Raw genomic sequence first — 111,853 nt, forward strand, 5'->3', positions numbered from 1 at the left:
ACGACGACATCCGGTACGGCCGTGCGTGGCTGCGGACACTGCTGGACGCCCACACCGCCGCTCCGGACACCATCCACTGTCATCGCGCCCATCGGATCGTCGTGGCAGCGGACTCGACCCCGGCTCCGTACATGACCTGGCCGCCCTGTCGGAGCACGACGCCGTCGCACGCGTCGTTCCTGACCGGCGTGTCCGGGGTCGTCTACCCGCCGGCACTCCTCGACGCACTGCGCGACGACGGTGACGGCTTCCGGCAGACCGCACCGCATGCTGACGACGTCTGGTTGACGGCGAGGGCGATCGCGCACGGCGTGCGCGTGGCACAGGTCGGCGCCACCCCCCGTCTCTGGCCGACGATCGTCGGCGGACAGCGGTCGGCGCTCTCCCGGAGCAACGGGACGGACGGGGGCAACGACGCGCAGATCGCGGCGACGTTGACGCCCGACCTGCTGCGGATCGTGCGCGACGAGACCACCCCGTGAGCGCCCGGCGGCCGATCGCGGCGAGCACGGTCCTGCTGGTCGTGGGGAACGTCTTCCCGCCCGCAGCGACGTTCGTCATGGCTCCGTTCCTGGCGCACTCGCTCGGTGTCGACGGTCGAGGCGAACTCGCCGCCGTGACGGCACCGTTCCTCCTCGCGCTGTCGATCGGCACGTTCGGCATACCCGACGCCGTGACCCAGACGATCGCCTCCGGCCGTCGCGTGGCACGCTCCGGGTGGTGGCTCGCCTGGTTGTTGCTCGCCTTCGGCGGGATCGCGGCCCTGGCTGCCGTTACGGTCGCAGCGCCGCTCATCGTGGGGGCCGACGCCGCCGACCTGACCACCCTCGTGACCGTCGCGACGGCCGCCACTGCTCCCGCGCTCTTCGTCGCGCTCCTCCGGGGCCGTGCGGCCGGTCGTCATGCGTGGGGCTTCGTGACCGCGGAACGGATCACCGCGGCCAGCGTCAAGATCGTCGGCACGCTGGTGCTGGCCGGCGTCGGTCGTCTCGACCTCCCCTCCGCCGTGGCCCTCATCGCGTTCTCCCCCGTCGTGGGCGGCGTCGTGTACCTGTTCATGCCGCCCGCGACCCCGCCGAGCGACACCGCGGCCGTCGTGCACGCGCGCTCGATGATGGGCTTCTCGCTCCGGAGCTGGCTCGGCTCCGCAGCTGGGGTGCTGCTCGTCCGTCTCGACCAGCTCCTGGTGCTCCCGCTGGCGAGCGCCGAGCAGCTGGGGCTCTACGCCGTGGCGGTGAACGTGGCTGAGGTCCCCGTGATCGTCACCAACGCGGTTCGCGAGGTGATGCTCTCCAGCGACGCGGCTGACGCGGACGACGTGCGCGTGCCCCGAGTCGCTCGGTCGGCGGCCGCGCTCGCGATCGCGATCGCGATGCCCCTCGGGGTCAGTGCGCCGTTCTGGGTCCCGGTCGTGTTCGGCGAGGCGTTCACCGCCGCAGTGCCGGTGATGGCCATCTCGATCGTCGCCGTCGTGATCGGCGTGCCTGGCTCGATCGCGGGGAGCACGCTGACAGCTCGTGGGCGCCCCGAGCTCCGCAGCATGAGCATCACGATCGGGTGCATCGTGAACGTGGTGGCCCTCCTGGTGCTCGTCCCGGTCCTGGGCGCGGTCGGCGCTGCCACGGCGGCGCTCATCGGCAACGTGCTCTCGAGCAACGGCAGCGTGCGCTGGGCCGCTCGCCTCACCGGTGCCCGGATGCGTGACTTCTACGCCGTCCGTCCCGCCGACGCGCGTCGCCTCGGCACCCTGGCCATCCGGCTCATCCGACCGACCCTGATGCGGAGTTGACCATGGAACTGCTCCGTCTGGCCGTCTGGGTGGTGGTCTGTCTCGTCGTCGTCACGACACAGCAGTCGCGGCCGGTGGTGGTCCTCGCCGCCGTCGTCGCGCTCCGCGTCCTCGTCCCGTCCACGGCCGGAGGGCTCCTCCTCGGGAACTGGGAGGGGAACGCTGCGCTCCACCCGGCGACGGTCCTGCTCGTCGTGTACTGCGTGTTCGGCCTCCGCGGGCGATGGAACAGCGTGGTCGCCGAGGTGGCACCGCGCCGCGGCTGGTACGCCGGTCTGGCCGTGGTCGCCTTCCTGCTCGTGGTGCAGGCCGTCGTCGGGAGCGGGCCGACGTCGCTCCTCGGGCTGACCAACGCCGTCCTCGCCCCGATGCTGCTCTGCTTCGTCGCGCGGACGAGCGAGCACGCCGTCCCCGGGACACTGCGCCGGCTGGCCGTGGTCTTCCTCGGGGTGATGCTCGTCGTCGCGGCCGTGGTCGTCGTCCAGGTCGTGCTGCGATCCGACCTGCCGTGGGGACTGATCGGCGGTCGGGGGACCTCCGGGATCGTCCAGTTCCGCCCCCGAGGGACGTTGGACAGTCCACTCGACCTCGGGTTCGCCGCAGCGGTCGCCATCCCGCTGACCTCGTTCATCCACCGTGCCCCGCTCCGACTGGTCGTCGCGCTGATGCTCCTGAGCACGGTCGTCCTCACGGCGTCACGGGTACCGACCGCCGTCGCGGTGCTGGGGACCGTCTGGGTGATCGCGCGCTCGACGCGGTCCTTCGTCGCGGTCCTGACGATCGTGCTCAGTGGTTGCGCAGCCGTGTTCGTGGTCCTGCGCACGTCGATGCTCAGCGGACTGGTCGAACGCGTCACGGGTGACGACGGCAGCTCGTCCTCGGCGCGTGGGGCGGCAGCGCAGTACATCGTCGAGCACATCTGGGACCACACGTTCATCGGAGGCGGGTGGGGTGCTGCCTGGCAGCTGAAGGGCGACGTCCTCCGCACGAGTCTCGAGAACTCCTTCGCGATCCTGGCCCTCGACCTCGGCCTGGTTCCGGTGGTCCTGTTCGTGCTCGTCCTGCTGCGTCCCGCGCTCGACGGATCTGCTCCGGTCGGTGCTCGTCTCGCCGTGGTGGTCGGCGTCTTCCTGGGGTTCTGCTACTCCGGGTTCGCGACGATGTCGGCCGCGTCGACCGTGCTCTGGCTCGCGCTGGCACTGTGCGGCCAGGCGCTGGTCAGTCGGACACCTGAGTCCGGCCCGCCGCAGCAGGCCGCGCCACGCCACGCCCGCTAGTCTCGACCCCGTGCGCTGGAGTCGAGTGAACTGGCCCTCGGTGGGCTACGTGTCCCTCGAGGACTTCGAGGGGCAGCCGGAGCACGTCGCACGGCTGCTCGAGGACGCCCCACCGCCCGTCGCAGCCCTCGCCACCGTGCGCTGGACCGACGCCCGGGTCGCGACCCTGCGCAGCGAAGCGGCACATCGGCACGCCTCCGAGGACGCGTCGGACGGCGCCGACGACACCGCGACCGACACGGCGGCGATCCCAGGGCACGGCCTGCCCGACCCGGTGGTCGTGCACGCCGAGGTCGTCGTCCGGAACGACGAGGTGCTCGACACCCCCGACGGGCTCTGGCGGCGCTGGAACCACGCGCGCGTCACCCTGCGCTTCGACGACGCCGTGATCGATCCGCCCGACGTCGACCCGGGTGCGGTGCTGGCCGGGGACGCCCACATCGCGCGCGGCGAGCTCGACCACGTGGCCGGCGAGGACGCCTGGGAACTCCGACTGCTCGTCTCCCCCGTCGGCGAGGTCGCGATCCGCTTCCGCGACGCCCAGGTCTCGGTGCGGAGCGTCGACGAGTCCGCGTACGACGTCCTCGGCGACCGCCCGACGCGCGGCTGGCACGGTCCGGTCCCGGACGGCTGGGTGGAGTGGGCGACCGAGGGGGTCCGTGCCGCGGCGTACGGCGACCTCGGCGGGCTGCACCTGGCTGACGACGCGAGCGACGTCGACGACGTCGACCCGCGCTGGGGCTTCGCCCCGCTGCACGCCGCCGCGTGGTTCGACCGGCCCGAGATGCTCGAGGAGCTCCTGCGGCGCGGGGCGACGCTCGCCCTGGTCGACTCCGAGGGCCGGACGCCGCTGACGCTGGCGATCGACCGCGACGCCCGGCGGGCCCTCCGCGTGCTGGTGGCGGCGGGCGCCGACCTGGAGGCCCGGGACAGCGACGGCAACACCCCGGTCGTCCGCGCTGCATGGGGTGGCCACGCGGAGGTCGTGCGGGCCCTCGCCGCAGCGGGTGCCGACGTCCGGGCACGGGGCTCGCGCGGCGTGACGCTGCTCATCGCGGCGGTCGACTCCGCGGACGTCGACACGGTCCGCGCGGTGCTCGCCCTGGACGTCGACCGTGCGGGCGTCGACCGCGATGCCGAGGACGACGAGGGCTCCACCGCGGCAGACCGCGCGGGACTCCTCCGCGACGACGCCATCGCCGCCCTGCTCGCCGGCGACGCCACCGCGTAGCGGCCCGACCGGACCCGGCAAGCGACACCGGGGCCGGCCACGGCCGGACCGAGCCGGCGCGACGGACGCGGCACGAGCCTCCCGTCAGACGGTCAGGGCGTTGGCGGACGCGACGCCGCCGTACCAGTGCGCCGACGGCTTCGGGGTGCGCACGAAGGTCTCCCGGTCCCACGACACGAGACCGAAGGTCGGCCGGAACCCGGAGGCCCACTCGTAGTTGTCGAGCAGCGACCAGTGCTGGTAGCCACGGACGTCGATGCCGTCCTCGATGCAGCGGTGGACGCCCTCGAGCGCGCCCTGCGTGTAGGCGATGCGGCGGGTGTCGTCCGCGGTGGCGATGCCGTTCTCGGTGACCATGACCGGCACGTGGCCAGACAGCTCCCAGGCGCTGCGGATACCGGCTGCGGCCGCCTCGGGCCAGAACTCCCAGCCGGTGAGCGTGGTCTCGACGTCGTCAGCGACGGGCAGCGGTCCGTCGGTGCCGATGAACGTGCGCGTGTAGGCCTGCACGCCGACGAAGTCGTCGCCGGCGGACTGCTCCAGGTACCAGTCGTCGCGCGGGTACCCGTACTCGCGGAGCATCTCGGCGGAGCCCGGCTGGTCGGACTCCTGGAACGCCTGGGTCGCGATGGTCCACCCGGACTGGAGGCCCGACACCTGTCCCAGGACCTCTCGCGATCGCTTGTGGCTGGCCAGCAGGGCGTCGGCCACCTGCAGGTCCGGGTTCGGCAGGCCGAAGGCCACCAGGTTCGCTGCGTCCTCGCCGCCGGCGAGCATCGCGGCGATGTTCGGTTCGTTGATCGTGCAGACGTAGCGGACGCCGTCCTGCACGACGGGGAGCGCGGCCTCGGTGTAGCGGGCGAACAGGTCGGCGGCGTCCGGGGCGCGCCAGAAGCCGTCGCGTTCGAACCAGCGCGGCACGGTGAAGTGCATGAGGGTGACGATCGGCTCGATGCCGAACTCGTGGCAGGCCTCGACCATGCGGCGGTAGTGGTCGACCTCGGCGCGGCTGACGAACCCGCGCTCGGGCTCGATGCGGGACCACTCGATGCTGAACCGGTAGGAGTTCAGCCCGAGGTCGGCGGCGATCCGGATGTCCTCGCGGTAGCGGTGGTAGCTGTCGGCCGCGTCGCCGGAGGGCTCGACGATCGTGGTGTCCGGTTCGTGCTCGTGCACCCACCAGTTGCTGTTGACGTTGTTGCCCTCGATCTGGTGGGCGGCCGTGGCGGCGCCCCAGAGGAAGCCGTCGGGGAAGTGCAGCGAAGTGATGATGGTGCCTTTCAGTGGGCGGACGAGTCAGTGCTTGCTCAAGAACCGGTCGAAGACCTCGACGGTCCCCTGCGGGTTCTCGATCTGGGGGCCGTGCCAGCTCTCCGGGATCACGACGTACTCGGCGCCGGTGTCCTCGGCCATGGTCCGCTGCCACGGGATCGGCCAGGCGGTGTCCCACTCCCCGTGCGTGACGAGGACGGGCAGCCCGGTGGCGCGGAGTTCGGCGGAGCTGTCGGTGTGGTCCTCGAGGATGTGTCCGCCGGCGACGACGCTCAACGGGCTCGTGGCGTCGAAGCGCTCGCGGACCATGCGGACGTCGTCGGGGAGCTCCTCGTCGGGGCGGGAGGCCCAGAGCGGGTTCGTCGAGTCGAACAGCTGGCGGAGGTTGCCGGCGGTGTCGTGCAGGATCGTCAGCTCGGTGACCTTGCGGTAGGGCCAGCCGTACGGCCCGGAGCAGAACTGCACGACGTCGCGGAAGGCGCTCGGGTCCTGGATCGCGGCGGCGCGGACGATGACCCCGCCGAGTGAGTGGCCGACCAGGTGCACGGGGGCGCCGTCGTCGAGCAGTCGGGCGACCCGGACGACGTCGGCGGCCTCTTCCTCGAGCGTGTGGTCCCGGGGCTCCGTCGGCGCCGCCGAGTCGGCCTGGCCACGGCGGCTGATGGCGACCGCGGTCCAGCCGGCGTCACGGAGCAGGGGCATGAAGGTGCGCCAGTCCTCCTTCGACCCGGTGTACCCGGGGACGACGAGCACGACGCCCTTCGACGGCCCCGACGGGACGACGCGGTAGGCGGTGAGCCGGCCGACGGGTAGGTCGATGCCGACGACGTCGACGCCCTCGGGCGTGGGCAGGTGGCCGAACGGCGGGACGGTGGGGAACGCGTGCAGGTTCGTCATGAGGCCAGTCTGCGACGGGGGTTGGGCACGGCGTCCAGCAGCGCGACCGTGTAGTCGTCCTGCGGGTGCTGCAGCACGTCGGCCGTGCGACCCCGCTCGACCACCGCGCCGTCGTGGAGCACCATGATGTCGTCGGTGATGAGCCGGGCGCTCAACAGGTCGTGCGTGATGTAGAGGAGCGAGACGCCCCACTGCTCGCGCAGGTCCTCGAGGAGCGCGAGCACCCCGGCGCGGAGCGTCACGTCGAGCATCGAGACCGGCTCGTCGGCGATGATGACCTGCGGGTCACTGGCGAGCGCCCGGGCGATCACCACGCGCTGCCGCTGCCCGCCGGAGAGCTGGTGCGGGAGCTTCTGCGCGAACTGCTCCACCGGCGTCAGGCCCACCGTCTCGAGGAGTTCGAGCACGCGGCGCCGGGCCTCGCGCCCGCGGAGCCCGGTGTAGTTCACGACCGGACGGGTGAGCGTGTACTCGACCGTGTGCAGCGGGTTGAGCGCCGAGTACGGGTCCTGGAACACCATCTGCACCTCGGAGCGCAGGTCGCGCATGCCCCGGCGCCCGAGCTTCGCCACGTCGAGGTCGCCGAACCGGACGGTGCCCGAGCTCGGCTTCTCGACGCCGGTGAGCAGCTTCGCGATGGTCGACTTGCCTGAGCCCGACTGGCCGACGAGCGCGAGGGACTGCCCCGGCTCGAGCGTGAACGACACGTCGCGGACGGCCTGCACCGGCTGCTCGCCACGACGAGGTGCTGGGTAGGTCTTGACGAGGTGGTCGACGACGATCGGGTTCCTCGCCGCACTGCGTTCGCGGGAGCCGACCGTGGCGTGGGAGGTGGTGGCCTCCTGCCGCTTCTCGCCGTGTTCCGCACGGAGCGAGCGGTCCGGGAAGCCCGGCAGCGACACGACCGAAGCGCGGGGGTCGGCGTAGTGCGACAGGAGCATCTGCGTGTACGGGTCCTGCGGGGCACGGAGCACCTCGCGCGAACCGCCGTCCTCGACGATCCGGCCCTCGTGCATGACGAGGACGCGCTCGGTGGCCTCGAGCACGATGCCGAGGTCGTGGCTGATGAGCACCGCCGTGAAGCCCTCGGCGCGCTGCAGCTCGATGATCGTGTCCATCACCGCGTGCTGCACGAGGACGTCGAGCGCCGTGGTCGGCTCGTCGAACACCATGAGCTGCGGCTCGAGGGACAGCGCGAGGGCGATCGACACGCGCTGCCGCATGCCGCCGGACAGCTCGCCCGGGAACCGCGCCAGCATCGAGTCGGGCAGCTTCACCTTGCCGACGAGCTCCCGCATCCGGCTGTCCCACCGCTCACGCGGTACGTGGCCGTGCGCCTTGAAGACGTCGATGAAGTGGTTGCGGATCGTCCGCACCGGGTTGAGCGCGTTCATGCCCGACTGCAGCACCATCGCGAAGCCGCCCTGGCGCTGCTGGCGGAGCTCCTCGTCGCCGAGGTCGCGGATGTCCTTCCCCGCGAACACGATGCTGCCGCCGTTCGTCCGCGCCGGCGGCTTCTGCAGCCGGGTCAGCGCGTAGCCGAGCGTCGACTTGCCGGACCCGGACTCGCCGACCAGGCCGACGAACTCGCCCTTCCGCAGGGAGAACGACACGTGGTCGACCGCCTGGACGGCGGTCTGCCCCGACGACTCGTAGACGACCGACAGGTCGCGGACGTCCAGCAGGACGTCATCAGCGGTGGATCCGCCGGACGGGAGGCTCGTGGCGGCGCCGGTGGGGGCCTCCAGTCCGGTGGTGGGGACGGGACGTGCGCCGCTCATGCGGTCTTCTCCTTACGGGGCCGCGCGCCCTCGCGCAGCCGCGGGTTGGACACGGCGTCGACGCCGAAGTTGATCAGGGTGAGGCTCATCGCGAGGAGGGCGATGCAGAGGCCGGGGGCGAACAGCAGGATCCACTGGCCGGTGAGCAGCGCATTCGAGTTCTGCGCCCAGTAGAGGATCGTGCCCCAGCTGACGATCGAGGAGTCGCCGAGCCCGAGGAACTCCAGGCCGGCCTCGGCCAGGATCGCGCTCGTGGCGGCGCCGAAGAAGCTGCCGACGATGAGGCTCGTCATGTTCGGCAGGATCTCGCGGAAGACGATGCGGGTGGCACCCTCGCCGGAGAACTGCGCGGCCGTCACGAAGTCGCGACCGCGGAGGGACTGCGTCTGGCTGCGCAGGACACGAGCACCCCAGGCCCAGCCGGTGACCACGATCACCGCGATGATGACCGCGATGCCGCCGTTCTGCAGGTAGGCCGCGATGACGATCATGAGCGGCAGTCCCGGGATCACCAGGAACAGGTTCACGATGAAGCCGATGACCTCGGCGACCCAGCCGCGGACGTAGCCCCAGCTGAGGCCGATCGCGACGGCGACGAGCGTGGACAGGATGCCCGCGACCGCGCCGACCATCACCGAGATGCGGGCGCCGTAGATCAGTTGCGAGAGGACGTCCTCGCCGGCGGCGGTGGTGCCCATCCAGTGCGCCCAGCTGGCGTCCTCGCTGCGTGGGAAGCCGTTCTGGCTGGCGCCGTACGGGGCGAGGAGGGGTGCCGCGATCGCCACGACGACGAAGACCGCGAGGATGACGATGCCGATCCGGGCCTTGGTGTTCGACCAGACGACGCCGAACTGGCGGGCGGCGCTCTTCCACCTGGATGGGGCCTGCTGGTCGGGTGCGTCCTGGGTGCGGACTGCGACGGTTGCGTTGTTGGTCATCGGCGCGTCCTCGGGTCCAGGACGCCGTAGAGGACGTCCACGATGAAGTTGGCGATGAGCACCGACACGGTGATCATCAGGAAGAGCGCCTGCATGAGCGGGTAGTCCTGCCCGATGACGGCGTTGAACAGCAGGTAGCCGATGCCCGGGTAGCCGAACACCTGCTCGACGAGCACCGAGCCGCCGACCACACCGCCGAGGGCCAGACCGAAGCCGGTCAGGTTCGGCAGGATCGCGTTGCGGGCGGCGTAGCGGATGGCGACGGTGCGACCGCGCAGGCCGTTCGCCTCGGCGAAGGTCACGTAGTCGTCGCCGAGCGTGTTGATCATCGCGTTGCGCATGCCGATGATCCAGCCGCCGAGGCTCGTCACGAGGATCGTCACCGCCGGCAGGACCGCGTGCTGCAGGGCGTCGCCGGTGAACGCGAGGTTCAGCCCGGGGGTGGTCGTCGCCGAGTACGCGCCGGTGGTCGGGAACCAGTGCAGGACGTAGCCGAGGAAGAACAGCAGGAGCAGCGCCGTCCAGAAGTACGGGAACGTCGACATGAACGACCCCGACAGCGTGGGGAGCGAGTCGAGCCAGGTCCCCCGCTTCCAGGCCGCCGCGATGCCGATCAGGGTGCCGAGGACGAACGCCAGGATCGTCACGACCCCGACCAGGACGAGCGTGTACGGCAGGGCCTTGCCGACGAGGTCGCCGACGGGCTGCGGGTAGAACGTGTAGCTCGTGCCGAAGTCGAGGGTGACGACCTGGTGCAGGTAGCTGCCGTACTGGGCCCAGAGGCTGCCGGTCGGGACGCCGAGCTGGGCCTCGATGGCCTTCTTGGTGGCGTCGGTGACGGGGCCGTTCTGGCTGAGCTTCGCGAGGGCTGCGTCGCTCGGGCTGCCCGGCATGAGGCGCGGGAGCACGAAGTTCAGCGTGACCGCGGCCCAGAGGGTCAGGACGAAGAGGACGAGTTTCTGGAGGATGTACTTCACTTCTGGTCCCCCTGCTGGTCCAGGATCTCCCGGCCGGCGGCGCTGTCGCGCAGCCGCAGCTTCGTGAAGATGAGCAGCGGTGCCGAGTCGTAGTTCTGCGGTGCCATGTACGGGTCCTTCGCGCTCGGCCAGCCGACGAACTTGCCGGTGTTGAACAGCCCCCAGAGGCCGCCGTGGTACATGCCGATGACGGGGAGCTGGTCGTAGACGATGGTCTGCAGCTGGTCGAGGATCGCCTGCTGCTCGGCCGGGTCGGTCGTGCCCCGGTACGCGTCGAGCAGGCGCTGCGTGGCCGGGTCCCGGTAGCGCTCGTAGTTGTTCACGGTCGACTTGCCGACGGGCTGGTAGAAGTCGGTCGACATCAGCGAGTTGAAGGCCTGGTAGACGTCGCCGTTGCCCATGCCACCCATCGCCATCTCGAAGGTGCCGTTGTTGATCGCCTGCTGGTAGCCCGCGGGCTGCGGGGCGCTGATCGACACCTTCACGCCGATGGCCGTCAGGTTCCGGCGGACCTCCTGCGCGGCGCGGAGCCAGTCGGCGTAGCCGTTCGCGGTGGTGATGGTGATCTCGAGCTGCTTGCCGTCCTTGACGATCTTCCCGCCCTGCTCGACCCACCCGGACTTCGCGAACGACGCCTTCGCCGCGGCGACGTCCTGTGTGACCATGCCCTTGTCGGGGATGTCCGGGTTCGCGTACCGCTCCTGGTTCGGCAGGATCAGGCCGGTCTGGGCCGCCGCGGTGAGGTTGCCCTCGGTCGCGGTCTCGGCGATGTCGTCGCGGTCGAGGGCGAGGGAGATGCCTCGGCGGACGTTGACGTCGTCGTACGGGGCCTTCGTCAGGTTCGGGATGAGGCCGATGACGCCGCCCGGCGGGAACCAGTACGTGTTCGTGTCCGATGCGGCACCCCACGTGCCCTTGACGTCGGAGATGAACGAGTACGCCCAGTCGTAGCCGCGGGTGACGGTGTCGAGCTGCGTGTTCGTCGCCGGCAGCACGAGGTGCTTGATGGCGATCGTGTCCGCCTGCCAGTACCGCGGGTTCTTGTCCATCGAGTACTGCTGGTCGGAGTAGTTGCCGAGGACGAACGGCCCCGTACCGACCGGGTTCGGGTCACGCCACGTCGTCGGGTCCTTGACCTTGCCCCAGTGGTGCTCGCCGAGGATGTAGGTCTGGCCGATGATCGTCAGGCTCGGGACGTCGTCGGACTTCAGGTGGAAGACGACGTGGTCGCCGCGCTGCTCGATGGTGTCGATGTGCTGCCAGGCACCCTTGACGTCCATCGCGGGGAACTGCTTGAGCAGCTCGAACGTGAAGACGACGTCGCGCGCGGTGAAGGGCGTGCCGTCGGACCACTCGACGCCGCTGCGGATCGTCATGTCGATCGTCCGGGCGTCCGGCTGCTCCCACGAGCTCGCGAGCCAGGGGTTCCGCTTGCCGTCGAGGGGGTTCACCTCGATGAGGGGCTCGTACATCCACTTCGACGCCGTGCGGGCGTTCGTGATGTACGGGTTGAAGTTGCGGTCGAACAGCGGGTTGCCGTGGTCGGCGTTGATGAGCATCGTGTCCTTGCCGATGCTCGGGTCCGGCTCGGACCGGACCTGGATGCTGCAGCCGGTCGCCGCGAGGGCCACGACCGCGATGCCGGCGAGGGCTGCGGCGAGGCGTCCGGGCCTGCCGTGCCTGGTGCGCCGGGTGCGCGGGGCGCGCGGGGCGCGCGGGGCGCGCGGGGCGCGCTGTGCGGTGCGCTGTGGGGGAAGCGTCATTGCTCGGTCGACCTCCGTGTCGAGTGGGTGCGAGGGTCAATGTATGCGCTTACATCGCGGCGCGCAAGTCGCGGCGCGGGTGGGCGGCGCGGGTCAGCGGCGCGTGGGTCGGTGGCGCGTGGTGCGAGGTTGATCACCCCGTGCGGGGCTGCGAGCGCGCACCAGGTGTGCAACCTCGCACCGGGCGGGAGGTCACGCACGGTGCGAGTACCGGGCACCCTCGCACGGGGCGGGAGACCATGCACGGTGCGAGCACCCGCGCTACATCGTCGGCGGACAGCTCTCACGCAGGAGCACCTCGACGGGGAGCCGGACGGCACGCGGCGGCCCCTCGCGGCGCTCCAGCCGGTCGACGATCGCGACGACCGCGGCACGCCCGAGCTCCCCCATCGGCTGGTGCACGGTGGTGAGCCTCGGCGCGGAGAACCGACCGGCGTCGATGCCGTCGAAGCCCGTCACGACGATGTCCTCGGGCACCCGGAGCCCCGCGGCGAGCACGGCGTCGAGCACCCCCAGGGCGGACTGGTCGTTCGAGCAGACGATGGCCCGCGGCGGCGTGTCCGCCAGCAGCGCGACGGCCAGCTCCCGCGCCCGCGCCCGTCCGAAGTCGCCGTGCACGGTGCGGACGGAGCGGGGCTCGACCCCGTGGTCGTCGAGCGCCTGGCGGAACCCGGCCGAGCGCTCCATGTCGTCCGGGGAGTCGATCGGACCGGCGACGTAGGCGATCGACCGGATGCCGAGCCGCCCGATCACGTGTGCGGCCAGCGTGCGCATGCCCGCGGCGTTGTCGACGCTGACGGAGTCGAACCCGTGCGACCGCCGGTCGTCCGCCAGCACCACCACGGGGACCCGGCGGGCGACGTGCTCGAGCAGCTCGTCCGGCACGGTCTGCGCCAGCACCGCGAGGCCGTCGACGCGCCCGGCGACGTCGTTGACGATGACGTCGCGCGAGGGACCGCGCCCGGCAGCGACCATGAGGGCGAGGCCGCGCTGCCAGGCCTCGGTCTCGGCGCCGCGGAGCACCTCGTCGAAGTACAGGTTGGACGCGAACGGCTGCGTCACGTGCCGGCGGTCGTCGACGACGCGGACCCCGCCGTCCGTCACGAGCCCTGGCCGCTCGTCCGGCACCACGTCGAACCCGGGCAGCAGCAGCCCGATCACTCCGGTCCGCTTGCCCGCGAGTGCCCGGGCGTTCCCCGACGGTACGTAGCCGAGGTGCCGGATGGCGGCCCGCACGCGGTCGCGCGTGCCCTCGCGGACGGCGTCGGGCGTGCGGAGGACCCGGGAGACGGTGGCGATGGACACCCCGGAGGCGGCGGCGACGTCGTAGACCGTGGGAGGTGCGGTGCGCTGCTCGGCCAACCCGGCCCTCCCGTCCGTCCGCTGATGCGCGCCGGAGGCGAGCCGCCCCGACCGCGGCCCATCCTAGGGAACCCGTCCCGACACACTTCTCCACAGTCCTGCTCCGGCCCTTGCGTCCGAGGTCCGCAGCGGATCACACTGGGGCGACCTCAGTACGTCCCGTGAGGAAGCGTAACCAGCGGGCGGTGCCCGCATCGACGCGGGCCGAGCCCGCCTACGGGAAGGACACACGAGATGTCACAGTCGACGCAGTCAGGACGCCGCGACGCGGTCAGGATCAGCCTGGACGAAGCCGAGGTGCGTGAAGCACTCCTCGAACGGACGCACGAACCGCGGGACGGCGCAGCCGCCTTCTCGCAGGTCGACGGCGCGGACGGGCTCACGCGCATCGAGTGAGCCGGGCCGCGGCCGGATCAGGACGCGGCACAGCCAGGAGGCCCGGCTCGCCCCCGCAGGGCGGGTCGGGTCTCGCGCGCGGTCGCGTCCGGACCACGGCCCGCGCTGGCCGGGGTCAGTGCGTGGTCGTCGTCCGGTCGGTCGCGCCGATGATCGTCATGCCAGCTCCGCGCAGTCGTCGGCGCTCCTGCGCGATCCAGGCGATCAGGCGGTCGTTCGTCCCGGCGACGTGCGCCGCGAGCAGGTCGGCCGCACGGTCGGCGTCCCCGGCCTGCACGGCATCGAGGACGGCGCTGTGCTCGTCCCATGCGGCGTCGCGGGCCTCGGGCGTACGGACCTCGATCCAGCGGGTGCGTTCGAGCCGGGTGAGGGCGTCGCCGATGGCGTCCGTGACGAACCGGTTGCCGCCGAGCGCCGCCAGGTCGAGGTGGAACGTCGAGCCCATCCGGATGCCGGCCTGCTGGTCGGGCGTGGGACGGAGGGCGTCGAGGTGCGCCCGGACCTCGGCGAGCGCTGCGGCGTCGGCCCGTTCGACCGCGAACCGGACGGCAGCGGGCTCGAGCACGCCGCGCAGTTCGGCGAGCGAGGCGATCTCGTCGAGGTCGATCGGGGTGACCGTCCACGAGCGGCCCTCGTGCAGGATGAGTCCCTCGCGCTCGAGCCGCGACAGGGCAGCGCGGACGGGGGTGCGCGACGCGTGGAACCGGGCTTCGAGCCCGCGCTCGGAGATGCGTTCCCCCGGGGCGATCTCGAGCGTCAGGATCGCGGCGCGCAGGTTGTCGTAGAGCTGGGCCGTCTGCGACACGGGCGTTGCGTCGGTCGGTTCGGTCACGACGGACCAGCGTAGCGGCGGAGCGGTCCAGATGGTATACCGTTTTGGTATACCAAACCGTTCCGCGACGAAACGACTCCGATGACGACGACCACCTCCGCGACCACGACCACCGCCCGCGCGTGGTCGATGCTCGCGCTCGGTGTCGCCGCGCAGGCTGCCGGCACGCTCGTCGTCTCGGCGCCGGCGCTGCTCATCCCCTACCTGCACGCGCACGGCACGCCCCTGCCGGTCGCCGGGGTCCTCGCCGCCGCGCCGACCTTCGGCATGGTGCTGACCCTCATCGCCTGGGGAGCCCTGACAGACCGGATCGGCGAGCGGGTCGTCATCGCGGGCGGGCTCGTCCTGACGACCCTCGCGACGGTCGGCGCCTGGCTCGCCGCCGGTGACCCGGTGCTGCTCGGGCTGGCGTTCTTGGCGGGCGGGATGACGAGCGCGTCGACGAACGCCGCGAGCGGCCGGGTCGTGGTCGGGTGGTTCCCGAAGCAGCGGCGAGGGCTGGCGATGGGGATCCGGCAGATGTCGCAGCCGCTCGGGGTGACGCTCGCGGCGGTCACGGTACCGCAGCTCGCCGAGACCTCCGGTATCCGTGCGGCCTTGGTGCTGCCGATCGTGCTGTGCGCGGTGCTCGCCGTGCTGTGCGCCGTCGGCATCGCGAACCCGCCACGACCGGCACGGGACGACGCTCCCGCAGCCCACGTCGCGAACCCCTACCGGACGTCGAGTTTCCTGTGGCGGATCCACGCGGTGTCCGTCCTGCTCGTCGTGCCGCAGTTCACGCTGTCGACCTACGGGCTCGTCTGGCTCGTCGGGCTGGGGTGGCCCACCGCCGCGGCCGGCCTGCTCGTCGGTGCGTCCCAGTTCGTCGGGGCGATCGGACGCATCCTCGTGGGGGTGTGGAGTGACCGGGCACGCTCCCGGGTCGGACCGCTGCGGGTCGTCGCCGTGAGCGCGGCGGCGGTGATGGCGGTCATGGCGGTCGTCGATGCGTCACACCTGGCGGGTGCGGCCGTGTTCCTCGTGGTGGCGACGAGTGTGACCGTGGCGGACAACGGGCTCGCGTACACCTCGGTCGCCGAGGCAGCGGGGCCGTTCTGGTCCGGACGGGCACTCGGTGCGCAGAACACCGGCCAGTTCATCGCGGCGAGCGCCGTCGGCCCGGGCATCGGGGCACTGGTCGGTGCAGTCGGCTTCGCGGCGTCCTTCGGGATCGTGGCGGTGCTGCCGTTGCTGGCGCTGCCGCTGGTCCCGCGTGGAGACCGCTCGACCGGGTGAGGCCGGCGGGTGTTCCGACCCATGACGTCTGCGATGGGAGGTCGGATCGCGCGTGGTGGGCTGGAAGAACCGACCTCCCACGCGCGATTCGACCACCTACGCACGATCCGACCTGCAACGCGCGAAAGGGCCCCGCACTCCGCGCGCAGCACGACCCCGCGCGCCCGCGCGCCCGCGCGCCCGCGTCAGGCCGGGACGGCCGGGCCCACCCGCCAGCGGAGCAGCGCCGACGCGGGCGCCCCGCTCGGCAACGACGCGGCGTTGACGAGCACGAGCTCGGCGTCGGTGAGCACGATCGCCCGGACGATGGCGCACACCGCGGGCACCTGCCCGAGGACCTCCACTCCCCCCGCCTGCTCGGGCGCCGTCGCCACCCAGGGTGCTGCGGCGAGCGCGTACAGCGTCCGGTCCCCGAGCGCCCCGGCGTCGAGCGCGACCACGGCTGCCTGCGCCTGCTGGAGGGCATCGACCACGGGGCCGATCCCGCTGACGCTCTCGTTGTCGCCGCGGCCCTCGTGCGTGCGCAGGAGGTCCTGCACGTCGTGCCGGCGTGACGCCAGCACCCGCGCGAGCGCGAGGTCCACGTGCTGCACGAGCGCCTTCTCGGACGCGTCGTCGGCGCGCGGGTCGACGGCGACCTCGGTGACCAGTGCCCTGGTGGCGGTGGAGAGCTCGCCGCGGAGCAGTTCGCGGGCGCGGATGTCCCCCGCCACGATGACCACCCGGGGCGAGGTGGTGCGGACTGCCTCGTCGACCCCGGCGGCGACCTCGCCGGCGGTCTGCTTCCAGATCTCCTCCGTGTGGGCCTGCCAGTGCGGCTGCTTCCACCCGGTCCCGGCCTTGGCGTAGTGCAACGTGTCGGTGCGGCCCTGGATGCGCTGTTCGTCCTCGGGCGCACCCGAGGGCGCGTGACCGAGTCGGTAGCCGCGGAACCCACCGCCCTCACGACCGACCTGGACCACCAGGAACGGAAGGTCGAACGGCCGGTGGGCCAACAGCGGGAGCAGGTCCGGGACGGCGCCGGTGCCGACGGACTCCTGCCCGTGCAGGTGTCCGGGCAGCACCTCGCTCAGGACGAGCTCGTCGTCGCGGACGAGCACGTAGCGGGCGACGGGCGCGGGGACGCCGGGCTGCTCGACGAGCTCCTCCTCGATGACCTCGACCGCACGGGCCGAAGCGCCCTGCTGCTGCAGTGCGTCCGAGACGGTGCGCCGCTGGAGCGCGGCCATCCGTCTGGGGTCCTCCCGGTTGCCCGAGACGTCGACGTACGCCCAGGTCCAGGTGCCGGGGGCCTGCAACGCCTCGACCAGGCCGGGCTGCAGGGTGGTGTTCTCACGATCGGTCATCGTCGTCCTCCCGTTCATGCCGCCGGCGGCCATCGCCGTCGCGGCGTCGGTGTCTTCCTGGCCCCACCGTCCGCGCATCGAGCTGACGCCGTTCCGAGGTCGGAGCGAACACCCAGGCCCGAACACCCACCGTCGCTCGGGTTCCGTGGTTTGCTGAGGTGCAACCCCGATCAATGACGAACCGGAGTGCAGGCAATGACGCCATCATCACGACCACCAATCAGCAGACGCCAGCTCTTCGGGCTCGGCATCGGAGCGGCTGCGACGGGTCTCCTCGCCGGCTGCGCCGTGCCCGGCTCGACGAACGTCAACAAGGCGGCACTCGTCCCCGCGGCGGCGAGCGGCGAGACGATCCAGCTCACCTACTGGGCGTGGCTCAAGGACCTGCAGAAGGTCTGCGACGTCTGGAACGCGAAGCACCCCGACGTGCAGGTCACCGCGAACTGGATCCCGGGCGGCAACAGCGGCGGGTACCAGAAGATGTACTCGGCGCTCGCGGCCGGCGGCGGGCCCGACATCGGGCAGGTCGAGCTCCGGCAGATCCCCGAGTTCATGCTCGCGAACGGCCTGGTCGACCTGGCCCGCTACGGCGCGAAGGACGTGCAGGACAAGTACGACGAGGCGGCCTGGGCCCAGGTCTCCTTCGTCGACGGCGTCTACGGCATCCCGCAGGACACGGGCCCGATGGGGTTCTACTACCAGACCGCGATCCTCGAGCAGGCCGGCGGTGAGCCCCCGACGACATGGGACGAGTGGAAGGTCCTGGCCGACAAGGTCCGGGGCACCGGCAAGCAGAACTACCTCGAGGTGTTCCCGGTCGCCGACGCCTCGCCGTTCGCCGCGTACGCGCAGCAGGCCGGCGCGCGCTGGTTCAAGGTCGACGGCGACGAGTGGGTCGTCGACATGACCGACGACGCCACGCTCGAGGTCGCCGACTTCTTCGACGGGTGCATCGACGACAAGCTCGTCGACACGTCCGCCAGCGCCTACACACCCGGTTGGTACGCCGCCGCTGCGAGTGGTCGCGTCGCCGCCGTCACGAGCGCGAGCTGGGGCGACGCCCTGATCGAGTCCGTGCAGGGCGGCAAGGGCAAGTGGAAGGTCGCGCCGATGCAGAAGTGGAGCGCCGACGGGTTCGGGTCGAGCGCGATCGGCGGTTCGACGGCCGCGGTCCTCGCCAACGCGAAGCACCCGAAGGAAGCGCTCGACTTCATCACGTGGATGACCACCTCGAAGGAAGGGGTCGACGCCATGATCAAGCACTGCGGCATCGGCTGGTCCCCCGCGAAGGACTACATCGGCGCACAGCGCGAGCAGCCGAGCGCCTGGTTCTCCGGGCAGAACTACAACGAGGACGTCTTCGCCCCGGCGGCCAAGGAGCAGAACATCGACTGGTCCTGGTCCCCCGTCACGCAGTCGGCGTTCACGTCGCTGCAGAACCAGTTCCGCCGCAAGATCACCAGCGGGCTCAAGCTCAGCGACGCCGTCGAACTCGCCCAGCGCGAGATCGTCCAGGCGTTCAAGGACAAGGGCCTCAGCGTCAGGACGGCATCGTGAGCACCCAGACCCAGACCCCGACGCGCGCCACCGAGCGTGCGCAGCCGACCTTCCGCACGAGCACCAAGGCCACCCGGGCGCAGAAACGCGCGCCGTGGGTCCTGCTCGCACCGTTCCTGGCGCTCTTCGTCCTGACGTTCATCATCCCGATCATCAGCGCCCTGTTCCAGAGCTTCACGACCGTCGACCGCAAGGGCCTGTTCGGCGAGGACGGCGTCACCGGCCGCTTCGCCGGCTTCGACAACTACGTCACGGCGCTGAACGACAGCGGCTTCGTCGCCTCGATCGGCCGCATGCTCCTGTTCGGCATCGTCCAGGTGCCGGTGATGATCATCGCCTGCACGGTCCTGGCGCTGCTGCTGGAGTCGGCGAGCGCCCGCTGGCCGGGCTTCTTCCGGGCGATCTACTTCATGCCGTACGGCGTCCCGGGCGTCATCGCGACGATCCTCTGGTCGTTCCTGTACGTCCCCGGGCTGTCGCCGATCGTGTCGCTGCTGCAGTCGATGGGGCTGCAGCCGGACTTCCTCGGCGCGAACAGCGTGCTGTGGTCGATCGCGAACATCGTCACGTGGACCTACACCGGCTACAACATGCTCATCATCGTGGCGCAGCTGAAGTCGATCCCCGGCGAGGTGTACGAGGCCGCCAAGATGGACGGCGCCGGCCCCTTCCAGGTCGCCTGGCGCATCCAGATCCCGCTCATCGCGCCGGCCCTGGTGCTGACGACGGTGTTCTCGATCATCGGCACGCTGCAGCTCTTCGCGGAGCCGCAGATCCTGTCGACGGTCGCCCCGGCCATCGACAGCGAGTACACGCCGAACTACGCCGCCTACACGAACGCGTTCGCGTTCAACGAGTACGGCGTCGCGAGTGCCCAGGCGGTCATCATCGCGCTGGCCGCCTTCATCCTGTCCTTCACGTTCCTGGCGCTGACGAACCGCCCGCCCAAGGACGAGCGCGACCAGCGCAAGCGGGCTCGCAAGGACGGCCTGGAGGCCCGGCGCGCGCTCCAGACGCGCGCATCCGCCGGACAGGTGGTCACCAACCGAGCCGACCAGAGCCTCCCGGCCGGTCGCGTCGCGACGACCGAAGGGACTGACCGATGACCAGCGAAGCCATCGAAGCGCCGGCCACGGCGAAGACCGCGGTGCCCGTCGACACCACGTCCATCTCCGCCCACCAACGGCGGAAGCTCGACCGCTCGCCGCGGTCGCAGATCGTCGTGACGGGCATCCTCGTCGTCGTCGCGCTCTACTTCCTGGTGCCGCTGTACTGGGTCGTGATCGCCGCCACGAAGACGACGGGCGCGCTGTTCTCGACGAACGGGTTCTGGTTCGGCGGCGACTTCGCGCTGTTCAGCAACCTGCAGCAGGTGTTCACGTACGACGGCGGGATCTTCGTCCGGTGGATCGCGAACAGCATCCTGTACTCGGGCGTCGGCGCGGTGCTGGCGACCTACTTCGCGGCGGCCGGCGGGTACGCGCTCGCGAAGTACGAGTTCCGCGGGCGGCAGCTCGTGTTCGGGACCATCCTCGGCGGCGTGCTCGTGCCGGGGACCGCGACGGCGCTGCCGCTGTTCCTGCTGTTCTCGACGATGGGCCTGACCGACACGTACTGGAGCGTGCTCATCCCGAGCCTGGTCTCGCCGTTCGGCCTGTTCCTGTGCCGGGTGTACGCCTCGGCGTCGATCGACACGGCGCTGATGGAGTCCGCGCGGCTCGACGGGGCCAGTGAACTGCGGATCTTCCACACGATCGCGCTCCGGCAGATGACGCCGGCGCTCGTGACGGTGTTCCTGTTCCAGGTCGTCGGGATCTGGAACAACTTCTTCCTGCCGCTGATCATGCTGGCAGACCAGAAGCTGTACCCGATCACACTGGGACTGAACAACTGGCGGTCCCAGGTGGACCGTCTGCCAGAGTTCTACCAGCTCACCACCGGCGGAGTGCTCGTCTCGGTCATCCCGCTCGTCATCGCCATCATCGTCCTGCAGCGCTTCTGGCGCGGGGGCCTCACGGAAGGATCGGTCAAGGGTTGACCTCCACCGCCACCGACGACCTGCACGCCACGACGCCCGGATCGGCGTCCCGACTGGCACCGAGGGCGTGGTTGCACACCGATGCACCCGCCCTGACGCTGAACGGGGAGTGGGACTTCCGCTGGTCGCCGGTGGCGGACGCCCCGGACTTCGACGACCCGGACGGGTGGGGCACCCTGCCGGTCCCCGCGCACTGGGTCCTGCACGGGCACGGGGCTCCGAGCTACACGAACCTGCAGTACCCGTTCCCGATCGACCCGCCGCACCCGCCCGAGGAGAACCCGACGGGCGACTACCGACGCACCTTCTCGCTGCCGTCGTCGTTCGACGCGGCCGCCCGGGTGCTGCTGCGGTTCGACGGCGTGGAGTCGCACTTCCGCGTCTGGGTGAACGACGACCTGGTCGGGTGGTCGACGGGCTCCCGACTGGCGAGCGAGTTCGACGTGACGTCGCTGCTGCGGCCCGGGTCGAACGAGGTCCGCGTGCGCGTGCATCAGTGGTCGGCGGCCTCGTACTTGGAGGACCAGGACCAGTGGTGGCTGCCGGGCATCTTCCGTGACGTCACGCTGCTCGCTCGACCCGCGGCCCCGATCGACGACGTGTTCGTCCGCGCCGGGTGGACCGCCACCCTGGGGACCGCTGCGTCCGCCGGGACCGCCGCGTCCGGTCGGCCCTCGACGGGCACCGGCACGATCACGGTGCCGACGCTCGACGCCGTGTTCCCCGTGCGCTTCGCCGTGCCGGACCTCGGCGTGTCCGTCGTCTGGGACTCCGCCGAGGACGTCGCCCCGATCGAGGTCGAGGGCGTCGAGCCGTGGAGCGCCGAACTCCCGAAGCTGTACGACGCCACGATCGCCTCGGACGGTGAGACGGTCTCGCTCCGCCTGGGCTTCCGCACGGTGTCGATCGAGGGTGACAGGTTCCTGGTCAACGGCGAGCGCGTCGTGTTCCACGGCGTGAACCGCCACGAGACCCACCCCGAGCGTGGCCGCGTGTTCGACGAGGCCCACGCCCGAGCCGACATGGCGCTCATGAAGCGGCACAACGTCAACGCGATCCGCACCTCGCACTACCCGCCGCACCCGCGCGTGCTGGACCTGGCCGACGAGCTCGGCTTCTGGGTGGTGCTGGAGTGCGACCTCGAGACGCACGGGTTCCTCTTCGTCGACTGGGTGGGCAACCCGTCCGACGACCCGGCGTGGGAGGAGGCCTACCTCGACCGCATGCAGCGCACCGTCGAGCGGGACAAGAACCACCCGTCGATCGTGATGTGGTCGCTCGGCAACGAGTCCGGCACCGGGCGGAACCTCGCGGCGATGTCGTCGTGGGTCCGCGCCCGCGACGCCGAACGGCCCGTGCACTACGAGGGCGACTACACGGGCGAGTACACCGACGTGTACTCGCGGATGTACCCGACGCTGCAGGAGACCGAGTCGATCGGCGGCGGCCCGGCGACCCCGCTGCTCGAGTGCGGCCCGGCCGAGGCGGCACGGCAGCGGTCGAAGCCGTTCATCCACTGCGAGTACGTGCACGCGATGGGCAACGGGCCCGGGCAGATCCAGGAGTACGAGGACCTGGTCGACCGCTACCCACGGCTGCACGGCGGCTTCGTGTGGGAGTGGCGCGACCACGGGCTCCTCGCGCACACGCCCGACGGCACCCCGTACTACGCCTACGGCGGCGACTTCCACGAGGTCGTCCACGACGGCAACTTCGTGATGGACGGCCTGGTCCTGCCGGACGACACCCCCACGCCGGGCCTGGCGGAGTTCGCGGCCGTCGTGGCCCCGGTGCGGTTGTCGGTGGGCGGCACCACGGTGCTGGTCGAGAACCGGTTCCACTCGGCGTCCACCTCCGGGCTCCGCTTCACGTGGACCCTGACGCGCAACGGCGTCGTCGAGGCCACCGGACGCCTGGCGCCCGGCGTCGTGGCCGCGCGCGAGTCGGCCACCGTGCCCGTGCCGACCGAGGTGCTCGCCGCCGCGGCCGGTCCCGTCGCCCCGGGCGAGGAGCTCTGGTTCGACGTCGTCGCGGAGCTCGCCGGTCCGACGGCCTGGGCGGACACCGGCCACGTCGTGGCACGCACCCAGACGCTCGTCGCGAGCCGGGTGGCGGAGGCGCCACGAGCCTCCAGTGCGGGGTGGGACGGTGACCGGCTCGGGGAGGCGACCTTCACCGCACGCGGCGACCTGTCGAGCTGGAAGGGGCTGCCCGTCGCTGGGCCGCGCGTGGAGCTCTGGCGGGCTCCGACCGACAACGACCGGCTGGCGTCGCAGGGCGGCTACGAGACGGCCGACCCGGTGCTGACCCACGGTGTCGGCGACCCGGACGCGCCGTCGTCGGCCTCGAAGTGGGAGGCGCACGGGCTGGACCGGCTGACGCACCGGCTGGTGTCGGTGTCGCGGACGGCGCACGGCCTCGTGCAGCGTGTCCGTGTGTCGGCGGCGAACAGCGGCGCCGGCGTCGAGGTGACGCACCGCTGGACCCTGACCGAGGCGGGGCTGCTGCTCGACACGACGGCGATCCCGTTCGGCGCCTGGGGCATCACGTGGCCGCGCATCGGCGTCCGCATCGACCTGCCGGCGTCGCTCGTCGACGAGTCGGCGGAGTGGTTCGGCACCGGGCCGCTGGAGTCGTACGCCGATTCCTCGCACGCGGCGCACGTCGGGCGGTTCGCGGCGCCGGTGTCCCTGCTGAACGTCAACTACTCGATGCCGCAGGAGACCGGGCACCGTCCGGACCTGCGCTCGCTGACGGTGGGGCCGTTCACGGTCTCGTCGGTCGGCGCTCGGCGGACCGGCTTCACCCTGACGCCGTGGACCGCGCAGCAGGTCGGCCGCGCGGGGCACCCGTACGAGTTGCCGGCGTCCGAGGCGCTGTACCTGTACCTCGACGCGGCGCAGCACGGGCTGGGGTCGCGTGCGTGCGGGCTCGACGTGCTGCCGGAGCACCAGCTGTGGCCGGCGACGACGGCGTGGAGCGTGCTGCTGGGGTAGGGCGGGGCGGGCGTCGGCGATTGCGGGCGGGGCGCTTGTGCTGGCTGGCGTCGCACAACAGAAACCCGCTCGAACCACGGAACTCCGTGGTTCGAGCGGGTTTCCACTGTGCGGCGTGGCCCCGAGCACTCGCTTGACAGGGCTCGGCATACTGCGTTTCAGTACTCGTGTGTTGTTCTCCGCACTGATGCTCATCGCCAGCGGATCGGTCATCTCGGTCATCGCCGAGCTGACAGCACGAGGCATCGTGGGCCCGAACGGCGGCGCCGGTATCCGCATCGCCTCCGTGATGCGATCGGAATCGACCTGGACGGTCGGCCATCGCGCTGCCCGGGCATGGCTCCACGCAGCCGCTACGGCGTTGGTCGGCTCCGGGCTGCTGAGCCTTCTCGCGCCACAACGTGTCGTCGACATCTGCCTCCCCATCGGCATGGCGGTCGCGTTCTGCTTCCTCATCGTCAGCGCCGTGGTCGCGAGTCGTGCCGCTCGGCGGTCCGATGACTCCGGCGACGACGGCGTGGAGCGTGCTGCTGGGGTAGGGCGGGGCTGAGACCGCTCGGAACCACGGAACGGACACTGCACCGGGGATCTCCTCGGTGCAGTGTCCGTTTCGTGGTGCTGTCGCGGCGCCTACGCCTCGAGCGCGGGGAGCGCCGCGGGGTCGGCGCCGTTCAGGAAGTCCGTCAGGCGCTCGGGCTCGCCGGGCTCCTCGATCGCGATCGCCGCACGACGCAGGGCGAACAGGGAACGCAGCACCCCGCGGTTCGGCTCGTGCGACCACGGCACCGGCCCGGCACCGCGCCAGCCGGCCCCGCGCAGCGAGTCGAGCCCGCGGTGGTACCCGACCCGGGCGTAGGCGTAGGACTCCAGCGTGGCGCCACGCTCCCAGGCCTCGTCGGCGAGCAGTGCCAACGCCAGGCTCGACGAGGGGTGCGCGACGACCACGGCCGCGACAGGGGTGTCGGCAGCGAGGGCGGCGTTCACCGACGGGTCGGCGGGCAGCAGGGTCTCGGGGTTGGCCGACGGGGTCGGCAGCAGGTTCTCGGGCATGCCTCCACCCTGTCATCCCTTGCGCCCGCGCGGCGACCAGGCCTACCGTGGTGGCACCTCGTCGTCATCACGAGGCCCCCGGGGCGGGAGACCGACCGGCGGCTCGGATGGCGGACACGGGGGTCCCCGACGGAAGAAGACGGATTGCTGTCGATCACCGGTCCTGCTCAGCCCACGCGCTGACACCGTGATCGCGCGCCCCGTCGGGCGCTCCACCGCACCGCGGTGGGTCGGTGTCGTGCGCCCAGCACCGACACCGGGGAGACACCTCCATGCCCACCAGTCCATCCGTCGTCCTGCACGACCTCAGCTTCACCTGGCCCGACGGCACCGTCGCGCTCGACCACCTCACCGCCGCCTTCGGCTCGGGCCGCACCGGTCTGGTCGGGAGGAACGGGGCCGGCAAGTCCACGCTCGTCCGGCTGGTCACCGGTCGGCTCCAGCCCACGTCCGGGTCCGTCCAGACGTCGGGTCCCGTCGACGTCCTGCCCCAGCGGCTGCTCGCGGCGGCCGACGGAGCGCGGGCGACCGACACCGTCGCGGACCTGCTCGGCGTCGGCCCGTCGCTCGCGGCACTCCGGGCGATCCTCGGCGGGGACGGCGACCCGACGCACTTCGACGTCCTCGGGGACGACTGGGACGTCGAGGAGCGCGCCGCAGCGGCAGTCGACGCACTCGGCCTGGACCTCGACCGTCCGGTGTCGACGCTCTCGGGCGGGCAGGCCGTGCTCGTCGCCATCGCGGGGATCCGCCTGCGTGGTCGGCCCATCGCGTTCCTCGACGAGCCGACGAACAACCTCGACCGCCGGGCGCGTGCGATGCTCCTCGACGTCGTGGACTCCTGGCGCGGGACCCTGGTGCTCGTCAGCCACGACCGGGAGCTCCTGGAGCACGTCGACGAGACATGCGAGCTCCGCACCGGGTCGGTCACGGTCTTCGGCGGCACGTTCTCGGCGTACGAGGCCCACCTCGCCGTGCAGCAGGCCGCCGTCGAGCGTGAGGTCCGCGTCGCCGACCAGCGGCACCGCACCCAGAAGCGGCAGCGCATCGCGGCCGAGACCACGATCGCCCGGCGTGCCAAGGCGGGCGAGAAGGCCGGGCGGTCGATGCCGAAGTCGTACGCGAACGAGATGCGGAAGCACGCGCAGGAGACCGCGGGCCGGCTCCGCGTCGGGTTCGCGGACGACGAGGCCGCGCCGCTGGCCACGAAGCGCGACGCCGAACTGCGGCTCCGCGAGGACGAGGCCATCCACGTCGAGCTGCCCGACCCGCACGTGCCCGCGTCCCGCCGCATCGCCACGATCACCCTCCGCGGACGGGACACCGTCGTGCAGGGCCCGGAGCGGGTCGCCGTCGGCGGGGACAACGGCGTCGGCAAGACGACCCTGCTCGAACAGCTCGTCGGCGTGCCCACCGCGCGGGAGCACCCCCTACCCGACACCGGTGCCGTCGCGCACGTCGAGCAGATCGCGTACCTGCCGCAGCGGAAGGACTCCCTCGACGACGCCGCCACCGTGTTCGAGAACGTCGGGCGCGGCGCCCCGCACGTGCCACCGGCCGAACTCCGCAACCGACTGGCCCGGTTCCTGGTCCGCGGGGACACGGTCGACCGTGCGGCGGGTTCGCTGTCCGGCGGCGAGCGATTCCGGGTCGCCCTGGCCGGACTGGTGCTCGCGGACCCGCCGCCGCAGCTCCTGGTGCTCGACGAACCGACGAACGACCTCGACCTGACGAGCGTCGACCAGCTCGTCGACGCGCTACGGGCCTACCGCGGAGCCGTCGTCGTGGTCAGTCACGACGAGTCCTTCCTGGACCGGCTCGGGATCGACGTCCGGCTGGAGGTGTCGTGACGCGGGGTCCGGGCTAGCGCTTCCGGGTCGGGCGGATCGACAACGACTCGATCGTCCCGCGCTCGGGCAGGTCGACGACCGTGCGCACGGCGTCGGCGACGTCGGACGGGGCGAGGTAGTACTCGGTGTCGTAGTCCTCGCCGAGCTTGTCCACGAGCTGCCGCTGCATGTCCGAGTCCGTCCGGCCCGGGTGCACGCTCGACACCCGCACGCCGGCGTCCCGCTCCTCTTCCCGCAGGGCGTCGGTGAACGCTCGGAGCGCGAACTTGGACGCGCCGTACACGCCGCCGCCGGGCCCGGAGACGAAGCCCGAGCCGGAGTTGATCGTCACGACGATGCCCCGCGAGGCCCGGAGCGCCGGCAGCGCCAGCCGGGTCAGCTCGGCCACCGCGAAGACGTTGGTGGCGAAGACGGCCTCCCACGTGGCACGCGGGGTGTCCGCCACCCGGGTGCCCTGCTCGACGCCGGCGGAGTGCACGAGGACGTCGAGTCGTTCCGGCAGGTCCGGCAGGTCGCCGGCGCCGAGGTCGCCCACGAAGGGCTCGGCGCTCGGCAGGTCCGCCACGACAGCGGCGACCGCGTCGGCGCTGCGCCCACCGACGAGCACGTGGTGGGTGCGGCCGAGGTCGGCCGCGATCGCGCGGCCGATGCCACGGGTGGCTCCGGTCACCAGGGCGACCGGTCGGACTGGAGGCTGTGTCTGCGTCACGCAGGCCAGCCTACGGAAGGCGGGGAGAGCCTCCCGGACGATCGACGATCGTGCGTATCGACGTTCCGGGCTTCGACATCTGGTGTGTCAGATGTGACGCTGGTTCCGCGAAGCAATCCGCGGCGCACCGGACCGGCACCCCGCGCCGCGAGGTGTCGGCAGATCGAAGGAAATCCAGCATGTTCGTCGCCATCATCGGACTCATCGGCGCAATCGGTGCCGGCATCGTCGGTGCCGCAGGCGCGATCGGGGCCGGCGCGCTCGGGGTCGTGGGCACGGTCGCCGCCGCCCTGATCGGCGCGTTCCTCCACTGAGACGCAACGAGGACGTGGGCGCCACGGCGCCCACGTCCTCGTGGCGTTCCCGGGGAGGTCAGTCGTTGTCGACGCCCTGGCGGATCCGGATGCCCTCGAGGACGTCCTGGGCGCGCTTCTCGTCCTGCTTCTCGATCTGACGGGTGTCGCGCTCGGGGAGCTGGATGTCCTCCTCGGCACGGATGCCGGCCTGGAGTTCGCGACCCCGCTCGATCTCGGCGTCGAACTCGGCGCCGAAGAGCAGCGCGTTGTTCGTGATCCAGATCCACAGCAGGAACACGATCACGCCACCGAGGGAGCCATAGGTGGCGTTGTAGTTCGAGAAGTTCGCGACGTAGAACCCGAAGCCCACGCTCGCGATGATCCAGATGAGCAGGGCGACGATCGACCCACCGCTGACCCAGCGGAACTTCGGCTGCTTGACGTTCGGCGACCAGTAGTAGAGCACCGCGATCACCAGGACGGCGATCACCAGGAGGATCGGCCACTGCACGATCGAGAGCACGAGCGCGGCGGCGTCGCCGAGGCCGATCAGGTCGCCGAAGCTGCGGGCGAGCGGACCGGAGACGAGCGCGAGCAGACCGACGACGAGCAGGACGACCGTGGTCACGGTGACGCCGAGCATGGTCGGGCGGAGCTTCCAGATCGGACGGCCCTCGCGCACGTTGTAGATCCGGTTCATCGACCGGCCGAAGGCACCGACGTAGCCGGAGGCCGACCACAGCGCGCCGAGCAGACCGACGATGAACGTGACCGGTGCCGCGGGTGAGCGGACGAGGCCCTCGACGGGGTCCTTGATCAGGTCGGCGACCTGCGCGGACCCGACGTTCCGGATGATCTCCAGCAGCGTGTCGACCGTGTCCTTCGGGTTCGACACCAGGCCGAGGATCGAGACGACGGCGAGCAGTCCGGGGAACAGCGCGAGGACCGTGTAGTACGTCAGGCTCGCCGCGAGGTCGGTGCACTGGTCGCTGCCGAACTCACGCAGCGTCTTCTTGAGCGTGTAGACGAGCGTGGGCTTCTTGAGGTCGGTGGGGCTGTCGGCCTTCCGGGAGTCGTCCGGAGCCGGCTTCTGCTGTTCGCGCGCCATGGTCAGCCCTTCTTCGCTCGCTTGGCGGCCTGCTTGCGGTACCTGGCGGCCTGCGCCTGCACGGGGGCGAGGCGGCGGCGCTGCTTCGTCCGGAGCTGGTACCCGGGGTCCTGCTCGAGCTGCGCCTGGCGGGCCTTGCGGCCGGCCCTGCGGGCCTTGCGGCCCTTGCGACCGGGTGCCGACTCGTCGCCGCCACGTGCGCCGAACGGCAGCAGCGCGGTGAACGCCGTCGACGCGGGCGGTGTCGCGAGGTGTCCAGCGGGGGTACGGCCGATGCGCGTGCCCACCACGATGGCCACGACGCCGGTGGCCGCGATCGTCGCGAGGGCGACGAGCGGGGTCGGGTCGCGGTGCCAGCGCTGCCGGGTCTTCGCCACGGCCAGTCGGGTGCGCGCGGGCACGTCGACCTTCTGCTTGATGCGCTCGACCGTGTCGGTGATCCGCTCGCGCGTGCGGACGTTCGCGAGCTCGAGCTCGGGGAGACTGTCGTTCGCCATACGTCGTTCGTACACGGTTCCGGGCCGCGACACCCCAGGACCGCGTTGTGCGACCACCCCGGCAGCGTGTCCAGTGTCACGCGGCTAGCGTCCCGCGCATGCTGTACCGAGACGTCGCCGAGGGCATCCACCGGCTCGAGATCGCCCACACGAACCAGTACCTGGTCGAGACCGGCGACCAGCTGATCGTCATCGACGCAGGGCTGCCGGCGTCGTGGCCGCACCTGTTGCTCGCCGTGCACGACCTCGGGTACACGCCCGACCGTGTCGAGGGGATCCTGCTCACCCACGGGCACTTCGACCACGTCGGCACCGCAGCCCGGGCACACCGGGAGTGGGGCACGCCGGTGTTCGTGCACCCGGGCGACCGCGACCTGGCGGCGCACCCCTACTCGTACCGGCCGCAGACGAACCGGTTCGGGTTCGTCCTGGCACACCCGGGCGGGTTCGCACCCCTCGGTCGGATGCTGCTCGCCGGAGCCGCGACGGTCGACGGCATCGAGGACACCGTGCCGCTCGAGTCCCGCGCCGAGGTGCCCGGCTCGCCGTGGATCATCGAGACGCCCGGGCACACCGACGGGCACGTGGCGCTGCACTTCGCCGACCGGGACGCAGTGGTCGTCGGGGACGCGCTGGTGACCTTCGACCCCTACACCGGCGGCGTCGGGCCCCGGGTGGTGGCACCGGCGGCGACGTCCGACATGGACACCGCCGTCGCGTCGCTCGGGCGGCTCGAGGACACCGAGGCGCGGCACGTGCTGCCGGGGCACGGGCCGGCCTGGTCGTGGGGCGTGCGGGGCGCGGTGGCGCAGGCGCGGCGGGCGGCCGGGGCCGCCTGACGCTCGGAGTGCGGTTGCTCTGCCGGATCGAGCGACAAGGTCGACGTCGTACGACAGCGAGGTTGTCGTTCCGAGTCGAAGCCGGCTGGCCGCCCGCCCGTCAGTCGGGGACGACGACGTCCTCGGGCATGCCGGACGCGGCGGAGCGGGTCGCCGCCTCCATCAGCGCGAGGCTGCGGAGGTTGTCACGCCCGCTCGTCTCCGGCGCCGGGCCGCCCTCGACCGCACGCGCGAAGGCCTGCAGCCCGCCCTGGCGGTCGTGGTGCTCGGCCGTCGGGAGCTCGACGGACTCGACGGTCGGCGCCCCGGCGGCACTGCCGGTCGTGCCGCCGCCGGCTGTGCCGCCGCCGGTCTTCCGCACGGTGACGCGGTCGCTGCTGATGTCCCCGGGTTCAGCGCCACGGCTGGTGAACCGGATCTCGCCGTCCTCGCCCTGGATGCTCCACTCGCCGGCCCAGGGCGTGTGCTCGGCCCGGCTCAGCCAGCTGCCGCGGTAGCTGACGACCAGGCCGTCCTCCATCTCGATGAGCATCGACGCGACGGCCTCGTCCTGGTACTTGCTGAACGACGGCCACGTGGCCTTCGCGAACACCCGGACGGCGTCCTTGCCCGTGACCATCCGGAGCAGGTCCAGGTGGTGGATCGCCATGTCGTTGATCATCGCGTGCGGGAACCGGTAGTGCGGGTTGTCCTCGAACGCCGCGTCGTTGTCCCACTGCCGGAAGTCGATGTTGATCGCGGAGAGCTCCCCGAGGGTGCCCGCGGCGAGCAGGTCCTTCGTGACGCGGGGCGCCGGGTAGAACCGGTAGTTCTGGCTGACCTGCAGCACGAGGCCGCGTTCCTCCGCACGGTGGACGGCCTCGGCGGCTTCCACCGCGGAGTTCGCGAAGGGCTTCTCCACCAGGACGTGCTTGCCGGCGTCCAGGGCCTCGAGCGCGAGTGGCACGTGCGTGACGGCCGGGGCGGTGATCACGACGGCATCGGCTTCCACCCCGGTGAGCGCGGCGGTCAGGGACGGGAACGCAGCAGTCTCCGGCAGGCCGAGGTCCTTCCGCACGGCCTCGAGCGTCGGGGCACTCGGGTCGGCGATCCCGACGACCTCGACTTCCGACACCGCGGGGAGCGCGACGCGGGCCCAGCTGCCGCCCCACCCTCCGAGACCGACGTGGATGATGCGGACCGTCATGTGTGCACTCCCTCGTGTTCACGTCGACGCCGACTCCGGCGTCACGTCCATCCTTGCAGGGACCGCCGACCGTGCTCACCGGGGAGCGCCCCGGGGTGGAGGCTCGCCCGCGCGTTCCTTCCCATCACGCCCGCGGTGGGGAGCGAGATCGCGCGTTGCCGGTGGGAAGGAACGACCCGCTACGCGTGATCCGACCTGCTACGCGGGATTCGACCCGCTACGCGGCATTCGGCCCGCTATGCCCGAGACAGCCCGCGGGGGGCAGGCGGGTGGGCAAGGGAGAACTCCGCGCGCCGCAGCGCCCCCCTCAGTGCGTGAAGGCGTAGGCGATGAGCGCCATCGTGACGATGAACCCCGCCAGGTAGTTGATCCACAGGAACCGCTTCCACCCCGCGTTCGCGGACTCGGCGCCCGCGTCGGTGACGTTCCACCACGGCAGCACGTTGAGCGCGTACGGGATCACCACGACCGCGGCGATGGGCCCCGGGAACGCCGAGAACAGCAGCGCGACACCCGCGACGACGTAGGCGACGAACGCCAGCCGCACGGTCGCCCGCGCTCCGATGACCGTCGCCACGGAGCCGATGCCCCCGGCCCGGTCGGCGAGCACGTCCTGCACCGCGCCGAACGCGTGCGAGGCGACGCCCCACAGGAAGAACGCCACGCACACGGCGACGAGCTGCCCGGTCCAGTGCGGTCCGGCGAGCGCCAGGCCGTAGACCGCCGGGGACACGAAGTGTGTCGACGAGGTCAGCGAGTCCAGGAACGGCTTCTCCTTGAACCGCAGCCCGGGCGCCGAGTACGCGATCACCGCGAACACGCTGATCGCCAGCACGAGCCACGACCACGGGCCGTTGCCACCGACACCGCCGAGCAGCACGAGCGCGACGAGGAACGGCACGTTCGTGACGACGACGGCCCACAGCGTGGTGCGGTGCACGCTCTTGTCGAGCAGCGCGCCCTCGACCCCGCCCTTGCGCGGGTTGACGAGGTCGGACTCGTAGTCGAAGACGTCGTTGATGCCGTACATCGCGAGGTTGTAGGGCACCAGGAAGTACACGACGCCGACGAGCAGCGCCACGAGCGAGAAGCCGGCGCCGCCGTCCAGGCCGACGCCGCTGCCGAGCAGGTAGGCGGCCGCGAACGGGTACGCGGTGTTGACCCAGCTGATCGGCCGGGACGACACGAACAGTGCGCCGAGGGTCGACTGCCGGGAGGCAGGGGTCGCCGTCATCGCGGATCCTCCGGTTCGGGACGTGGTCGGGTGGTGAGCTCGGCATGGCGGTCGCGGTCGAGCAGGACCCACAGCGACGGCAGCAGCAGCACGGCACCGATCGCGTAGGCCAGGTCCTCGACGGGGAACGCCCCGATCCGGAGCCCGAGGATGCGTGCCGGGTCGTAGGCGACGATGCGGAGCGTGACGATGACGTTGTTGAAGACGATCGTCATGACGAGCAGCGCCACCCCGGCGACGACGCCGGTGACGAGGGTGACCCGTCGACGGCGGGCAGCGTCCTCACGCGTCGGGGCTCGCCGGTCGGCCACGACGCCAGCGACGACCGCCAGCACGAGGGCGACGAGCAGGAACGGCACCGCGAGCAGCGCGTACACGCCCGACCCGTTCACGACCGGCTCCGGCGCTCGGCGGCCCGCGCCACGACCGGCCGGACGGCGCCGAACAGGTTCATCGTCGTGTAGCAGAGCAGCAGCAGGAAGAAGAGCTCCTCGAGCGGGACGTCCGGCGCGAGCAGCACACCCGTCAGCAGCCGGGTCGGGCCGATGAAGAAGATGCCGAGCCCGACGCCGAGCGCGTCCCAGACGAGGAAGAACACGACACCGATCGCCATGACCGCCGCCGCACGCCACGGTGCCCGCCAGAAGAACAGCCGGAACCGGGCGTCGAGCACGGCCATGCCGGTCAGGGAGACCAGCAGTCCGAGGAGGTAGAGCCCGGGCATCACCCAGCGGCCGTCGGCGTGGGGGTCCGCGTCGACACCGCCGTGGTCGCCCGCGGCGGGGCACCGGCGGACCGCGTGAGCGGCGTCGGCAGGGGCTCGGTGGAGGTGTCGCCGTGGATGCGCTTCAGCAGGACCTCGGCCGAGATCAGGCACATCGGCAGTCCGATGCCCGGGATCGTCGAGGACCCGGTGTAGTACAGGCCCTCGACCTTCTTCGACTTGTTGCCCTCGCGGAAGAACGCGCTCTGCTTCAGGGTGTGCGCCGGGCCGAGCATGGAGCCGCTCCAGGCGTTGTAGTCGTCCGCGAAGTCGCGCGGGCCGATCGTCCGGCGCACCCGGATGCGGTCGCGGAGGTCCGGGACGCCCGAGCGCTCGGCGACGACGTCGATGGCCCGGTCGGCGATCTGCTCGACCTCGTCGTCGCCAGCGCCGTCGATGCCGCCCTTGCCGATGCCGACGTCGGCCGGCAGCGGCACCAGGATGAACAGGTTGCTCGTGCCGGGCGGGGCGACGGTCGGGTCGGTCTCGGACGGCGCGCAGACGTAGATCGACGCCGGGTCGGGCACGTGCCGGTCGTCGCCGAACACCGCGCCGAAGTTCGCCTTCCAGTCCGCGGTGAACATGAGCGTGTGGTGCAGCAGCCCGGGGACGGGACCGTCGACACCGAGGTAGACGAGCACGGCCGAGGGGCCGGGGTCGCGCTTCTGCCAGTGCGACTCGTCGTGCGTGCGGTGCTCGCGGTCGAGCAGCTGCATCTCGGTGTGGCGGAGGTCGGCGGCACTGACGACGACGTCCGCGGGCGCGACGTGCTGGACGCCGTCGCGGTCGCGGTGCACGACGCCGGTGACGTGCCCGTCCTCGACCTGGATCCGCTCGACCGCGGCCCCGGTGGTGATCTGCGCACCCTCGGCGCGGGCGACCCGCTCGACGGCTGAGATGAGCTCGGTGATGCCGCCCTTGGGGTAGAGCACCCCGTCGGCCAGGTCGAGGTGGCTCATCAGGTGGTACATGCTCGGCGCGGAGTACGGGCTGGTGCCGAGGAACACGGCCGGGTAGCCGAGGACCTGCCACAGGCGGCGGTCCCGCACGGCGGTCCCGGCGAAGCTGGACAGCGGCTGGAGCAGCAGCCGCGCGAGCTTGCCCATGCGGAGCAGCACGTCGGGTGCGGCCAGCTTCCGGAAGTCCTGGAACGTGCCGTAGAGGAACCGGCGCACGGCCATCTCGTACGTGTCGGCCGCGGAGTCGAGGTACTTCGCCATCCGCTTGCCGGCGCCCGGCTCGATCGACTCGAACAGTTCGAGGTTGTCCTCGCGCGTGGCCCGCAGGTCGATCGGCTCGTCGTAGCCCTCGCTGTAGACCCGGTAGCCGGGGTCGAGCGTGACCAGGTCGAGCTGCTCGTCGGCGCTCGTGCCCAGCAGCTGGAAGAAGTGGTCGAAGACCTCGGGCATCAGGTACCACGACGGCCCGGTGTCGAACCGGAAGCCGTCCTGCTCCCAGGTGCCGGCGCGGCCGCCGAGGTGGGTGCGCTGCTCGAGCACGGTGACGGCGAAGCCGTCCCGCGCGAGCAGGGCGGCGGACGCGAGTCCGCTGATGCCGCCGCCGATGACGACGGCGCGGCGCACGGGGACCTTGCGGGTGGTCTCCGGACGGGAGGCTCGTGACGGGCTCATGCTGGGCCTCCTGTGTGTCGGTGGGTCACCCTGCGCGACGTGATGGGCGCGCGTCCGGCGAGCACCTGCGCGGCGAGCCGCGCCTTGACGGGGTTCGGGACGCGCACGCGGGTGGTGATGAGCCGGGTGGCCGGGGTGGCCGCGATCCGGTCGTTGAGTTCCTGGAACAGGGCGTGGGCCAGGCCGACGGCCTGGCGGGCGTCCTTCGGCAGCAGCGGGACGGTGCGTGCCGCGGTGTCGAGGTCGGCCTGGACGTCGTCCACCAGGCGGGTCTTGGTGGCCTCGTCGAAGGAGCGCAGGTCGACGCCCGGGAAGTAGGAGCGCCCGAGCACCTCGAAGTCGGCGTGCAGGTCGCGCAGGAAGTTGACCTTCTGGAAGGCGGCGCCGAGTGCCCTGGCACCGTCGACGAGCACGGTCGGGTCGAACGTCGGTGTGCCGGCGCGGTACACGAAGGCGCGCAGGCACATCAGGCCCACGACCTCGGCCGAGCCGTACACGTACGTGTCGAAGGAGGCCTGGTCGTGCTCGGTCTGCTCGAGGTCCATCCGCATGGACGCGAAGAACGGCTTCGTCAGCTCCGGGCCGAACCCGGTCGTCCGGGCGGTCCTGGCGAACGCGTGCACGACCGGGTTCACCGAGAAGCCGTGCGCCATCGCCCGCTCGGTGTCGACCTCGAGCTCGTCGAGCACCGTGCGGGCGAGTGCCGGGTCGAGCCCTGCCTCGGTTGCTGGGCCGTCCACGACCTCGTCGGCGACGCGGACCAGGGCGTAGACGTTCTTGATGTGCTCGCGGGTGTCCTTCGTGAGCAGGCGCGACGCCAGCCCGAAGGACGTGGAGTAGCGGTCGATGACGACGGACGACGCTGCCTCTGCCGTGGCGTCGTAGAGCGGGAGCCGAGCGGCGTGCCCGCTGGGGGCCTTCGTGGTGCTCGTGGTCACCGGACGCGCTCCACCAGTTCCGACACCAGGGTCTCCAGACGGGATGCGAGGTCGTAGGGCAGCGCGGCGAGCTCCGCGCGGGCGAGTGCGGTGTGTTCGCGGACCCGGGCGAGCGCGGCGTCGTGTGCCCCGCAGTGCACGAGCAGGCGGCGCATCTCGGCGGCGCGCTCCTCGGTCAGGTCGGGGTCGCCGAGGTAGGGGGCGAGTTCTGCCCAGCACTCGGTGGTGGCGGCGTAGGCGATGAGCATCGTGCGCTTGCCCTCGCGCAGGTCTCCGATCGCGGTCTTGCCCGTGGCGGCCTCGTCGCCGAAGACCCCGAGCAGGTCGTCGACCACCTGGTAGGCGATGCCGATCTCGCGACCGAAGGCACCGAGCGCGACGACGACCGACTCGTCGGCACCGGCGAGCACGGCGCCGGACTGCAGCGGGGCCTCGAACGAGTAGACGCTCGTCTTCGCCCGCTCCATCGCCAGGACCTCGTCCACCGTGGGCATGACGCCGTGGGTCAGGTCGACGTCGGCCATCTCGCCGGCGGCACTGGCGAAGACGGCGTCGTCGAACAGGTCGAGCAGGCGGGTGCGCCGATCGCCGTCCACGCCGCTCGACTCGATGAACCGCGGGGCGCCGGACAGTGCCAGGTCGCCGGCGATGACCGCGGCGCTCATCCCCCGGTGCTCGGCGGTCGGCAGCGGCAGGCCACCGGTCGTGCCGGTGTCGCGGAAGGACCCGGCGACGTTGGGCTGCCCGCGGCGGGACCAGTCGCGGTCGATGACGTCGTCGTGCACGACCAGCGCGGTGTGCAGGAGTTCGTAGGCCGCGGCGACGTGTGCGGCAGCGTGGGTGTCGGTGCCACCGAGGCCGGCGTACGCGGTGAGGACCATGCGGGGACGGAAGCGCTTGCCGCCCATGCTCGCCTTGCGGAGCACACGCCAGAGTTCTTCCGAGGGGCGACCGAAGGCCTGCGCCCGGGCCGAGGACACCACGAAGAAGCGCTCGAGGCACTCGTCCACCAGGTCGAGGTCGATGTGCGCCACGGTGGCCGCTTCGTCCGTCATTGGCCTAATCTATCGAACTAGATGAACCACTTCCCTGAAACCGTCGTGCTGCTGGCCGAAGACCGTACCCCGATCGGCACCGCGGACAAGTTCGCGGTGCACACCGATCACACGCCGCTGCACCTCGCCTTCAGCTGCCACGTCACCAACGCGGACGGCGACCTGCTCGTCACCCGCCGTGCGCTGTCGAAGAAGGCCTGGCCCGGCGTCTGGACGAACTCCTTCTGCGGCCACCCCGGCCCGGACGAGACGTTCGAGGACGCCATCGCCCGTCGCGCTGCCCGAGAACTCGGCATCACCGTGCGGGACGTGCAGAGCGTGCTGCCCGACTTCCGGTACCGGGCGGTCGACGCCTCGGGGATCGTGGAGAACGAGGTCTGCCCGGTGTTCCGTGCCGTGACCGACGACGTCCCCGCCCCCGCGGACGACGAGGTCTCCGAGTACGAGTGGCTCTCCGAGGCCGCGCTCCGCAGTGCCGTCTCAGCTGCGCCGTTCGCGTTCAGCCCGTGGCTCGGGTGGCAGCTCGAACAGCTGCCGGTCAACGCGCTCGACTGACCCTTCCGGGCGCGTCGTCTGATGCGTGCCGGCGCGTCGTGGCGCATCGCACCGAGCGCGTTGCCTCAGCCCGTGCGAGGTTGACCACCCCGTGCGGGCCTGTCTCGCGGCACGGGGTGCGCAAGCTCGCACCACGCGGCGGCCTCGCGCACGGCAGCCCGCCGCCGCCAGCCCGCCGCCGCCCGCCCGCCCGCCGTTGCGACACCTCCCGGCTGGCGCCCGGGCGGTGGGCGTGCATAATGATCTGGCTCGGAATGTGAACGTGCACATGGGCGTGCCACGACACCGAGCGGGAGAGAGCAAGCCATGGCGTCGACGCGGACACAACCACCGCGATCGCCCAGCATCCGCGACGTCGCGCGGGTCGCTGGTGTGTCGCACCAGACCGTCTCACGGGTCCTGAACAACTCCGACGCCATCCGCGCCGAGACCCGCGACCGCGTGCTCGCCGCGATGGAGCAGCTGCAGTACCGGCCGAACCGGGCCGCCCGCGCGCTGGTCACGTCCCGCACCAGGACGATCGGCGTGCTGACGGCCCAACGCTCCCACTACGGCCCCGCCGTCACGATGCAGGCCATCGAGGACGCCGCCGTCGCCCGCGGGTACTCCGTCACGACGGCGAACATCGCCGAGCCGACGGACACCGCGGTGCGCGACGGGCTCGGACACCTGCTCGACCAGGACGTCGAGGGCATGATCGTGATCGCGCCCCAGCAGCGGGTGTTCGACCTCATCGAGGAGCTCGGCGTCCGCACGCCGTACGTCACCCTCCGCTCGAGCATCGGCGAGGACCCGACGGCCCTCTGGGTGGACCAGATGGAGGGCGCCAGGCTCGCCACCGCACACCTGCTCGACCTCGGTCACGAGTACGTGCGCCACATCGCCGGCCCGCAGGACTGGATCGAGGCCGACGCCAGGATGCAGGGCTTCCTGCGCGAGATGTCCGACCGCGACAAGCCCGTGCAGCCGCCGATCCTCGGGGACTGGACCGCCGACTTCGGCTACCACGCGGGCCGTGAGCTCCTTCGGTACCGCGACTGCACCGCGGTGTTCTGCTCGAACGACGCGATGGCACTCGGGGTCGTGCACGCCGCCCGGTCGTACGGGCTCGACGTGCCGGGCGACCTGTCCGTCGTGGGCTACGACGACATCCCCGAGGCGAAGCACTTCTGGCCGCCGCTCACCACCGTGCAGGTGGACTTCGCCGAGCTCGGGCGCCGTTGCGTCGACCTGCTCCTGCCCGACGAGGACGAGGTGCTCCGCGCGGTCGAGATCGTCCCGCAGCTGGTGGTCCGGGCGTCGACCAGCGCCCCGCGCCACCGCGGGTAGTGGCCGGAGAACGCAGGTCCGGACCCCAGATCGGGGGACACCAGATGTCGGTGATCCCGCGGACAGACGCACCGTTACCGAAACGCGACCGAACCGAATTGACACCCGGGCCGCAGCCGTGCGTAGTATTGCCTCCGTTCCAGCCGATGTGACCGTTCACATCACCGTCACACGGGCTGGGGCACTGGACGCGACACCGAAGTCCACGCAGGCCTCCTGCGCCTTCGCTGCCGCAGCAGGACCACCCGAAGGACTGCCGCATCGCAGCGGCAGAAGGAGATGCACCGTGGCGTCAACCCCGATCGACACCGGACTCGAGACCCGTTCGATCACCGCACCCGAGACCATCCTCGAGATGCGCTCGATCACCAAGGAGTTCCCTGGTGTGAAGGCCCTCTCGGAGGTCTCGCTCAACGTCCGCGCCGGCGAGGTCCACGCGATCTGCGGCGAGAACGGTGCCGGCAAGTCGACCCTCATGAAGGTCCTCTCCGGCGTCTACCCGTACGGGACCTACACCGGCGAGATCGTCTTCGAGGGCGACGAGGTCCGCTTCGCGGGCATCAAGCAGTCCGAGCAGGCCGGCATCGTGATCATCCACCAGGAACTCGCGCTGATCCCGGAGCTCTCGATCACCGAGAACCTGTTCCTCGGCAACGAGCCCGGCCGGTTCGGCACCATCGACTGGACCGCCGCCCAGCTGCGCGCCCAGGACCTGCTCGCCCGCGTCGGCCTGCGTGACGACCCGGACACGCAGATCAAGAACATCGGCGTCGGCAAGCAGCAGCTCGTGGAGATCGCGAAGGCGCTGCACAAGGACGTCAAGCTGCTCATCCTCGACGAGCCCACCGCGGCCCTGAACGAGAACGACTCGCAGCACCTGCTCGACCTGATCGTCGGTCTGAAGGCCAAGGGCATCTCGAGCATCATCATCAGCCACAAGCTCAACGAGATCGAGCAGATCGCGGACAGCATCACGATCATCCGTGACGGCAAGACCATCGAGACGCTCAACGTCAAGGCGGACGGCGTCAACGAGGACCGCATCATCCGCGGCATGGTCGGCCGTTCGCTCGAGTCGCGCTTCCCCGACCGCACCCCGAAGATCGGCGAGACCTTCTTCGAGGTCCGCGACTGGACCGTGCAGCACCCGCTCGACTCCTCGCGCCTGGTGTGCAAGGGCTCGAACTTCCACGTCAAGCGTGGCGAGATCGTCGGGTTCGCCGGGCTCATGGGCGCCGGGCGCACCGAGCTCGCGATGAGCCTGTTCGGCCACTCCTACGGCACCTTCCTCGGCGGCACGGTCGTCAAGGACGGCCAGGAGATCAAGCTCAACACCGTGCAGCAGGCCATCGACAACGGCATCGGGTACGTCTCCGAGGACCGCAAGGCGCTCGGCCTCAACCTGCTCGACACCGTGAAGCGCTCCACCGTCGCGGCGGACCTCAAGAAGATCTCCAAGGGCGGCGTCCTCGACTCGCTCGAGGAGTACTCGGTCGCCGAGAAGTACCGCAAGATGCTCCGCACGAAGGTGCCGAGCGTCGAGGACAACGTCGGCAAGCTCTCCGGCGGGAACCAGCAGAAGGTCGTCCTGTCGAAGTGGATGTTCACCGACCCCGACCTGCTCATCCTCGACGAGCCCACCCGCGGCATCGACGTCGGCGCCAAGTTCGAGATCTACGGCATCATCCAGCAGCTCGCGGCCGAGGGGAAGGGCATCATCCTCATCTCCTCGGAGCTCCCCGAACTGCTCGGTCTGTCCGACCGCATCTACACCATCTTCGAAGGTCAGATCACCGCTGACCTGCCGGCCGACCAGGCCGATCCTGAATCGCTCATGCGCAGCATGACCTCCGCGCGGAAGGGCGCCAACGCCTCATGAACAACCTGAAACAGCTCTTCGGCAAGGGCAACAGCATCGGCCAGTACGGCATGGTCATCGCGCTCATCGCGCTGCTGATCTTCTTCTCGATCACGACCCAGGGCCTGATCCTGGAGCCCACCAACGTGATCAACCTGTTCCTGCAGTACTCGTACATCCTGATCCTGGCGCTCGGCATGGTCATGGTGATCATCGCCGGCCACATCGACCTGTCCGTCGGTTCGGTCGCGGCGGTCGTCGGCATCATCGTGGCGCAGTCCATGGCGGTCTGGCACTTCCCGGTGTGGGCCGCGATCATCCTCGGCCTCGCCGTCGGCGCGCTCATCGGTGCCTGGCAGGGCTTCTGGGTCGCGTTCGTCCGTGTCCCGGCGTTCATCGTGACCCTCGCTGGTCAGCTCATCTTCCGTGGTGTCAACCAGATCATCGGCAACTCGACCTCGGTTCCCGTGCCGAAGGAGTACATCCCGATCGGCGCCGGCTTCCTCGGTGACTTCGGGCCGGACTTCGGCTACAGCAACGGCACGCTCCTGATCGGGCTCGCCACGATCGCAGCGTTGATCATCATCGAGGCGCGCGGCCGTGCCCGCCGCCGCAAGATGCAGGCCGAGGTACCGCCGCTGTGGGTCTCGATCGTCCGCACCGGCGTCCTCGTCGCGGTCACCCTCGTCGCCACGTACCTGTTCGGCGCCGGCCCCGTCGGCACCTCGGTCCCGATCGTCGCGATCATCCTCGGCGTCCTGACCATCGTCTACGGCTTCGTCACGAAGAACACGATCTTCGGCCGCCAGGTCTATGCAGTCGGTGGCAACTCCAGCGCCGCGGTGCTCTCCGGTGTCAGCGCGAAGAAGGTCAACTTCTTCGTGATGATGAACATGTCGGTCCTCGCCGCGATCGCCGGCATGGTGTTCGTCGCCTACTCGGGCGCCTCCGGCCCCGCGGACGGCACCGGCTGGGAGCTCGACGCGATCGCCGCGGTGTTCGTCGGTGGTGCTGCCGTCGCCGGTGGTGTCGGCACGATCTCCGGCTCGATCATCGGTGGTCTCGTGATGGCGCTGCTGTCCAACGGTCTGCAGCTCATGGGCCTTGAGTCCAACAAGGTGCAGATCATCCGCGGTCTGGTCCTGCTCGTCGCCGTCGCCTTCGACGTCTACTCGAAGTCGCAGGGGCGTCCGTCGCTCATCGGCGGCATGATGCGGCAGTTCCAGCGCAAGGACACCGAGCAGAACACGGTGGCGGCCCAGCAGCCGCGGTCCATCGAGGACCAGCCCGAGAAGGTCACCCTCCCCTAGCCCTCCACCCCTCACAGCGGGGCTCCGGCCCCACCCTCCTCAACGAAGAGAAAGCAATCACATGCGCAAGAAGATCGTCGCCGGCCTCAGCCTGGCGCTCATCACCGGCCTCGCCCTCAGCGGCTGCTCGGCCCGTGGCTCGGACTCCGGCAGCGGTTCCGACGCGGCCATCAAGAAGGGCGACCTCATCGGCGTCGCGCTCCCCGCCAAGACCTCGCAGAACTGGGTCCTCGCGGGCGCCGCGTTCAAGAAGTCGATCGAGGACGCCGGCTTCAAGGCCGACATCCAGTACGCCAACGCCGGCAACCCGGTCCCCGACCAGCAGTCGCAGATCTCGGGCATGATCACCAAGGGCGCGAAGGCCGTCATCATCGGTGCCGCCGACGGTTCGCAGCTCACCTCGCAGGTCAAGTCGGCGAAGTCCTCGGGCGCCGTCGTCATCGCCTGGGACCGCAACATCCTGAACACCAAGAACGTCGACTACTACGTCGCGTTCAACAACTACAAGGTCGGCCAGCTGCAAGCACAGGCGCTGCTCAAGGGCCTCAAGGAGAAGAAGGGCGACGGACCGTACAACGTCGAGCTCTTCGCCGGTTCGGCTGACGACGCCAACGCCACCGTGTTCTTCAACGGTGCGATGAACGTCCTGCAGCCGAAGATCGACGACGGCAGCATCAAGGTCGTCTCGGGCCAGACCACCTTCCAGAAGGTGCAGACCAAGGGCTGGCTCGCGCAGAACGCCCAGTCGCGCATGACCGACCTGATCTCGCAGTACTACTCGGGCGACACCAAGCTCGACGGCGTCCTGTCGCCGAACGACACCCTCGCCCGTGCGATCCTCACCGCGACCAAGGCTGCCGGCAAGGACAACCCCGTCGTCACCGGTCAGGACTCCGAGACCGCGTCGATCCCGCTCATCATGGCCGGCACGCAGTACTCGACCATCTACAAGAACACGACGGACGAGGCCCAGGCGGCCATCGACCTGGTGTCCGACATCGCCGACGGCAAGACGCCGAAGACGACCAAGGACAAGAACAACGACAACGGTGTGAAGGTCGTCCCCGCCGTCGAGCTCACCCCGGTGCTCGTCACGAAGGACAACGCCGTCGAGGCCTACAAGGGCAACGACGCACTCGAAGAGCTGGCCAAGGCCGGCAAGTAGTCGTTCGCTCCACCCACAGGGCCCCGTCCGCATCGCGGACGGGGCCCTGTGCCGTTCTCCCGGCTCGCTCACCGGGACCCGAGACGGATTCCGATCCGGCGGCCGACGGATCCGGTTCCCGATCCTCGGGCCGAGCCGACCAGATCCGTCAGCGCCGGATCGGGACGTCATCCCTCGGCCGGCCCGGCGGCATGATCGCGACCACCGCCGGACGGGAGGCGCGGTGCCAGCCCGGGACGAGCCTCCCGTCCGGTGGGACGTGCGCCGACGACCCGCCGCACCCGCCGTCAGCGCTGGCTGGCCCGGAGCCGCTGCACTGCCTGCTGCAGGTGCGGGACGTCGACCTGCGCGGTGCCGAGCACGAGTGCCGGGGTGGTGTCGAAGTAGCGGCGGGTGAGCCGCTCCCCCAGCAGCGAGATGCGCGACCACGGGATGCCGGGCTCACCGGCGGTCACCGCGACGGGGAGCATCCGCACGGCCTCGCCGATCTCGACGAGGCGCATCCGGACGGCGTCGTAGACGACGTCCTCGGGCAGGGCGTCCGCCGACACGTACCGCCCGATCACCTGGCAGGCGCGGATGACGTCCTCGAGCCGTTGGTCGACGTCCCGGTTCACAGCGGGACCGCGTCTCGGACGACCTCGGGGCGCATGCCGTCGGCGGCGACCACGTCGACCCGGACGCCGAGCACCTGTTCAGCGGCGTCCTGGATCCGCATCAGCGTGAACATGCCGAGGCCCGGGCAGAGGTCGACCATCAGGTCGACGTCGCTGTCCGGGCCGTCGTCCCCGCGTGCGACGCTGCCGAAGAGCCTCGGGTTGCTCCCGCCGAGCCGGGTGACGGCGTCGCACAGTTCGGTGCGGTGGGCTGCGACCCGCTCGCGGAGCGTCGTCGTGGTGTCCACCGGCTCGAGGTCGATGACCGTCAGGAACCCGGCGGCGCGGAGCAGCCGCTGGAGTGCGGCGAGGGAGGGCTCGCGGCGACCGTTCTCGTACGTGCTGATGACGCTCTGCGTGACTCCCGCGCGACGGGCGAGCTGCACCTGGGTGAGTGCGGCGCGGTCGCGGGCGTTCCGGATGAGGTCAGCGGCGGAGACGGGCGGCGGCGTCCGTGTCTGAGCTCCGGTCATGGTGCAACGATACACACCATTCCGTATTTCGTACGGCATGCTTCACCAGCGGTGTCCCCGCGCGGCGTCAGTCGCGCTCGGACAGGTCTGCGCGGCGTCAGTCGCGCTCGGACACGTCCGCGCGGTGGAAGTTGAGCGCCGAGCGGGAGGCCGTCGGGCCGCGCTGCCCCTGGTAGCGCGACTGGTACTCGGCCGAGCCGTAGGGCTTGTCCGCCGGGCTCGACAGCTGGAAGAAGCAGAGCTGCCCGATCTTCATGCCCGGCCAGAGCTTGATGGGCAGGGTCGCCACGTTCGAGAGCTCCAGCGTGACGTGGCCGGAGAAGCCCGGGTCGATGAAGCCCGCGGTGGAGTGCGTCAGCAGGCCGAGGCGGCCGAGGGAGCTCTTGCCCTCGAGCCGGGCCGCGATGTCGTCCGGCAGCGTCACGACCTCGTACGTCGAGCCGAGGACGAACTCGCCGGGGTGCAGCACGAAGGCCTCGTCCGGGTCGGTCTCGACCAGTCGCGTCAGGTCGGGCTGGTCGACCGCCGGGTCGATGTGCGGGTACTTGTGGTTGTCGAAGAGCCGGAAGAACTTGTCCAGACGGACGTCGATGCTCGACGGCTGGACGAGCGAGGCGTCGTGGGGGTCGAGCCCGATCCGTCCGGCGGCGAGCTGGGCGGTGATGTCGCGGTCGGAGAGCAGCACGGTACCGAAGCCTAGCGGCCGGGATCGACGCGCCGGTAGGCTGGCCGGCTGCCCTGCACCGTGCGCGGTGGCGGGAGGGGACCACCGTGGACCGCGTCATCGAGCTCGACGTACCGAGGACCATGGACGACGACCCGGCGGCGGTCGCGGTGTTCCGCGAGTGGGTCGCGGTGTCGGCCCGCTCCGAGGTCGCCGTCCACGGGTTGGCCGAACTCGTCTGGACGGCAGAGGCGCAGCTCGCGATGCTGCACGACCCGGAGGCGCCGAGTCGGCTGTTCGTCGTGCGGGACGACCACGACGTCGTCGTCGCTGCCGGCTCCTACGACTCGAAGACCGCCCCCGGCACGCCCAACTGCTGGCTCTCCGTCGGCGTCGACCCCGACCACCGCCGTCGTGGTGTCGGGACGCTGCTCGCCGACCACCTGGAGGGCATCGCCCGGGCCGAGGGCCGCACGCAGTGGAAGACGTACGCCGTGTCGCGCCAGGTCGGGCCGGCCACCGGGCCCGGGTACCTGCAGGCCCCGACCGGCTTCGGCGCCGTGCCGGAGGACGAGGCGGGTGTGCGGTTCCTGACCGGGCGCGGGTGGCGGTTCGGCCAGGTGAACCGGATCAGTCGGCTCGCCCTGCCCACCGATCGTGCGGTGGTCCAGGCACTGCACGACCGTGCCGCGGCCGCCGCCGGGACCGACTTCCGGGTGCACGCGTGGTCCGGCCCGACGCCGCCGCGGTGGCAGGAGGGCATCGCGCTGCTCGAGACCCGGATGAGCACCGACGCCCCCGAGGGCGACATGGAGGAGCCCGAGGACGTCTGGACCGTCGAGCGTCTGCAGGAGCACGACGCGCTGCTCGACGCGTCCCCGCGCACGATGCTCACCGTGGCCGTCGAGCACGCCCCGAGCGGGACCCTGGCCGGGTTCACGCAGCTGGCGGTGCCGGACGCGACGGCGGAGCCGGTGTTCCAGTGGGACACCCTCGTGCTGCGCGAGCACCGCGGACACCGACTCGGGTGGCTGCTCAAGGTCGTGGGGATCGAGACCGTCGAGCGGGACCACCCCGGTCACCCGTCGATCATCACCTTCAACGCGGAGGAGAACCGTCCGATGCTCGACGTCAACGAGGCGGTCGGCTTCGTCGGCGTCGGCAGCGAGGGGGTCTGGGAGCGCCGGGTGGGCGCCGGAGGTGGCGGAGGTGCCGGGGGCGCCGGAGGTGCCGCGGCTGCCGGAGGTGCCGGGTAGGGTCGGCGGCATGACGCGCTCACGGGGGATGCAGGCACTCATCGACGACGGGGTCTTCCTGGCCTACGAGGCCCAACTGGCCCTGGCGGACCAGTTCGAGGACCACGAGCACTGGGACGTGGACCTGGCCGCGGGCCAGTTCCACTTCTCGGGCACGAAGCCGGCCACCTTCCCGGTGCAGTTCCTCGGCACCGCTGCCCCCGGCCCCCGCAGCTGGTTGTGGGGCTGGGCGAACCCGGGCCAGCACCCGGAGCAGGTGCTCAGCGCCGCTGCCGCGACCCGTGCGCTCGGCGAACGGTACGACGTCCCCGAACTCGTGCAGGCCGAGGTGCCGTTCGGCGGTGCAGCCGACGACGACGCCGTCCGCACCGGGTACGAGCTCGGCTGGGGGCTGTCGATCGCGGCACGGCTGGCGAGCGGCACCTGGTTCGGGTACAACGCCGACGTCGGCGGTGGCACCCGGATCTGGCTGCTGCTCGAGGGGCTGCTCTTCGACGCCCCGACGGTCCCCCGCATGCTCCGCGTGTTCGGCGAGGGCATCCGGTCGATCGAGGTCCAGGACCACCGCCGAGCCGTCGCGAGCTGGGCGTCGCTCCGCGGTGCGCCGTGGGACGGCCGCACGCTGACCCTGTCCGGCGGCACGATCACGATCGCGTTCGACGAGCAGGGACGCCTGCGGGACATGCAGGGCACCGCGGGTTCCTGAGCAGACGGACGGCCTGGGTCCAGGCCCGCGCGCCTACGATGGAGGGTCCGCGGTCTCGCGGGCACAAGCGTCCCGGAACAGGTCGATGTCCGTCACCACCACCGCAACCACCGCTGGAGGCCCGACGCCGGAAGCGGCGCCCGTCACCGCTCGCACGTCCACCGTCGCGACTGTGCTCGCCGTCGCAGTACCGCTCGCCGTCGCGTGCTCGATCCTCGGCATGACCGTGACCGGGGCCTTCACCGCGAACCAGCAGCTCGTCAGCGCGGGCGACCTCGTGCAGTACGGGCTCCCCGTCGCGCGGGCCGTGCACGACACCATGGCTGCACTGACGATCGGCCTGCTCATCGTCGCGGCGTTCGCGCTCCCGGCGCAGAAGGCCGACCACCGGGCCATCTCGAGCGTGCAGCACCGCGCGGTCCGCTGGGCGGCGACGACCGGCGCCGTGTGGTTCCTGGCCGCCGTCGTGGGCATCGTGTTCACGGGCGCGAACACCCTCGGGTCCTCGATCACCTCGCCGCTGTTCGCCCGCAACTTCATGGTCTTCGCGTTCCAGGTCGAGATCGGGCAGTCGCTCGTGGTGTCGGCCGTCGCGATCCTCATCGCCACGGTGCTGGCCGCCTTCGCGACCCGCGTCACGACGCTCGCGGTGGCCACGGTCGCCGGGCTGTTCGCACTGCTGCCCCTCGCCCTCTCCGGCCACGCGGCCGGGTCGCTCGAGCACGCCAACGCGGTCAACTCCCTCGCGATCCACCTCATCGGGGTGTGCGTGTGGGCCGGCGGACTCGTCGCCGTGCTGCTGCTCCGCACCGGCACGAAGGGTGCCACGGGTCGCGTCGTCGCGCGGTACTCGACCCTCGCCGGCTGGTCGTTCGCCGCCGTCGCGTTCTCCGGCATCGTCAACGCGTCACTCCGCCTGACCGGCCCGCTCGACCTGGTCACGACGACCTACGGCTGGCTCATCACCGTCAAGGCCGTGATCCTCGTGCTGCTCGGCCTCGCCGGCATCGTCCAGCGCCGCAAGCTCGTCCCCGCCCTGCTGCGCTCCCCGCTCGACCGCCGCTCCTTCACCCGGTTCGCCCTGGCCGAGGTCGTCTTCATGGCGATCGCCATCGGCGTCTCGGTCGCGGTGTCGCGCAGCCAGCCGCCGATCCCGCAGACCCCGGAGACCGGGCAGGACACCCGCTCCGGGCTCATCGGCTACCCGTACCCGCCGACGCAGACGCTCCACACGTTCCTGACGCAGTGGCACATCGACTGGGTGTGGCTCGCGCTCGCCGTCGTCGGGGCCGGCTGGTACCTGCTGGCGGTCCGCAAGCTCCGCAAGCGCGGGGACTCGTGGCCCGTCGGCCGCACGATCTCGTGGGTGCTCGGCTGTGCCGTGTTCATCTGGACGACCTCGGCCGGTCCGTCGGTCTACGGCATGATCCACTTCTCGTCGCACATGATCCAGCACATGCTGCTGATGATGTTCGTGCCGCTGCCGCTCGTGCTCGGCGGCCCGGTGCTGCTCGCCCTGCGGACCCTGCCGGTGCGCAACGACGGCTCCCGCGGCGCCCGCGAGTGGCTGATGCTGTTCGTGCACTCGCGCTACATGCAGTTCATGGCGAAGCCGGCCGTCGCCGGGGTGATCTTCGCCGGGTCGCTCGTCGTGTTCTACTTCACGCCGGCGTTCCAGTTCGCGATGCAGTCACACGAGTGGCACGTGGCGATGGTCGTCCACTTCGTGCTGAGCGGCTACCTGTTCTTCTGGGTCTTCGTCGGCATCGACCCGGGCCCGCAGCGCCCGCAGTACCCGATCCTCATCATCGCGCTGCTGGCGACCCTGGCCTTCCACGCGTTCTTCGGCGTCGCGGTGATGACCTCGCAGGCCGTGTACGCCGCCGACTGGTTCCACGCCCTCGGGCAGACGAACGACGTCGGGCTGCTCGCCGACCAACACACCGGAGGCGGCATCGCGTGGGGTGCCTCCGAGCTGCCGATGGTGTTCGTCGCGCTGCTCGTCGTCCGGAACTGGGTGAAGTCGGACAAGCGCGACGCGAAGCGCCTCGACCGCCAGGCAGAGCGGGACGGCGACGCGGAGCTCAAGGCCTACAACGAGCGCCTGAGCGCGATGCGCCAGCGCGACTGACGCCACGGCGGCGGCCCGTCGGGTCGGCGCCGGTCACCCGCAGACGTGCGCGTGCGCGCGTCGGTCGGCTCAGTCGCCGTGCACGATGCACACCGCGTCGAGGTCCATCGCGGCCTCGAGCGCTGCGCTGATCCCGGACTCGCCGTCCGGGCCCGCGGGCATCACCGTGTCGACCCACCACACGGGGATCGTCATCGACGGTGCGTCCGGCAGGATGCGCTCGACCTCGTCGAGCACGTCCACACGCCGGACCCCGAGGACCGTCACCACGGGGTGGTCCTGGTCACGGCACACCTGCATCACGGGGCCGTCGTCGAGTGCGCGGACGCCCCAGGTGTCGTCGTGCAGGAGCAGTGCCTCGGCGACCTCCCGCACCTCCACCGGACCCCGGCAGAGCAGGGTCACGTCACGCGGCACCGTGCGCTCCGTGCACGCCACCGGCGCTGACGTGTCCGTCGAGGGAGCCCTCGTCGTGCGAGGGGTCGAGCGGAGCGCCACCGACGAGCTGCAGGAAGCGGTCCTCGTCGATGCGGTCGAGGAAGGCCTCGAGTGCCGTCCACCCGTCCTCCAGCCGGACGATGAGTCCGGCGCCGTCGGGACCAGCACCGTCAGGTCCGGACCGGCCGACGAAGCTCGAGGTCGAGGTGTGCGGCGGCGGCCAGACGTCCCCGCGGTCGAGGAGCCCGGTCGCCTCGGGCCCGACGACGACCGCGAGCGGAGCGGGCTCTCCGTGCGACACGGGACGGACCAGGTGGTCCACGTCACCGCGGCGCTGCATGACGACACCGAACACCGGCATGACCTCGCCGGCCACGCGCTGCACCGCGTCGAGCATCCGCTCGGCGAGCGCCGGGTCGCTGCCCTCGTCGGGCACGGTCAGGACGGCGGACATCGTCTCGATGACGACGCCGTCGGTCAGGTGCGCGGTCATCGTCGCCGAGAAGCCGTCACCCACCGCGTAGGACGTGCTGATGTCCGGGGACTCGTGCTTGGCGTACTGCGTGACGACCCAGCGGTCCCACGGCACCGCGAGCGGCTCGGAGGTGCCCCAGCGCGTCGGGCAGGTACCGACGGTGTGGCAGAGGGCCTCGATCGCGGAGCCCATGTCGACCGCGCGCTCGGCGTGGTGACGCAGGGTCAGGTCGATGCTGATCTGACGGACGGAGCCCTCGGCGACGGGGTGCGACGGCGCGGGCACCCCGAGCAGCTCCGGCCCGTGCGTGACGAAGTCGGTGACGCCCTCGGCCTCGACCCCGGTCCGGCCGTCGCGCAGGGTGCCGTCAGCTGCTGTGACAGCCCAAGCCGCTCCGTGCACTCCGAGTGCGTGCCGCAGGGCGGGCGTGATGGCGGCATCGGGCCGGGTCCGCAGCACGACGACGCGTTCGGCAGCCGAGGCACGCTGCAGCAGGGAGGCCAGCGCGTCCGTCAGCCACACCACGTGGGAGTCGGAATCGACCACGATCGCGGAACCGATCACGTCGTCGATGAGGGGATGCCTGACCATCCGGGCCTCCTCGGGTTCGGGGTCGATCAACTCCCTGGACGGTACACACGGGCCCGACACCTGTCCGTCAGTGGGGCGCCCTCACAGGGGAGACACGGCCGTCACGCATGGTCGGGTCCGGTGACGGCCGGGAGGCTCGGCTCGGCTCCGGCGGATCGGCGCACGGCACGCGGTCGGCTGGCGTCCAGGGCGGAATCCGGTATGGTTGTCGAGTCCCGCTGAGCGGGCGCGCGAGTGTAGTTCAATGGTAGAACTCCAGCTTCCCAAGCTGGTAGCGCGGGTTCGATTCCCGTCACTCGCTCCGAGCAAGATCAGGTGAACAGTGCCGCCTTCCGACCCGTTCGGCGAAGTCCCCGCCCTGCCCGTCGCCGTGCTCCTCGGCGTCGTCGTGATGGTCGTCCAACTGGTGTTCCTCTTCCGGGGCGGGCGTTTCAGCTGGCCGCGCGCTGCGCTCGCCGCCGCGATCGCCGTCTACGCAGCAGGGATCTTCGCGAACACGGTGTTCCCGATCTTCCTCCACCCCGTCCCGCACGAAGAACCGTGGGCACCTGCGCTGGCCCTCATCCCGTTCCACGACTACGAGGTCGGTGACGCCCTCACCAACGTGGTGGTGTTCGTACCGCTGGGCGTCCTGATCCCGCTCCTGATGCGTCGCCCGTCGTGGTGGAAGGTGCTGCTCGGCGCCGCGGCCGTGAGCCTGGCGATCGAGCTCCTCCAGCTCGCGGCGCAGCGGCTGTTCTCCGGCGGTCACGTCGCGGACGTGAACGACCTCATCTGGAACACCGTCGGCGGAGTCGTCGGCTTCGTGGTCCTCGTCCTGCTGTGTCGTGTCCCGATGCTGTCCGCGGTCCTGCAGCGCTTCCGTTGGCACGCGACGGAAGGGGTGCCCGGTCTGAGCGGACGCAGTGACCCGTCTCGTGAGCGGGTCCGCTGACGGACTCCGACGAGGACGGTGACGACGACCGCCGGCGGCTGGGGACCGTCTCAGACGCCGATCGCCTCCCGGGTCGGATCACCTCGACAAGCGGGGGAAGAGCTGTTCGGCGGCTGTTCGGTGCACCTCGCCCAGTCGCTCTGCGCCTGGGCCGTCGTAGGTGTCGAGGTCGCGGTCGAAGCGCGCGGTCCAGTCGGGGTGCGCGTAGGGGAAGTCGCTGCCGTAGAGGACGTGGCCGGGCTCCGCGAACGCGAGCAGTGACGGCAGCGAGGTGGGAGATGCGGACAGGGCGGTGTCGAAGTAGAACTTGCGCAGGCCCGCTTGGATGCGCTCCGGCGTGGTGCCCGGGTTGAACATCGCGGCGGCGCTGAACCGGCTCGCGGCGTAGGGCAGGAACCCGCCGGCGTGCGAGAGGATCACGCGCAGGTCCGGGTAGCGGTCGAACACTCCGTGCGCGACGAGGTCCACGGCGGTGCGGGTGGTGTCGAACGGGAAGTCCAGCAATGCGGTCGGCATCCCCGGCAACTGCGTGATCGGCGGTGCGGTGGGGTGCACGAAGACCACGGCTGAGCGGGCGGCGAGTTCTGCCCACAGCGGCTCGTAGGCGGGGTCGCCGAGGTACCGTCCGTGCGCGTTCGACAGCAGGAGCACACCGTCGGCGTGGAGTTCGTCGAGTGCTCGCACGGCTTCGGCGACCGCGCCGTCGAAGTCCGGAAGCGGCAGCACCGCGAAGTGCCCGAACCGGTCAGGCTGCTCCCGGACCAGCTCGGCCTGCTGGTCGTTCAGCTCGCGGGCGAGTTCGCGCGCCGCAGCGTCGTCACCGAAGTGCACGCCCGGTGCGCTGATCGAGAGCATCCCGGTCTCGATCCCTGCTTCGTCCATCATCGCGACAGCCGCTTCGGGGCTCCACTCCGGCATCGACCAGCCGCCGATGGCCCGAGGACCGCGGCGCGGCGCGGTCCCGCCGTTCGCACCCCACGGATCCCACTGCGCGGATCCTCCGGTCGCAGCCGGCGCGTCCCCCTGCGCGCCCGCCGGGGCACCGGACCCCATCGCTTTCGATCCTGCCTCTGCCAGTGCCTCGAAGTAGCGGGGTGGGAGCAGGTGCTGGTGGACATCGATCTTCCCTGGCATGGTGCGGTCCTCCGATCGTCCTCAGCAATGAGGACTCGTTGTGTGCAGATGGGGTCGTCGTGATGGTCCTCGCCGGTCGGACACGTCGCGGGTGTCGAGCGCCCCTGTCGTGTTCAGGGCGTCGGGATCACGGCAGCAAGGCCGCGTTGCGAGTGACTGCGGTGGAGTCGGGGTGGGACCCCGATGGGCCGGCTGCCGAGCGGGGACCGTGCTCGTGCCGGAGTCGGCCCTTCGGTCGAGCAGCGGCTTCGCGTCGGTTCCGGATGAGCATCGCCGTCAGGGAGAGCAGGATGCCCGCTCCTGCCCAGATGCTCAGCCGGATGATCGGGGCGGCGACTGCGGCGCCGTCGAAGTACTGGACGGACCGCAGCAGGTCGAGCGCGTCGCCCTGCGGGAAGACGTAGTAGAGCGTCTGGAAGAAGTCGTTCAGGACGTGGATCCCGAGCGGGCCACCGGAGGACGTGTTCCCCAGGATCACCAGGGCGAGTGTCATGGCCAGGGCCGCGATGGTTCCGCCAAGTGCGGCGATGCCCGTGACCGCTCCCCCGATGGCGACTCCGGTCAGCCAGAGGATCCCGAACACCGCCCAGGGGCCGACGGTCACCGCCCCGAGTGCGGAGTTGATCCACAGGGTGATCAGTCCGGCGAGGAGACCGGCGTAGAGCACGAGGACGATGCCGCGCTCGACGAACTTCGCCGCCGTGTCGACCGTGCCGAGGATGCGCCCGAACACCGTCGCGCCGAGGGCCGCACCCAGGCCGGCGAAGAGGATCGCGTAGAACTCGATCGATCCGACCGGGTCCTTCTCCGGCAGGGGTGCGAGGTCGGTGGCCGTGTTGGTGGTCTGCAGCTTCGCCGCGATCGAGTCGCCGACACCGGAGACTGCCTGACCCAGGCCGCGTCCACCGCCGCTGGCGATGTAGGTGGTCACGCCGGCGCCGTTCCCCGGTGCCGGCAAGACGACAGCGCCGTCGACGGCGCGGTCGAGCACAGCGGATCGCGCCTGCCCTGCGGACCCCACGACGGTGAGGTCCAGTGATCCCTGCTGCTCGAGCGCGACGATTGCATCCGCGTCGCCGGTGACCGCGAGATGGACGTTGTTCGGCGTCGGGTTGCCGAACGCGCTCGAGTAACTCGTCAACATCGCCATCGCCAGGAGCAGGATCGCGATCCCGCCGAGGACCAGGTTGCGGTAGCGATGCGCTGTTCCCGGCCCCTCGGAGACCAGCGTGCCGCCCGCGACCGCCGCTTCGAACTCGGGGTGCTGCTGGCCGTCTCCGCGGCCAGGGGCAGGCTCAGTCACGTGCGTCATGATGTCCTTTACAGTTGCCTAGTAGATGACGAACGTACATCAGCGTTCGGGCTCTGGCAAGATGGAGTCATGACGGAGGGAACAGGCGCGGTGCCACGAGCGAGCCACCGGGTGGACCCGCGCATCACCCGCACCCGCGCTGCCCTGATCCGGGCGTTGGCCGCCCTGGTGTCCGAGACGCCGAAGGGCGAGACGATCTCGATGAGCGCCGTGGCACAGCGTGCTGGGTTGAGCAGGCAGGCCCTCCACAACCACTACAGCAACGTCGGCGACCTCGCGACGGACCTCTGGATCAGCCGCCTCCTCGAAGACTGGCTCCCCCTTGACGAGGCTGCGGCGAACCTCCCAAAGGCCCTCACCGACGCCGTTCGAGAGCGCGGTATCGAACCGCTGCTCACCGCAGGACGAGCCGATCGTGGCTTCTTCGACAAGCTCCGCGCCGTTCCACGTGGCGAGCGTGTCGCCGAGGTGCTCGCAGCGGCGATGACGACCTGGCTGACGGAGTCGGACCACGATCGCCGAGGACCGGAGATCGCTCTGACCGGGGACGCCCGGACCTTCACGATCGGCGGCATGATCGCGCTCGTGTCGACATGGCAGATGGCCGACGCGCCCCCGAGCACGGCTGAGCAGGTCGCGACACTCCGGACCTTCGCGGCGGCGGCGGCAGCAGCGGCTGGCGCCGACTGAACCGCGCAGACCCGGGGCCCGCGAGCCCGGCAGGCCCCGCCCGGGCCAGCAGCCCAGGCGGGAGGCGCGTCAGCCGTCGTACGCGACGTAGTGCAGCTCGGCGTCCCGCCGCTCGTCGTGGAGCTTCACGTAGGACTGCGCGATGACCGCGGGTTCAGCGTCCGGTCGCCCACCTCCGATCAGCGCGGTGATGGCGACGAATGCGACGTGGACACCCTTGTCCGCGAGGGCGGCGTTGAGGTTGAGCGTCCAGTTCCGGAGCCCCGCCGCAGCGATGTTGACGTTCCCGCGGACAGGCGTCTGGGCGAGCGCACCGCCACCGGTGGTCACGAGGACCGTGCCGGAGCCCGCCGTGATCATGCCCGGCAGGACCTCTCCGACGGCTGCGATGGCGCCGCCGAGGTAGAAGTCGAGCTGTGGCTGCAGGTTCTCCATCGTCACGTCGACCGCATCGACCGACTCCAGGGTCCGGTCAGCCGGGGAGAACTCGAGGACGTCGACCGGCCCGAGCGCTTCCCGGATCGAGCGGAGGGCGCTCCGGATCGTGTCGGGCTCGCTGACGTCGGCGGTGAAACCACGTGCCGGGATGCCCTCCGCGACGAGCTCACTCGCCAAGGAGTCCACGCTCGCTTGGTTCCGGGCCACGAGCGCGACGTCGAAGCCCCTCTGCCCGAAGGCTCGCGCGATCTCGAGACCCAGACCGGGTCCTGCGCCAATGATGGTGATGAGGGGCATGATGCGTCCTTCCGTGGCCCACCGCCGGGCACTGCAAGCTGGTGCGGTATGTTGAGACCGTCCTCAATTCTCTGCAGCCTATGTTGAGGCCGCCCTCAAGATACTTCGGAGTCGCTGTGAGCACCGCACCCCGCCTGCGCCGAGACGCGCAGGCGAACGTCGAGAAGCTCCGCGCGGCCGCGATCGCGGTGTTCTCACAGCGAGGGCTCTCCGCGCCGCTGGAGGACATCGCCCGCGAGGCCGGGGTGAGCATCGGGACCCTCTACAACCGCATCGGGTCGCGCGAAACCCTCATCGATGCCGTCGTACCCGACATCGCAGGCGCGAAACTCCGGACCCTCCGAGAACGGACGCTGGCCCAGAGCACTCCGCGAGCGCAGTTGGAGACCTTCATCGCCGAGATGATCGACCTGCAGCGAAGCGACCCGGCCATGAACGACGCGATGCTCCGGCGCTACCCCGACGCCGTGCTCCTCATCAACGCATGCGAACGATCCATGGCGCTCGGAGCGGAACTCGTCGCCAACGCACACACCGCCGGAGTGCTCACCGAGGACTTCACCACCGATGACCTCTTGACCGTCCTGTGGATGGCCGGGATGGCCAGCCACGACCCGACCGCACCGGACGGATGGCGTCGCATCGTCGACCGAAGCATCTCCGCAGCCTGGACCACCCAGGGCTGACACCGCGACACGCCTCGTTCGCCACTTCGATGCGACTTCCAGCGACCCCGACCAGCGACGGTCGTGACGGAACTGGTCAGTTCCCCTGGTCCATCCGGTCCATGAAGGACCGCATCGCGTCCGCGAGACGGCTGGGCGCCTCCATCGCGACGTGGTGGCCGACACCGTCGAGCAGCACGGCCTCGACCCGGTCGGTGATCGACCGCATCCCGTCGGCCGTGGTCGGCATGCCCATCCCGTCGACCGCCAGCACCGGGACCTGGAGGCCGGCGGAGGCGGCGAGCGCTCGGAGCTCGTCTCCGTCGGCGAGCGCTGAGGCGTACAGCCCCTGTGGACCGGCCCACGCGCCGGGCTGCGAGTAGGCACGGACGAGTTCGGTGATGTCGGCCGGGGTCACCGCGTCCGCGACGGTGGTGAGGTGGGGGAACCACATCTGCGTCAGGAACGCACGCACCCTGTCGGTGAAGACGAACTCTGCGACGCCCGGGGTCGCGATCGCTCCGATGTGCCAGGCGCCGCCGTTCCGGACGTCGGCCAGCTGCTCCAGCCCGAAGCCGGAGACGAGCGTCTCCACGGCGATGAGGCTGCGCACGTCCTCCGGGTGCTCGGCGGCGAGCCGGAAGACGGTGTTGCCGGCGATGTCCTGGCCGAGGAGGTGGACCGGACCGAGTCCGAGCCGGGCGATGAGCGCATGGAGGGTCACGGCTGCCGCGGCACTGCTGTGGGCAGCTGGTCGCTCGCCGTCCTGCAGGACGGAGCCGCCGAACCCAGGGAGGTCGACCGCGATGACCCGGTGCTCGGCCGCGAGGAGCGGGATCAGCTGTCGGAAGACCCACCACGTCTCCGGGAAGCCGTGGACCAGGAGGACCGGGGAACCGCCCGCTCCCCCGGACACCCAGTGCAGGGGTTGCCCGTTCACCTGCTCGACGTGGTGCTCGACGCCCTCGATGGTCGATGGACGCTGTTCGACATGCTGCTGATTGGTAACCATGTTGTCATTCTGAGCGGCAGACAACCGGGTTGTCAATCCATCGGACGACTAGCGTCAGAGGATGGAGACGTCACGAGGAGCGCGACTGGCCAGCCAGCTGCTCAAGGCCTTCACCGCGATGTCGGCCGAGGTCACCGACGACCTGGCCGACCGAGGCAACCCCGGCGCCACCCCGGCACTGCACTTCGCGATGGAGGCCATCGAGCACGGCGCGTCCGACGCATCGGCACTGGGGCGCGCGCTCGGCATCTCACGGCAGGCTGCCGCGAAGACCATACGGTCGCTCGAGGACCTCGGCTATGTCGACCGCGGGATCGACGAGGGGGACGCTCGCCGACGGCCGCTCCGGGTCACGGACCGCGGCAGGGACTGGACCGCACTCGGAGCAGCGGCGTTCGAACGAATCCTCGAGCGCCTCGAGGCCAGCGAGGGCGCCGAACACGTGGCCGTCCTCGAACAGCTGCTCGAGCGGATCCCCGAGATCACCTCACCCGGGGCCGATGGGCCGCTGCCATGATGAGACGGTGAGCAGATCGAGCGTCGTCGTCGTGATCGACATGCAGGTCGGCGTCCTCGACGGGTGCTTCGACGCCGACGGGGTGACCCGCCGCGCCGCGTCGCTCGTTGAGCGTGCACGTGCTGCCGGTGTCCCGGTGGTCTGGGTGCAGGACCACGACGACTTCCCCGAGGGGACTCCGGAGTGGGAGCTCGCGGCACCGCTCGGACGGCTGGTGGGCGAACCGCTCATCAGGAAGACCCGGCGCGACGCGTTCGTCGGAACGGACTTCGCCGAGGTCCTCGCCGAGCTGGGCGCGACGCACCTCGTCGTGGCCGGCGCGCAGACGGACTACTGCGTCCGCACCACGACCCAGTCGGCCGCGGTCCGTGGGTTCGACGTCACGCTGGTCGGTGACGCACACACGACCGTCGATGCCGAGCACGAGGGCGTGGCGATCACCGCGCAGCAGATCGTCGCGCACACGAACATGTACTTCTCCGGCCTGCGGTACCCGGGGCTCGACTTCGGCGTCGAACGGCACGACCAGGTCGAACTCATCTCGACGCGCTGACACTCAGAGGACCGGTCGCGCCCCGGTGGGTCAGGAGCGCTGCGTGCCGAGGTCGAGCACCTGGGCGAACGCGGCGCGGGTGTCGCGGACGAGTGCCGCCGGGCGATCGGACGACGCACGAGCCGCCGCCGAGCAGGCCAGTGCGATCTGACCGGCGAGCCGCGCGGCGCCCTCGTCCCACCCGGCGTCCACCAGGAGGTCCCCGAGCCGCCGGGCGATGAGCTGGGCCTTCGCTGCGCTGCGTCCCCGGAGCTCGATGCTGCCCTCGACGAGCTGCTCGTGACGGCGGTGCTCCTCGGGGTCCTCGGTGATGCGCTCGGTCAGCTGCAGGACGAGCGGCTGCACTGCCTGCAGTGCCGCTCGCACCGATCGGTCATCGCTCGGGACCGCGCCGAGCCCCTCGGCCGTCAACGCGCTGAGGAGCGCTTCCTCACGAGCGAAGACGACCTCCTGCTTGTCGCCGAAGTGACGGAAGAACGTGGTCCGGCCGACCTCCGCCCGCTCGGCGATGTCGGACACCGAGACGCTGTCGAAGCCGCGCTCCGCGAACAGGTCCGCCGCCGCCCGCACGATGCGCTCCCGCGCCGCCTGCTGCTTGCGCTCGATGAGGGACAGAGCAGAGGTCATGCGTCGAGCGTACCGAGCGGTGGCGATTACCGGGTCGCAATCCTGATTGGTATTGCGTTCTGTTCGGTACTGAGTACCATCAGCAATGTCGACCGCTCCAGGTCGACCTCATCGAGAGGACGAACCATGGACATCGAGGACCGCTGGGCGATCGCGGAGACACTGAGTCGGGTGGGGCACGTCTTCGACGACGGCCGGTTCGACGAGATCGACACCGTCTTCACCGCCGACGTCGTCTATGACATGAGTGCCGTGGGGATGCCGGTGCTCACGGGCATCAGCGCTGCGCGGGAACTGGCGGAGACGATGGGCCCACGCGGCCCGATCGCCCACTTCGTCAGCAACCTGGTCATCACCGATCCGGTGGACGACGGCGTGGTCGTGGACTCCAAGGGCCTCATGCTCATGGCGGACCAGACGCTCACCGCGGTCGTGCACCACGACGTGCTCCGTCGTGAGCCGACCGGGTGGCGCATCGCCCGACGACGCATCGTCCCCCAGCGCGTCGACGCGGTGAGCAGCGACAGAACCTAACCTGGGGAGATGCTGTCCCGCCGCGATGCCGCCGTCCGCCTCGACATCCCCATCGAGATGGCGACCCACCACGGGATCCCGTCGCGCCTGAGCGAGGCCGAACTCCAGGCCATCGAGCAGGACCCGCCCGCCTGGCTCGTGCAGTCCCGCGCGAACCGGACGGGCGCCAAGAAGGTCTGGGTCCACCTCGAGTGCTCGGTCTGCGGCTACTCCGAAGAGGCACGACCCAAGAAGTGGTGGCCGGACTGGGACCACCTGATGTGCGACTACCACGCGCCGTACCAGGCGCCCGACCCCACCACTGGGTTCGTGCGGCGCGAGGTCGACGGCGTGGGCAGCCGGTTCGTCGCCCTCGTCGATGAGCGGCCGTAGTCGGTCAGCGTTCGTGTCCACCGAGCGCCCGTGCCGGAACTCCTGGGTACGCTGACCTGCGCCCGCCCCCACCAGCCGATGCTCGGATCAGGAACACTCCCAGGAGGAGGTACGAGATGCTCGTCGATGCGAGGTTCGCGACGCACGACCGCGACGAGGCACAGGAACTCGTCCAACGGGTCTACCCGGGCAGCGCCTTCCGCGAGTACGTGGCGCCCTTCACGTACAAGCAGCGCGTCGTCGGCGACAGCGACGCGGTGAGCATCGCCCGGTTCGAGGTGAGCTCGCGGTCGGAGCTGGCCGTCCGCTTCGACGGCGTGGTCGGCATCGGGATGGCGACCGGTGGGGACTACCGCGCCGCGAGCAACGACGAACCCCTCGACACGGCGAAGCCCTTCCTGCTCCGTCCCGGGATCGCTCGGTCGTGGTCGTCGGACCACCGCCTGATGGTGGTCAACCTCGACGTCGGCGCACTCGCCCGACATGTCGGAGCCGACACCCAGGGCGCGCCCCTCGTGACGGCGTCCTCGGAACCGCTCACCGACGCGGCGGCGAGCTACTGGTGCCACGTCGCCCGGCACGCTGCGAATGTCTTCTCGAGCTCGGCCCTCAGCGGCTATGCACTCATCCACAAGGCGACGACCGACCTCGTCCTGGCCTCGGCTGTGGACGCCTTCGGCATGACGGTCGAACAGGTCGGCTCCCCTGCCTGCGACGCCGCCTTGCCCACCGCGGTCCGTCGTGCGGCACAGTTCATCGAGGACAACGCCGCCGCGCCGATCGGCATCGTGGAGATCGCCGAGGCCGCACGGATGAGCGTCCGGGGTGTCCAGCTGGTGTTCCGGCGGACCCTCGACACGACGCCGACGGAGTACCTGCGGCGAGCGCGCCTGCGTCACGCCCGAGAGCACCTGGCGAGGTCCACCCCGGCCGAGACGACCGTCACCGAGGTGGCACGCGTGTGGGGCTTCACCAACCTCAGTCGCTTCAGCACGACCTACCGCCAGGCGTACGACGAGTCCCCGCGGCAGACGCTCGAGCGCTGAGCCGGTCGCCGCCATGCCGACATCGTCCTGGACGCAGCGCGCACCGGGGAGACGCCTGACGCAGGATCGGCGGCCCCGCAGCGCAGCACAGGATGATCGGTTCGGTTCCACGAGCAGCCTGCCCGATCATGGAGAGGCCTCGATCCGGTCGTTCAGGGACGGTCGAGAAGAGGGGCGGGGAGCCAACCACTCCCCGCCTCTTCCTCCTGCATCGGCCGCGTCCGCCTCGGTGGGCAGCGGCGTTCGATCGCCAGCGCCCGGCTTCCTCGTCGAAGTCGGGGATGCTGTCGGGGTCCGGGCCGCCGACGGCGTAGTGCTCCACGATGGCGTCGTTCGCAGCCCTGCCCATCGCTGCGCCGCGAGCCGTCATGACGGACTCGAAGTTCCGGACGGCGACGTCGAGATCCGTCCCTGCGCGGAGTGCCCCGACGACGGCGTGGGCGAGTTCGGCGCCGTCGAGGAGCGCGAGGTTGACGCCGTTCCCTCCGAAGGGCGACATGACGTGGGCGGCGTCGCCGAGCAGCGTGACGCCCTCCCGGTGCTCCCACGTGGTCGGGGTCGGCAGCGCGTGGATCGGCCGGTTGGGGAGGGCGCCCTCGGACTCGTCGATCACGCGCAGGAGCTCGGGCGCGAACTCCGAGAAGCGCTCCAGCAGGACCTGTCGGACCCGCTCGGTGTCGGTTGCGGTCGTGCCGTTGGCGTCGAGGACGCCGCCACGGCCGTCGGGAGCGCCGAGCCCCGCCGTCGCGAGCCAGTCGAGCTCGGTCCGGAACGAGATGTAGCCGCGGACGACGTCGCCGCTGTTGCGCTGCAGCACGAGGGTCTTGCCGTCGCCGCTGGCCCACATGTGGCCGTCGCCGACGAGCACGGCGATCTCCGGGTGCCGCTCGGTGACGTCCGTGAAGAGGGCCTCGACGAACGTGACCCCGGTGTACCGCGGGACGGCGTCGGTGAGGGCTGCCCGGACGCGCGACCAGGCACCGTCGGCACCGATGACGAGGTCGGCAGTCGTGGTCGTGCCGTCGGCGAACGACAGGGTGCGGCCGTCGACGTCCACCAGGCGGTCTCCCCAGCGGATGGTGTCCGGCGCGAGGGACGCAGCGAGCATCGCGTGGAGCTGCGACCGGTCGATCTCGGGTGCGGCGGTCTCCCCCGGCGCCGGGTGCTGCTCGGCGACGACCGTGCCGCTCGGGTCGAGGAGACGGTGAGCCTGTCCCTCCGGACGCGCCAGCGCGAGGAACTGGTCGGTGAGGCCGGCGTCCTCGATCGCGATCTGGCCGGAGTCGGCGTGCAGGTCGAGCGTGCCGCCCTGCGTCCGGGACGCCAGCGATGCGTCCGCGTCGTGGACGGTGACCGCGACGCCACCGAGTTGCAGGATGCGTGCCGCGAGCAGGCCGCCGGGGCCCGCGCCGATGATCGCGACCGATGGATGGGTGGTGCGGGTCTGTGTGGTCATGATGGGCTCCGTTCGGCTCCTTACCGAACGATCGTTCGGTAGTCGTGACGATACTGACCGAACGACCGTTCGGCAAGTAGGCTGTTCCCATGGAGAACGAGAAGCGCCGCCCCGGGAGCGAGACCCGCTCGGAGATCCTCCGAGTGGCCCTCGAGCTGTTCACCGACCGCGGCTTCGAGGGGGCGTCGATCCGCGACCTCGCCGAGGCCGTCGGCATGACGAAGTCGTCGCTCTACTACCACTTCGCCAGCAAGGACGCGATCCTCGCCGCCCTCATGGAGAACCGGCGCGACGAGGTCGACGACCTGCTCACCTGGGTGGACGACCAGCCCCGGACGCCCGACCTGCTCCGTCGGACGGCGTTGCGGTGGGTCGACTCGACGGGCGAGGAGCGGCTGCAGGGGATGCGCTTCGCGCACGCCAACGGGCCGGTGATGCAGCGGCTCGCGGCGGACGGCACGGATCGACGGTCCCTGTTCGGCGTGGTGATCGACCGGGTCCTGCCCGGATCGGCGACGGTGCCCGAGCGGCTCCGGGCGCAGATTGCGTTCGACAGCGTCAGCGCCGCACTCTTCGCCGCGCAGGGCACCACCGCGTCGGACGCCGAACTCCTGGCGGCGGCGCGGGAGGTCACGATGCGCCTGACCGACGACGCCCTGGCCGGACACGAGCGTCCCCGGAGGACCGCATGATGCACGCTGCGTTCGACCACGTCGTCATCGGGGGCGGGGTCGTCGGCGCCGCGACCGCACGGTCCCTGGCCGCCCGGGGCGAGCACGTCCTGCTCGTCGAGCAGCACGGTCGCGGGCACGACCACGGCTCCTCGCACGGTGCCAGCCGCATCTTCCGCATGGGCTACGCAGACCCCCAGTACGTCGCGCTCTGCCAGCAGGCCCTCGAGGCCTGGGTCGCACTCGAGTCGGCGAGCGGCCGGACGCTGCTCGACCGCACCGGCGCCGTCGACCACGGCCGACCGGAGCAGGTCGACGCCATCGCCCGGGAGCTCGCCGCGGCGGGCATCGCCCACGAACGGCTCACGCCCGAGCAGGCAGCAGCGCGCTGGCCGGGGCTGGCGTTCGAGGGGCACGTCCTCACCCATGCCTCCGCCGGTCGGATCCGCTCGGCCGACACCGTCGAGGCGCTGCTCGACCTGGCGGCTGCGGACGGCGCCGAGCTCCGGTTCGACACGCGGGTCACCGGCGTCGAGGACCACGGGGACACCGTGACGCTGACCCTCGACGGCCCGGACGGCTCCACGACGGTGACCGCACCGAGCGTCGTGGCGGCGGTCGGGTCCTGGGCCCCCGCGCTGGTCGGCGAGCTGTTCCGGGGACGCAGGGCGAGCCTCCCGGCCATCCGCGTCACCCAGGAGCAGCCCGCCCACTTCCCCAGCCACCTGCCGGACGCCGCGTGGCCGAGCTTCGTGCACTGGCCGGAGGACGGCCCTGACGTGTACGGCCTGCTCACCCCCGGCGAGGGCGTCAAGGTCGGGTTCCACGGCACCGGCCCCGTCGTCGACCCGGACCAGCGGGACCGCACGCCCGTGCCCGAGGAGCTCGAGCGGCTGCAGGCGTACGTGGCGCGCTTCGTGCCGGGGGTCGACGCGAGCCGGCCCGACCCGATCAGCTGCCTGTACGACAACTCCCCCGATGACGACTTCGTGATCGACCGGCGCGGACCGGTCACGGTCGCGACGGGGTTCTCGGGGCACGGGTTCAAGTTCGCGCCGCTGCTCGGGGCGATGGTCGCGGACCTGGCGACCGGCGGCGCCCCGCACCCGCGGTTCGCGCTGACCGGCTGACCCGGCTGACCCGGCTGACCGCTAGCGTTGCTACGTGCATGTCGTCGTCGCGCCGGACTCGTTCAAGGGGACGGCCACCGCTGCCGCCGTCGCCGCCGCCATCGGGGACGGGTGGCTCGCAGCCCGGCCGGACGACACGGTGACCCTGCTGCCGATGGCCGACGGCGGGGAGGGCACCCTCGACGCGTTCGCCGCTGCTGTTCCCGGGTCCCGTCGTGTGCCGGTCAGGGTGACCGGGCCCGCTGGTGCCCCGGTGGACGCCGAGTGGCTCGCGCTGCCCGACGGACGTGCGGTGGTCGAGCTCGCGGTGACGAGCGGGCTGCCGCTGCTGTCGACGCTCGAACCCGACGCCGCGCAGACGACCGGGTTCGGTGAGGCCATCGCCGCCGCGCTCGACGCCGGGGCGACGGGGCTGGTGCTCGGGATCGGCGGGAGCGCGTCGACCGACGGCGGGGCGGGGCTGCTCGGGGCGCTCGGGCTCGGGGGTGTCGGGGCGAGCGACGGCTCGCCACTGGGCGCGGGCGGCGGCTCGCTGCTCGACGGGCTCGACGGGCTCGGGGCCCTGACCACGTCGACGCTCCGGCCGCTGCCACCACTCGGCGTCACCGTCCTGACCGACGTGACGTCACCGCTCCTCGGCCCGACCGGTGCCGCCGCGGTGTTCGGCCCGCAGAAGGGCGTCACACCCGACCGGGTGCCGGTGCACGAGGCCCGGCTGGCCGCCTGGGCCGCGCGCTTCCCCGACGTCGACCCGACGACACCCGGCGCCGGTGCCGCGGGCGGGGCCGGCTTCGGCCTGCTGGTGTGGGGCGCGACACTGGCGCGGGGCGCCGGTGCGGTGGCCGCCGTGCTCGGGCTGCCGGACGTGGTCGCGACCGCCGACGTGGTTGTCACCGGCGAGGGACGCTTCGACGGGCAGTCCGCCGCGGGCAAGGTCGCGTCGGTCGTGTGCGCGATGGCCGAGGGGCGCCGGCGGATGCTCGTCGCGGGGGCGATCGACGCGCCGGTGGACGACTTCGACGCTGCGGCCTCACTCACGGTGATCGCGACGCAGACCACCGGCGAGCCGTCGGACGCGATGACCGACCCGTTGCGCTTCGCCCGGATCGCCGGGCAGCGGTTGGCCGCGCGGGCGTAGGTGCTGACCGGCACGCAGCAGAACCACGCCCGAGCGACGGCACGGGCAGCACAGCCGCACTGCGTACGGTGGAGCCATGGCAGGTTCCTGGACACGCAGACCGCACGTCCTGACCCTCGTCGCAGCCCTGGTGCTGCTGCTGGTGGGGATCGGTCTGTTGATCGCTCCCTGGGACGGCGTCGTGGGTGCGATCGCCTGGGTCCTGATCATCGGGGCCGGTGTGCTCGGCGCGCTGGCGCTCTTCTTCGCGCGCACTCCGCGCAGCTAGACCCGCCCCGGACATGACCTGCGCCCGGCACGACCTGCGCCCGGGCATGACAGGTCGGACGACCCGTCAGCGGATGGCTCAGGCGACCTGTTCGCCGAGGAAGTCCGCGTAGGTCGGTTCGTGCAGGTCGGTGAAGTGGACGAGGCGGGCCTCGACCAGGGCAGCGATCTCCGCGGGGGAACGGAGCCCGCGGCGATGCCATTCGTGGGTGGGCAGTGAAGCGGTCGTGGCGGTCATGGGACCAGCCCTCTCGTGGGCGGTGAAGCCCCTTGCTGCCGAGGTGTTCCGTTGTGTCAGGGATCCGCAGGACGCGGGTGACATCGTGACGACGGAATCGGTACCAACTCGGTTCCTCCACCGTAAGGGCCGGAGGTCCCGTCGTCGAAGCCGGGTGCGTGAACTGGTCAGCGGCGCGGGGTGCCCTGTCGGTGCCTCCCTCAGGAGCGCTCCATCGGGCACGATGGAACAAGGACCGGTAGCGGTCCGCCACCGCGGGCCCCCACCCGGCTCGCAAGCGCGGACCCCACGCGGTCCGCACCCGCGGGCCCCACGCGGTCCGCACCAGCGGATCCCACCCGGCCCGCACCCGCGGATCCCACGCGGTCCGCCACCGTGGACCCCACGCGGTCCGCCCCGAGCGAGCCCACCGGCCCGCACGCTCCGAGCCCACCGGCTCGGACCCCCGGAACCCCACGAGGAGACCAATGCGCACCGTCAACGCGTACGCGGCACCGTCCGCCACCGAACCGCTCGTCAAGACCACCATCGAGCGCCGCGACGTCGGCCCGGACGACGTCGAGATCGACATCGCCTACGCCGGCATCTGCCACTCGGACATCCACACCGTCCGCGGCGAGTGGGGCGACATCCAGTACCCCCAGGTCGTCGGCCACGAGATCGTCGGCCACGTCCGCGCCGTCGGCGAGAACGTCACGAAGCACCAGGTCGGCGACCGCGTCGGCGTCGGCTGCATGGTGAACTCCTGCGGCGAGTGCGAGCAGTGCCTCGCCGGCCAGGAGCAGTACTGCCTCAAGGGCAACGTCGGCACCTACACGAGCGTCGACCCGGCCGACGGCACGATCACCCAGGGCGGCTACTCCCAGGCGATCGTCGTCGACCAGGACTTCGTCCTCCGTGTCCCGGAGTCGCTCGACATCGAGAAGGTCGCGCCGCTCCTGTGCGCCGGCATCACGACGTACTCGCCGCTGCACCACTGGAAGGCCGGCCCCGGCACGAAGGTCGCCGTCATCGGCATGGGTGGCCTCGGCCACATGGCCGTGAAGATCGCCGTCGCGCTCGGCGCCGAGGTCACGGTCCTGTCGCAGACCACCTCGAAGCAGGAGGACTCGCTCCGCTACGGCGCGAAGGCCCACTTCGCGACGAAGGACCCGGAGACGTTCGAGAAGCTCGCGAACTCCTTCGAGCTCATCATCAACACCGTCTCGGCGAAGATCCCGATGGGTGCCTACCTCGGCCTGCTCAAGGTCGACGGCACGCTCGTCAACGTCGGCGCCCCGTCGGAGCCGCTCGAGGTCCCCGCGTTCGCCCTCATCCCGCGCCGCCTCAGCTGGGCCGGTTCGGCCATCGGCGGCATCAAGGAGACCCAGGAGATGCTGGACTTCTGCGCCGAGCACGGGATCCTGCCGGAGACCGAGCTCATCAGCGCCGACCAGATCAACGAGGCCTACGAGCGCGTGCTGTCCTCGGACGTCCGCTACCGCTTCGTGATCGACGCGGCGACGCTGGCGTAGTCAGCTCGCACCATCCCGACGAGGGAGCAGGTGACGTCCGGTTGGACGTCTCCTGCTCCCTCGTCCTCGTTCCCGGGGTGCGCCTACCCGACCTCGTCGCCACTGGGCAGCGCCGTGCACCAGTCGACCTGCTCGCCCGCGGTGCTCGCCTCGAGCGCTCCCGTGGTCGCGTCGACGATGCTGACGAGTGCGCCGTCGCGGGACCGCGTCGCGAGCGCCACGAACTGCCCGTTCGGCGAGGGACACACCGCGTTCAGGGTCGCGTCCGTCGGGATGGTCACGGGCAGCCGGGAGGCTCTGGTGCCGTCCACGCGCACGATCCGGCTGGCGATCGTCCCGTCATCGCGGACGTCACCCACCGTGCGCAGGTACGTCTGGTCCGTCAGCTGCGCGATGCGCCCGAGGTACGGCGCGTCGGTGCTCAGCGCGGGCGCGGTGATCGGCGTCCGCTTCCCGCTCGTCAGGTCCACCCGCTGGATGCCCGTGCCGGACTCGACGACCGCGGTGGTGCCGGACCCGACGAAGCCGTGCAGGTACGTGGCCGACCCGAGCCGCACGGCCTCGGCACGTCCGCTCATGTCGACGAGGAACAACTCGTCGGTGCCGGTCCGGACCAGGGCGCTCTCGGTCCGCGGGACGTAGGCCCACTGGCTGACGGTCATCGGCACCGCACCGGTCGTGGGCTTGCCGTCTGCCGCGATCGCCTCGGGCATGTGGGTGCCGGTCATGTCGACGACGTACAGCCCGACGTCCTTCGACTCCCCCGACGACGTGTCGGCGTACTGGAACCCGAACGACGCCCCGTCGTCCGCCGCGTGCAGTGCGGACGCGTGCCCGGCGGACGTCGGCAGTGTCAGGTGTTCGACGGGCGCGTCCTGGTCCTCGACCCCGCCCGCCAGCGAGACGATGTCGATGCTGGACTCCCCCACCGCGGTGTCGTTGAGCACCACGAGGAACCGGCTGAGCCGGACGTACTCGGCGATGTCCGAGCCCTCGTACACGGTCGTCGCGCCCGAGGCGTCGAGCGACCGCCGCACGATGCGGTCCTTCGCCGCGCCGGCACCCCGCACCAGGGCGAGGACATCGGTGCTGCCCGTACGGATCGTCGCCCGGAGGTCCGAGGTCGCCCGCTGCCCCGGCGCCCGCGCACCCTCCACGGTGACCGTGTAGCGGCGGTCGTACTCGAGCGGCCCGGCGAACTCGACCGCCACCGTGTTGCCGTTCGAGGTCACGGTGTGCGCCGCCGCCGGACTGACCCGGACGTCCGCCGCCGTCACGCGCTGCAGCGCCTGGTTCGCCGTGATGATGACCCGCTGTGCCGGGCGGGACACGATGCCGCTCGCGTCGTACGCCACCGACCGCAGCCGTGGGCCCTGCTGGGAGCCGACGACCGCCGCGAGTCCCGCCACGACGACGAGCACCAGCACGACGGCCACGAAGCGCCGTCGGAAGCGCTCCGCCACGGGCCGCCGGGTCTCAGTACTCATAGGGGTCCTCGGGCTGCTGCACGCGCTTCACCGTCTGCGCCTTCACGACCGTGCGGGCGTCGGAGGCCTGGTCCGGGTTCGCGGCGAGCGCCCCGCTGACGGTGACCCACTGGTTCGCGTCGGGGACGGTGCCGTCCGTGGTCACGACGAGGCCGACGGGCTGTGCGTCGACGGCGCAGCAGCTGATCACGAACCGCGTGAGGGTGAAGGTGCCGTCCGCCCCGGGCACGACGAACCCCGTGAGCTGCACCCGCTTGCCGACGAGCGAGCTCGTGTCGGTCGTCTGCCGGATGAGCGCCGCCCAGTCCTTCACGCCGTACCCCGCCGTGTCGACGGAGCCGCTGCCGAGGAGTGCCACGTTCCCGTTCGACCCGGTCGCGTCCGAGAGCGTGGCGCTGTCGACGCTCCGCTGCTGCGCGGTCCTGGCCGACAGCGTCGTCGGGGGCAGGACCAGCATCGCCAGCGTCAGCGCGATCGTGACCGCGGCCGCGACGCCACCGAGGACGGTCCCGAGGAGGCGAGCGGGGCCTCCAGACCGGCCGGAGGCGACCACGTCGTCGTCGGGACCCGCGTGGTCGTGCGTGTGTCCCGCTCCCCGTGCGACGACGAGCAGGCCTGCGACCGACGCCGGCACGGCGACGGCCGCGAGCACGACCGTGAAGACCGAGTAGCGAGGGTTGATGTACAGGTCGAGGTGGCCGACCACGACGAGCCACAGCGTGCACAGAGCGACGGCGAGCACGGACCCGAGGCCGACCAGCGCGCGCCGACGACCACCGCCGTGGGCGGTCTCGGGGGCTGACTCGTGCACGGTCTCGTGCGGGGTGTGCTCAGACGAGGACATTCATCACCAGTCCCACGGCAGCGGCGAACAGGACGCAGACGACGGCGAGCAGCACGAGGAAGCGCACGCGGAAGGTCGTCCGGAGCAGGGCGAGCATCTTCACGTCGATGATCGGCCCGATGATCAGGAACGCCGTGATCGACCCGGGCAGGAACGTCGAGGCGAAGGACAGCGCGAAGAAGGCGTCCACGTTCGAACACAGCGACACCGTCATCGCGAGCAGCATCATCGCCAGGACGGACAGCACGGGGTTCGACCCGATCGCCACCAGCGTGGACCGGGGCACCGCGACCTGGATCGCCGCCGCGAGCCCGGCGCCGACGAACAGCGCGGGCATCATCGTCGCGGTCTCGCCGCCGAACTGCGCGGCGCTCTCCCGCCAGCGGTTCGTCGGGGCGGCGCTGCCGACGGCGGCGCGGCAGCGGGCCTCGAACGCGGGGAGCAGCAGGTCGGCGGGACGACGGTGCGCGGCGACGATCCACCCGACCAGGTTCGCCACGACGAACCCGCCGACGATGCGCACGGGCAGGATCCACCCGGACCAGCCGAACGCCTGCGCCGTGCTGATGATCACGAGTGGGTTGAGGATCGGGGCCGCGACCAGGAACGTGACCGCCTCGGCGGGGGTGAAGCCGCGGAGCATCAGGCCGCGGGCGAGCGGGACGTTGCCGCACTCGCACACGGGGAACAGCATGCCGATCAGGGAGATGACGGCTCGGCGGGGCATCGGGCGGCTCGGCAGGATGCGCTCGAGGGCACCCTGCGGCACCCAGACCTCGACGACGATCGAGAGCACGATGCCGAGCACGACGAACGGCAGGGACTCCACGACGACGCTGATCGCCAGGGTGAGGAAGTCCTGCACCACGTCGGGCAGGCCCGCAGAGCCGATGCTCGGCGTGACCAGGCGCACGCCCAGGAGGACGACGACGGCCAGCAGCACCAGGCCGGGGCCGGTGAGCGTCCGGGCTCGCTGCTGCGGCGGCGTGGTGGGCGTCGTCACCGGGACAGGATAGGCGACGGACGTGGCGCGGTCGGTGCGGGCGGGAGTTCCGCGGGTCGTTCCGCGCGTGGTCGGTCGTTCCGCGCGTACGAGGTCGTTCCACGCGGAGGGGCCTCCGCGCGTGGGAGGTCGTTCCGCGCGGAGGAGGTCGAATCGCGCGTAGGGGGTCGATTCTTCTGACCCGCTACGCGCGGAACGACCCACCTGACGGACGGTAGGCCCGGTGCCAGCTGGCACCTGGGCCCACGCCGGCCGGTTCCGGACCGACGCGCCAGCGGCGGGACGGCCGTGACCGGTGGGGAGCCTCCCGGCCGTCACCGGGTGACGATCAGACCGACGCTCCGGTGAACTCGTCGACCGCGGCGACGTGGTCGCTGCCGACGGCGCCCGCCAGGCGGGCGGCCGCGACGCGCTCGGCGTGGCTCGGCGGGTTGCTCGGGACGTGGGCGGGGCGGCCCTCGTCGTTGATCCTCCGGAGCTCGGGGACGATGTCCTCGGCCAGGATGTCGATCTGCTCGAGCACCGTCTTGAGCGGCAGCCCGGCGTGGTCGATGAGGAAGAGCTGGCGCTGGTAGTGGCCGACGTGGTCCTTCATGGCGGCGTACCGGTCGATGACCTCCTGCGGCGAGCCCACCGTGAGCGGGGTCTGCTCGGTGAAGTCCTCCATCGAGGGGCCGTGGCCGTAGACCGGGGCGTTGTCGAAGTACGGGCGGAACTCGTTCTTCGCGTCCTGCGAGTTCTTCCGTGCGAAGAACTGGCCACCGAGCCCGACGATCGCCTGGTCGGCGCTGCCGTGGCCGTGGTGCTCGAAGCGCTGGCGGTACAGCCCGACCATCTGCTCGGTGTGCTGGATCGGCCAGAAGATGTTGTTGTGGAAGAAGCCGTCACCGTAGTACGCGGCCTGCTCGGCGATCTCCGGCGTGCGGATGGAGCCGTGCCAGACGAACGGCGCGACGCCGTCGAGCGGACGCGGGGTCGAGGTGAAGCCCTGCAGCGGCGTGCGGAACCGGCCCTGCCAGTTCACGACGTCGTTCTCCCAGAGCTGGCGGACGAGCGCGTAGTTCTCGACCGCCAGGTTGACGCCCTGTCGGATGTCCTGCCCGAACCACGGGTAGACCGGGCCGGTGTTGCCGCGACCCATCATCAGGTCCATGCGGCCGTCGGAGATGACCTGGAGCATGGCGTACTCCTCGGCGATGCGCACCGGGTCGTTCGTCGTGATGAGCGTCGTGCTCGTCGAGAGCGTGATGTGCTTCGTGCGCCCGGCGAGGTAGCCGAGCATCGTCGTCGGGCTCGAGGCCACGAACGGCGGGTTGTGGTGCTCCCCCGTGGCGAAGACGTCGAGGCCGGCCTGGTCGGCGTGCTCGGCGATCGTCATGATGTCGCGGACGCGCTGCGTGTCGTCGGGTGTGGTCCCGGTGGTGGGGTCGGTCGTGACGTCACTGACCGTGAAGATGCCGAACTGCATGCTGTGCCTGCCTTCCACGAGGTCGATGCGTTTGCATCGACCTGGTGGGTATAACGTAGCGCATGCGGAGACATTCCCGCTGGGGTCGTGCGCCGCGTTCCTCAGCCGGCGCTGCGTGCACCGGTCGGCGCCGCGTGGTGCAGCCCGTCCGCCAGCCACACCACGGTGACGGTGAGCAGCACGCTCGCCGAGGACGCCATCCGCCCGGCGACGAGCATCGCGTCGTGGTCGCCCGACGGGTCGGTCAGCGCCACCACGAGCGCCGTCGCACCGACCGCGAGCGTCACCCCCGTCGCGATGAGCAGCAGCGCGGTCAGGACCTTGCGTGGGCCTCGTCGTCCGTCACGGTCGCCTCGGACGCCCAGGTCGACCCGCGGCCCGAGCCACCGGACGAGCCCGAGCCAGAACAGTGCCACCGCGCAGGCGCCGATGATGTCGCTCACCCGGTGCCAGCCGTAGACCACGGTCTGGTTCGCGACGAACACGGCGTAGACGGTGCCGACGACGAGCACGAGCGGGCGGAAGCGCCGTGGCGTGACCATCAGGACCGCGAACAGCGCCGCCATCGCGATCGTCGCGTGCCCGGACGGGAACGAGTTCGGCGTCGTCGACTGAGCGATCTCCGGGCGCACGGCGATACTCTTGACCACGGTCGACGTCCCCGCCGAGGCGAGCACGACGACCCCCGCCGCCAGACCGACGGCGAGCCGCCTCCGTGCGAACGCGACGGCGGCGATCACGACCACGAGCAGCAGGATCACCGGCACCGAGATCACGTTGAGCGCGGTGTCCGACCCGAACCGGTCGGTCTCGCGGACACCGCCGAGCGCCGAGTCCTCCACCCGCTGCCCGAGCGGCGTCAGCACGGCGACCACGTAGACGAGAGGCACGATGACGAACCCCAGAGCCGCGAGCACCCCCCACCGGAGTCGCCGCGACACCCTCGGCCCGCGATCGTCGCGCGATCCGGGCACGGTGCGTGCGGGCGTCCGGGTCACGGGGATCATCCTCCTCGGGGTGGTCGTCGCGGGTGTCGTCGCACGCCTGCTCGGCCTGCTCCGATTCGGTCGGTCGGGGTCGGACACGATACCGTTGGAGGGCCGGTCGAACCCTGGGAACCAGGGGCCGCTCGGCATGATCCGCCAGGCTGACGCTCCTGTGCGGACGCCCCGGCAGGGTGACGTTCCTGCACGGGCGGCAACCGCCACGACGACCATCGTGGCACCAGACGAGGAGACCGACGTGGCCATCAAGGAACCGAGCATCATCGCTTCGCCGAACCGTGCGCTCGCGCTGACGGCCGGCACCGTCCTGACCGTCTGGGGCATCCTCGGCTTCTTCTTCGCCCACGAGCGCGGTCACGCCTTCTTCGGCGACGTCGGTGGTCTGCTCTGGAACGCCTTCCAGGTGAACCCGGCGCTCGGCGCGGTGTGGACCCTGCTGGCGTTCGCGCTCTTCATCGTCGGACTCGGCAACACGATCGGTTCGCGCAACGTGAACCTCGTGGTGGGCATCGTCCTCGTGGTCCTCGCGGTGTACGGCTTCGTGTTCTCCAGCACCTCGGCCAACGTCTTCGCGCTGAACACCCCGGACAACGTCTTCAACGCGATCGTCGGCGTGGTCCTGGTGCTCACCGCACTCGGCGCCGACAAGCAGAACATCAGCGCACTGCGGGCCGCTCAGGCCTGAGTCGCGCTGCGTCCGACGCCCGTCTGCCATCCGGCAGGCGGGCGTCGTCGTGTGCGGGGTGGGGCGGGCACGGGTCAGCGGCGGGCGCTCCCGACTCCGAACGACACCGTCGCTGTCGTACGTCATCGAGGTTGTCGCGCCGGCCGCAGACGTCGGCCCGGCACACCCCCGCCCGACTCGGAACGACACCATCGCTGTCGTACGACCTCGAGGTTGTCGCTTCATGCGCACGCATGCGCCGACACCGCCCCCGTCGATCGACTCGTGCGACGTCGGACCATGCGCACGCGCCACATCCGTCGACATGATCCGACACGACGGGCGTCGAACGACACGTGCCACGTCGCACGATGCGGACGCATGCCGACGCGGGCCCTGGACCTGGCCATCTGCCGGACGGGAGGCCCGGTGTCAGGCCGCCACGAGCCTCCAGGCCGGCGGATGGTCCCGACGACGGCAGCGCGGGTCAGGCGTCGGGTTTGGGGGCCTCGAGCTCGGTGGCGACGATGCGGGGCGCCTCGGACATGAAGCGTCGGACGTCGAGGTCCACGATGATGTCGGACGGGCGCAACGGCCGCGACAGGAAGAGCCCGTCGAGCGAGGTCAGGCGTGACAGCGCGACGTAGGTCTGGCCAGCGCTGAACACCCGGTTGCCGAGGTCGATCATCGCCCGGTCGTAGGTGCTGCCCTGCGACTTGTGGATCGTCACGGCCCAGGCCAGGCGCAGGGGGAACTGCTGGAACTCCCCGACGGTGTCCTTCTTGAGCTCCTTCTTGTCGGCGTCGTAGGAGTACTTGAACTTCTCCCACACCGAGGGCTGGACCTCGAAGGACTCCCCGTCGACGTCGACCCACACGGTGTCGCGGATGGTCTGCACGACGCCGAGCGTGCCGTTCACCCAGCGCTGGTCCGGGTCGTTGCGGAGGAACATCACGTGGGCGCCGGGCTTGAGCTCGAGGGCCTCGTCTGCGGGGAAGTTCCGCCCGCCGAAGTCGCCGTTGACGTCGGCCTTGGCGGTCTTCGTCTTGCCGGGGAGCCGCTCGAGCGCCGCCTTGTTGATCTTCGCGACGGTGTCGTTCCGCGTGGCCAGGGTGATCGCGTCATCGGGCGCCGGACGTGCGCCGGCCTCGTTCAGCCGGTTCGCGATGTCGGCGGTGACCCGGCCGTGGCGGACCGCGGTGAGCATCGCGGCGAAGGCGTCGTCCCGCTGGCGGTGCACGGTCGCGAGCTCGATGATGTGCAGCTCGGCCTCGAGCCAGACGCGAGCGTCGAAGAACCACAGCGACCGGTAGTGGTCGGTGAAGTAGGCGCGCTCGTCGGCGTCGCCCGGCACCGGGGGCAGCTGGTACGGATCGCCGAACATGACGACCTGGACGCCGCCGAAGGCCTCGAACTGGCGCCCGCGGGCCTTCCGCAGTGAACGGTCGATGGCGTCGAGCAGGTCCGCGTTGACCATCGAGACCTCGTCGATCACCAGGGTGTCCATGGTGTTCAGGAGCTTGCGGGTCTCCGGGCCCTGGCGCAGGTCGGCGTCCGCGATGAGCCCGATCGGCAGCCGGAAGAGCGAGTGGATCGTCTGGCCGCCGACGTTGAGCGCGGCGACGCCGGTCGGGGCGCAGATGACGACCTGTTTGTCGGTGTTCCACGCCAGGTGGTTGAGCAGCGTCGACTTGCCGGTCCCCGCGCGGCCGGTGATGAAGACGTGGTCGCGGGTGGACTCGATGTACTCGAAGACGGCGCGCTGTTCGGCGCTGAGTTCCACGCTCACCGAGGGACCCGCCCGTCGTGGGGTGCTCCGGCAGGGGTCGCCGGCGCTGGTGCACGATCGGGCCCGGCTGCCGCAGCGCGCCGGACCTGCACGAGTCCGACGACGAGCACGGCGACGACGACCAGCACGCCCGCCACGACGAGCACCACACCCGCTCGCGCCTGGTCGATCAGGGGGTCGGGCCCCCAGGTGCGCCCCATCGCACCGAACCACGACGCCTGCAGCAGCCCGAGCGGCCCCTGCATCGCGATGCCGAGCGACACGGTGCCGGCAGCGACCACGACGGCCCCGACGACCCGCACCGCGAAGGCCGTCATCGAGGCCCGGCGGGCGCCGGCGGCGACCGGCGTGAAGAGCGTCGGCAGCGCGAGCAGCCCGACGAGCAGGAAGACGACGTCGATGACCGTCCGGCCGATCGGGTCCCCGGTGGACCACCGCACCGCCTGGGTGCCGTAGAACGCCCACCAGACGGCGGCCAGCAGCACGAACGCGGGGAAGGGCTGCACGAGGTAGCGGACGGCGGCGTTGTCGACGAGCACGCCGGTCCACTCGCGGACGCCGGCGCTGTCGTCGTCGCGGGGCAGGACCGCGGCGCGGATGAGCTGCACGGGCGCCGCGGCCCACACGAGCGCCGGGACGACGAGGCCGAGCAGCAGGTGCGCGCCGACGTTCGCCGAGATGAGGAAGCGGTCGTACTCGTGGAGGGACCCGGAGGTCGCGACGACCAGGCTGACGACGGCGATCCCCGCTGCGACGGACCGACGCACCGGCCAGGACACCCCGCGGCGACGGAGCCGCAGGACCCCGGCTGCGTACGTGGCGGCGATGAGGACGGCCGCCATGAGCCAGAACAGGTCGACGTTCCAGTGCGTGAGCCATCCCCAGGCGCCGGGCGCGTGCGGCAACGGGTCGTCCGTGAGCAGCTCGGCGGGCGACGGGTCGTTCGTCTTGCTCGGAGCGATCTGCGACACCGGCGGCGCCGTCCGGCCGAGTGCGGCGGCGAACCCGGAGGCGACGCCCATCACCGCGAGCTCCACCACGATCAGGGTCCAGAACGGACGATGCCGCGCGGGTGTCGCGGCGAGGGCGAGCACGGTGCGCCGGCGCTGCACGGCCCCGGAGACGCCGAGTGCCACGATCGCCCCGGTCTTCACCAGGACCAGGGCACCGTACGGGCTGAACAGGTTCGAGAACGCACCGACGCGGATCTGTGCCGAGGCCACTCCGGAGACGGCGACGAGCACGAAGCACCCGAGCGCGATGCTCGAGTACCGCCCGACGACGGCGGGCAGGCGGTCCTGGGACACGACCCCGCGGACCAGCACGAGCATGACGATGCCACCGACCCAGAGCGCGGCACCGACGAGGTGCAGGCCGAGCGCGGTGACGGCGGCGTCGTGACTGGCGGTCCCCGCTGCGTGGCCCTGCTGCGCGAGCGGCACCAGGCCGATCATCGCGACGCCCGCGGTCAACGCGACCATGCCACGGGAGCGCACGGCGAAGCAGAGCACGGTGACGGCGGCCGCGACGAGCACGGTGACGAGCCAGGCGAGGCCGAGGTCCGTCCCGGTGAGGAACACCCCCATCGACTGGCCGAACTGGTCGTCGAGGCTGACCCGCGAGCCGGCGACGCTCAGGAAAGTCAAGAAGGTCGTGACGGCCGAGGCGACCGTCCACACGCCGGCGGAGGCAGCAGCGACGTCGATGGCGCGGTTCCACTCCGGGGCCGTGCGCGAGAGCCCGACGGTCGCGAGGGCGAGCCCGCCGATCGCCGCTGCTGCCGCCAGGTCGACGACGACCCGAGCGATGGGGAGCCCGAACCGGACGACGGCGCCCGGGTCGGCGATCAGGGCTGGCTGCGCTCCCCCACCGATGACGAGGGCGACCAGGACGGACACGAACGCGACGAGCACCAGCACGGCTGGGCCGCTGATGCGCGCGATCCGGTTCACCCGTCAAGCCTAGGCGGTGCCCACCCCGCGCAGCACCGGCGAGGGCAGACCTGTGGAGACCGCTCGGCACAACGACCGCGGGGACGACCGGAGCCGCCCCCGCACAACGCCAGCGGGGACGACCGGAGCCGCCCCCGCCAACGACGACGGGGACGGCCGAAGCCGTCCCCGTCGTGCGTCAGAGCAGTCCTACTTGACCGCAGCCTTGAGCTTCGAGCCGGCGCTGACCTTGACCGAGTCGCTCGCGGCGATCTCGATGGCGTCACCCGTCTGCGGGTTGCGGCCGGTGCGGGCGGCACGGTGCGTCTTCTCGAAGGCGATCCAACCCGGGATCGTGACCTTCGTGCCGTCGGCGACGGAGCCCGAGACGACGCTGAAGAGCGCGTCGACGACGCCGTTGACGGTGGCCTGGCTCTGGCCGGACTCGGCGGCGACAGCAGCGACGAGCTCGGTGCGGTTCAGTGACTTGTCAGCCATTGGGTGTCCTCCTCGGACTTCTTGCGTATCGGTCGGACGCACGTGGCGCCCGGTGCCCTTGGCGGTTGCCCCGGGGCTTCGGACCAGCGGGCCGAGGGCCCGGCGGAACCGGAGTTGAACCTACCAGCCAGGTCCCGCGAATCCTGTCGACTCGCCCGGATTTCCGGGCTTGTCGAGGGTCTGGAGCGACGGATGAGGCCAAAGTGACGACAATGTCCCCCGAATGCAGCGAACGCCCCGCCACCGGTGAGGGTGACGAGGCGTTCGGGGAGTGCGTGCTTACCAGGAGCTCTTCGTGATGCCCGGCAGCTCGCCACGGTGCGCCATGTCGCGGAAGCGGACACGGCTGATGCCGAACTGCGTCAGGTGACCGCGGGGGCGGCCGTCGATGGCGTCGCGGTTGCGGTAGCGCACCGGCGAGGCGTCGCGGGGGAGCTTCTGCAGCCCCACGCGAGCGGCCTCACGCGACTCGTCCGTGCCGTTCGGGTCCACGAGGGCCTTCTTCAGCTCGAGACGACGCTCGGCGTAACGCGCGATGATGACTGCACGCTGGTTGTTCTTCGCGATCATGCTCTTCTTCGCCATGCTTAGCGCTCCTCACGGAAGTCGACGTGCTTGCGGACCACCGGGTCGTACTTCTTCAGCACGAGACGGTCCGGGTTGTTGCGACGGTTCTTCTTGGTCACGTAGGTGAAACCGGTGCCCGCCGTCGAGCGGAGCTTGATGATCGGACGGACGTCCTGACCCTTCTTCGCCATCAGATCTTCTCCCCGCGTGCGAGGACGTCCTTGACGACGGACTCGATGCCGCGAGCGTCAATGACCTTGATGCCCTTCGCGCTGAGCGTGAGGGTGACCTTCCGACGAAGCGAAGGCACGTAGTAGGTCTTCTTCTGCACGTTCGGGTCGAAGCGACGCTTCGTCCGACGGTGCGAGTGCGAGATGTTGTGTCCGAAGCCGGGAACGGCGCCGGTCACCTGGCACACTGCTGCCATGGTTTCCTCCTGATGCATACCGTGCGTCCGATCGGACGCACCCAAGGTCACTTGCCTGGCACACACACGCGCAGGCCACCGAGAGGTGACGTCACGAGGGGGTTGTGTGTGCCGCCCAGTCCGACCACGAGGGCCGGAACCACGCGACCGCGGCGTTCGCGACGGTCGGAGGGCTGAACAACGGGACCGCGCGAGCGCGGACCAGCCGCCAACACTACGCGAAGGCCGGGCGTGTCGCAACCCACGCGACGAACGGCACTACGGGCCGTCGGTCGGCTTCGGCGCCACCGCCCGGACGATCAGGTCGCCGAGTGCCACCGGTGCCGAGAACATCGGCCAGTGACCGGTGTCGAGCCCGACGATCGAGAGCTCCTCGGTCGCCACGAGCTCCGCCGCCCAGGTCTGGTGGTCCGCGACCATGGCCGCCAGGTCGGCCGGCGAGATCTCGCACGTGATGACGGTCGCGGGGACGGTGTGCCGGGCGGCGTCCGCGTAGTGGAAGGGGTCGCTCGGCACCGCAGCCGGTTCGGGGACCGCGCGGTGCTCGAACGCGGTCCGCAGCTCCGGCGTCATGCCCCGGACGGTCGCCGGCTCCCAGAAGTCCCACGGCGGCAGCGGCACGACGCCGTCCACGACCGGCAGTTCGTCGTTCACGCAGCCGCCCTCCGGCCCGGGGAACGTGTCCACGTAGACCAGGTGCTGCACGAGCGAGGGTCGCCGGTCGACCGCCATGTACGCGATCGGGCCGGCGCCGGAGTGCCCGACGAGCACGACGGGTTCCTCGGGCGTGGCGACGTCGTCGAGGCGTTCGACCAGCGCGGCGACCTGCTCGTCGAGGGTGTCACCGTCGCGGGTGACGGCCTCGACCGAGTGGCCGGCCGCGCGCACGACCGGCACGACCGCGTCCCAGGCGTCCGCTTCGAGCCAGAACCCCGGCACCAGGATGACGTGCATGCGCCGGACCCTACGCGCCCGCGCGAGCGGCGGTGCAGGAGGCGCACTCACCGAAGATGTCGACAACGTGGCTGGCGTTCGTGAAGCCGTGCTCCGCCGCGACGCGCTGCGCCCACTGCTCGACCGGGTCGGCCTGGATCTCGACGGTCCGGCCGCAGTTCCGGCAGATCAGGTGGTGGTGGTGCTTGTCCGTGGTGCACGCGCGGTAGAGCGACTCACCGTCCTGCTGCAGCGAGTCGGCGTCACCGTCGGAGGCCAGGTCGGCGAGCGCCCGGTAGACGGTCGCCAGTCCGATGGTCGAGCCGCCCTCGCGCAGGTGGGCGTGCAGCGCCTGGGCGCTCACGAAGCCCTCTGACCCGTCGAGCGCACCGCGCACCGCTTCGCGCTGCCACGTGTTGCGCTTCGGCTTCGGCGTCACGCCGGGGTTCTGGACGGCGTTCATGCGCGGACCTCCTGTGGTGCATCGGTACCGGTCTGGAGGCTCGGTGCGCCCCCGTCGTGCTCGTCGCGGACCGCGACCCGGTCGCGTCCACGGCGGTCCTTCCGCGCGCCGACGATGCGGCACACGACCCAGATGGCGAACGAGATCGACGTCACGTACGGACTGATCGGCAGGCCGCCCCCGAGTGCCAGCAGGATGCCACCGACGACCGACACCACCGCGAACAGCATCGACAGCAGCGGGACCAGCAGCGGGTGCACGGTCAGCCGCAGGGCCGCGGCGGCCGGTGTCACGAGCAGCGAGAGCACGAGGAGCGCGCCGACGATCTGCACGGAGACGGCCGTCGCGAGCCCGAGGGTCAGCATGAACACCAGGGCGAGCGTCCGGACGGGCACCCCGGCAGCCGCTGCGACGTCGGGGTCGACGGACGCGAACATCAGCGGGCGCCAGATGACGATGAGCGTGACGACGACGATCGCGCTGACGACGATCAGGAACGTCAGCTGCGGGTTGTCGACCGAGACGATCTGCCCGGTGAGCAGGCCGAACTTGTTGGCCGCGCGCCCCTTGTAGAGCGCCAGGCAGAGGATCCCGAGGCCGAGGCCGAACGGCATCAGCACGGCGATGATCGAGTTGCGGTCGCGAGCGCGCGAGCCGAGCAGCCCGATGAGCAGCGCCGCGACCACCGACCCGACGAGCGACCCCGTCACGACGTTGACCCCGAGCAGCAGGGACGCGCTCGCACCCGCGAAGGACAGCTCGCTGATGCCGTGCACCGCGAACGGCATGTTCCGCGCGACGACGAACGGGCCGATCAGCCCGCCGACGATGCCGAGCACCGCGCCCGCGAGGATCGAGTTCTGCACGAGCACGAGGAGCTCGCCGTAGTCCTGGAACGAGAAGACCGTCGACCAGACGTCCATCAGATCCGCCCTTCGTCCGGTGCCGCGGCGTTCGGGTCGACGTCGTGGTGGTGGTGTCCGCCGGTGTGGTCGTGGGTGCCCATCCCACCGGCGAGCTCTGTGGCGCCGACGATCACGATGCGTCCCATGGTCCGGACGACGTCGACGGGGGTGCCGTACAGGTCCGAGAGCACGTCGGCGCGCAGGACCTCGTCGGGCGACCCGATGCGGAACTGCCCACCCGCGATGTAGAGGACCCGGTCGACCACGTCGAGGATCGGGTTCACGTCGTGCGTCACGAAGAGCACGGCGGCTCCCTGCTGTCGGCGCTGCCGGTCGATGAGCTCGGTGACGCCGCGCTGGTGCCGGAGGTCGAGGGAGATGAGCGGCTCGTCGCACAGCAGCAGTGCGGGGTCGGCCGCGATGGCCTGCCCGACGCGCGTGCGCTGCTGCTCGCCACCGGAGAGCTCGGACACGGGGGCGTCCGCGAACGCCGTCGCACCGACCTCGTCCACGATGCGGTCGATGCGCTCGCGCTCGGCCTTCCGCTCGGGCCGCACGCCCCAGCGGTGCCCGGTGACGCCCTGCGCGATCATGTCGCGCGCACGCAACGGGGTGCCGGACTCCATCAGGCGCTGCTGCGGGATGTACCCGATCCTCCGGTGCCCGCGCCGGACCGGCTGCCCGAGGAACGCCATCGAACCGCTGGTCAGCCGCTGCTGCCCGAGGACCGTGCGCAGGAGCGAGGTCTTGCCGGCGCCGTTCGGCCCGAGCACGGCGAGGAACTCCCCCGGCGCGACGTCGAGGTCGAGTCCGCTCCACAGCTTCCGCGTGCCGTACGACAGGCCCGCGTCCCGGAGCGCGAGCACGGCGGAGCCGCCACTGCGCTCGGCAGTGGCGGCTCGCGTCGGTTCCTGGACGGTGGTCACTTCGTCAGTGCCGCCTGCACCGCGTCGATGTTCGCCTGCTGCCACGAGACGTAATCCTCCCCCTTCGGGAGCGTCTCCGTGACACCGACCACCGGCACGTCAGCGCGCTTGGCGGCCTTCTCGACCTGTTCGGTCTCCGGGCTGGAGGTCTGCTCGTTGTAGGCGAGGAGCTTCGCCGTGCCGCCGGAGAACAGCTTGATGGTGTCGTTGAGCGCGGCCGGCGGGACGTCGTCGCCCTCCTCGATCGCCTCGGAGAAGGCCTCCGGCGTGACGTTGTCGAGGCCCATCGCGTCGAACAGGTACCCGGGCACCGGCTCCGTGTAGGCCACCTCCTCCCCGTCGACGGTCTTCTTCACGGCGGCCGTCTGCGACTCGAGGTCCTGCAGCTTCGCGGTGAGCGCGTCGGCGTTCTTCGTGAAGGTGGCCTCGTCCGCGCTGTCGAGCTCGCCGAGGCGCTTCGTGACGTCCGCCACGAGCTTGACCATCGTCGGGTAGCTGTAGAACACGTGCTCGTTGAACTCCGCGTCGCCGCCAGCGTCGAGCCCCGAGAGCTTCACCACGTTGATCGTGTCGGCCGTCGTGTTCGACGACTTCGCCAGCGTGGTCATGAAGTCGTCGTACCCGCCGCCGTTCTCGATGAGCAGGTCGGCCTTGGACACGGCGAGCTGCGTCTTCGCGCTCGACTCGAACGAGTGCGGGTCCTGGGACGGGTCGTTCAGGATGCTCGTGACCTGCACGTGGTCACCGCCGATCGACTCGACGAGCGATCCGTACACGTTGGTGGACGCGACGACCCGGACGGTGCCGTCGCCGGACGCGTCCGAGGAGGCAGAGGACGTCGCGCACCCGGTCAGGGCGAGCGCAGCGGCGCCGACGACGAGCGGCAGGGTGAGGAGGCGGGAGTGCATGGTGACGACGCTAGCGCTTCATGAGAACGATTGTCAAAACCGGTATCAGCAAGGCGACCCAGGACGGACGGGAGGCTCGGTGCCAGCTGGCACCGAGCCTCCCGTCCGTCAGCGGGTCGCGTCGCGACTACGCCTTGGTGAGGTCGTCCACCGAGGCCGAGGCGATCTCGTCCTCCGGCTCGCGGCCGGGGGTGCCGAGGTTCCACTTCTTGATCACGAAACTGAACAGGAAGTAGTAGACCGCCGCGTAGGCCAGGCCGATCGGGATGAGCCAGATCGCCCCCTGCGCCTTGCCGAAGTTCAACACGTAGTCGATCGCACCGGCCGAGAAGGAGAAGCCGTCGTGGATGCCGAGGGCGTTGACGAGGGCGAGCGAGGTCCCCGTCAGCACGGCGTGGATCACGTACAGCGGCCAGGCGACGAACATGAACGAGTACTCGAGCGGCTCGGTGATGCCGGTGACGAACGAGGTCAGCGCGGCCGAGAGCATGATGCCGCCGACGAGCTTGCGCTGCGAGGGGCGGGCGTTGCGCCAGATGGCCAGGGCGCCGGCGGGGAGCGCGAACATCATGATCGGGAAGAAGCCGGTCTGGAAGATGCCGGCCGACGGGTCACCCGCGAGGAAGCGCGCGATGTCACCGTGGTAGGTCACGCCGCCGGTGGTGAAGCTGCCGAGCTGGAACCACGGGAAGAAGTTGAGCAGCTGGTGCAGCCCGATCGGGATGAGCATGCGGTTGACGAACCCGAAGATGCCGCCACCGATGACCGGCTGTGAGGTGACCTGCTCACCGACCCAGGTGAGCCCCTGGTCGAAGTAGCGGTACACGAACGACATCAGCACCGCGATGATCAGCGCCGCGACGGCCGCCAGGATCGGGACGAGACGGCGACCCGAGAAGAAGCCGAGGAAGTCGGGCATCTTCGTGCGGTGGAACCGGGTCCACAGCCCCGCGGAGACGAGGCCCATGATGATGCCGCCGAGGACACCGAAGTTGATCGTCGCCTGGTTGCCGGACGAGTCCTTCACGCCCTCGAGGACGATCGGCGACATGGCCGCGAACACCTGGTACATGACCATGTAGCCGACGACTGCCGCGAGTGCCGTGGTGCCGTCGGACTTCTTGGCCCACCCGATCGCGATGCCGACCGCGAAGAGCAGCGGCAGCCAGGTGAAGACGCCGTTGCCGGCCGCGGCGACGATGGTCGCGCCCTTCTCGAAGCCAGGGATCGCGCCGAGCATGTCGCTCTGGCCGAGACGGAGCAGGATGCCTGCCGCGGGCATGACCGCGATCGGGAGCAGCAGGCTCCGACCGAGTCGCTGCGCGTTCGCGAAGACCTTGCTCTGCTTCTTCGGCGTCTTCTTCTCCGGCACATCCGTGGTTGCAGCAGTGCTCATCGGAGGTCCTCTCGTCATCGGGTGGAGCTTGTCGGGGTGAGTTGAGTCGTGCAGCCGGCGCCGGTACTCTCAGCAGTGTCGCGAGGTCCGGTCCTGTCCGGTCATGACCAGTACGTAGTGTCGACGACCTGTGTACTGCCTGTCAACCTGATCGCGAAGCCGTAACCAGGAGGAAACAGATGGCCGACATCAAGGCAGCCGACATCATCGCCGCACTCGGCGGAGCCGACAACATCGAAGAGGTCGAGGGCTGCATCACGCGCCTCCGCGTCGAGGTGGAGGACGGCGACCTCGTCGACAAGGACGCACTCAAGACCGCCGGCGCACAGGCCGTCGTGGGTGGCGGCACCGGCTGGCAGGTCATCGTCGGACCGATCGCCGACAACCTCGCGCAGGACATCCAGGACGAGCTGTGACGGCTGTCCGCACGCCGTTCGCCGGGCCGGTCGTCGCACTCGCCGACGTGCCGGACCCGGTGTTCGCCGGACAGCTCGTCGGTGCCGGGGTGGCGGTCGACCCGACGGGTGTCGACGGCACGGTCACCGCGGTGGCACCGGTCGACGGCACCATCGTCAAGCTGCACCCGCACGCGTTCGCGCTGCAGGGCTCGGCGGGCACGGACCTGCTCGTGCACGTGGGCATCGACACCGTGAAGATGGCCGGCGAGGGCTTCGAGCTCCTCGTCGCCGAAGGTGCCACGGTCGCCGCCGGGGACCCCGTCGTCCGGTTCACGCCCGCCACGATCACCGCCGCCGGCTACTCGCCGGTGTGCCCGGTCGTGGTGCTCGGCTCCGCGCCGGACTCCGTCGCGCAGGACGCCGTCGGCACCACCGTCGCTTCCGGCGACACGCTCTTCACGGTCTAGCGGGTGCCGGCGGCCGGGGCGGTCTCTGCCGCTCGGTCGCCGGTCCGCCGCTCGGCTGCCGGTCCGCCGCTCGGCGCCGAGTCTCGGCGCTGCGGACACTTTCGTAGGTCGGCACCCGCGAAGGTGTCCGCCGGGCCGAGACTCGGCGGGGGCGAACGCACGTGCACGCGGACCACGCGCACCGCGCGTCACGCGACCTGGGTCGCCGTGACCTCCATCTGCACGCGGTAGCGGTCGGACCGGTACCACGAGCGGGCGTGCTCCACGGGGCGGTCCCCCGCGTAGGACACCCGGTCGAACTCCAGCACGGGGGCGCCCGTCTTCGTGCCGAGCAGGGTCGCGACGTCGTCCGCCGCGGGCTTCGCCGCCACGGTCTGCTGTGCCCGGTCGATGGGCAGGCCGTACTCGTTCGCGACGATCGAGTACACCGACCCGGACAGGTCGTGCTCGAGCAGCCCGGGGAACGCGTCCGCCGCGAGCCAGGCGTCGTCGATGGACACCGGCGCCCCGTCGGCCATGCGCAGGCGCTTCAGGTGGTACGCCGTGTCGTGCGCTCCCAGCCGCAGCGCCGCGGCCGTGTCGGTCGGTGGGACCCGCTCCTCGCGGATGAGCACCACGGTGGTGGGGACGTGCCCCATCGCCCGCATCTCCTCGGTGAACGACGCCAGGTGCAGCGTCGACTGGACCGGGCGGTGGGCAACGAAGGTGCCCTTCCCGCGGACCCGTTCGAGGTAGCCCTCGTTGACGAGCTGCCCGAGGGCCTCGCGCACGGTGATCCGCGAGACGCCGTACTCGGCGATGAGCTGCCGCTCCGAGGGGATCGCCGCACCCGGAGCCAGGCGGACGGTCGCGAGCTCGAGCAGGATGCGCCGGAGCTGCTGGTGCTTCGGCTCGGCACCCTCGGTGATGCGGGTCGTCATCGGCTCCTCGTGCTCCATCGCGGTGGTTCGGTGACTGGTCATGGGCGGACATGACCAGTTGCCCTCAGACTACCGAGTCACCCTCCATGCGTCGATGCCGCACCCCGTGAGTTCATCCGTCCGGCCGATGTCCGACGACAGACGCTCCGCTTCGATGGGACCCATGACCGCGATCCGACTCGGCACCGTGGGGGCAGTGGTCCTCGTGACGACGCTCCTGCTGACCGTCGCGCACGGGGCTGCGTGCTGGGTCGCTGCGGTGCCGCTCGCACTCAGCACGGTGGTCGCGGCCGTGCTGGCCGGGCACACGCGCACCGGTGGCCGGACGGACTAGGGGCGGACAGGGTCAGGCGTTGGCGACGAGCCAGTCGTACTGCTCGGACGACAGCGCGCGGTCGGACCACACCTGGCGCTCGACACCCGCGGGGGTCGGCGTCGCGGTGGTGCCCTGCCACACGAGCGAGAGCCCGGCGCGAGCGAGCACCCGCGCCGATGCGGGGTTGTTCGTCAGGACCCGGCCCGTGACGGGGACGCCCGGGGCGGTGTCGCCGGCGGCCGTGACGGCAGCCTGGGCGATCTCGGTCGCGTAGCCCCGACCCCAGGACTCGGGGGCGAGCCGGTAGCCGAGGTTCCAGACGCCACCAGCGGTCATGTCCACGCCGCCGACACCGACGACCTCGCCCGTGTCGATCGACCGTGCGGTCCAGGACCCGAGGCCGTGCCGAGCGCGCCCACCGATCTTGCGCTGGACGAGGTCCTGCGTCATCGCTCGGGAGGTGTGTCGGCCGGAGGGCAGGTGGGTCCACGTGCGGGCGTCCGAGAACACCGCGTGCACGGCGTCGACGTCGGACGGCGTGACCGGTGTGAGCACCAGGCGACCCGTTCGGATCTCCTGCGGGGGCATCAGGAGCTGGTGGACCATGTCATGATCATCGCCCCGACCGCCGACATCCGCGTGAACACCACGCGGACGATCGCCGACAGAACCGAGGGACGCCTAGTCGAGCAGGAGCGCGGGCTCCTCGATGACCGAGGCCACGTCGTGCACGAACCGCGACGCGACGTCGCCGTCCACCACGCGGTGGTCGAACGAAGCGCCGATCGTCGTCACCATGCGCGAGCGGACCTCGCCGTCGACGACCCACGGCTTCGGCTTGATCGTGCCCATGGCGACGATCGCGACCTGCCCCGGGTTGAGGATCGGCGTGCCGGTGTCCATCCCGAACACGCCGATGTTCGTGACGGTGATCGTGCCGTCGGCCATCTGCGCCGGGCTGGTCTTGCCGTCGCGGGCGGTGATGGTCATCTCCTCGAGGGCCTTGGCCAGCTCGAGCAGCGACATGTCCTGCGCGTCCTTGATGTTCGGCACGATCAGCCCGCGCGGGGTCGCCGCCGCGATGCCGAGGTTGACGAAGTGGTGCACGATGATCTCGCGGTCGGTCCACGACGAGTTCACCGAGCGGTTGCGACGGACGGCCCAGATCACGGCCTTCGCCATGATGAGCAGCGGCGAGACCTTGATGCCGGCGAACGTCGGCGACGCCTTGAGTCGCTTGACGAACTCCATCGTGCGGGTCGCGTCGACGTCGACGAACAGGGACACGTGCGGCGCGGTGAACGCCGACGTGGTCATCGCCGTCGCGATGGCCTTGCGCACGCCCTTGACCGGGATGGTCTCCTGGCGGACGTCGCCCCACTCGGGCGTCTCGATGTTGCGGAAGACGCTGGCCTGCTGCGCGTGCCGGATGACGTCGTCGCGGGTGACCTCACCGGACAGGCCGGTCGGCACCACGATCGCGAGGTCGACGTCGAGGTCCTTCGCGAGCTTCCGGATCGGCGGCTTCGCCATCACGGCGGGCATCGACGGTCGCGCGGGACGCTGTCCCTGCGCGGCGACGGCGTCGGCGGTGGTCGCCTCGCCCTCGTCGGTCACGACCAGGTCGGCCTCCCGACTGGAGGCTCGGTTCGCCTGGGCAGCAGCGGCTGCGGCCCGGCGGGCACCCGGCTTGCGGCGCGAGGGCGCGCTGGTCGCGGAGCCGTAGCCGACCAGGACGGCGCCGGAGGACTCGTCGGTGCCCACGACGGATGCGCCCTCGGCGGCAGGGAGCGAGGCTGGCATGCGGGACTCGGTCGGCGCGGGGGCGGCCGGCGCGGGCGTCGGTGCGGCGGCGCGGGCGGGCGTCGCCGCTGCCGGGGCGGGAACGGTCACGCGGGCAGGGACCGCGACGGGCGGGGCGGAGGCGACCGGGGCACTGGGCGCGACCACGGGCGAGACCGGGGCGGCGTCGGCGACGGAAGCGGCGCCTCCCGGCTGATCAGTGGTGGAGGCGACGGACGCACCGGACTCGACCCGGATGATCGGGCGGCCGACCTCGACGGTGTCGCCCTCGGCGACGAGCAGCCCGGTCACCGTGCCCGCGAACGGGGACGGCAGCTCGACCAGGGACTTGGCGGTCTCGATCTCCACCAGGACCTGGTCGACGGCGACGGCGTCACCGATCGCGACGCGCCACTGGACGATCTCGGCCTCGTTGAGGCCTTCGCCCACGTCGGGGAGGGGGAATTCGGCGACGGCCACGTCGGCTCCTTCGGCGGTCGGTCGTGCGGTGGAGAGATGGTCCGGACGGACCGGGTCAGTAGGCGAGCGCGCGGTCCACGGCCTCGAGGACGCGGTCGGCGTCCGGCAGGTGGTGGTGCTCGAGCTTCGACTGCGGGAACGGGATGTCGAACCCGGACACCCGCAGCGGTGGCGCCTGCAGTGTGTAGAAGGCACGCTCGGCGACGGTCGCGGCGATCTCGCTGCCGACGCTGACGAACTCGGATGCCTCTTGCGCGACGACCAGGCGGCCGGTCTTGCGGACCGAGGCGAGCAGCGGCTCCCAGTCGATCGGCGAGATCGAGCGGAGGTCGACGACCTCGCAGCTGGTGCCCTCGGCCTCGGCGATGTCGGCGGCCTGCATCAGGGTCGCGACCATGGCGCCGTGCCCGACGAGGGTGACCTCGGTGCCGGTGCGGGCGACGCGGGTGGTGTGCATCGGCACGTGACCGTCGACCATGTCGACCTGGCCCTTCGGCCAGTAGCGCGACTTCGGCTCCATGAAGATGACCGGGTCGTTCGAGCGAACAGCCTCTTGGATCATCCAGTACGCGTCGTTCGGCGTGCTCGGGCTGACCACGCGGAGACCCGGGGTGTGCGCGAAGTACGCCTCGGGGCTCTCCTGGTGGTGCTCGATCGCGCCGATGTGGCCGCCGTAGGGGATGCGGATGACGACCGGCAGCGACATGTGCGCCGGCAGCCGGTTGGCCATCTTCGCGAGCTGCGAGGTGATCTGGTTGAAGGCGGGCCAGACGAAGCCGTCGAACTGGATCTCGATGACCGGGCGGTAGCCGCGCAGGGCCATGCCGATCGCGGTGCCGACGATGCCCGACTCGGCCAGCGGGGTGTCCCGCACGCGGTCGGCGCCGAAGCGCTCCTGCAGACCCTCGGTGATGCGGAAGACACCGCCCAGCCGGCCGATGTCCTCGCCCATGAGCAGGACCTTGTCGTCGGCGGCCATCGCCGCGGCGAGCCCGGCGTTCAGGGCCTTGGCCATCGGGATGGTCGGGGTGGGGTCGACGGGGACCTCACCGGCGCCGGGGTGCGACCGCAGCGTGTAGTCGACGAGCTGCTCGGTGGTGCTCATGCGGTGGCTCCTGCGTCCTGGGCGGACTCGTAGTCGTGCAGCCAGGCGCGCTGCTCGTCGATGCGCGGGTGCTGCTCGCGGTAGACGTTGTCGAACATGGCGTCCATCGGGGGTGCCTGCAGGGCGGACGTCTTCGCGCGGATGTCGGCGGCGATCTGCTCGCCCTCGGCCTCGAACTCCGCGAACTGGGCGTCGGTGGCGCCACGGCTGCGCAGGTAGGCCTCGGACCGGGTGATCGGGTCGCGGGCGACCCAGTCGGCGAGCTCGTCGTCGCCGCGGTAGCGCGTGGGGTCGTCGGAGCTCGTGTGGGCGCCGATGCGGTAGGTCTCGGCCTCGATGAACGCGGGGCCCTGGCCGCTGCGGGCGTGCTCGGTGGCGACCGCGCTCACCGCGTACGAGGCCAGGACGTCGTTGCCGTCGACCTTGACGCTCGGGATGCCGAACCCGCGCGGGCGGTCGACGAGCGGGGTCGGCGACTGGACCGACACCGGCACGGAGATCGCCCAGTGGTTGTTCTGCAGGAAGAAGACGACCGGTGCCTTGTGGGACGCGGCGAAGACGTAGGCCTCGTTCACGTCGCCCTGGCTCGTGGCACCGTCGCCGAAGTACACGATCGAGCACTCGTCGACGTCGGGGTCACCCGTGCCGACGACGCCGTCGAGCGCCTGCCCGATGGCGTAGCCCGTGGCGTGCAGGGTCTGCGCACCGATGACGAGCGTGTAGACGTGCGTGTTGCCGCGGGCGTCCGGGTCCCAGTTGCCGTGGGCCTGGCCGCGGAAGAGCGAGATGATCTCCATCGGCTCGACCCCGCGCTGCAGGACGACGGCGTGCTCGCGGTAGGACGGGAAGAGGTGGTCCTGCGGGCGGAGCGCGAAGGCCGAACCGACCTGGGCGGCCTCTTGCCCGTGGCTCGGTGCCCACAGGCCGAGCTGACCGGTGCGCTGCAGGTTGCCGGCAGCGTGGTCGAAGCGTCGGGTGAGCACCATCTGGCGGTGCATGGCGAGCAGCGTCTCGTCGGGGAGTGCCGTGGCGATGGCCGCGAATTCCGCGTTCTCGTCGGTCTCCACGAACCGGCCCTCGGTGTCGAGGAGCCGGACGATGGTCGTCGCGGGGGCCGCGGCGTGGAAGGACATGCGGGTCAGCGTAGCGGCCGTGCGAGGCCGGGCGTTGTGAGTCCCCCGACAAGCGAACGGGCCGTTTCGAGGAGCTTCCCGACAGCCTCGTGCTCACCGATCGAGATGCGGAGCCCCTCGTTCCCGAAGGCGCGGACGATGATGCCCGCGTGCTCGAACTGCTCGGTGGCGTGGGCGGTGTGGTCCCCGGTCGGCAGCCACACGAAGTTGCCCTGGGCGTCCGGCACGTCCCAGCCCTGCGCGCGGAGCTCGGAGACGATGCGGTCGCGCCGTTCGGTCAGGTGCGTGACGCGTTCCAGCAGCTCGGACTCCCGCTCGAGACTGGCCAGCGCCCCCGCCTGCCCCTGCGCGGTGACGGACAAGGGGATCGCGCACGCGCGCACGGCGTCGAGGACGTATGCCGGTCCGAGCGCGTACCCGACGCGCAGACCGGCCAGGCCGTACGCCTTCGAGAACGTCCGGAGGACGACGAAGTTCTGGTACCGCTCCAGCAGCGGGACACCGCGGACGGCGTCGGGGTCGGTGACGAACTCGGCGTAGGCCTCGTCGAGCACCACCAGGACGGTCGCCGGCACCTGCGCCATGAAGGCGTCGAACTCGGCCGCGGTGACGATCGGGCCGGTCGGGTTGTTCGGGGTGCAGACGATCACCATGCGGGTGCGCTCGGTGACGGCAGCGGCCATGGCGTCGAGGTCGTGCCCGCCGTCGGTCCGGTTCGGCACCTGCACGCTCGTGGCGCCCGCGACGGTGACGACGCCGGGGTAGGCCTCGAACGACCGCCAGGCGTACACGACCTCGTCGCCCGGGCCCGAGGTCGCCTTCGCGAGCTCGTGCAGGATCGCGACGCTGCCGGGTGCGACGTGGACCTCGTCCACCGTCACGCCGAACCGGTTCGCCAGGACGGCGCGGAGCGCGATCGCCGAGGCGTCCGGGTACCGGTTGAACGACGTCTGGGCCTGTACGGCCTCGACGACGCCGGGGAGCGGCGGGAACGGGTTCTCGTTGCTGGACAGCTTGAAGGCGTCGGCCGCGGCCTGGCGTCCCTGCCTGTAGGCGGGGAGGACCGCGATCTCGGGGCGGATGTGCACGGGCTGGTCAGTCACGCATCCAGGCTATCGGGCGGGCTCCGACACCGAGCGGGCATCATGGACGCATGCGATTCCTCGTCCGCCTCGTCATCAACGCCGTCGCGCTCTGGCTCACCACCCTCATCGTCAGCGGCGTCACCGTCACGCCCTTCGGCGAGGGCGGCACCGTCGAGACCGTGCTGACCTTCCTGCTCGTCGCCTTCGTCTTCGGGCTCGTCAACGCCGTCATCGGCACGCTCATCCGGATCGTGGCCTTCCCGATCTACATCCTGACGCTCGGGCTCATCTCGTTCGTGGTGAACGCGATCCTGCTGCTCATCGTCGCCGGGATCTCGACGAGCATCGGCTTCGGGCTCGAGGTCGAGTCCTTCGGCTGGGGCATCGTCGGTGCCTTCGTGCTCGCCGTCTTCGCCTGGCTGATCGGCCTGGTCGCCCGTCCGGTGCTGAGCCGCCCCCGCGCTTGACGGGCCCCGGGCACGACGCCGTGCGCCATGATGAGCACATGACCACGGACGCCGGCGCCCAGTCGCCCTTCCGCGTCTCGTTCGTCTGCAGCGGCAACATCTGCCGGTCCCCGATGGCGGAGATCGTCTTCGCGAGCATCGTCGAGGACGCCGGCATGAGCGACCGCTTCCAGGTGCAGTCCGCCGGCACGGGTGACTGGCACGTCGGCGAACCCGCGGACGAGCGGACGATCGCAGCACTCGCAGCGCGCGGATACGATGGCAGCAGGCATCGCGCCCGTCAGTTCGACCCGGACCGGTTCCCGGACCTCGACCTGGTGGTCGCACTCGACCGTTCCCACGAGCGCATCCTGCGGTCGTGGGCACCGACCATGGACGACGCCGCCAAGGTGACGCTCCTGCTGCGGTACGACGACGCCTGGCCAGAGCAGGCCGACGTGCCGGACCCGTACTACGCGGACCGGCACGAGTTCGACCGGGTCCTGTCCACGGTCGAACGAGCGTGCCGCGCACTCTTCCACCAGATCGAACCGGCAGTCCGCCAGGGAGCACCATGACCCCCCTTCCCCCGCAGCCGATCAGCCCCCTCGACGGGCGGTACTACCCGGTCGTGCACACGGTGGGTGAGCACCTCTCCGAGGCCGGCCTCAACCGAGCGCGCGTCTCCGTCGAGGTCGAGTGGTTGATCTTCCTCACCGACCGCGCGATGTTCACCACGTCGCCGCTCAGCGTCGACGACAAGGCCGCCCTGCGTGCCGTCGTCACCGACTTCGGCCAGACGCAGATCGCCGAACTGGCGGAGATCGAGGCCACGACCCGGCACGACGTCAAGGCGGTCGAGTACTTCGTGCGCCGTCGCCTGTCGGAGCTCGGCGTCGACGCCATCGCCGAGCTGACGCACTTCGCGTGCACGAGCGAGGACGTCAACAACCTCTCCTACGCGCTCACGATCAAGGACGCCGTCGCCCAGGTCTGGCTGCCGGGCTTCCGCGCCGTGATCGCACGCCTGCGGGACCTGGCGCTCGAGCTGCGGAGCGTCCCGATGCTGTCCCACACGCACGGGCAGCCGGCGACCCCGACCACGCTCGGCAAGGAGCTCGCGGTGGTCGTCTACCGCCTGGAGCGCGTGCTGGCGCAGGTCGAGGGCGGCGAGTACCTCGGCAAGTTCTCCGGCGCGACGGGCACCTTCTCGGCACACCTCGCCGCCGACCCCGAGGCCGACTGGCCCACGCTGTCGCGCGAGTTCGTGGAGGGCCTCGGCCTGACGTGGAACCCGCTCACGACGCAGATCGAGTCGCACGACTGGCAGGCGGAGCTCTACGACCGCGTCCGGCACGCCAACCGCATCCTGCACAACCTGGCGACCGACGTGTGGACCTACATCTCGATGGGGTACTTCACGCAGATCCCGGTCGCCGGTGCCACTGGTTCGTCGACGATGCCGCACAAGATCAACCCGATCCGCTTCGAGAACGCCGAGGCCAACCTCGAGATCTCGTCGGCGCTGTTCTCCACGCTGTCGGAGACGCTCGTCACGAGCCGACTGCAGCGCGACCTGACCGACTCCACCACGCAGCGGAACGTCGGCGTCGCGTTCGGGCACTCGCTGCTCGCGCTCGACAACCTGCGGCGCGGGCTCGGCGAGATCGCGGCGAACCACGAGCGCCTGGCCGCCGACCTCGACGGCAACTGGGAGGTGCTCGGCGAGGCGATCCAGACGGTCATCCGCGCCGAGGTCACCGCCGGGCAGTCCGACATCGAGGACCCCTACGCGATGCTCAAGGAGCTCACGCGGGGCAAGCGCGTCAGCCAGCAGGACCTCGTCGCGTTCGTCAACGGGCTGGACATCTCGGACGGTGCCAAGGCGCGGCTGACGAACCTGACGCCGGGGACCTACACGGGTCTGGCGGACGAGCTGGTCGACCACCTCGAGGTCTGACCGGGAAGACCTTCCCGTCCGCTCAGCTGACTGCTAGGTTGGCCGAGCTGAGTACCACTCAGGCCGGGGGGCCTCGCGGAGGATCCATCCCTGTTCCGCTCCATCGGATGGACTCCATCACCGTGCTTCGTTCCCGCGTCACCGCTGCCGCCTTCGGCGTGTCCGTGCTCGGCCTCACCGCCGCGCTCGTCCCCACCATCTCCGTCGCGGCCGACGACACCATCGCCCCCGCCACCTCGGTGGTCAGCTGGGCAGACGGCGCCGACGACTTCACCGCCATCGACACCGACAGCGCGACCCCGGCGATCCCGGCCGGCTGGTCCTGGCTGGGCCTCCAGGAGGGCAGCGAGACCGAGTACGCGACCGCGCTCGACCAGGTCGCCACGTTCTCCGTCAAGGGGATCACCGCGAAGGACGGCGCCGCTGTCGTGCTCCTGCACGGCCTGCAGGCGACCGTCACACCCGACGCCGTGCCCGCCCTCGTCGCGGACGCCTCCGCCACCGCGGGCGGCGACACCGAGGTCGGCCTGCTCATCGCCAAGGCCTCGTCGCCGAAGCTCGTCGAGGAGACCGTCTACAGCGACGGCGGCCTGCAGGGTGCCGACACGCAGTGGCTGTCCGGCGGCAGTGCCGAGTCCACCGCCGACCTCGCCGCTGAGCTGACGGCCAACGGCGAGGTCGTGTTCGGCTACGCGGTGCTGCTCAACGGTTCGACGATCGCCGCGCCACCCACGACCGACGAGCCCGCCCCGACCGCGACGCCGACGCCGACCGCAACTGCGACGCCGACCGCGACCCCGCAGCCCACGCAGACCCCCACGGTGACGCCCAATGCGGCTCCGTCCGCACGGGTCGCCACCCCGGAGTCCGGGCTCGAGAAGCTGCTGCCGCAGTCGAGCGCCGCCGCCACCCCCTCCGCGCGTGCCGCGGTCGTGCCCGCCGACTCCGGCATCGCCGACCTGGTGATCGACGACACGACGACGTACTTCACCGCGCAGCCGACCGCCGCGGCGAAGACCGTCACGTCGCCGCTCACGGTCAGCCAGGCCACCACCACCGGCTTCACCGTCAACGGCACCGGCTTCGCCCCGGGCGAGACCATCCGCGTGGCCCTCACCGCGAGCGAGACCGGCATCCCGCTCCCGGGCACGCTCGTCGCGGACGCTGACGGCGCGTTCACCGCCACCGTCGTCCTGCCGGCCGACACCAGCCCGAGCTCCTGGAACGTCGAGTTCACCGGCGTCTCCTCGGCGCAGGTGGCGTACGCACCGATCGACATCGTCGCCGACCCGGCCGTCGCGCCGGTCGCGACACCGATCTCGGGTCGGGCCACCTTCACGGGCTGACCGTGCGGCTGATCCCGACCGACCCACGGCGGCGTGCGACCCTGGTCGCCGCCGCCGTGGCGGTCGTGTGCGCCGGTGCCGTGGCGGTCGTCGCGACGAGCGCGATGTCGCCCGCGCCGATGCCCAGCTCGACTCGCGCCGCCGTCGCCCAGAGCACCGCGCCCGTCCGGACGCCGACGCCGTCGCCCACCGCGACTCCGGGCGCGGTCGACGCCCCCGCGAGCACGACGATCGCCACCGTCCGCGGTGCCGACGTCCCGGTGAGCGCTGCTCCCGGCGCCGCCGCCGCGTCGTCCCTGGCGAACCCGCAGGCCTCGGGTGCTCCACTGGTGTTCCGCGTGGTCGGCCAGCGCGACGGGTGGGTGCAGGTCCAGCTCCCGCGACGCCCGAACGGCAGCACCGGCTGGGTGCCGGACTCCGCCGTCAGCCTCTCGACGACGGTCTACGCGATCGTCGTCACCGAGGCGGACAACACCCTCGACCTCTACCGCGCCGGCAAGGTCGTCGACAGCTACCCCGTCGCCACCGGCACGGGCGGCACGCCGACGCCGACCGGCCGGTTCGCGCTGACCGAGCTGCTCGCGCCGACGAACGGCGGCTACGGCCCGTTCGCGTACGGCACGACGGCGTTCTCCGACGTGCTCAACTCCTTCGGCGGCGGCCCGGGCCAGATCGGGCTGCACGGCACGGAGGACGCGTCGAGCATCGGCCAGGCCGCGTCCCACGGCTGCATCCGGATGCACAACGCCGACATCACGACGCTCGTGAAGACGCTGCCGCTCGGCACCCCGTTCCAGGTGCGCTGACCGGCCTGCGGGCAGCGCGTTCCTTCCCACATCGCTCGGCATGGGATGCGGGAACGCGCGTTGCGAGTCGGTTCGTTCGACCTCCTACGCGCCATTGGACCCACCACGCGCGCTTCGACCTGCAACGCGCGGATGTGCCCCGCGCGGTGCGGCCCACAACGCGCGAATCCGCCCGCAACGCGTCCCCGCAACGCGGACGGGAGGCTCGGGGCGGCCCCGCCGCCCGCGTCACCAGCTCAGGTGGTGACGTCCAGGGCGGTGGCGACCAGGGCCTCCAGGACGGTGCGGACCACGGGGCGGACCGCACGGTCCGGTCGGACGAGTGCCTCGATGCGGCGGCCCGCGCGGACGTCCGCGAGCTCTGCCAGGTGGAAGCGCCCCGGTGCCCGCGTGCGTGAGGTGTACCGGGGGACGAGCGCGATCCCGTGACCCGCCGCCACCAGGTTCTCGATGACGGGCAGGTGGATCGTGCGGAACGCGACCGACGGCGGGGTGTCCCGGGCCGCGGCCATCGCGGTCAGCACGCGGTCGATCGGGTAGTCGCGCGGCACGCCGATCCACGTCTCGTCGACCACGTCGTCGATGCCCACACGGGTGCGGTCGGCGAGCCGGTGTCCCTCGGGCAGGGCGACGTCGAGCGGTTCCCGGAGCAGCGCGACGGTCTCGAGGGCCTGCCGGTGCGGCGGGGACGACCCGTCCGGGCGGTGCCCCACCACGACGTCGTGGTCGGCGGTGAGCGGCGCGAAGCCGTCCTCGCTGACGTCGACGTCGGAGAGCACCAGGTCGATCGCGGGGTGCTCCCGCATCCGGTCGAGCAGCCCGGGCAACAGCAGCTCGGCGGCAGACGGGAAGATCGCGAGGTCGACGACGCCGGACGCGCCCCCGAGGTGCTCCTGCCAGGCGGCGTCGACGGTGGCGACCGCTGTGGCCACGACGCCGGCGAGCCCCGCGAGCACCTGCCCGTGTTCGGTGAGCCGGACCCCGCGGCCGACGCGTTCGACGAGCGGGACGCCGACCTGGCGCTGGAGGGTCTGCAGCTGCTGCGACACCGCGCTCGGGGTCCGGTGGGTGGCCGCCGCGACGGCCGTGACGGACCCGCGCTCGTCGAGCTCGCGGAGGACGGGGAGCAGCGTGACGTCGAAGCCGACCATGCAGGGACACTACAACGTCGGTGTCGAAGTGTTCGCTGGTGCTACCGTCCGGGCTGCGGGAGCATCGGAGGGTGCTGCTCCGCGACCGTCTCCTCGCCCTGACCGTCGCCGTGGTCTGGGGCCTGAACTTCCCGGCGACGGCCATCGCGCTCGAGCACTGGCCGCCGTTCCTGCTCGCGGCGGTGCGGTTCACGCTGCTGGCGGTCCCGACGCTGCTGTTCGTGCCACGCCCGCCGATCCCGTTCCGGATGCTCGTGCTCGTCGGGGCGACGCTCGGGGTGCTGCAGTTCGCGTTCCTCTACCTCAGCATGGCGTCGGGGATGCCGTCCGGGCTGGCGTCGCTCGTGCTGCAGGCCTCGGCGCCGTTCACCGTCGTGCTCGCGGGGGTGTTCCTGCGCGAGCGGTTGACCCGGCGGCAGGTCGTCGGCGTCACGATCGCGGTCCTGGCCCTCGCCGCGATCGCCGTGCACCGCTCACAGACGGCCGCGCTGCTGCCCGTCGTGCTGGCGCTCTGCGGGGCGCTCGGGTGGGCGATCGGCAACGTGGCGACGCGGAAGGCCGGGGCGCCGAACGGGCTGCACCTGACGCTGTGGTGGTCGGTGGTGCCGCCGATCCCGATGGCGGTGCTGTCGTTCGTCGTCGAGGGGCCGGCGCGGATGGGGCAGGCGCTCGGGACGGCCTTCACGCTCGAGGCGCTGCCCGCCGACCTCGGGCTGCTGTACATCGTGCTCGTGGCGTCGCTCGTCGGGTACGGCCTGTGGACGCGGCTGATGTCGCGGTACCCGTCGAGCACCGTCGCGCCGTTCTCGATGCTCGTCCCCGTGGTCGGGGTGCTGGCGTCGTGGCTGGCGTTCGGCGAGGTGCCCGACCTGGTCGAGGTCGTCGCGGGCGTGGTCGTCGTCGGCGGGGTGCTGTGGGCGTCGCGGACGCCGCAGCTCACCCTGGCTGCCCCGGTTGCCGGAACGCCGGCGGCCACCATCCCCGCCGTCACCCCTGCAGCCGTCAGCCCCGGTGTGCCCGACGGTCCGCGATGATGTCCGCGAGCGCCCCGTGGAGCAGCGGGTACCGGAACTCGTAGCCCGCCTGCACGAGGCGCGTCGGCACCACCCACCGGCTCTTCAGCACGAGCTCCGTCTCGGTGCGGATCGCGAACGACCCGAGCTCGAGCATCCACCGCCAGGTCGGCAGGCCGAAGCGCCGCCCGACGGCCTCCCGGATCGTGGCCATGACGGTGCGGTTGTCGGACGGGTTCGGGCTCGTCACGTTCACGGCGCCGTCGAGGTCGTCGTGGTCGCGGATGAACCGGATCGCGCCGAGGACGTCCGCGATGTGCACCCAGCTGAAGCGCTGCCGCCCGTGGGTGTGGCGGTCGTGGTGGTACGTCCCCGCGGCCAGCCGAGCCCGGGTCGGGAACCAGGGACCGTCGTACTGCGGGCCGCCGAGCCCCGCCTGCGCGAGCCGGAGGAGCGGCACGAGGGCGCTGCCGTCCCCGAGGACGATCGCCATCCGGAGCGCGACCCGACGGGTACCGGGCAGGTCGGCGGCGAACAGGGCGTCCTCCCACGCGCGGGCGACCCCGACCGAGAAGCCCTCGCCGAGCTCGCCGGTGGCCTCGTCCTGCGGGTGGTCGTCGGCGTGCCGGTAGATCGTCGCGGTCGAGGCGTTCAGCCACAGCGGCGTGGGGTGCTCGGACGTGCGGATGGCCTCGGCGAGCTCGAACGTGGTGTCGACGCGCGAACGGATGATCTCCGCCCGGTTACGCCGGCCGTAGCGGCAGTTGACGCTCTTGCCGGCCATGTTCACGACGATCGCGGCCCCGTCCACGAGTTCGCGGACCCGGAGCGTGTTGCCCCAGACCGCGTCGCCGGTGCGGCCGATGGTGACGACCTCGTAGCCCTCGTCGCGGAAGGCGTCCTGCAGGTACGTCCCGACGAACCCGCTCGCCCCCGCGATCACCGCGCGGCCCTTGGTCGTCCTGGCGCTCTGGTCACTCATCGTGCTCCCCGTCCTGTCCCGGCGCGATCGCGTACCGGAACGCCCCCTCGTACCGGTACAGCGTGCCGAGGATCGGCGCGGAGAGCACCAGGGACACGCGCTGGCGGTCGGCTTCGTCATCGAATCGTTCCGTGAGCGTGACCCGCGGGGACACGACAGCCGGGAGGCTCCACCCGCGACCCAGCGCACGGAACGACACGCGCGTGGAGACCAGGCGCAGGACGCCGGCGTCCGGGCCGTGTGCGTCGACCTCCGCCCGCAGGTCGGCGCTGACGCGCCCACGGCGACCGAGGTGGTCGACCAGCCCGTGCGGCCCGGCGGCGATGGCGTCCACCATCGTGCGGTCCCCGGAGCGGAACCGGAAGGTGCGGTGCGCGCGGACGGCGACCCGAGCCTCCTGGCCGGTGCCGGGGTGACCGCGGCCGACGCGGACCGGGCGGTTCGACACCGTGAAGGGGACGTCGTGCTCCCAGACCGGGAACAGCACGCCGTCGCGGGCGAAGACCGCGAGGACGGGCCACAGCCAGCGCCGCGGGGTGCCGACCACGCTGAAGACACCCTCGCCGCGGCCGACGTGGCCGGACGGGATCGGGCCGAAGTACGTGCGGAGGCGCGGGTGCAGCCGGGCGAGGACCTCGGGTGCGACGGTGCGCTGCCAGGGTGAGTCGGTCACGCTGACGATCCTGGCAGGTCGTCAGTCGTGCTCCCTACGATTGGGTCCATGGGACACGACCACGGGCACGGGCACGCCGGCGGGAACGAGCGCGCCCTGCTCATCGCGTTCTGCATCTCCGCGACGATCCTGCTGGCCGAGGTGGTCGGCGCGGTCGTCACCGGGTCCCTGGCGCTGCTCGTCGACGCCGGGCACATGGTCGTGGACACCGGCGGCATCGGCATCGGGCTCGTCGCCACCCGGCTCGCGCGGCGCTCCCCCACCTCGCAGCGCACGTGGGGCTACCAGCGGGCGGAGGTCCTCGGGGCCACGGCGCAGGCGGCGATCCTGCTCGCCGTCGGCGTCTACGTGATCATCTCGGGCGTGCAGCGGTTGTTCGTCCCCGCGGAGATCCACTCGGGGCCGCTGCTGGTGTTCGGGGCGATCGGCCTGGTGGGCAACCTCGTCGCGTACGCGGTGCTGATGCGGGCCTCCGGCGTGGACTTCACGTCCAGGGCTGCTCGGCTCGAGGTCCTCAACGACACGCTCGGCTCCGTCGCCGTGATCATCGCCGCGATCGTGCTCGGGGCCACCGGCTGGGACCGCGCCGACTCGGTCGCGGCGCTCGTCATCGGGGTGCTCATCCTGCCGCGGGCGATCCGGCTGCTCCGCGAGACCGCCAACGTCCTGCTCGAGGCCACGCCGCCCGGCCTCGACCTCGAGGCCGTGCGGTTCCACATCCTCGAGCTCGAGCACGTGATCGCCGTGCACGACCTGCACGCCACGCTCGTCGCCACGGGGGTGCCGAACCTCACCGCGCACGTGGTGGTGGACGACCACTGCTTCACGACGTCGCACGCGCCGGAGATCCTCGACGAGCTGCAGCGCTGCGTGGCGGAGCACTTCGACGTGCCGGTCGCGCACTCGACGTTCCAGCTCGAGCCCGCGTCGCACCAGCGGCACGAGCACGAGGTGCACGCGTAGGGACGGTGTGGGCGTGCCGCTCGCCGACTCCGAACGACACCATCGCTGTCGTACGACGTCGACGTTGTCGCATCGAGTCGGGACGGGCGGAGCGGGCGCCTCGCGTCAGCAGTCGTCGGTGCGCGTGGGGTAGGCGGTGATCACGCGGTCGGTCGTGGCGGAGACGATGACCTTCACGAAGGCGTCCGGCGACGGCGTCGACCCGTCGTCGAACCGGACGGGAGCGGCATAGCAGACCTTGCCGTCGCCCGCATCGACCGGGAAGCCCGACCGCGGTGCCGACACGGCCGTCTCCACCGCCGTGAGCATGGCGTCGTCCCAGTCGCGGTCGCCCCTGCCGCCGAGGACGTCCTGCCAGTCGCCGGTGTGCCGCACGCGGATGTGCTCGTAGCCCTGGCTGCCGTTCCCGCACTGCAGGACGACCTCGCCCAGCGCGGCGGTGTCGTACCGGGCGACCTCGGCGCGGCTGCTCCGGTCGCACGAGGCCAGCACGGCGTCCCCGGGCAGGTCTTCGCCACGTCGGTCGATGACCACCGTGCCGTCGGCGGTCGCCACGGCCGCGGGAGCCGTCGTCGCGCTGAGCACCGGGTCGTCGCCGCTCCGCTGCGTGCCGAGGGCGAACCCTCCGGCGACGAGCCCGACGGCCACCACGACGGCCAGGCCGGCCACGACTGATCGGTTGCGCTGCGTCGGCATGCGGCCAGTATGCCGGAGGTGGGACGAGCCTCCAGGCCGGGGCACGGCCCACCGGACTGGAGGCTCGGGACGGCTCAGGCGCGCGCGGCCAGTCGGATCCCGGCGACGACGGTGAGCGCGGAGACGAGCACCACGTACCCGATGAGGACGGGGAGCGTCGGGAGCACCAGGAGCGCGGCACCGACCGCCACGACCGGCACGGTGAGCCCGGCGTAGGCGATGAGGAAGACGGTGGCGAGGACCCCGCCGCGCTGCTCCGGGGCGGCCAGGGCGCCGGCGCTGCCGATCGCGGCTCGGAAGATCAGGCCGACGCCCGCACCAGCGACGACACCGCCGCCGATGAAGCCGGCGACCTGCAGGACCACGGCGGCACCGGCGAGGACCAGGAGGCCACCGACGAGCAGCACCATGCCGAGGCGGATCTGGGCCCGCTGCGAGAGCCGGGCGAAGACGAGCTGCGAGAGGGCGCTCGCGGCGAAGACGCCGAACGTGGTGGCACCGGCGGCGAGTCGGTCGGTGACGTGGAAGGTGGTGCCGAGGAAGGTCGGCGCGACCGAGGTGAACAGGCCCTGCACCGCGAGCGCGGCGAACGCGGCGACGCCGGCGGCCCAGAACGCGGCGGACTTGCCGGCTGGCGCCTGGACGCGCTGGGGGCGGTAGGGGACGCGCTCCTCGGGGCGGTCCACGGTCTCGGGGGCGGCGAGCACGGCGACGAACGCCACGACGAGCAGGACGACGAAGACGGCGTACGGCACCAGCAGCGGGGCGCCGACGAACTCGGCCAGGGCACCGCCGATGAGCGCGCCGAGCGACAGGCCGCCGAGGTTCACGACGCCGGCGGCGATGCTCGCGGTCTTGGCGGACCGCGGGTCACCGGTCGCGCGGACTCGGAGCTCCCCGAGGTGCGCGGTCGCCGTGGCGGTCAGCGTGCCGATGCCGAGACCGGTCACGAAGCGGGCGACGATGAGGCCGCTGACGTCGTTCCAGACGAGGAACAGCACGGCCGCGACGAGCTCGAGGGCGATCGAGACGAGGATGAGCGGCTTGCGCCCGTGCACGTCGCTGAGGTGGCCGGCGAGCCAGAGGGACCCGACGACGCCGACGCCGTACGCCGCGAACACGATGGTCGTCGTGAAGGTCGGGAAGCCGTCACGCGCCTGGTAGAGCACGTAGAGCGGAGCCGGGACGGTCGCGAAGGCCATCACCGCGAGGAAGGCGAAGGCGACGGCCCAGAAGCCGGCCCCGTGACGACGGCGGGTGTGCGCACGTCGGCCGCGAGGAGCGGGCACCCGGTCATCGGGTGTGGTGGGGGTGGAAGCGGTGGGCGTCGCCGCGCTGTCCGTGACGGTTGACATGGTGCCATCGTCGTCCCGCCGGTCCATCATGTCGAACGGATCTCCTTGATGTCCGCCATCGACCTGCTCGATGATGGTCCGATGGAGACCCGCCTGCTCGAACAGTTCGTCGCCGTCGCGGACGAGGGCACCGTGACGCGGGCCGCCGAACGGCTCTGGGCAGCGCAGTCGACGGTGTCGGCGGGCATCGCGAGCCTCGAGCGGTCGTTCGGCGTCCGGCTGTTCGACCGCACCGGCCGGCAGCTCGTGCTGACCACGGCGGGCGAGGACCTGCTCCCCCACGCCAGGGCCGTGCTGCAGTCCCTCGACCGGATGCGCGACCTGGCGACGGCGACCGACGCTGAACTGCGCGGGCGGGTGCGGCTCGGGATCTTCACGAGCATGGACGTGGTCGACCTGATCGGGGTGCTCCGGACGTTCCGGGAACGGCACCCGCTCGTGGCCGTCGAGCTCATGACCTCGCCGTCCGGCACGACGGGGCTCGTGCAGGACCTGGCGTCCGGGCGGCTCGACCTGGCGTACTGCGGCCTGCCCGTCGTGCCGGCCGGCATCACCGTGGAGCCCCTCCGCGAGATGCCGTTCCGGGCCTTCGTCGCGACCGACCACCGGTTTGCTGGACGGGCCTCGGTGTCGCTGGCGGAGTTGGCCGACGAACCGTTCATCGACACGGCGCACGGCTTCGGCAACCGGGTGATCCTCGACCAGGCGCTCGAACGGCTCGGGATCCGTCGGCGCATCGTCGCGGAGATGAACGACATGCCGGCGGTCGTGCGGTTCGCGACGGCGGGGCTCGGCGTGGGGGTCGTCCCGGACTCGGGCGTGGCGCACGACGGGGTCGCGATCGACCTCGAGGACGAGGTCGATCCCCTGCGCGTGGGGCTCGCGATGCGGACGACGCCGGCGCCGAACCGGGCGACGCAGGCGCTCGCGCAGGACATCGTCGCCGCGCGGCGCTGACGGCGGCCGGCGCCGGGACCGGCGCGGTGGTTCCGGCGCAGTGGTCCGGAACGGCGCCGCACAACCGACGTGCGCTCGAACCACGGACGTGCCCGGTTCGAGCCGATTCCGGTTGTGCGACGCCAGGCGGAACCGTGCCGCCGGCGCGGTGGCCGGGCGGTCAGGCGTCGAGGAGGGGCGCGATCCGGTCGACCGACCGCTGGGCAGCGGCGGACGACGCCACGAAGCCGATCACCACGATGCCGACACCGATCCCGACGACGATCCACCACATGGCGTGGGTGGCGACGGCGAACCCGGCTCCGACGCTCGCGACCGCGCTCGCGCCGGTGACCGTCCCCGCGAGGGCGACGCCGAGCGACACCCCGGTCTGGCGGCTCGTCGAGGCCACGGCAGCGGCGGACCCGGCCTGGGCGCGGGGCATGCCCGAGACGGCGGTGTTCGTGATCGGCGCGTTCACCATGCCGAACCCGAAGCCGAACAGCACGAAGGCCACGACGAGCACCCACATCGGCGTGGTGGCGTCGATCGTCGTGAGGACGGCCCCGGCACCGCCGATGCCGATCCCCGCGAGGACCAGGGGCACGCGCGTGCCGAACGACCCGACGAGCCGCCCGGACACCGGCGACATCACCATGGTGGCGAGGGCCGCGGGCAGCGTCCAGAGGCCGGACTCGAACGGGGACATGCCCCGGACCTCCTGCAGGTAGAGCGCGTTGAGGAACAGGAACGCCCCGTTCGCCCCGAACGCCGCCACCGCGGTGAGCACGGCGGCCGAGAACGGGATGCTGCCGAAGAACCGGACGTCGATGAGCGGCTCGGTGCGACGACGCTCGACTGCCACCAGCAACGCCAGGGACCCGGCGGCCACCACGAAGAGCCCGAGCGCACCGGGCGAGGTCCAGCCGAGGCGCGGCCCCTCGATGAGCCCGCCCACCAGGGTCGCGAGGAGCACGATGACGAGCAGCTGGCCGACTGGGTCGAGTCGACGGGGCTTCGGGGAGCGGGACTCCGGGACGAACAGGAACGTCAGGACGACCGCGGCGATGCCGATCGGCACGTTGATCCAGAAGATGGCGCGCCACCCGACGGTGTCCGTCAGTGCTCCGCCGACGAGCGGGCCGACGCCCATCGAGACGCCGACGACTGCGCCCCAGACACCGACGGCCCGAGCGCGTTCCTTGGCGTCGTCGAACGTCGCGGTGATGATCGACATCGCGACCGGGTTCATCATCGAGCCGCCGACCGCCTGCACCATGCGGAAGACGACGAGCCACCCCACGCTCGGCGCGAGCGAGCAGAGCAGCGACCCGAGCGTGAACAGCGCGAGCCCGATCTGGAAGGTCCGGCGGCGGCCGATGCGGTCAGCGGTGGACCCCGAGAGCATCAGGAGGCTGGCGAGCACGAGCGTGTAGGCGTCGATGGTCCACTGCAGGCCGCTGATGCTGCTGTGGAGCTCGCGGCCGATCGACGGCAGCGCGACGTTCACCACGGTGGCGTCCATCGAGACGATGAACAGGCTCATGCAGCAGACCGCGAGGATCACGTACCGGTGGCGGTACCGGTCCGGGAGCGCCGGGTCACCCAGCGCGGGGCGACGGACCTCAGTGGAAGCCGTCGTCGTCTCCTGCACCCGGGGTCTTGTGGCCGCCGAGCATGTCGTTGTCGTCCTGGTCGCTCGTGGCGGCGAGCTGCAGCATCGCGAGCACCACCACGACGACGATGAACGCGACGCCGAGGAAGATCAGGGCGAGCATGACCTCCCGCGTCGAGAGCAGCACGACGAGCCCGGTGAACACCGCGATGATCGCGGAGATCCCGAGGAGCTCGACCGGGCGCATGCGGTCACGACGGCTGGGGGTGGTCATGCGTGTGGTGCTCCGTCCGGGGACACTGCCGGGGCAGTCGTCCCCCACTTGTGCGAGAGGCCGGCGATCACGTGGAAGACCGCCGTGATGGCGAGGTAGGCGCCGAGCAGGCCGACGAGGACGATCGAGGCGTCGAGCGTGCCGGTGACACGCTCGACCCCACCGAGCTGCTGGGAGTAGTCCGGCGGCGTCACGAGGAACGCGATCGCCAGCAGCAGGGTGAGCCCGCCGATGGTCGACCAGTCGCGTGAGAACGGCGACCGGCCCCGGCTCCGGAGGCCCTGCATGAGCTCGAGGGCCCCGGTCAGCACGGCGAACGCGACGACCACGGTGATGAAGGCCGGCAGCCCGAACCCGTTGCACGCGATGCCGACGACTCCGGCGACGACGCTGACGACGGCCTGCGCGAGCGCGGTACGACGCGAGCGGGGGTCCTCACGCAGTCGGGCCGCGCTGCCGATGCCGACGACCGCGCCGTCCACGATGGCGAAGACGCCGAACAGCAGCAGGCCGTAGCCAGCGGCGTGGTTTGACGAGAAGGTGATGACCATCGCGATGATCGCGGCGGGGACGGCCCGCATGACGGGGATCGGCCAGTACCGCGCGCGCTGGTGTGCGTCGGCGACGGAGTCGGACACGAGACCTCTTTCGGGCATGTGGATCGAGGTTCCGATCCTACCGCCGCCCCGATGTGCCCCGGTCCGGCGGGGCCCGTCGGCGCTGAGGATCCGAGAACCTCAGCGCCGACGGGAGGGATGCCGCGGGGTCAGTCGCCGGCGGGCGCCGCGGGCCCCACGGCACCGGGGACGGGCTCCCCGAGTGCACGACGTCGGTGCCGTGCGAGCGCCCAGCACCCGCCACCCAGCACGAGGAGCAGGACGCCGACGCCCGCGGCGAGCGCCGTGCCCGCCGCGCCGGTGTACGCGAGTGCACCCGGGCCTGCCGGTGTCCGGTGCCCGGCGCTCGGCCCGCCGTCGCCACGGTCGGTCGCCGGAGCGGTCGTCGGAGCGGTCGTCGGGCGCGCGGTCGGGGTGCCGGTCGGGCGTGGGGACGGTGTACCGGTCGGGGTGGGACCGGGTGTTGCACCGGCGTCCGGGCCGTCCGGACGCGGCACGACGATCGCGACCTCGTCCGAGGGGTCGCCACCGTCCGGGTCGCTCGGCGAGGTCGCCGTCGCCACGTTCACCACGTCGGACCCGTCACCGCGGTAGTCCGGGTCGAGGACCGTCCGGATGTGGAACGCGTGCTCCTGTCCGACGGCGAGCGACTCCCCCGACCGGCACGTCACGTGCTGCCCCTCGGCGGTGCAGCCGTCGTCGGACCCGGTGAACGCCATGGCGGCGGGCAGGTCGTCCACCGCGCCGACGTCGTGCGCCACGGCGGGACCGCGGTTGCGGGCGGTGACGACGTACTCGACCTCGTCCCCGGGTTGGACGTCCGACGACGGGCTGACCCGCTTGTCCGTCTCGACGTCGGCGCGCACGGTGACCGGTGTGGTGGCGGTGGAGGTGTTGTCGGACTCGTCGGCGTCGGCGAGGCCCGGTGCCACGTCGATGGTGGCGACGCTCGTGAGCTCGCCGGTGGCAGCGGCGTCGAGCGCGCCCTCGACCGTGACGGTCGCCGTGCCCCCGCGGACCAGGTCGAGCGTCGTGTCGACGTCTCCGGTCCCCCGTTCGTCGGCGCAGCCCGATCCGTCGGAGGCCGAGCAGGTCCACGTCACGTCGCTGAGCTGGTCGGGGACGTCGACCGTGAGCGGGCTCGGGTCGGAGTCGTTGCGGCCCACGTTCGACGCCTCCACGGCGTACCGGACCCGTTCGCCCGCGACCGCCGGGGCGGTCTCGTGCTCGACGCGCAGGTCGGCGGGCTGCGCGACCCGGAGGGCGTCGATCTCGTGGATGCTCCGGAAGGCGCCCGTCGCGCCGGTGAACCCGAGCCGCAGGGTGTCCGGCAGCGGCGCCTGCCCGTCGCCGCCGAGCTGGACGTCGTCGAGCACGGTGGTCGTGACGCCGTCCGTGGTCATCCGGACGGTCAGGTCGAGTCCGTCGTCTCCTGGCTGCAGGGTGACCCGCACGGTCCGTGTGGCGGGGCCGTCGGTCGTGACGCCGCCGGGCGCGGGAGCACTGTCGACGTACCGGTACCCGTCGGTGCCGTTGCCGGAGCCGCGGACCGTGACGGTGTCCGGCTGCTGACCGGGGCCGCTGCCGTTGATCGGCAGGGAGAAGTTGCCGTAGAGGTCGAGGGCCACGGCGGCGAACCCGCCCGGCAGCCCCGCTGTCTCGCAGGGGCCGGTCCCCTGGTTCTGCTCGGTGCGGCAGGCGTAGCCGAGTGCGGCACCGGTCCCGCCGACACCGGGTGCCGCGGCACCGTCGGCGAGGTACAGGAGCAGTCCGTCCGCGCCGCGGTCGACCGGGGACCACATCGCGTAGTCGAACTCGACGTCCAGCCCGAGGCCGGACGGGAAGGCGTCGTCCATCGCCCAGGCACCGGCACGCCCGAACTCGGCGGGTGTCAACCGGAGCCGTCCGTCGACGATCGCCGCGCTGCCGGTCAGCGTGCCGCCGCTGCCGGTGGTGAAGTCGTTGACGTAAGGGAACGTGAGGTCGTCGGCCTGCGCCGGACCGGGTCCGAGCGGCGCGACGAGGACGGCGGTCGCGGCTGCTGCGGCACCGAGACCGAGCAGCCGTCGCATCGCGGAAGTCCGGCGAGGACGAGCGGGTGGTGCGGGTGGCGGTGGTGGTGGTTTCGCTGGTGATGTCATGCCACCGATGCTCGCGACCGGGCGGCGACCACACGGCGGGGCCGGGTCCATCTGTGGAACCCGGCCCCGAGCCTCCTGGCTGTGGAGGGATCAGCCGCGCCGGCGCCGCAACCGCCACGGCCACCGCGACCGCGACCGCAGACGCGCTACGACACCCACACCGTCGTCTCCCCCGGCAGCATGCCGTCCGTCAGCGGCCCGGACGCCAGCAGCACCTGTCCCTCGGGCAACGCCACCGGCGAGGTGCCGAAGTTCGTGTACGACCGCCACCCGTCGTGCCGGGCGAACCCGACGACGTGCACCGGGGTGTCCAGCCACGTGAGGTGCTCGCCGCGCTGCAGCTGCCGACGGGCGGCGAAGGCGGCGCGGTACAGCGACAGCGTCGACGACGGGTCGTCCGCGAGCGCCTCGACGCTCGACGCACCGAAGTCCTCGGGCTGGGGCAGCTGCGGCGGTACGGCACCGAAGCCGAACGACGGGCCGTCGACGGTCCACGGGATCGGCACCCGGCAGCCGTCGCGGCCCTTCACGGTGTGTCCGGAGCGGATCCACTTCGGGTCCTGTAGCAGCTCGCGCGGGATGGCCGCGGCCTCGTGCAGCCCGAGCTCCTCGCCCTGGTAGGTGTACGTCGAGCCGGGCAGCGCGAACAGCAGCAGCGATGCCGCCCGGGCCCGGTGCAGCCCGTGGTCGCGGTCGAGCGGGGGCGTGGTGCCGTCGGTCATCAGCCACGCGTCGGTGTCGGTGTCGTCGGGCAGCCCGTACCGGGTGGCGTGCCGGACGACGTCGTGGTTCGAGAGCACCCACGTGCTCGACGCCCCGGACTCCTCGGACATGGCGAGGTTGCGCTCGATGACCGTGCGGAAGGCGGTCGCGTCGAACGGGGCCTCGAGCAGGTCGAAGTTGAACGCCTGCCCGAGCTCGGTCGGCCGGGCGTAGAGGACACGACGGGGTGCGGGCGCCCAGGCCTCGGCGATCGCGGCGCGCGGCGGGTCGTACTCGTCGAGCACGCGCCGCCAGCCCTCGAAGATCTCGTGCACCTCGTCGCGGTCGTACAGCGGGTCGGAGCCGTCGTGCGGCAGCGCCTGCTCGTTCGAGGGACGGTAGGGCTCGGAGAGGTCCTTCGCGAGCCCGTGCGCGACGTCGACGCGGAAGCCGTCGACGCCCCGGTCGGACCAGAAGCGGAGGGTGTGCTCGAAGTCGTCGTGGACCTCGGGGTTCGTCCAGTCGAGGTCTGGCTGCTCGGGCGCGAACAGGTGCAGGTACCACTGGCCGTCCGGCACCCGGGTCCAGGCGCTGCCGCCGAAGTTCGCCACCCAGTCGCTCGGCGGGAGCTCCCCGTCGGCGCCGGCACCCTCGCGGAACACGTACCGCGCCCGCTCGGGGGACCCCGGCCCGGCGGCGAGCGCCGCGCGGAACCACTCGTGCTCGTCCGAGGTGTGGTTCGGCACCACGTCGACGATCACCCGGATGTCGTGCGCGTGCGCGGTGGCGATGAGCGCGTCGACGTCCTCGAGCGTGCCGAGCCGGTCGTCGACGTCGCGGTAGTCCGCCACGTCGTAGCCGCCGTCGGCGAGGGGCGACGGGAAGAACGGGGAGAGCCAGATCGCGTCGACCCCGAGTTCGGCGAGGTACGGCACCCGGCTCGTGATGCCGGCGACGTCGCCGAGACCGTCGCCGTTCGAGTCGGCGAAGCTCCGCGGGTACACCTGGTAGACGACGGCCTGACGCCACCACTGGGCGTCGGGGGTGGCGGGGGTGCTGGCTGGGGTCCTGGATCCGGTCACCCCTGCACGCTACCGACGCCGACACACCGCGTTCCGAGGGTCGGGAACACGGCGTCACAGGAGGCGGTTGGTTGTCGGTGGAACAATCGCACCCGACAACGACGTCGCCGAACGACCACGCTCGACCACGAAAGGGTCCCCCATGACGAACGTCCTGGTCCTCGTCGGCAGCCTCCGCGCCGACTCCATCAACCGCAAGCTCGCCGAAGCCGCGATCCACCACGCACCCGAGGGCACCACGCCCGCCGTGTACGAGGGCATCGTCGACCTGCCCTTCTACAACGAGGACATCGACGGCGAGAACCCGCCGGCCGCAGCGGTCGCGTTCCGCCAGGCGCTCGCCGACACCGACGGCGTCCTGCTCGTCACGCCGGAGTACAACGGCACGATCCCGGCTGTCCTGAAGAACGCGCTCGACTGGGCCTCGCGTCCGTTCGGCGCCTCGCCGCTGTCCGGCAAGCCCGTCGCCGTCATCGGTTCCGCCTTCGGTCAGTACGGCGGCGTCTGGGCGCACGACGACGCCCGCAAGGTCGCCGGCATCGCGGGCGCCAAGGTCCTCGAGGACGTCAAGGTCGCCATCCCGCAGTCCGTCGTCCGCTTCGCCGAGACCCACCCGCGCGAGGACGACGAGGTCACCGAGCTCGTCCAGGGCGCGCTGACCGCGCTCGCCGAGGCCGCGCAGGAGCCCGCCGCGGCCGCGTAGTCTGCCGCACCACGCACCGGACGGGAGGCTCCCCACCAGCTGGTGGGGAGCCTCCCGTCCGATGTCTCCGTCCTCGGCAACCAACGGTCCCCGCCGGTTTCGCTAGACGAGCTAGCAACGAGACGGGTTACCCTGATCCGCATGTCCATGCAGGAGATCGCCGAAGCGTCGGGGTACTGGTTCCCCGACGACGACGCGACCCAGCGCGGCGTCGCCGTGCTGAACGCACTCCGTCGGTACCGCGCAGCCGAGACCGCGATGCGACGGCGCACCCGCGACTCGATGGGCATGGGCGAGACCGACCTGCTCGCCGTGCGGTACCTGCTGCAGGCCCAGCGCGCCGGCCGTCAGGTCAGCCCGAAGGACCTCGCCGCGTACCTGAAGATCTCGTCGGCGTCGACGACGATCCTCATCGACCGCCTCGTCAAGAGCAACCACGTCCGTCGCGACAAGCACCC

At 71.4% G+C, this 111,853-nt stretch carries 114 protein-coding genes and 1 tRNA gene (2 of these 115 running past the window's edge); 50 read left to right on the forward strand and 65 right to left on the reverse strand.

The genetic code is table 11. The features are described 5' to 3' along the window. The 4 genes in view from ITJ54_RS13615 to ITJ54_RS18350 are tightly spaced (at most 10 nt apart) and all read left to right on the forward strand, a layout consistent with a single transcriptional unit that may run on beyond the window. On the forward strand, positions 1-482 hold the 3' portion of the coding sequence (locus ITJ54_RS13615; protein ID WP_194629117.1) for a hypothetical protein. Its footprint begins 397 nt before the window's first position; only the last 482 of its 879 coding nucleotides appear in the window; its start codon lies beyond the left edge, outside the window; its stop codon occupies positions 480-482. Beyond that, positions 479-1,789, forward strand: a complete 1,311-nt coding sequence (locus tag ITJ54_RS13620; RefSeq protein WP_194629119.1) for a lipopolysaccharide biosynthesis protein — start codon at positions 479-481, stop codon at positions 1,787-1,789. The genes ITJ54_RS13615 and ITJ54_RS13620 overlap by 4 nt, the downstream gene beginning before the upstream one ends. A gap of 2 nt (positions 1,790-1,791) precedes the next feature. Next, entirely contained in the window at positions 1,792-3,066 is a 1,275-nt protein-coding gene (locus ITJ54_RS13625) for a hypothetical protein (protein ID WP_194629122.1), read from the forward strand. A gap of 10 nt (positions 3,067-3,076) precedes the next feature. Further along, positions 3,077-4,297 (forward strand): ankyrin repeat domain-containing protein, encoded by a 1,221-nt coding sequence (locus ITJ54_RS18350; protein WP_194629124.1) that lies wholly within the window; start codon positions 3,077-3,079, stop codon positions 4,295-4,297. Positions 4,298-4,381: 84 nt separating this feature from the next. Here the strand turns inward: ITJ54_RS18350 and ITJ54_RS13635 are convergent, their stop codons facing one another. The 7 genes from ITJ54_RS13635 to ITJ54_RS13665 form a co-directional block, all read right to left on the reverse strand. After that, positions 4,382-5,557 carry a glycoside hydrolase family 1 protein gene (locus ITJ54_RS13635; protein ID WP_228509457.1) on the reverse strand — a complete coding sequence of 392 codons (1,176 nt, stop codon included), beginning with the start codon at positions 5,555-5,557 and terminating at the stop codon, positions 4,382-4,384. 36 nt (positions 5,558-5,593) lie between these two features. Then, a complete protein-coding gene (locus ITJ54_RS13640) occupies positions 5,594-6,466 on the reverse strand; it encodes an alpha/beta fold hydrolase (protein WP_194629126.1) in 873 nt (290 codons plus the stop codon). Continuing rightward, positions 6,463-8,247 carry an ABC transporter ATP-binding protein gene (locus ITJ54_RS13645; protein WP_228509412.1) on the reverse strand — a complete coding sequence of 595 codons (1,785 nt, stop codon included), beginning with the start codon at positions 8,245-8,247 and terminating at the stop codon, positions 6,463-6,465. The genes ITJ54_RS13640 and ITJ54_RS13645 overlap by 4 nt, the downstream gene beginning before the upstream one ends. Next, positions 8,244-9,185, reverse strand: a complete 942-nt coding sequence (locus ITJ54_RS13650; RefSeq protein ID WP_194629128.1) for an ABC transporter permease — start codon at positions 9,183-9,185, stop codon at positions 8,244-8,246. Before ITJ54_RS13650 ends, ITJ54_RS13645 begins: the two co-directional genes overlap by 4 nt. Then, the gene (locus ITJ54_RS13655) at positions 9,182-10,162 is read right to left on the reverse strand and encodes an ABC transporter permease (protein WP_194629130.1); all 981 of its coding nucleotides are present in this window, start codon (positions 10,160-10,162) and stop codon (positions 9,182-9,184) included. The genes ITJ54_RS13650 and ITJ54_RS13655 overlap by 4 nt, the downstream gene beginning before the upstream one ends. Further along, a complete protein-coding gene (locus ITJ54_RS13660; protein WP_228509413.1) occupies positions 10,159-11,925 on the reverse strand; it encodes an ABC transporter substrate-binding protein in 1,767 nt (588 codons plus the stop codon). Before ITJ54_RS13660 ends, ITJ54_RS13655 begins: the two co-directional genes overlap by 4 nt. A gap of 261 nt (positions 11,926-12,186) precedes the next feature. Further along, on the reverse strand, positions 12,187-13,287 hold the full coding sequence (locus ITJ54_RS13665; RefSeq protein WP_194629132.1) for a LacI family DNA-binding transcriptional regulator: 1,101 nt from the start codon (positions 13,285-13,287) through the stop codon (positions 12,187-12,189). A gap of 234 nt (positions 13,288-13,521) precedes the next feature. Between ITJ54_RS13665 and ITJ54_RS13670 the strand changes: the two genes are divergently transcribed. Continuing rightward, the gene (locus ITJ54_RS13670) at positions 13,522-13,683 is read left to right on the forward strand and encodes a hypothetical protein (protein ID WP_194629133.1); all 162 of its coding nucleotides are present in this window, start codon (positions 13,522-13,524) and stop codon (positions 13,681-13,683) included. A 115-nt stretch (positions 13,684-13,798) separates the two neighbouring features. Here ITJ54_RS13670 and ITJ54_RS13675 read toward each other — a convergent pair whose 3' ends face one another. Beyond that, positions 13,799-14,515, reverse strand: coding sequence for a GntR family transcriptional regulator (locus ITJ54_RS13675; RefSeq protein ID WP_194629135.1), 717 nt, complete (start codon positions 14,513-14,515; stop codon positions 13,799-13,801). 81 nt (positions 14,516-14,596) lie between these two features. On the opposite strand from ITJ54_RS13675, the gene ITJ54_RS13680 reads away from it, so the two are divergent. After that, a complete protein-coding gene (locus ITJ54_RS13680) occupies positions 14,597-15,790 on the forward strand; it encodes an MFS transporter (protein WP_194629137.1) in 1,194 nt (397 codons plus the stop codon). Between the two features lie 185 nt (positions 15,791-15,975). Here the strand turns inward: ITJ54_RS13680 and ITJ54_RS13685 are convergent, their stop codons facing one another. Beyond that, complete coding sequence (locus ITJ54_RS13685) at positions 15,976-17,136, reverse strand: hypothetical protein (protein ID WP_194629139.1); 1,161 nt, start codon at positions 17,134-17,136, stop codon at positions 15,976-15,978. 195 nt (positions 17,137-17,331) lie between these two features. Here ITJ54_RS13685 and ITJ54_RS13690 point away from each other — a divergent pair, with 195 nt between their 5' ends. From ITJ54_RS13690 to ITJ54_RS13710, 5 genes are all read left to right on the forward strand, one after another. Further along, a complete protein-coding gene (locus ITJ54_RS13690; RefSeq protein WP_194629141.1) occupies positions 17,332-18,693 on the forward strand; it encodes an ABC transporter substrate-binding protein in 1,362 nt (453 codons plus the stop codon). Positions 18,694-18,794: 101 nt separating this feature from the next. Beyond that, on the forward strand, positions 18,795-19,799 hold the full coding sequence (locus tag ITJ54_RS13695; RefSeq protein ID WP_416354911.1) for a carbohydrate ABC transporter permease: 1,005 nt from the start codon (positions 18,795-18,797) through the stop codon (positions 19,797-19,799). A gap of 11 nt (positions 19,800-19,810) precedes the next feature. Then, complete coding sequence (locus tag ITJ54_RS13700; protein ID WP_416354912.1) at positions 19,811-20,731, forward strand: carbohydrate ABC transporter permease; 921 nt, start codon at positions 19,811-19,813, stop codon at positions 20,729-20,731. After that, entirely contained in the window at positions 20,728-23,727 is a 3,000-nt protein-coding gene (locus ITJ54_RS13705) for a glycoside hydrolase family 2 TIM barrel-domain containing protein (RefSeq protein WP_194629145.1), read from the forward strand. Before ITJ54_RS13700 ends, ITJ54_RS13705 begins: the two co-directional genes overlap by 4 nt. A gap of 169 nt (positions 23,728-23,896) precedes the next feature. After that, the gene (locus ITJ54_RS13710; protein WP_194629147.1) at positions 23,897-24,277 is read left to right on the forward strand and encodes an SdpI family protein; all 381 of its coding nucleotides are present in this window, start codon (positions 23,897-23,899) and stop codon (positions 24,275-24,277) included. 80 nt (positions 24,278-24,357) lie between these two features. Here ITJ54_RS13710 and ITJ54_RS13715 read toward each other — a convergent pair whose 3' ends face one another. Then, the gene (locus ITJ54_RS13715) at positions 24,358-24,777 is read right to left on the reverse strand and encodes a DUF3151 domain-containing protein (RefSeq protein ID WP_194629149.1); all 420 of its coding nucleotides are present in this window, start codon (positions 24,775-24,777) and stop codon (positions 24,358-24,360) included. Positions 24,778-25,049: 272 nt separating this feature from the next. Between ITJ54_RS13715 and ITJ54_RS13720 the strand changes: the two genes are divergently transcribed. Further along, positions 25,050-26,627 carry an ABC-F family ATP-binding cassette domain-containing protein gene (locus ITJ54_RS13720; protein WP_194629151.1) on the forward strand — a complete coding sequence of 526 codons (1,578 nt, stop codon included), beginning with the start codon at positions 25,050-25,052 and terminating at the stop codon, positions 26,625-26,627. Between the two features lie 13 nt (positions 26,628-26,640). Here ITJ54_RS13720 and ITJ54_RS13725 read toward each other — a convergent pair whose 3' ends face one another. Next, entirely contained in the window at positions 26,641-27,336 is a 696-nt protein-coding gene (locus ITJ54_RS13725; RefSeq protein ID WP_194629153.1) for an SDR family oxidoreductase, read from the reverse strand. Between the two features lie 179 nt (positions 27,337-27,515). On the opposite strand from ITJ54_RS13725, the gene ITJ54_RS18140 reads away from it, so the two are divergent. Next, a complete protein-coding gene (locus ITJ54_RS18140; RefSeq protein WP_267238012.1) occupies positions 27,516-27,650 on the forward strand; it encodes a hypothetical protein in 135 nt (44 codons plus the stop codon). Positions 27,651-27,708: 58 nt separating this feature from the next. Here ITJ54_RS18140 and ITJ54_RS13730 read toward each other — a convergent pair whose 3' ends face one another. Together ITJ54_RS13730 and ITJ54_RS13735 are read right to left on the reverse strand one after the other, a co-directional pair. Further along, positions 27,709-28,740, reverse strand: a complete 1,032-nt coding sequence (locus ITJ54_RS13730) for a YihY/virulence factor BrkB family protein (protein WP_194629155.1) — start codon at positions 28,738-28,740, stop codon at positions 27,709-27,711. 2 nt (positions 28,741-28,742) lie between these two features. After that, complete coding sequence (locus ITJ54_RS13735) at positions 28,743-29,237, reverse strand: hypothetical protein (protein ID WP_194629157.1); 495 nt, start codon at positions 29,235-29,237, stop codon at positions 28,743-28,745. 98 nt (positions 29,238-29,335) lie between these two features. On the opposite strand from ITJ54_RS13735, the gene ITJ54_RS13740 reads away from it, so the two are divergent. Continuing rightward, positions 29,336-30,076, forward strand: a complete 741-nt coding sequence (locus ITJ54_RS13740) for an MBL fold metallo-hydrolase (RefSeq protein WP_194629159.1) — start codon at positions 29,336-29,338, stop codon at positions 30,074-30,076. Positions 30,077-30,176: 100 nt separating this feature from the next. Here ITJ54_RS13740 and ITJ54_RS13745 read toward each other — a convergent pair whose 3' ends face one another. From ITJ54_RS13745 to ITJ54_RS13775, 7 genes are all read right to left on the reverse strand, one after another. After that, positions 30,177-31,262 (reverse strand): Gfo/Idh/MocA family protein, encoded by a 1,086-nt coding sequence (locus tag ITJ54_RS13745; RefSeq protein WP_194629161.1) that lies wholly within the window; start codon positions 31,260-31,262, stop codon positions 30,177-30,179. A gap of 307 nt (positions 31,263-31,569) precedes the next feature. After that, a complete protein-coding gene (locus ITJ54_RS13750; protein WP_194629163.1) occupies positions 31,570-32,496 on the reverse strand; it encodes a prenyltransferase in 927 nt (308 codons plus the stop codon). Then, positions 32,493-32,888 carry a lycopene cyclase domain-containing protein gene (locus ITJ54_RS13755; RefSeq protein WP_323741723.1) on the reverse strand — a complete coding sequence of 132 codons (396 nt, stop codon included), beginning with the start codon at positions 32,886-32,888 and terminating at the stop codon, positions 32,493-32,495. The genes ITJ54_RS13750 and ITJ54_RS13755 overlap by 4 nt, the downstream gene beginning before the upstream one ends. Continuing rightward, on the reverse strand, positions 32,885-33,220 hold the full coding sequence (locus tag ITJ54_RS13760; RefSeq protein WP_194629165.1) for a lycopene cyclase domain-containing protein: 336 nt from the start codon (positions 33,218-33,220) through the stop codon (positions 32,885-32,887). The genes ITJ54_RS13755 and ITJ54_RS13760 overlap by 4 nt, the downstream gene beginning before the upstream one ends. Continuing rightward, positions 33,220-34,890, reverse strand: coding sequence for a phytoene desaturase family protein (crtI, locus tag ITJ54_RS13765; protein ID WP_194629167.1), 1,671 nt, complete (start codon positions 34,888-34,890; stop codon positions 33,220-33,222). The genes ITJ54_RS13760 and crtI overlap by 1 nt, the downstream gene beginning before the upstream one ends. Further along, the gene (locus ITJ54_RS13770; RefSeq protein WP_194629169.1) at positions 34,887-35,828 is read right to left on the reverse strand and encodes a phytoene/squalene synthase family protein; all 942 of its coding nucleotides are present in this window, start codon (positions 35,826-35,828) and stop codon (positions 34,887-34,889) included. The genes crtI and ITJ54_RS13770 overlap by 4 nt, the downstream gene beginning before the upstream one ends. Beyond that, complete coding sequence (locus ITJ54_RS13775; protein WP_194629172.1) at positions 35,825-36,883, reverse strand: polyprenyl synthetase family protein; 1,059 nt, start codon at positions 36,881-36,883, stop codon at positions 35,825-35,827. The genes ITJ54_RS13770 and ITJ54_RS13775 overlap by 4 nt, the downstream gene beginning before the upstream one ends. Positions 36,884-36,904: 21 nt before the next feature. On the opposite strand from ITJ54_RS13775, the gene idi reads away from it, so the two are divergent. From idi to ITJ54_RS13800, 5 genes are all read left to right on the forward strand, one after another. Then, complete coding sequence (gene idi, locus ITJ54_RS13780; RefSeq protein WP_194629175.1) at positions 36,905-37,438, forward strand: isopentenyl-diphosphate Delta-isomerase; 534 nt, start codon at positions 36,905-36,907, stop codon at positions 37,436-37,438. Positions 37,439-37,744: 306 nt separating this feature from the next. After that, on the forward strand, positions 37,745-38,767 hold the full coding sequence (locus ITJ54_RS13785; protein ID WP_194629177.1) for a LacI family DNA-binding transcriptional regulator: 1,023 nt from the start codon (positions 37,745-37,747) through the stop codon (positions 38,765-38,767). Between the two features lie 355 nt (positions 38,768-39,122). Next, on the forward strand, positions 39,123-40,646 hold the full coding sequence (mmsA, locus tag ITJ54_RS13790) for a multiple monosaccharide ABC transporter ATP-binding protein (protein ID WP_194629377.1): 1,524 nt from the start codon (positions 39,123-39,125) through the stop codon (positions 40,644-40,646). Continuing rightward, entirely contained in the window at positions 40,643-41,935 is a 1,293-nt protein-coding gene (gene mmsB, locus ITJ54_RS13795; RefSeq protein WP_194629179.1) for a multiple monosaccharide ABC transporter permease, read from the forward strand. Before mmsA ends, mmsB begins: the two co-directional genes overlap by 4 nt. A gap of 61 nt (positions 41,936-41,996) precedes the next feature. Then, positions 41,997-43,100, forward strand: coding sequence for a sugar-binding protein (locus tag ITJ54_RS13800; RefSeq protein WP_194629181.1), 1,104 nt, complete (start codon positions 41,997-41,999; stop codon positions 43,098-43,100). Positions 43,101-43,387: 287 nt separating this feature from the next. Here ITJ54_RS13800 and ITJ54_RS13805 read toward each other — a convergent pair whose 3' ends face one another. From ITJ54_RS13805 to dcd, 3 genes are all read right to left on the reverse strand, one after another. Then, a complete protein-coding gene (locus ITJ54_RS13805) occupies positions 43,388-43,717 on the reverse strand; it encodes a DUF86 domain-containing protein (protein ID WP_194629183.1) in 330 nt (109 codons plus the stop codon). Further along, on the reverse strand, positions 43,714-44,229 hold the full coding sequence (locus tag ITJ54_RS13810; RefSeq protein WP_194629185.1) for a helix-turn-helix domain-containing protein: 516 nt from the start codon (positions 44,227-44,229) through the stop codon (positions 43,714-43,716). The genes ITJ54_RS13805 and ITJ54_RS13810 overlap by 4 nt, the downstream gene beginning before the upstream one ends. Positions 44,230-44,326: 97 nt before the next feature. Next, the gene (gene dcd / locus ITJ54_RS13815; protein WP_194629187.1) at positions 44,327-44,914 is read right to left on the reverse strand and encodes a dCTP deaminase; all 588 of its coding nucleotides are present in this window, start codon (positions 44,912-44,914) and stop codon (positions 44,327-44,329) included. Between the two features lie 86 nt (positions 44,915-45,000). Here dcd and ITJ54_RS13820 point away from each other — a divergent pair, with 86 nt between their 5' ends. The 3 genes from ITJ54_RS13820 (at position 45,001) to ITJ54_RS13830 (ending at position 48,986) form a co-directional block, all read left to right on the forward strand. After that, positions 45,001-46,149: a GNAT family N-acetyltransferase gene (locus tag ITJ54_RS13820; RefSeq protein ID WP_194629189.1), complete on the forward strand. Its 1,149-nt coding sequence runs from the start codon at positions 45,001-45,003 to the stop codon at positions 46,147-46,149. 10 nt (positions 46,150-46,159) lie between these two features. Then, positions 46,160-46,855 carry a DUF6882 domain-containing protein gene (locus tag ITJ54_RS13825; protein ID WP_194629191.1) on the forward strand — a complete coding sequence of 232 codons (696 nt, stop codon included), beginning with the start codon at positions 46,160-46,162 and terminating at the stop codon, positions 46,853-46,855. 85 nt (positions 46,856-46,940) lie between these two features. Beyond that, the gene (locus ITJ54_RS13830; protein WP_194629194.1) at positions 46,941-48,986 is read left to right on the forward strand and encodes a cytochrome c oxidase assembly protein; all 2,046 of its coding nucleotides are present in this window, start codon (positions 46,941-46,943) and stop codon (positions 48,984-48,986) included. Positions 48,987-49,055: 69 nt separating this feature from the next. On the opposite strand, the gene ITJ54_RS13835 is transcribed toward ITJ54_RS13830, so the two are convergent. Together ITJ54_RS13835 and ITJ54_RS13840 are read right to left on the reverse strand one after the other, a co-directional pair. Then, entirely contained in the window at positions 49,056-49,403 is a 348-nt protein-coding gene (locus ITJ54_RS13835) for a hypothetical protein (protein WP_194629196.1), read from the reverse strand. Next, entirely contained in the window at positions 49,393-50,490 is a 1,098-nt protein-coding gene (locus tag ITJ54_RS13840) for a DUF6177 family protein (RefSeq protein WP_194629198.1), read from the reverse strand. The genes ITJ54_RS13835 and ITJ54_RS13840 overlap by 11 nt, the downstream gene beginning before the upstream one ends. A gap of 230 nt (positions 50,491-50,720) precedes the next feature. Between ITJ54_RS13840 and ITJ54_RS13845 the strand changes: the two genes are divergently transcribed. Next, positions 50,721-50,791 (forward strand) — tRNA-Gly (locus tag ITJ54_RS13845). Between the two features lie 21 nt (positions 50,792-50,812). Further along, positions 50,813-51,424, forward strand: a complete 612-nt coding sequence (locus ITJ54_RS13850) for a VanZ family protein (protein WP_323741724.1) — start codon at positions 50,813-50,815, stop codon at positions 51,422-51,424. A 78-nt stretch (positions 51,425-51,502) separates the two neighbouring features. On the opposite strand, the gene ITJ54_RS13855 is transcribed toward ITJ54_RS13850, so the two are convergent. Together ITJ54_RS13855 and ITJ54_RS13860 are read right to left on the reverse strand one after the other, a co-directional pair. Further along, the gene (locus ITJ54_RS13855) at positions 51,503-52,558 is read right to left on the reverse strand and encodes an amidohydrolase family protein (RefSeq protein ID WP_194629201.1); all 1,056 of its coding nucleotides are present in this window, start codon (positions 52,556-52,558) and stop codon (positions 51,503-51,505) included. Between the two features lie 127 nt (positions 52,559-52,685). Further along, the gene (locus ITJ54_RS13860) at positions 52,686-53,861 is read right to left on the reverse strand and encodes an ABC transporter permease (protein ID WP_194629203.1); all 1,176 of its coding nucleotides are present in this window, start codon (positions 53,859-53,861) and stop codon (positions 52,686-52,688) included. Between the two features lie 78 nt (positions 53,862-53,939). Between ITJ54_RS13860 and ITJ54_RS13865 the strand changes: the two genes are divergently transcribed. Beyond that, a complete protein-coding gene (locus ITJ54_RS13865; protein ID WP_194629205.1) occupies positions 53,940-54,560 on the forward strand; it encodes a TetR/AcrR family transcriptional regulator in 621 nt (206 codons plus the stop codon). A gap of 69 nt (positions 54,561-54,629) precedes the next feature. Here the strand turns inward: ITJ54_RS13865 and ITJ54_RS13870 are convergent, their stop codons facing one another. Continuing rightward, the gene (locus ITJ54_RS13870; RefSeq protein WP_194629207.1) at positions 54,630-55,295 is read right to left on the reverse strand and encodes an SDR family NAD(P)-dependent oxidoreductase; all 666 of its coding nucleotides are present in this window, start codon (positions 55,293-55,295) and stop codon (positions 54,630-54,632) included. A gap of 116 nt (positions 55,296-55,411) precedes the next feature. Here ITJ54_RS13870 and ITJ54_RS13875 point away from each other — a divergent pair, with 116 nt between their 5' ends. Then, positions 55,412-55,981: a TetR/AcrR family transcriptional regulator gene (locus ITJ54_RS13875; protein ID WP_194629209.1), complete on the forward strand. Its 570-nt coding sequence runs from the start codon at positions 55,412-55,414 to the stop codon at positions 55,979-55,981. Positions 55,982-56,057: 76 nt separating this feature from the next. On the opposite strand, the gene ITJ54_RS13880 is transcribed toward ITJ54_RS13875, so the two are convergent. Continuing rightward, positions 56,058-56,972: an alpha/beta fold hydrolase gene (locus ITJ54_RS13880; protein ID WP_194629211.1), complete on the reverse strand. Its 915-nt coding sequence runs from the start codon at positions 56,970-56,972 to the stop codon at positions 56,058-56,060. A 61-nt stretch (positions 56,973-57,033) separates the two neighbouring features. On the opposite strand from ITJ54_RS13880, the gene ITJ54_RS13885 reads away from it, so the two are divergent. Continuing rightward, positions 57,034-57,489, forward strand: a complete 456-nt coding sequence (locus tag ITJ54_RS13885) for a MarR family winged helix-turn-helix transcriptional regulator (RefSeq protein WP_194629214.1) — start codon at positions 57,034-57,036, stop codon at positions 57,487-57,489. 7 nt (positions 57,490-57,496) lie between these two features. Continuing rightward, positions 57,497-58,042 (forward strand): isochorismatase family protein, encoded by a 546-nt coding sequence (locus ITJ54_RS13890; protein WP_323741725.1) that lies wholly within the window; start codon positions 57,497-57,499, stop codon positions 58,040-58,042. 30 nt (positions 58,043-58,072) lie between these two features. Here ITJ54_RS13890 and ITJ54_RS17985 read toward each other — a convergent pair whose 3' ends face one another. Continuing rightward, positions 58,073-58,669, reverse strand: coding sequence for a TetR/AcrR family transcriptional regulator (locus ITJ54_RS17985; RefSeq protein ID WP_228509414.1), 597 nt, complete (start codon positions 58,667-58,669; stop codon positions 58,073-58,075). A 126-nt stretch (positions 58,670-58,795) separates the two neighbouring features. On the opposite strand from ITJ54_RS17985, the gene ITJ54_RS13900 reads away from it, so the two are divergent. The 3 genes from ITJ54_RS13900 (at position 58,796) to ITJ54_RS13910 (ending at position 60,621) form a co-directional block, all read left to right on the forward strand. Beyond that, a complete protein-coding gene (locus ITJ54_RS13900; protein WP_194629218.1) occupies positions 58,796-59,203 on the forward strand; it encodes a nuclear transport factor 2 family protein in 408 nt (135 codons plus the stop codon). A gap of 9 nt (positions 59,204-59,212) precedes the next feature. Then, the gene (locus tag ITJ54_RS13905) at positions 59,213-59,575 is read left to right on the forward strand and encodes a hypothetical protein (RefSeq protein ID WP_194629220.1); all 363 of its coding nucleotides are present in this window, start codon (positions 59,213-59,215) and stop codon (positions 59,573-59,575) included. Between the two features lie 116 nt (positions 59,576-59,691). Further along, the gene (locus ITJ54_RS13910; protein WP_194629222.1) at positions 59,692-60,621 is read left to right on the forward strand and encodes a helix-turn-helix transcriptional regulator; all 930 of its coding nucleotides are present in this window, start codon (positions 59,692-59,694) and stop codon (positions 60,619-60,621) included. On the opposite strand, the gene ITJ54_RS13915 is transcribed toward ITJ54_RS13910, so the two are convergent. Beyond that, positions 60,563-62,077 carry an FAD-dependent oxidoreductase gene (locus tag ITJ54_RS13915; RefSeq protein ID WP_194629224.1) on the reverse strand — a complete coding sequence of 505 codons (1,515 nt, stop codon included), beginning with the start codon at positions 62,075-62,077 and terminating at the stop codon, positions 60,563-60,565. The two genes, ITJ54_RS13910 and ITJ54_RS13915, sit on opposite strands and share 59 nt — an antisense overlap. A gap of 89 nt (positions 62,078-62,166) precedes the next feature. Between ITJ54_RS13915 and ITJ54_RS13920 the strand changes: the two genes are divergently transcribed. From ITJ54_RS13920 to ITJ54_RS13935, 4 genes are all read left to right on the forward strand, one after another. Continuing rightward, positions 62,167-62,769 (forward strand): TetR/AcrR family transcriptional regulator, encoded by a 603-nt coding sequence (locus ITJ54_RS13920; protein ID WP_194629226.1) that lies wholly within the window; start codon positions 62,167-62,169, stop codon positions 62,767-62,769. Next, the gene (locus tag ITJ54_RS13925; protein ID WP_194629228.1) at positions 62,766-63,878 is read left to right on the forward strand and encodes an FAD-dependent oxidoreductase; all 1,113 of its coding nucleotides are present in this window, start codon (positions 62,766-62,768) and stop codon (positions 63,876-63,878) included. The genes ITJ54_RS13920 and ITJ54_RS13925 overlap by 4 nt, the downstream gene beginning before the upstream one ends. 34 nt (positions 63,879-63,912) lie before the next feature. Further along, positions 63,913-65,016 (forward strand): glycerate kinase, encoded by a 1,104-nt coding sequence (locus tag ITJ54_RS13930; protein WP_194629229.1) that lies wholly within the window; start codon positions 63,913-63,915, stop codon positions 65,014-65,016. Positions 65,017-65,092: 76 nt separating this feature from the next. After that, on the forward strand, positions 65,093-65,284 hold the full coding sequence (locus ITJ54_RS13935; protein ID WP_194629230.1) for a hypothetical protein: 192 nt from the start codon (positions 65,093-65,095) through the stop codon (positions 65,282-65,284). A gap of 78 nt (positions 65,285-65,362) precedes the next feature. Here the strand turns inward: ITJ54_RS13935 and ITJ54_RS13940 are convergent, their stop codons facing one another. Next, on the reverse strand, positions 65,363-65,521 hold the full coding sequence (locus ITJ54_RS13940; RefSeq protein ID WP_194629231.1) for a hypothetical protein: 159 nt from the start codon (positions 65,519-65,521) through the stop codon (positions 65,363-65,365). A gap of 467 nt (positions 65,522-65,988) precedes the next feature. Here ITJ54_RS13940 and ITJ54_RS13945 point away from each other — a divergent pair, with 467 nt between their 5' ends. Next, positions 65,989-67,035, forward strand: a complete 1,047-nt coding sequence (locus ITJ54_RS13945; protein WP_194629232.1) for an NAD(P)-dependent alcohol dehydrogenase — start codon at positions 65,989-65,991, stop codon at positions 67,033-67,035. An 83-nt stretch (positions 67,036-67,118) separates the two neighbouring features. On the opposite strand, the gene ITJ54_RS13950 is transcribed toward ITJ54_RS13945, so the two are convergent. The 5 genes from ITJ54_RS13950 to ITJ54_RS13970 all read right to left on the reverse strand — a co-directional run bounded on the left by ITJ54_RS13950 (position 67,119) and on the right by ITJ54_RS13970 (position 72,727). Beyond that, a complete protein-coding gene (locus ITJ54_RS13950; protein WP_194629233.1) occupies positions 67,119-68,522 on the reverse strand; it encodes a hypothetical protein in 1,404 nt (467 codons plus the stop codon). After that, positions 68,512-69,366, reverse strand: a complete 855-nt coding sequence (locus ITJ54_RS13955) for a TIGR03943 family putative permease subunit (RefSeq protein ID WP_194629235.1) — start codon at positions 69,364-69,366, stop codon at positions 68,512-68,514. Before ITJ54_RS13955 ends, ITJ54_RS13950 begins: the two co-directional genes overlap by 11 nt. Next, entirely contained in the window at positions 69,353-70,369 is a 1,017-nt protein-coding gene (locus ITJ54_RS13960) for a permease (RefSeq protein ID WP_194629237.1), read from the reverse strand. Before ITJ54_RS13960 ends, ITJ54_RS13955 begins: the two co-directional genes overlap by 14 nt. A 328-nt stretch (positions 70,370-70,697) precedes the next feature. After that, positions 70,698-71,837, reverse strand: a complete 1,140-nt coding sequence (locus ITJ54_RS13965) for a CE1758 family FMN-dependent luciferase-like monooxygenase (RefSeq protein ID WP_194629239.1) — start codon at positions 71,835-71,837, stop codon at positions 70,698-70,700. Positions 71,838-71,938: 101 nt separating this feature from the next. Further along, the gene (locus ITJ54_RS13970; RefSeq protein WP_194629241.1) at positions 71,939-72,727 is read right to left on the reverse strand and encodes a phosphatase PAP2 family protein; all 789 of its coding nucleotides are present in this window, start codon (positions 72,725-72,727) and stop codon (positions 71,939-71,941) included. 352 nt (positions 72,728-73,079) lie between these two features. Here ITJ54_RS13970 and ITJ54_RS13975 point away from each other — a divergent pair, with 352 nt between their 5' ends. Beyond that, positions 73,080-73,526, forward strand: a complete 447-nt coding sequence (locus tag ITJ54_RS13975) for a DUF4383 domain-containing protein (RefSeq protein WP_194629242.1) — start codon at positions 73,080-73,082, stop codon at positions 73,524-73,526. 466 nt (positions 73,527-73,992) lie between these two features. Here ITJ54_RS13975 and ITJ54_RS13980 read toward each other — a convergent pair whose 3' ends face one another. The 12 genes from ITJ54_RS13980 to ITJ54_RS14035 form a co-directional block, all read right to left on the reverse strand. Next, complete coding sequence (locus ITJ54_RS13980) at positions 73,993-75,294, reverse strand: ATP-dependent DNA helicase (protein WP_071279559.1); 1,302 nt, start codon at positions 75,292-75,294, stop codon at positions 73,993-73,995. Then, a complete protein-coding gene (locus tag ITJ54_RS13985; protein ID WP_194629244.1) occupies positions 75,291-77,246 on the reverse strand; it encodes a cytochrome c oxidase assembly protein in 1,956 nt (651 codons plus the stop codon). Before ITJ54_RS13985 ends, ITJ54_RS13980 begins: the two co-directional genes overlap by 4 nt. Positions 77,247-77,435: 189 nt before the next feature. Then, positions 77,436-77,723: an HU family DNA-binding protein gene (locus tag ITJ54_RS13990; protein ID WP_056123550.1), complete on the reverse strand. Its 288-nt coding sequence runs from the start codon at positions 77,721-77,723 to the stop codon at positions 77,436-77,438. 279 nt (positions 77,724-78,002) lie between these two features. Further along, complete coding sequence (gene rpsN, locus ITJ54_RS13995; RefSeq protein ID WP_071279555.1) at positions 78,003-78,308, reverse strand: 30S ribosomal protein S14; 306 nt, start codon at positions 78,306-78,308, stop codon at positions 78,003-78,005. Between the two features lie 2 nt (positions 78,309-78,310). Continuing rightward, positions 78,311-78,481: a 50S ribosomal protein L33 gene (gene rpmG, locus ITJ54_RS14000; RefSeq protein ID WP_056123557.1), complete on the reverse strand. Its 171-nt coding sequence runs from the start codon at positions 78,479-78,481 to the stop codon at positions 78,311-78,313. Further along, positions 78,481-78,717: a 50S ribosomal protein L28 gene (gene rpmB / locus ITJ54_RS14005; RefSeq protein ID WP_071279553.1), complete on the reverse strand. Its 237-nt coding sequence runs from the start codon at positions 78,715-78,717 to the stop codon at positions 78,481-78,483. Before rpmB ends, rpmG begins: the two co-directional genes overlap by 1 nt. Positions 78,718-78,975: 258 nt before the next feature. After that, entirely contained in the window at positions 78,976-79,671 is a 696-nt protein-coding gene (locus ITJ54_RS14010; protein ID WP_194629246.1) for an alpha/beta fold hydrolase, read from the reverse strand. 10 nt (positions 79,672-79,681) lie between these two features. Further along, positions 79,682-80,113, reverse strand: coding sequence for a Fur family transcriptional regulator (locus ITJ54_RS14015; RefSeq protein ID WP_194629248.1), 432 nt, complete (start codon positions 80,111-80,113; stop codon positions 79,682-79,684). Beyond that, positions 80,110-81,036: a metal ABC transporter permease gene (locus tag ITJ54_RS14020; protein ID WP_228509417.1), complete on the reverse strand. Its 927-nt coding sequence runs from the start codon at positions 81,034-81,036 to the stop codon at positions 80,110-80,112. Before ITJ54_RS14020 ends, ITJ54_RS14015 begins: the two co-directional genes overlap by 4 nt. Next, positions 81,036-81,944, reverse strand: a complete 909-nt coding sequence (locus ITJ54_RS14025; protein ID WP_194629250.1) for a metal ABC transporter ATP-binding protein — start codon at positions 81,942-81,944, stop codon at positions 81,036-81,038. The genes ITJ54_RS14020 and ITJ54_RS14025 overlap by 1 nt, the downstream gene beginning before the upstream one ends. Further along, positions 81,941-82,852 carry a metal ABC transporter solute-binding protein, Zn/Mn family gene (locus ITJ54_RS14030; protein ID WP_194629252.1) on the reverse strand — a complete coding sequence of 304 codons (912 nt, stop codon included), beginning with the start codon at positions 82,850-82,852 and terminating at the stop codon, positions 81,941-81,943. The genes ITJ54_RS14025 and ITJ54_RS14030 overlap by 4 nt, the downstream gene beginning before the upstream one ends. Before the next feature lie 127 nt (positions 82,853-82,979). Next, positions 82,980-84,248: a PTS transporter subunit EIIC gene (locus tag ITJ54_RS14035; RefSeq protein ID WP_194629254.1), complete on the reverse strand. Its 1,269-nt coding sequence runs from the start codon at positions 84,246-84,248 to the stop codon at positions 82,980-82,982. A gap of 179 nt (positions 84,249-84,427) precedes the next feature. Here ITJ54_RS14035 and ITJ54_RS14040 point away from each other — a divergent pair, with 179 nt between their 5' ends. Both ITJ54_RS14040 and ITJ54_RS14045 read left to right on the forward strand, forming a co-directional pair. Further along, positions 84,428-84,664: a PTS transporter subunit EIIB gene (locus tag ITJ54_RS14040; RefSeq protein ID WP_071279534.1), complete on the forward strand. Its 237-nt coding sequence runs from the start codon at positions 84,428-84,430 to the stop codon at positions 84,662-84,664. Further along, positions 84,661-85,113: a PTS sugar transporter subunit IIA gene (locus tag ITJ54_RS14045; RefSeq protein ID WP_194629256.1), complete on the forward strand. Its 453-nt coding sequence runs from the start codon at positions 84,661-84,663 to the stop codon at positions 85,111-85,113. The genes ITJ54_RS14040 and ITJ54_RS14045 overlap by 4 nt, the downstream gene beginning before the upstream one ends. 188 nt (positions 85,114-85,301) lie before the next feature. Here the strand turns inward: ITJ54_RS14045 and ITJ54_RS14050 are convergent, their stop codons facing one another. Continuing rightward, positions 85,302-86,075 carry a GntR family transcriptional regulator gene (locus ITJ54_RS14050; RefSeq protein WP_228509418.1) on the reverse strand — a complete coding sequence of 258 codons (774 nt, stop codon included), beginning with the start codon at positions 86,073-86,075 and terminating at the stop codon, positions 85,302-85,304. Between the two features lie 121 nt (positions 86,076-86,196). Between ITJ54_RS14050 and ITJ54_RS14055 the strand changes: the two genes are divergently transcribed. Then, positions 86,197-86,367, forward strand: a complete 171-nt coding sequence (locus ITJ54_RS14055) for a hypothetical protein (RefSeq protein ID WP_194629258.1) — start codon at positions 86,197-86,199, stop codon at positions 86,365-86,367. Positions 86,368-86,379: 12 nt separating this feature from the next. Here the strand turns inward: ITJ54_RS14055 and ITJ54_RS14060 are convergent, their stop codons facing one another. The 5 genes from ITJ54_RS14060 to ITJ54_RS14080 all read right to left on the reverse strand — a co-directional run bounded on the left by ITJ54_RS14060 (position 86,380) and on the right by ITJ54_RS14080 (position 91,952). Beyond that, positions 86,380-86,955: a GNAT family N-acetyltransferase gene (locus ITJ54_RS14060; RefSeq protein WP_194629260.1), complete on the reverse strand. Its 576-nt coding sequence runs from the start codon at positions 86,953-86,955 to the stop codon at positions 86,380-86,382. Between the two features lie 75 nt (positions 86,956-87,030). After that, positions 87,031-88,611 (reverse strand): dihydrolipoamide acetyltransferase family protein, encoded by a 1,581-nt coding sequence (locus ITJ54_RS18355; RefSeq protein ID WP_194629262.1) that lies wholly within the window; start codon positions 88,609-88,611, stop codon positions 87,031-87,033. Positions 88,612-88,666: 55 nt separating this feature from the next. Beyond that, positions 88,667-89,626 (reverse strand): alpha-ketoacid dehydrogenase subunit beta, encoded by a 960-nt coding sequence (locus tag ITJ54_RS14070; protein WP_194629383.1) that lies wholly within the window; start codon positions 89,624-89,626, stop codon positions 88,667-88,669. A gap of 86 nt (positions 89,627-89,712) precedes the next feature. Next, positions 89,713-90,849, reverse strand: a complete 1,137-nt coding sequence (locus ITJ54_RS14075) for a thiamine pyrophosphate-dependent dehydrogenase E1 component subunit alpha (protein ID WP_194629264.1) — start codon at positions 90,847-90,849, stop codon at positions 89,713-89,715. Positions 90,850-90,854: 5 nt separating this feature from the next. Further along, on the reverse strand, positions 90,855-91,952 hold the full coding sequence (locus ITJ54_RS14080; RefSeq protein WP_194629266.1) for a histidinol-phosphate transaminase: 1,098 nt from the start codon (positions 91,950-91,952) through the stop codon (positions 90,855-90,857). A gap of 50 nt (positions 91,953-92,002) precedes the next feature. Between ITJ54_RS14080 and ITJ54_RS14085 the strand changes: the two genes are divergently transcribed. From ITJ54_RS14085 to ITJ54_RS14105, 5 genes are all read left to right on the forward strand, one after another. Further along, positions 92,003-92,401: a phage holin family protein gene (locus ITJ54_RS14085; protein WP_071279515.1), complete on the forward strand. Its 399-nt coding sequence runs from the start codon at positions 92,003-92,005 to the stop codon at positions 92,399-92,401. A 38-nt stretch (positions 92,402-92,439) separates the two neighbouring features. Continuing rightward, positions 92,440-92,958 carry a low molecular weight protein-tyrosine-phosphatase gene (locus ITJ54_RS14090; RefSeq protein WP_194629268.1) on the forward strand — a complete coding sequence of 173 codons (519 nt, stop codon included), beginning with the start codon at positions 92,440-92,442 and terminating at the stop codon, positions 92,956-92,958. Continuing rightward, a complete protein-coding gene (purB, locus tag ITJ54_RS14095; RefSeq protein WP_194629270.1) occupies positions 92,955-94,340 on the forward strand; it encodes an adenylosuccinate lyase in 1,386 nt (461 codons plus the stop codon). The genes ITJ54_RS14090 and purB overlap by 4 nt, the downstream gene beginning before the upstream one ends. Positions 94,341-94,447: 107 nt before the next feature. Then, entirely contained in the window at positions 94,448-95,686 is a 1,239-nt protein-coding gene (locus ITJ54_RS14100; RefSeq protein WP_194629272.1) for a hypothetical protein, read from the forward strand. A 2-nt stretch (positions 95,687-95,688) separates the two neighbouring features. Beyond that, positions 95,689-96,492 carry a L,D-transpeptidase family protein gene (locus ITJ54_RS14105; RefSeq protein ID WP_323741726.1) on the forward strand — a complete coding sequence of 268 codons (804 nt, stop codon included), beginning with the start codon at positions 95,689-95,691 and terminating at the stop codon, positions 96,490-96,492. A 236-nt stretch (positions 96,493-96,728) separates the two neighbouring features. On the opposite strand, the gene ITJ54_RS14110 is transcribed toward ITJ54_RS14105, so the two are convergent. Beyond that, complete coding sequence (locus tag ITJ54_RS14110) at positions 96,729-97,643, reverse strand: LysR family transcriptional regulator (RefSeq protein ID WP_194629274.1); 915 nt, start codon at positions 97,641-97,643, stop codon at positions 96,729-96,731. Positions 97,644-97,714: 71 nt separating this feature from the next. Here ITJ54_RS14110 and ITJ54_RS14115 point away from each other — a divergent pair, with 71 nt between their 5' ends. After that, positions 97,715-98,677 (forward strand): EamA family transporter, encoded by a 963-nt coding sequence (locus tag ITJ54_RS14115; protein ID WP_194629277.1) that lies wholly within the window; start codon positions 97,715-97,717, stop codon positions 98,675-98,677. Here the strand turns inward: ITJ54_RS14115 and ITJ54_RS14120 are convergent. Continuing rightward, entirely contained in the window at positions 98,646-99,638 is a 993-nt protein-coding gene (locus ITJ54_RS14120) for an epimerase (RefSeq protein WP_194629279.1), read from the reverse strand. The genes ITJ54_RS14115 and ITJ54_RS14120 overlap by 32 nt on opposite strands. Further along, entirely contained in the window at positions 99,631-100,311 is a 681-nt protein-coding gene (locus tag ITJ54_RS14125) for a DUF4166 domain-containing protein (protein ID WP_323741727.1), read from the reverse strand. Before ITJ54_RS14125 ends, ITJ54_RS14120 begins: the two co-directional genes overlap by 8 nt. 48 nt (positions 100,312-100,359) lie before the next feature. On the opposite strand from ITJ54_RS14125, the gene ITJ54_RS14130 reads away from it, so the two are divergent. Beyond that, positions 100,360-101,274 (forward strand): cation diffusion facilitator family transporter, encoded by a 915-nt coding sequence (locus ITJ54_RS14130; protein ID WP_194629281.1) that lies wholly within the window; start codon positions 100,360-100,362, stop codon positions 101,272-101,274. A 105-nt stretch (positions 101,275-101,379) separates the two neighbouring features. On the opposite strand, the gene ITJ54_RS14135 is transcribed toward ITJ54_RS14130, so the two are convergent. Continuing rightward, positions 101,380-101,970 (reverse strand): hypothetical protein, encoded by a 591-nt coding sequence (locus ITJ54_RS14135; protein ID WP_194629282.1) that lies wholly within the window; start codon positions 101,968-101,970, stop codon positions 101,380-101,382. A gap of 74 nt (positions 101,971-102,044) precedes the next feature. Beyond that, positions 102,045-103,325 (reverse strand): MFS transporter, encoded by a 1,281-nt coding sequence (locus ITJ54_RS14140; protein ID WP_194629283.1) that lies wholly within the window; start codon positions 103,323-103,325, stop codon positions 102,045-102,047. Between the two features lie 48 nt (positions 103,326-103,373). Here ITJ54_RS14140 and ITJ54_RS14145 point away from each other — a divergent pair, with 48 nt between their 5' ends. Further along, positions 103,374-104,282: a LysR family transcriptional regulator gene (locus ITJ54_RS14145; RefSeq protein WP_194629284.1), complete on the forward strand. Its 909-nt coding sequence runs from the start codon at positions 103,374-103,376 to the stop codon at positions 104,280-104,282. A 160-nt stretch (positions 104,283-104,442) separates the two neighbouring features. Here ITJ54_RS14145 and ITJ54_RS14150 read toward each other — a convergent pair whose 3' ends face one another. From ITJ54_RS14150 to ITJ54_RS14170, 5 genes are all read right to left on the reverse strand, one after another. After that, positions 104,443-105,915, reverse strand: coding sequence for a DHA2 family efflux MFS transporter permease subunit (locus tag ITJ54_RS14150; protein WP_416354909.1), 1,473 nt, complete (start codon positions 105,913-105,915; stop codon positions 104,443-104,445). Beyond that, positions 105,887-106,150, reverse strand: a complete 264-nt coding sequence (locus ITJ54_RS14155; protein ID WP_194629286.1) for a hypothetical protein — start codon at positions 106,148-106,150, stop codon at positions 105,887-105,889. Before ITJ54_RS14155 ends, ITJ54_RS14150 begins: the two co-directional genes overlap by 29 nt. Next, on the reverse strand, positions 106,147-106,788 hold the full coding sequence (locus ITJ54_RS14160) for a DUF308 domain-containing protein (protein ID WP_323741728.1): 642 nt from the start codon (positions 106,786-106,788) through the stop codon (positions 106,147-106,149). The genes ITJ54_RS14155 and ITJ54_RS14160 overlap by 4 nt, the downstream gene beginning before the upstream one ends. Before the next feature lie 128 nt (positions 106,789-106,916). Beyond that, entirely contained in the window at positions 106,917-108,839 is a 1,923-nt protein-coding gene (locus tag ITJ54_RS14165; protein ID WP_194629289.1) for a DUF11 domain-containing protein, read from the reverse strand. A gap of 215 nt (positions 108,840-109,054) precedes the next feature. Further along, positions 109,055-110,692, reverse strand: coding sequence for a glycoside hydrolase family 13 protein (locus ITJ54_RS14170; RefSeq protein WP_194629291.1), 1,638 nt, complete (start codon positions 110,690-110,692; stop codon positions 109,055-109,057). A gap of 142 nt (positions 110,693-110,834) precedes the next feature. Between ITJ54_RS14170 and ITJ54_RS14175 the strand changes: the two genes are divergently transcribed. After that, on the forward strand, positions 110,835-111,395 hold the full coding sequence (locus ITJ54_RS14175) for an NADPH-dependent FMN reductase (protein ID WP_194629294.1): 561 nt from the start codon (positions 110,835-110,837) through the stop codon (positions 111,393-111,395). A gap of 141 nt (positions 111,396-111,536) precedes the next feature. Further along, positions 111,537-111,853, forward strand: the 5' portion of a protein-coding gene (locus ITJ54_RS14180) for a MarR family winged helix-turn-helix transcriptional regulator (protein ID WP_194629296.1). Its footprint extends 196 nt past the window's final position; only the first 317 of its 513 coding nucleotides appear in the window; its start codon is at positions 111,537-111,539; the stop codon falls past the right edge of the window.

It is taken from the genome of Curtobacterium sp. VKM Ac-2865, assembly GCF_015350905.1.
GTDB lineage: Bacteria > Actinomycetota > Actinomycetes > Actinomycetales > Microbacteriaceae > Curtobacterium.

Coding starts and splice junctions, on each gene's coding strand:
- ITJ54_RS13625 (WP_194629122.1), top strand. CDS start 1,792: ATGGAACTGCTCCGTCTGGCCGTCTGGGTGGTGGTCTGTCTCGTCGTC.
- ITJ54_RS13640 (WP_194629126.1), bottom strand. CDS start 6,466: ATGACGAACCTGCACGCGTTCCCCACCGTCCCGCCGTTCGGCCACCTG.
- ITJ54_RS13645 (WP_228509412.1), bottom strand. CDS start 8,247: ATGAGCGGCGCACGTCCCGTCCCCACCACCGGACTGGAGGCCCCCACC.
- ITJ54_RS13650 (WP_194629128.1), bottom strand. CDS start 9,185: ATGACCAACAACGCAACCGTCGCAGTCCGCACCCAGGACGCACCCGAC.
- ITJ54_RS13660 (WP_228509413.1), bottom strand. CDS start 11,925: ATGACGCTTCCCCCACAGCGCACCGCACAGCGCGCCCCGCGCGCCCCG.
- ITJ54_RS13670 (WP_194629133.1), top strand. CDS start 13,522: ATGTCACAGTCGACGCAGTCAGGACGCCGCGACGCGGTCAGGATCAGC.
- ITJ54_RS13680 (WP_194629137.1), top strand. CDS start 14,597: ATGACGACGACCACCTCCGCGACCACGACCACCGCCCGCGCGTGGTCG.
- ITJ54_RS13685 (WP_194629139.1), bottom strand. CDS start 17,136: ATGACCGATCGTGAGAACACCACCCTGCAGCCCGGCCTGGTCGAGGCG.
- ITJ54_RS13690 (WP_194629141.1), top strand. CDS start 17,332: ATGACGCCATCATCACGACCACCAATCAGCAGACGCCAGCTCTTCGGG.
- ITJ54_RS13715 (WP_194629149.1), bottom strand. CDS start 24,777: ATGCCCGAGAACCTGCTGCCGACCCCGTCGGCCAACCCCGAGACCCTG.
- ITJ54_RS13720 (WP_194629151.1), top strand. CDS start 25,050: ATGCCCACCAGTCCATCCGTCGTCCTGCACGACCTCAGCTTCACCTGG.
- ITJ54_RS18140 (WP_267238012.1), top strand. CDS start 27,516: ATGTTCGTCGCCATCATCGGACTCATCGGCGCAATCGGTGCCGGCATC.
- ITJ54_RS13730 (WP_194629155.1), bottom strand. CDS start 28,740: ATGGCGCGCGAACAGCAGAAGCCGGCTCCGGACGACTCCCGGAAGGCC.
- ITJ54_RS13735 (WP_194629157.1), bottom strand. CDS start 29,237: ATGGCGAACGACAGTCTCCCCGAGCTCGAGCTCGCGAACGTCCGCACG.
- ITJ54_RS13740 (WP_194629159.1), top strand. CDS start 29,336: ATGCTGTACCGAGACGTCGCCGAGGGCATCCACCGGCTCGAGATCGCC.
- ITJ54_RS13745 (WP_194629161.1), bottom strand. CDS start 31,262: ATGACGGTCCGCATCATCCACGTCGGTCTCGGAGGGTGGGGCGGCAGC.
- ITJ54_RS13750 (WP_194629163.1), bottom strand. CDS start 32,496: ATGACGGCGACCCCTGCCTCCCGGCAGTCGACCCTCGGCGCACTGTTC.
- ITJ54_RS13760 (WP_194629165.1), bottom strand. CDS start 33,220: ATGCCCGGGCTCTACCTCCTCGGACTGCTGGTCTCCCTGACCGGCATG.
- crtI (WP_194629167.1), bottom strand. CDS start 34,890: ATGAGCCCGTCACGAGCCTCCCGTCCGGAGACCACCCGCAAGGTCCCC.
- ITJ54_RS13775 (WP_194629172.1), bottom strand. CDS start 36,883: ATGACGGACGAAGCGGCCACCGTGGCGCACATCGACCTCGACCTGGTG.
- idi (WP_194629175.1), top strand. CDS start 36,905: ATGAACCACTTCCCTGAAACCGTCGTGCTGCTGGCCGAAGACCGTACC.
- ITJ54_RS13785 (WP_194629177.1), top strand. CDS start 37,745: ATGGCGTCGACGCGGACACAACCACCGCGATCGCCCAGCATCCGCGAC.
- mmsA (WP_194629377.1), top strand. CDS start 39,123: ATGCGCTCGATCACCAAGGAGTTCCCTGGTGTGAAGGCCCTCTCGGAG.
- mmsB (WP_194629179.1), top strand. CDS start 40,643: ATGAACAACCTGAAACAGCTCTTCGGCAAGGGCAACAGCATCGGCCAG.
- ITJ54_RS13800 (WP_194629181.1), top strand. CDS start 41,997: ATGCGCAAGAAGATCGTCGCCGGCCTCAGCCTGGCGCTCATCACCGGC.
- ITJ54_RS13810 (WP_194629185.1), bottom strand. CDS start 44,229: ATGACCGGAGCTCAGACACGGACGCCGCCGCCCGTCTCCGCCGCTGAC.
- ITJ54_RS13825 (WP_194629191.1), top strand. CDS start 46,160: ATGACGCGCTCACGGGGGATGCAGGCACTCATCGACGACGGGGTCTTC.
- ITJ54_RS13830 (WP_194629194.1), top strand. CDS start 46,941: ATGTCCGTCACCACCACCGCAACCACCGCTGGAGGCCCGACGCCGGAA.
- ITJ54_RS13840 (WP_194629198.1), bottom strand. CDS start 50,490: ATGGTCAGGCATCCCCTCATCGACGACGTGATCGGTTCCGCGATCGTG.
- ITJ54_RS13855 (WP_194629201.1), bottom strand. CDS start 52,558: ATGCCAGGGAAGATCGATGTCCACCAGCACCTGCTCCCACCCCGCTAC.
- ITJ54_RS13865 (WP_194629205.1), top strand. CDS start 53,940: ATGACGGAGGGAACAGGCGCGGTGCCACGAGCGAGCCACCGGGTGGAC.
- ITJ54_RS13870 (WP_194629207.1), bottom strand. CDS start 55,295: ATGCCCCTCATCACCATCATTGGCGCAGGACCCGGTCTGGGTCTCGAG.
- ITJ54_RS13880 (WP_194629211.1), bottom strand. CDS start 56,972: ATGGTTACCAATCAGCAGCATGTCGAACAGCGTCCATCGACCATCGAG.
- ITJ54_RS13885 (WP_194629214.1), top strand. CDS start 57,034: ATGGAGACGTCACGAGGAGCGCGACTGGCCAGCCAGCTGCTCAAGGCC.
- ITJ54_RS17985 (WP_228509414.1), bottom strand. CDS start 58,669: ATGACCTCTGCTCTGTCCCTCATCGAGCGCAAGCAGCAGGCGGCGCGG.
- ITJ54_RS13900 (WP_194629218.1), top strand. CDS start 58,796: ATGGACATCGAGGACCGCTGGGCGATCGCGGAGACACTGAGTCGGGTG.
- ITJ54_RS13905 (WP_194629220.1), top strand. CDS start 59,213: ATGCTGTCCCGCCGCGATGCCGCCGTCCGCCTCGACATCCCCATCGAG.
- ITJ54_RS13910 (WP_194629222.1), top strand. CDS start 59,692: ATGCTCGTCGATGCGAGGTTCGCGACGCACGACCGCGACGAGGCACAG.
- ITJ54_RS13915 (WP_194629224.1), bottom strand. CDS start 62,077: ATGACCACACAGACCCGCACCACCCATCCATCGGTCGCGATCATCGGC.
- ITJ54_RS13920 (WP_194629226.1), top strand. CDS start 62,167: ATGGAGAACGAGAAGCGCCGCCCCGGGAGCGAGACCCGCTCGGAGATC.
- ITJ54_RS13925 (WP_194629228.1), top strand. CDS start 62,766: ATGATGCACGCTGCGTTCGACCACGTCGTCATCGGGGGCGGGGTCGTC.
- ITJ54_RS13935 (WP_194629230.1), top strand. CDS start 65,093: ATGGCAGGTTCCTGGACACGCAGACCGCACGTCCTGACCCTCGTCGCA.
- ITJ54_RS13940 (WP_194629231.1), bottom strand. CDS start 65,521: ATGACCGCCACGACCGCTTCACTGCCCACCCACGAATGGCATCGCCGC.
- ITJ54_RS13945 (WP_194629232.1), top strand. CDS start 65,989: ATGCGCACCGTCAACGCGTACGCGGCACCGTCCGCCACCGAACCGCTC.
- ITJ54_RS13950 (WP_194629233.1), bottom strand. CDS start 68,522: ATGAGTACTGAGACCCGGCGGCCCGTGGCGGAGCGCTTCCGACGGCGC.
- ITJ54_RS13955 (WP_194629235.1), bottom strand. CDS start 69,366: ATGTCCTCGTCTGAGCACACCCCGCACGAGACCGTGCACGAGTCAGCC.
- ITJ54_RS13965 (WP_194629239.1), bottom strand. CDS start 71,837: ATGCAGTTCGGCATCTTCACGGTCAGTGACGTCACGACCGACCCCACC.
- ITJ54_RS13990 (WP_056123550.1), bottom strand. CDS start 77,723: ATGGCTGACAAGTCACTGAACCGCACCGAGCTCGTCGCTGCTGTCGCC.
- rpsN (WP_071279555.1), bottom strand. CDS start 78,308: ATGGCGAAGAAGAGCATGATCGCGAAGAACAACCAGCGTGCAGTCATC.
- rpmG (WP_056123557.1), bottom strand. CDS start 78,481: ATGGCGAAGAAGGGTCAGGACGTCCGTCCGATCATCAAGCTCCGCTCG.
- rpmB (WP_071279553.1), bottom strand. CDS start 78,717: ATGGCAGCAGTGTGCCAGGTGACCGGCGCCGTTCCCGGCTTCGGACAC.
- ITJ54_RS14010 (WP_194629246.1), bottom strand. CDS start 79,671: ATGCACGTCATCCTGGTGCCGGGGTTCTGGCTCGAAGCGGACGCCTGG.
- ITJ54_RS14015 (WP_194629248.1), bottom strand. CDS start 80,113: ATGAACGCCGTCCAGAACCCCGGCGTGACGCCGAAGCCGAAGCGCAAC.
- ITJ54_RS14020 (WP_228509417.1), bottom strand. CDS start 81,036: ATGGACGTCTGGTCGACGGTCTTCTCGTTCCAGGACTACGGCGAGCTC.
- ITJ54_RS14030 (WP_194629252.1), bottom strand. CDS start 82,852: ATGCACTCCCGCCTCCTCACCCTGCCGCTCGTCGTCGGCGCCGCTGCG.
- ITJ54_RS14035 (WP_194629254.1), bottom strand. CDS start 84,248: ATGAGCACTGCTGCAACCACGGATGTGCCGGAGAAGAAGACGCCGAAG.
- ITJ54_RS14040 (WP_071279534.1), top strand. CDS start 84,428: ATGGCCGACATCAAGGCAGCCGACATCATCGCCGCACTCGGCGGAGCC.
- ITJ54_RS14050 (WP_228509418.1), bottom strand. CDS start 86,075: ATGACCAGTCACCGAACCACCGCGATGGAGCACGAGGAGCCGATGACG.
- ITJ54_RS14055 (WP_194629258.1), top strand. CDS start 86,197: ATGACCGCGATCCGACTCGGCACCGTGGGGGCAGTGGTCCTCGTGACG.
- ITJ54_RS14060 (WP_194629260.1), bottom strand. CDS start 86,955: ATGGTCCACCAGCTCCTGATGCCCCCGCAGGAGATCCGAACGGGTCGC.
- ITJ54_RS14070 (WP_194629383.1), bottom strand. CDS start 89,626: ATGGCCAAGGCCCTGAACGCCGGGCTCGCCGCGGCGATGGCCGCCGAC.
- ITJ54_RS14075 (WP_194629264.1), bottom strand. CDS start 90,849: ATGTCCTTCCACGCCGCGGCCCCCGCGACGACCATCGTCCGGCTCCTC.
- ITJ54_RS14085 (WP_071279515.1), top strand. CDS start 92,003: ATGCGATTCCTCGTCCGCCTCGTCATCAACGCCGTCGCGCTCTGGCTC.
- ITJ54_RS14090 (WP_194629268.1), top strand. CDS start 92,440: ATGACCACGGACGCCGGCGCCCAGTCGCCCTTCCGCGTCTCGTTCGTC.
- purB (WP_194629270.1), top strand. CDS start 92,955: ATGACCCCCCTTCCCCCGCAGCCGATCAGCCCCCTCGACGGGCGGTAC.
- ITJ54_RS14100 (WP_194629272.1), top strand. CDS start 94,448: ATGGACTCCATCACCGTGCTTCGTTCCCGCGTCACCGCTGCCGCCTTC.
- ITJ54_RS14110 (WP_194629274.1), bottom strand. CDS start 97,643: ATGGTCGGCTTCGACGTCACGCTGCTCCCCGTCCTCCGCGAGCTCGAC.
- ITJ54_RS14120 (WP_194629279.1), bottom strand. CDS start 99,638: ATGAGTGACCAGAGCGCCAGGACGACCAAGGGCCGCGCGGTGATCGCG.
- ITJ54_RS14130 (WP_194629281.1), top strand. CDS start 100,360: ATGGGACACGACCACGGGCACGGGCACGCCGGCGGGAACGAGCGCGCC.
- ITJ54_RS14135 (WP_194629282.1), bottom strand. CDS start 101,970: ATGCCGACGCAGCGCAACCGATCAGTCGTGGCCGGCCTGGCCGTCGTG.
- ITJ54_RS14140 (WP_194629283.1), bottom strand. CDS start 103,325: ATGTCAACCGTCACGGACAGCGCGGCGACGCCCACCGCTTCCACCCCC.
- ITJ54_RS14145 (WP_194629284.1), top strand. CDS start 103,374: ATGTCCGCCATCGACCTGCTCGATGATGGTCCGATGGAGACCCGCCTG.
- ITJ54_RS14155 (WP_194629286.1), bottom strand. CDS start 106,150: ATGACCACCCCCAGCCGTCGTGACCGCATGCGCCCGGTCGAGCTCCTC.
- ITJ54_RS14165 (WP_194629289.1), bottom strand. CDS start 108,839: ATGCGACGGCTGCTCGGTCTCGGTGCCGCAGCAGCCGCGACCGCCGTC.
- ITJ54_RS14175 (WP_194629294.1), top strand. CDS start 110,835: ATGACGAACGTCCTGGTCCTCGTCGGCAGCCTCCGCGCCGACTCCATC.